Source organism: Chitinophaga sp. (genome assembly GCF_017745275.1).
GTDB lineage: Bacteria > Bacteroidota > Bacteroidia > Chitinophagales > Chitinophagaceae > Chitinophaga.
This window is the reverse complement of the sequence record NZ_JAGHZS010000009.1, coordinates 288,357-403,699: the sequence shown is the minus strand read 5'-3', so window position 1 is coordinate 403,699 and position 115,343 is coordinate 288,357. Positions and strand designations below refer to the sequence as shown.

Annotated in this window: 101 protein-coding genes (2 of these 101 cut by a window edge); 58 read left to right on the top strand and 43 right to left on the bottom strand. The window is 45.8% G+C overall.

Annotated elements, in window-relative coordinates:
- Together J7623_RS26745 and J7623_RS26740 are read left to right on the top strand one after the other, a co-directional pair.
- Positions 1–375, top strand: the 3' portion of a protein-coding gene (locus J7623_RS26745; protein WP_291926694.1) for a cytidine deaminase. The gene continues 114 nt to the left of window position 1, outside the view; 375 of the gene's 489 nt are visible here — the last part of the coding sequence; its start codon lies beyond the left edge, outside the window; the stop codon is at positions 373–375.
- A gap of 76 nt (positions 376–451) precedes the next feature.
- Entirely contained in the window at positions 452–850 is a 399-nt protein-coding gene (locus J7623_RS26740; protein WP_291926691.1) for a hypothetical protein, read from the top strand.
- A 219-nt stretch (positions 851–1,069) separates the two neighbouring features.
- On the opposite strand, the gene argS is transcribed toward J7623_RS26740, so the two are convergent.
- The 4 genes from argS to J7623_RS26720 all read right to left on the bottom strand — a co-directional run bounded on the left by argS (position 1,070) and on the right by J7623_RS26720 (position 5,722).
- Positions 1,070–2,998: an arginine--tRNA ligase gene (gene argS, locus J7623_RS26735; protein ID WP_291926688.1), complete on the bottom strand. Its 1,929-nt coding sequence runs from the start codon at positions 2,996–2,998 to the stop codon at positions 1,070–1,072.
- A 151-nt stretch (positions 2,999–3,149) separates the two neighbouring features.
- Positions 3,150–3,725 (bottom strand): porin family protein, encoded by a 576-nt coding sequence (locus J7623_RS26730; protein WP_291926685.1) that lies wholly within the window; start codon positions 3,723–3,725, stop codon positions 3,150–3,152.
- An 82-nt stretch (positions 3,726–3,807) separates the two neighbouring features.
- A complete protein-coding gene (locus J7623_RS26725) occupies positions 3,808–4,290 on the bottom strand; it encodes a GNAT family N-acetyltransferase (protein ID WP_291926682.1) in 483 nt (160 codons plus the stop codon).
- 112 nt (positions 4,291–4,402) lie between these two features.
- Positions 4,403–5,722: an OmpA family protein gene (locus J7623_RS26720; protein WP_291926679.1), complete on the bottom strand. Its 1,320-nt coding sequence runs from the start codon at positions 5,720–5,722 to the stop codon at positions 4,403–4,405.
- Between the two features lie 332 nt (positions 5,723–6,054).
- On the opposite strand from J7623_RS26720, the gene dnaK reads away from it, so the two are divergent.
- The 3 genes from dnaK to J7623_RS26705 all read left to right on the top strand — a co-directional run bounded on the left by dnaK (position 6,055) and on the right by J7623_RS26705 (position 11,760).
- On the top strand, positions 6,055–7,956 hold the full coding sequence (gene dnaK / locus J7623_RS26715) for a molecular chaperone DnaK (protein WP_291926676.1): 1,902 nt from the start codon (positions 6,055–6,057) through the stop codon (positions 7,954–7,956).
- 147 nt (positions 7,957–8,103) lie between these two features.
- The gene (locus tag J7623_RS26710; protein ID WP_291926674.1) at positions 8,104–10,731 is read left to right on the top strand and encodes a 4-alpha-glucanotransferase; all 2,628 of its coding nucleotides are present in this window, start codon (positions 8,104–8,106) and stop codon (positions 10,729–10,731) included.
- A gap of 12 nt (positions 10,732–10,743) precedes the next feature.
- Positions 10,744–11,760: a dipeptide epimerase gene (locus tag J7623_RS26705; protein ID WP_291926672.1), complete on the top strand. Its 1,017-nt coding sequence runs from the start codon at positions 10,744–10,746 to the stop codon at positions 11,758–11,760.
- Here the strand turns inward: J7623_RS26705 and J7623_RS26700 are convergent.
- The 7 genes from J7623_RS26700 to J7623_RS26670 form a co-directional block, all read right to left on the bottom strand.
- Entirely contained in the window at positions 11,746–14,391 is a 2,646-nt protein-coding gene (locus tag J7623_RS26700) for a hypothetical protein (protein ID WP_291926670.1), read from the bottom strand. The two genes, J7623_RS26705 and J7623_RS26700, sit on opposite strands and share 15 nt — an antisense overlap.
- Positions 14,382–16,754 (bottom strand): hypothetical protein, encoded by a 2,373-nt coding sequence (locus J7623_RS26695; protein WP_291926667.1) that lies wholly within the window; start codon positions 16,752–16,754, stop codon positions 14,382–14,384. The genes J7623_RS26700 and J7623_RS26695 overlap by 10 nt, the downstream gene beginning before the upstream one ends.
- Positions 16,747–17,478, bottom strand: coding sequence for a hypothetical protein (locus tag J7623_RS26690; RefSeq protein WP_291926665.1), 732 nt, complete (start codon positions 17,476–17,478; stop codon positions 16,747–16,749). Before J7623_RS26690 ends, J7623_RS26695 begins: the two co-directional genes overlap by 8 nt.
- Positions 17,475–18,614 (bottom strand): AAA family ATPase, encoded by a 1,140-nt coding sequence (locus J7623_RS26685; RefSeq protein ID WP_291926663.1) that lies wholly within the window; start codon positions 18,612–18,614, stop codon positions 17,475–17,477. The genes J7623_RS26690 and J7623_RS26685 overlap by 4 nt, the downstream gene beginning before the upstream one ends.
- 72 nt (positions 18,615–18,686) lie before the next feature.
- Positions 18,687–19,301: a hypothetical protein gene (locus J7623_RS26680; RefSeq protein ID WP_291926662.1), complete on the bottom strand. Its 615-nt coding sequence runs from the start codon at positions 19,299–19,301 to the stop codon at positions 18,687–18,689.
- Positions 19,302–19,391: 90 nt separating this feature from the next.
- Positions 19,392–19,664, bottom strand: coding sequence for a hypothetical protein (locus tag J7623_RS26675; protein WP_291926661.1), 273 nt, complete (start codon positions 19,662–19,664; stop codon positions 19,392–19,394).
- Positions 19,651–21,192 carry a hypothetical protein gene (locus J7623_RS26670; protein ID WP_291926660.1) on the bottom strand — a complete coding sequence of 514 codons (1,542 nt, stop codon included), beginning with the start codon at positions 21,190–21,192 and terminating at the stop codon, positions 19,651–19,653. The genes J7623_RS26675 and J7623_RS26670 overlap by 14 nt, the downstream gene beginning before the upstream one ends.
- Positions 21,193–21,333: 141 nt before the next feature.
- Between J7623_RS26670 and J7623_RS26665 the strand changes: the two genes are divergently transcribed.
- The 9 genes from J7623_RS26665 to J7623_RS26625 all read left to right on the top strand — a co-directional run bounded on the left by J7623_RS26665 (position 21,334) and on the right by J7623_RS26625 (position 31,436).
- On the top strand, positions 21,334–22,557 hold the full coding sequence (locus J7623_RS26665) for a PmoA family protein (RefSeq protein ID WP_291926658.1): 1,224 nt from the start codon (positions 21,334–21,336) through the stop codon (positions 22,555–22,557).
- A 192-nt stretch (positions 22,558–22,749) separates the two neighbouring features.
- The gene (locus J7623_RS26660; RefSeq protein ID WP_291926656.1) at positions 22,750–23,058 is read left to right on the top strand and encodes a hypothetical protein; all 309 of its coding nucleotides are present in this window, start codon (positions 22,750–22,752) and stop codon (positions 23,056–23,058) included.
- 30 nt (positions 23,059–23,088) lie between these two features.
- The gene (locus tag J7623_RS26655) at positions 23,089–23,610 is read left to right on the top strand and encodes a hypothetical protein (RefSeq protein ID WP_291926655.1); all 522 of its coding nucleotides are present in this window, start codon (positions 23,089–23,091) and stop codon (positions 23,608–23,610) included.
- A 9-nt stretch (positions 23,611–23,619) separates the two neighbouring features.
- Positions 23,620–24,654 (top strand): DUF3137 domain-containing protein, encoded by a 1,035-nt coding sequence (locus tag J7623_RS26650; RefSeq protein WP_291926654.1) that lies wholly within the window; start codon positions 23,620–23,622, stop codon positions 24,652–24,654.
- 355 nt (positions 24,655–25,009) lie between these two features.
- Positions 25,010–27,442, top strand: coding sequence for an ATP-dependent Clp protease ATP-binding subunit (locus tag J7623_RS26645; RefSeq protein ID WP_291926652.1), 2,433 nt, complete (start codon positions 25,010–25,012; stop codon positions 27,440–27,442).
- A 34-nt stretch (positions 27,443–27,476) separates the two neighbouring features.
- Positions 27,477–27,923: a hypothetical protein gene (locus J7623_RS26640; RefSeq protein WP_291926650.1), complete on the top strand. Its 447-nt coding sequence runs from the start codon at positions 27,477–27,479 to the stop codon at positions 27,921–27,923.
- Between the two features lie 41 nt (positions 27,924–27,964).
- Entirely contained in the window at positions 27,965–29,332 is a 1,368-nt protein-coding gene (locus J7623_RS26635; protein WP_291926647.1) for a DUF5458 family protein, read from the top strand.
- Between the two features lie 116 nt (positions 29,333–29,448).
- Positions 29,449–30,342: a hypothetical protein gene (locus J7623_RS26630; protein WP_291926645.1), complete on the top strand. Its 894-nt coding sequence runs from the start codon at positions 29,449–29,451 to the stop codon at positions 30,340–30,342.
- The gene (locus tag J7623_RS26625; protein WP_291926643.1) at positions 30,339–31,436 is read left to right on the top strand and encodes a transglycosylase SLT domain-containing protein; all 1,098 of its coding nucleotides are present in this window, start codon (positions 30,339–30,341) and stop codon (positions 31,434–31,436) included. The genes J7623_RS26630 and J7623_RS26625 overlap by 4 nt, the downstream gene beginning before the upstream one ends.
- A 194-nt stretch (positions 31,437–31,630) precedes the next feature.
- Here J7623_RS26625 and J7623_RS26620 read toward each other — a convergent pair whose 3' ends face one another.
- The 3 genes from J7623_RS26620 to J7623_RS26610 are packed head-to-tail and all read right to left on the bottom strand — an operon-like array spanning position 31,631 to position 34,977.
- On the bottom strand, positions 31,631–33,457 hold the full coding sequence (locus J7623_RS26620) for a hypothetical protein (RefSeq protein WP_291926641.1): 1,827 nt from the start codon (positions 33,455–33,457) through the stop codon (positions 31,631–31,633).
- 23 nt (positions 33,458–33,480) lie between these two features.
- Positions 33,481–33,912 carry a GPW/gp25 family protein gene (locus tag J7623_RS26615; RefSeq protein ID WP_291926639.1) on the bottom strand — a complete coding sequence of 144 codons (432 nt, stop codon included), beginning with the start codon at positions 33,910–33,912 and terminating at the stop codon, positions 33,481–33,483.
- Between the two features lie 9 nt (positions 33,913–33,921).
- Entirely contained in the window at positions 33,922–34,977 is a 1,056-nt protein-coding gene (locus tag J7623_RS26610; RefSeq protein ID WP_291926637.1) for a PKD domain-containing protein, read from the bottom strand.
- Positions 34,978–35,206: 229 nt separating this feature from the next.
- On the opposite strand from J7623_RS26610, the gene J7623_RS26605 reads away from it, so the two are divergent.
- The 17 genes from J7623_RS26605 to J7623_RS26525 all read left to right on the top strand — a co-directional run bounded on the left by J7623_RS26605 (position 35,207) and on the right by J7623_RS26525 (position 53,571).
- Positions 35,207–36,169, top strand: coding sequence for a type VI secretion system baseplate subunit TssG (locus J7623_RS26605; protein ID WP_291926635.1), 963 nt, complete (start codon positions 35,207–35,209; stop codon positions 36,167–36,169).
- Positions 36,170–36,280: 111 nt separating this feature from the next.
- Positions 36,281–37,135 carry a TssN family type VI secretion system protein gene (locus J7623_RS26600; protein WP_366839863.1) on the top strand — a complete coding sequence of 285 codons (855 nt, stop codon included), beginning with the start codon at positions 36,281–36,283 and terminating at the stop codon, positions 37,133–37,135.
- Positions 37,136–37,147: 12 nt separating this feature from the next.
- Entirely contained in the window at positions 37,148–38,323 is a 1,176-nt protein-coding gene (locus tag J7623_RS26595) for a hypothetical protein (protein ID WP_291926634.1), read from the top strand.
- Between the two features lie 53 nt (positions 38,324–38,376).
- Positions 38,377–38,901 (top strand): type VI secretion system TssO, encoded by a 525-nt coding sequence (gene tssO, locus J7623_RS26590; protein WP_291926632.1) that lies wholly within the window; start codon positions 38,377–38,379, stop codon positions 38,899–38,901.
- Between the two features lie 154 nt (positions 38,902–39,055).
- Positions 39,056–39,442, top strand: a complete 387-nt coding sequence (tssD, locus tag J7623_RS26585) for a type VI secretion system tube protein TssD (protein WP_291926631.1) — start codon at positions 39,056–39,058, stop codon at positions 39,440–39,442.
- Positions 39,443–39,933: 491 nt separating this feature from the next.
- On the top strand, positions 39,934–40,695 hold the full coding sequence (locus J7623_RS26580) for a polysaccharide biosynthesis/export family protein (protein WP_291926629.1): 762 nt from the start codon (positions 39,934–39,936) through the stop codon (positions 40,693–40,695).
- Positions 40,696–40,706: 11 nt separating this feature from the next.
- Positions 40,707–43,076: a polysaccharide biosynthesis tyrosine autokinase gene (locus J7623_RS26575; protein WP_291926627.1), complete on the top strand. Its 2,370-nt coding sequence runs from the start codon at positions 40,707–40,709 to the stop codon at positions 43,074–43,076.
- Positions 43,069–44,409 carry a flippase gene (locus J7623_RS26570; RefSeq protein ID WP_291926626.1) on the top strand — a complete coding sequence of 447 codons (1,341 nt, stop codon included), beginning with the start codon at positions 43,069–43,071 and terminating at the stop codon, positions 44,407–44,409. The genes J7623_RS26575 and J7623_RS26570 overlap by 8 nt, the downstream gene beginning before the upstream one ends.
- 4 nt (positions 44,410–44,413) lie before the next feature.
- Positions 44,414–45,121 (top strand): FkbM family methyltransferase, encoded by a 708-nt coding sequence (locus J7623_RS26565; RefSeq protein ID WP_291926623.1) that lies wholly within the window; start codon positions 44,414–44,416, stop codon positions 45,119–45,121.
- A complete protein-coding gene (locus J7623_RS26560; protein ID WP_291926621.1) occupies positions 45,108–45,755 on the top strand; it encodes a methyltransferase domain-containing protein in 648 nt (215 codons plus the stop codon). Before J7623_RS26565 ends, J7623_RS26560 begins: the two co-directional genes overlap by 14 nt.
- Positions 45,752–46,663, top strand: coding sequence for a hypothetical protein (locus J7623_RS26555; RefSeq protein ID WP_291926619.1), 912 nt, complete (start codon positions 45,752–45,754; stop codon positions 46,661–46,663). The genes J7623_RS26560 and J7623_RS26555 overlap by 4 nt, the downstream gene beginning before the upstream one ends.
- Positions 46,664–46,739: 76 nt before the next feature.
- Positions 46,740–48,188 (top strand): hypothetical protein, encoded by a 1,449-nt coding sequence (locus tag J7623_RS26550; protein ID WP_291926617.1) that lies wholly within the window; start codon positions 46,740–46,742, stop codon positions 48,186–48,188.
- Positions 48,154–49,023 carry an FkbM family methyltransferase gene (locus tag J7623_RS26545; protein ID WP_291926616.1) on the top strand — a complete coding sequence of 290 codons (870 nt, stop codon included), beginning with the start codon at positions 48,154–48,156 and terminating at the stop codon, positions 49,021–49,023. Before J7623_RS26550 ends, J7623_RS26545 begins: the two co-directional genes overlap by 35 nt.
- Positions 49,024–49,037: 14 nt before the next feature.
- Entirely contained in the window at positions 49,038–50,141 is a 1,104-nt protein-coding gene (locus J7623_RS26540) for a glycosyltransferase family 1 protein (RefSeq protein ID WP_291926614.1), read from the top strand.
- A complete protein-coding gene (locus J7623_RS26535; RefSeq protein WP_291926612.1) occupies positions 50,138–50,875 on the top strand; it encodes an FkbM family methyltransferase in 738 nt (245 codons plus the stop codon). The genes J7623_RS26540 and J7623_RS26535 overlap by 4 nt, the downstream gene beginning before the upstream one ends.
- Positions 50,876–50,923: 48 nt before the next feature.
- Positions 50,924–52,129: a glycosyltransferase family 4 protein gene (locus J7623_RS26530; protein WP_291926609.1), complete on the top strand. Its 1,206-nt coding sequence runs from the start codon at positions 50,924–50,926 to the stop codon at positions 52,127–52,129.
- A 38-nt stretch (positions 52,130–52,167) separates the two neighbouring features.
- Complete coding sequence (locus tag J7623_RS26525) at positions 52,168–53,571, top strand: undecaprenyl-phosphate glucose phosphotransferase (protein ID WP_291926607.1); 1,404 nt, start codon at positions 52,168–52,170, stop codon at positions 53,569–53,571.
- A gap of 3 nt (positions 53,572–53,574) precedes the next feature.
- Here J7623_RS26525 and J7623_RS26520 read toward each other — a convergent pair whose 3' ends face one another.
- From J7623_RS26520 to J7623_RS26495, 6 genes are all read right to left on the bottom strand, one after another.
- Positions 53,575–54,375 carry an FkbM family methyltransferase gene (locus J7623_RS26520; protein ID WP_291926605.1) on the bottom strand — a complete coding sequence of 267 codons (801 nt, stop codon included), beginning with the start codon at positions 54,373–54,375 and terminating at the stop codon, positions 53,575–53,577.
- A gap of 109 nt (positions 54,376–54,484) precedes the next feature.
- Positions 54,485–55,243 (bottom strand): MBL fold metallo-hydrolase, encoded by a 759-nt coding sequence (locus J7623_RS26515; RefSeq protein WP_291926602.1) that lies wholly within the window; start codon positions 55,241–55,243, stop codon positions 54,485–54,487.
- A gap of 35 nt (positions 55,244–55,278) precedes the next feature.
- Positions 55,279–55,725, bottom strand: a complete 447-nt coding sequence (locus tag J7623_RS26510) for a DoxX family protein (protein WP_291926601.1) — start codon at positions 55,723–55,725, stop codon at positions 55,279–55,281.
- Between the two features lie 63 nt (positions 55,726–55,788).
- Positions 55,789–56,373 carry a Crp/Fnr family transcriptional regulator gene (locus J7623_RS26505; RefSeq protein WP_291926599.1) on the bottom strand — a complete coding sequence of 195 codons (585 nt, stop codon included), beginning with the start codon at positions 56,371–56,373 and terminating at the stop codon, positions 55,789–55,791.
- A complete protein-coding gene (gene coaA, locus J7623_RS26500; RefSeq protein ID WP_291926596.1) occupies positions 56,373–57,329 on the bottom strand; it encodes a type I pantothenate kinase in 957 nt (318 codons plus the stop codon). The genes J7623_RS26505 and coaA overlap by 1 nt, the downstream gene beginning before the upstream one ends.
- Positions 57,330–57,441: 112 nt before the next feature.
- Entirely contained in the window at positions 57,442–58,797 is a 1,356-nt protein-coding gene (locus J7623_RS26495) for an NAD-dependent succinate-semialdehyde dehydrogenase (protein ID WP_291926594.1), read from the bottom strand.
- A 111-nt stretch (positions 58,798–58,908) separates the two neighbouring features.
- On the opposite strand from J7623_RS26495, the gene J7623_RS26490 reads away from it, so the two are divergent.
- Positions 58,909–60,069 (top strand): MFS transporter, encoded by a 1,161-nt coding sequence (locus tag J7623_RS26490; protein WP_291926592.1) that lies wholly within the window; start codon positions 58,909–58,911, stop codon positions 60,067–60,069.
- 5 nt (positions 60,070–60,074) lie between these two features.
- Here the strand turns inward: J7623_RS26490 and J7623_RS26485 are convergent, their stop codons facing one another.
- The 4 genes from J7623_RS26485 to pfkA form a co-directional block, all read right to left on the bottom strand.
- Positions 60,075–61,481, bottom strand: a complete 1,407-nt coding sequence (locus tag J7623_RS26485; protein WP_291926590.1) for an MFS transporter — start codon at positions 61,479–61,481, stop codon at positions 60,075–60,077.
- A 78-nt stretch (positions 61,482–61,559) separates the two neighbouring features.
- A complete protein-coding gene (locus J7623_RS26480; RefSeq protein WP_291926588.1) occupies positions 61,560–62,129 on the bottom strand; it encodes a TetR/AcrR family transcriptional regulator in 570 nt (189 codons plus the stop codon).
- A 210-nt stretch (positions 62,130–62,339) separates the two neighbouring features.
- Positions 62,340–63,827 carry a pyruvate kinase gene (pyk, locus tag J7623_RS26475; protein WP_291926584.1) on the bottom strand — a complete coding sequence of 496 codons (1,488 nt, stop codon included), beginning with the start codon at positions 63,825–63,827 and terminating at the stop codon, positions 62,340–62,342.
- A 12-nt stretch (positions 63,828–63,839) separates the two neighbouring features.
- Positions 63,840–64,820 carry a 6-phosphofructokinase gene (gene pfkA, locus J7623_RS26470; protein ID WP_211976676.1) on the bottom strand — a complete coding sequence of 327 codons (981 nt, stop codon included), beginning with the start codon at positions 64,818–64,820 and terminating at the stop codon, positions 63,840–63,842.
- 171 nt (positions 64,821–64,991) lie between these two features.
- On the opposite strand from pfkA, the gene J7623_RS26465 reads away from it, so the two are divergent.
- Entirely contained in the window at positions 64,992–67,082 is a 2,091-nt protein-coding gene (locus tag J7623_RS26465; RefSeq protein ID WP_291926580.1) for a prolyl oligopeptidase family serine peptidase, read from the top strand.
- A 155-nt stretch (positions 67,083–67,237) separates the two neighbouring features.
- On the top strand, positions 67,238–68,137 hold the full coding sequence (locus J7623_RS26460; RefSeq protein ID WP_291926578.1) for an SDR family oxidoreductase: 900 nt from the start codon (positions 67,238–67,240) through the stop codon (positions 68,135–68,137).
- A 2-nt stretch (positions 68,138–68,139) separates the two neighbouring features.
- Here J7623_RS26460 and J7623_RS26455 read toward each other — a convergent pair whose 3' ends face one another.
- The 3 genes from J7623_RS26455 to J7623_RS26445 form a co-directional block, all read right to left on the bottom strand.
- Complete coding sequence (locus J7623_RS26455) at positions 68,140–69,078, bottom strand: hypothetical protein (protein WP_291926575.1); 939 nt, start codon at positions 69,076–69,078, stop codon at positions 68,140–68,142.
- 237 nt (positions 69,079–69,315) lie between these two features.
- Positions 69,316–70,965 carry a hypothetical protein gene (locus J7623_RS26450; RefSeq protein WP_291926573.1) on the bottom strand — a complete coding sequence of 550 codons (1,650 nt, stop codon included), beginning with the start codon at positions 70,963–70,965 and terminating at the stop codon, positions 69,316–69,318.
- Between the two features lie 46 nt (positions 70,966–71,011).
- Positions 71,012–74,089: a tetratricopeptide repeat protein gene (locus J7623_RS26445; protein WP_291926571.1), complete on the bottom strand. Its 3,078-nt coding sequence runs from the start codon at positions 74,087–74,089 to the stop codon at positions 71,012–71,014.
- Between the two features lie 302 nt (positions 74,090–74,391).
- Between J7623_RS26445 and J7623_RS26440 the strand changes: the two genes are divergently transcribed.
- The 4 genes from J7623_RS26440 to J7623_RS26425 all read left to right on the top strand — a co-directional run bounded on the left by J7623_RS26440 (position 74,392) and on the right by J7623_RS26425 (position 77,905).
- Positions 74,392–74,799 carry a DoxX family protein gene (locus J7623_RS26440; protein WP_291926568.1) on the top strand — a complete coding sequence of 136 codons (408 nt, stop codon included), beginning with the start codon at positions 74,392–74,394 and terminating at the stop codon, positions 74,797–74,799.
- A gap of 41 nt (positions 74,800–74,840) precedes the next feature.
- A complete protein-coding gene (locus tag J7623_RS26435) occupies positions 74,841–75,263 on the top strand; it encodes a thioesterase family protein (RefSeq protein ID WP_291926565.1) in 423 nt (140 codons plus the stop codon).
- 4 nt (positions 75,264–75,267) lie between these two features.
- Positions 75,268–76,515, top strand: a complete 1,248-nt coding sequence (locus tag J7623_RS26430; protein ID WP_291926562.1) for a CinA family nicotinamide mononucleotide deamidase-related protein — start codon at positions 75,268–75,270, stop codon at positions 76,513–76,515.
- A gap of 70 nt (positions 76,516–76,585) precedes the next feature.
- Positions 76,586–77,905 carry a dihydrolipoamide acetyltransferase family protein gene (locus J7623_RS26425; RefSeq protein ID WP_291926558.1) on the top strand — a complete coding sequence of 440 codons (1,320 nt, stop codon included), beginning with the start codon at positions 76,586–76,588 and terminating at the stop codon, positions 77,903–77,905.
- Between the two features lie 184 nt (positions 77,906–78,089).
- On the opposite strand, the gene J7623_RS26420 is transcribed toward J7623_RS26425, so the two are convergent.
- Complete coding sequence (locus J7623_RS26420; RefSeq protein ID WP_079468754.1) at positions 78,090–78,410, bottom strand: RNA-binding protein; 321 nt, start codon at positions 78,408–78,410, stop codon at positions 78,090–78,092.
- A 251-nt stretch (positions 78,411–78,661) separates the two neighbouring features.
- Between J7623_RS26420 and J7623_RS26415 the strand changes: the two genes are divergently transcribed.
- Positions 78,662–79,381 (top strand): hypothetical protein, encoded by a 720-nt coding sequence (locus J7623_RS26415; protein WP_291926547.1) that lies wholly within the window; start codon positions 78,662–78,664, stop codon positions 79,379–79,381.
- A 45-nt stretch (positions 79,382–79,426) separates the two neighbouring features.
- On the opposite strand, the gene J7623_RS26410 is transcribed toward J7623_RS26415, so the two are convergent.
- From J7623_RS26410 to J7623_RS26365, 10 genes are all read right to left on the bottom strand, one after another.
- Positions 79,427–80,044, bottom strand: a complete 618-nt coding sequence (locus J7623_RS26410; protein ID WP_291926544.1) for a DUF4230 domain-containing protein — start codon at positions 80,042–80,044, stop codon at positions 79,427–79,429.
- A gap of 44 nt (positions 80,045–80,088) precedes the next feature.
- Positions 80,089–80,592, bottom strand: coding sequence for a cupin domain-containing protein (locus J7623_RS26405; RefSeq protein ID WP_291926540.1), 504 nt, complete (start codon positions 80,590–80,592; stop codon positions 80,089–80,091).
- A gap of 42 nt (positions 80,593–80,634) precedes the next feature.
- The gene (locus J7623_RS26400) at positions 80,635–81,087 is read right to left on the bottom strand and encodes a GNAT family N-acetyltransferase (protein ID WP_291926537.1); all 453 of its coding nucleotides are present in this window, start codon (positions 81,085–81,087) and stop codon (positions 80,635–80,637) included.
- A gap of 53 nt (positions 81,088–81,140) precedes the next feature.
- The gene (locus tag J7623_RS26395) at positions 81,141–81,980 is read right to left on the bottom strand and encodes a DUF6597 domain-containing transcriptional factor (RefSeq protein ID WP_291926535.1); all 840 of its coding nucleotides are present in this window, start codon (positions 81,978–81,980) and stop codon (positions 81,141–81,143) included.
- A gap of 141 nt (positions 81,981–82,121) precedes the next feature.
- Positions 82,122–82,874 carry a zeta toxin family protein gene (locus J7623_RS26390; protein ID WP_291926532.1) on the bottom strand — a complete coding sequence of 251 codons (753 nt, stop codon included), beginning with the start codon at positions 82,872–82,874 and terminating at the stop codon, positions 82,122–82,124.
- A 227-nt stretch (positions 82,875–83,101) separates the two neighbouring features.
- A complete protein-coding gene (locus J7623_RS26385; protein WP_291926530.1) occupies positions 83,102–85,945 on the bottom strand; it encodes a prolyl oligopeptidase family serine peptidase in 2,844 nt (947 codons plus the stop codon).
- Between the two features lie 143 nt (positions 85,946–86,088).
- Complete coding sequence (locus J7623_RS26380; RefSeq protein WP_291926528.1) at positions 86,089–86,964, bottom strand: DMT family transporter; 876 nt, start codon at positions 86,962–86,964, stop codon at positions 86,089–86,091.
- 78 nt (positions 86,965–87,042) lie between these two features.
- Positions 87,043–87,783, bottom strand: a complete 741-nt coding sequence (locus tag J7623_RS26375; RefSeq protein WP_291926526.1) for a polyprenol monophosphomannose synthase — start codon at positions 87,781–87,783, stop codon at positions 87,043–87,045.
- 72 nt (positions 87,784–87,855) lie between these two features.
- On the bottom strand, positions 87,856–88,629 hold the full coding sequence (locus J7623_RS26370) for a 3'-5' exonuclease (RefSeq protein ID WP_291926523.1): 774 nt from the start codon (positions 88,627–88,629) through the stop codon (positions 87,856–87,858).
- Between the two features lie 33 nt (positions 88,630–88,662).
- On the bottom strand, positions 88,663–90,024 hold the full coding sequence (locus tag J7623_RS26365; RefSeq protein WP_291926520.1) for a Mur ligase family protein: 1,362 nt from the start codon (positions 90,022–90,024) through the stop codon (positions 88,663–88,665).
- Between the two features lie 306 nt (positions 90,025–90,330).
- Here J7623_RS26365 and ytxJ point away from each other — a divergent pair, with 306 nt between their 5' ends.
- The 4 genes from ytxJ (at position 90,331) to J7623_RS26345 (ending at position 92,785) form a co-directional block, all read left to right on the top strand.
- Positions 90,331–90,663 carry a bacillithiol system redox-active protein YtxJ gene (gene ytxJ / locus J7623_RS26360; RefSeq protein ID WP_291926518.1) on the top strand — a complete coding sequence of 111 codons (333 nt, stop codon included), beginning with the start codon at positions 90,331–90,333 and terminating at the stop codon, positions 90,661–90,663.
- A gap of 127 nt (positions 90,664–90,790) precedes the next feature.
- On the top strand, positions 90,791–91,372 hold the full coding sequence (locus J7623_RS26355; RefSeq protein WP_291926515.1) for a UbiX family flavin prenyltransferase: 582 nt from the start codon (positions 90,791–90,793) through the stop codon (positions 91,370–91,372).
- A gap of 36 nt (positions 91,373–91,408) precedes the next feature.
- On the top strand, positions 91,409–91,834 hold the full coding sequence (aroQ, locus tag J7623_RS26350; protein WP_291926512.1) for a type II 3-dehydroquinate dehydratase: 426 nt from the start codon (positions 91,409–91,411) through the stop codon (positions 91,832–91,834).
- Positions 91,835–92,020: 186 nt separating this feature from the next.
- Positions 92,021–92,785, top strand: a complete 765-nt coding sequence (locus tag J7623_RS26345) for a hypothetical protein (protein WP_291926508.1) — start codon at positions 92,021–92,023, stop codon at positions 92,783–92,785.
- 104 nt (positions 92,786–92,889) lie between these two features.
- Here J7623_RS26345 and J7623_RS26340 read toward each other — a convergent pair whose 3' ends face one another.
- The 4 genes from J7623_RS26340 to J7623_RS26325 all read right to left on the bottom strand — a co-directional run bounded on the left by J7623_RS26340 (position 92,890) and on the right by J7623_RS26325 (position 97,161).
- Positions 92,890–93,990 (bottom strand): M42 family metallopeptidase, encoded by a 1,101-nt coding sequence (locus tag J7623_RS26340; protein ID WP_291926505.1) that lies wholly within the window; start codon positions 93,988–93,990, stop codon positions 92,890–92,892.
- Between the two features lie 57 nt (positions 93,991–94,047).
- Positions 94,048–94,821, bottom strand: a complete 774-nt coding sequence (locus J7623_RS26335; protein ID WP_291926502.1) for a UbiA family prenyltransferase — start codon at positions 94,819–94,821, stop codon at positions 94,048–94,050.
- Between the two features lie 270 nt (positions 94,822–95,091).
- A complete protein-coding gene (locus J7623_RS26330; RefSeq protein WP_291926499.1) occupies positions 95,092–96,630 on the bottom strand; it encodes an acyl-CoA carboxylase subunit beta in 1,539 nt (512 codons plus the stop codon).
- A gap of 90 nt (positions 96,631–96,720) precedes the next feature.
- Positions 96,721–97,161, bottom strand: coding sequence for a hypothetical protein (locus J7623_RS26325; protein ID WP_291926496.1), 441 nt, complete (start codon positions 97,159–97,161; stop codon positions 96,721–96,723).
- A gap of 149 nt (positions 97,162–97,310) precedes the next feature.
- On the opposite strand from J7623_RS26325, the gene J7623_RS26320 reads away from it, so the two are divergent.
- On the top strand, positions 97,311–98,294 hold the full coding sequence (locus J7623_RS26320; RefSeq protein WP_291926494.1) for an acyl transferase: 984 nt from the start codon (positions 97,311–97,313) through the stop codon (positions 98,292–98,294).
- Positions 98,295–98,472: 178 nt separating this feature from the next.
- On the top strand, positions 98,473–99,336 hold the full coding sequence (locus J7623_RS26315) for a hypothetical protein (RefSeq protein WP_291926492.1): 864 nt from the start codon (positions 98,473–98,475) through the stop codon (positions 99,334–99,336).
- A gap of 3 nt (positions 99,337–99,339) precedes the next feature.
- Here the strand turns inward: J7623_RS26315 and J7623_RS26310 are convergent, their stop codons facing one another.
- Positions 99,340–100,059, bottom strand: a complete 720-nt coding sequence (locus tag J7623_RS26310; RefSeq protein ID WP_291926489.1) for a hypothetical protein — start codon at positions 100,057–100,059, stop codon at positions 99,340–99,342.
- 228 nt (positions 100,060–100,287) lie between these two features.
- Between J7623_RS26310 and J7623_RS26305 the strand changes: the two genes are divergently transcribed.
- From J7623_RS26305 to J7623_RS26245, 13 genes are all read left to right on the top strand, one after another.
- A complete protein-coding gene (locus J7623_RS26305) occupies positions 100,288–100,848 on the top strand; it encodes a sigma-70 family RNA polymerase sigma factor (RefSeq protein WP_291926487.1) in 561 nt (186 codons plus the stop codon).
- Positions 100,849–100,874: 26 nt separating this feature from the next.
- Positions 100,875–101,120 (top strand): hypothetical protein, encoded by a 246-nt coding sequence (locus J7623_RS26300; RefSeq protein WP_291926485.1) that lies wholly within the window; start codon positions 100,875–100,877, stop codon positions 101,118–101,120.
- A gap of 85 nt (positions 101,121–101,205) precedes the next feature.
- Positions 101,206–101,547: a hypothetical protein gene (locus J7623_RS26295; RefSeq protein WP_291926483.1), complete on the top strand. Its 342-nt coding sequence runs from the start codon at positions 101,206–101,208 to the stop codon at positions 101,545–101,547.
- Between the two features lie 79 nt (positions 101,548–101,626).
- Positions 101,627–102,460, top strand: coding sequence for a DUF692 domain-containing protein (locus J7623_RS26290; protein WP_291926480.1), 834 nt, complete (start codon positions 101,627–101,629; stop codon positions 102,458–102,460).
- A complete protein-coding gene (locus tag J7623_RS26285) occupies positions 102,444–103,193 on the top strand; it encodes a putative DNA-binding domain-containing protein (RefSeq protein ID WP_291926475.1) in 750 nt (249 codons plus the stop codon). The genes J7623_RS26290 and J7623_RS26285 overlap by 17 nt, the downstream gene beginning before the upstream one ends.
- A gap of 3 nt (positions 103,194–103,196) precedes the next feature.
- A complete protein-coding gene (locus tag J7623_RS26280; RefSeq protein ID WP_291926473.1) occupies positions 103,197–103,628 on the top strand; it encodes a DoxX family protein in 432 nt (143 codons plus the stop codon).
- Positions 103,629–103,672: 44 nt separating this feature from the next.
- The gene (locus J7623_RS26275) at positions 103,673–104,935 is read left to right on the top strand and encodes a hypothetical protein (RefSeq protein WP_291926470.1); all 1,263 of its coding nucleotides are present in this window, start codon (positions 103,673–103,675) and stop codon (positions 104,933–104,935) included.
- Positions 104,936–104,996: 61 nt separating this feature from the next.
- Positions 104,997–105,959, top strand: coding sequence for a polyprenyl synthetase family protein (locus tag J7623_RS26270; RefSeq protein WP_291926467.1), 963 nt, complete (start codon positions 104,997–104,999; stop codon positions 105,957–105,959).
- A 715-nt stretch (positions 105,960–106,674) separates the two neighbouring features.
- Positions 106,675–109,674, top strand: a complete 3,000-nt coding sequence (locus J7623_RS26265) for a SusC/RagA family TonB-linked outer membrane protein (RefSeq protein WP_291926465.1) — start codon at positions 106,675–106,677, stop codon at positions 109,672–109,674.
- A gap of 17 nt (positions 109,675–109,691) precedes the next feature.
- A complete protein-coding gene (locus J7623_RS26260) occupies positions 109,692–111,176 on the top strand; it encodes a RagB/SusD family nutrient uptake outer membrane protein (protein ID WP_291926463.1) in 1,485 nt (494 codons plus the stop codon).
- Between the two features lie 11 nt (positions 111,177–111,187).
- Positions 111,188–112,327, top strand: coding sequence for a carbohydrate-binding protein (locus J7623_RS26255; protein ID WP_291926460.1), 1,140 nt, complete (start codon positions 111,188–111,190; stop codon positions 112,325–112,327).
- 6 nt (positions 112,328–112,333) lie between these two features.
- Entirely contained in the window at positions 112,334–113,371 is a 1,038-nt protein-coding gene (locus J7623_RS26250; protein ID WP_291926457.1) for a DUF5007 domain-containing protein, read from the top strand.
- 32 nt (positions 113,372–113,403) lie between these two features.
- Positions 113,404–115,343, top strand: partial view of a SusC/RagA family TonB-linked outer membrane protein gene (locus J7623_RS26245; RefSeq protein WP_291926454.1) — the 5' portion only. Its footprint extends 1,300 nt past the window's final position; 1,940 of the gene's 3,240 nt are visible here — the first part of the coding sequence; it begins with the start codon at positions 113,404–113,406; its stop codon lies beyond the right edge, outside the window.

Here is a 115,343-nt window from a genome sequence, read left to right as displayed (position 1 = left end):
GCTCCTTATTCTCATTTCCAGGTAGGTGCGGTGATCCGGTTGGCTAATGGCGAAATTATAGCAGGTTCTAACCAGGAAAATGCATCTTTCCCTATTGGCCTTTGTGCGGAGAGAGTAGCGTTGGCGTCTGCAGCTTCTGTATATCCAAATATTGATATAGACACTATTGCGATTAGTTATCACAATATCAACGGTGATAGCTCACACCCCATTTCGCCCTGTGGTATATGCCGGCAAACCCTGGCAGAATATGAAACTAAACAGGATGCTCCCATCCGGTTAGTGATGGGCGGTTTAAGTGGAAAAATTTATGTGGTAAATCGTGCGAACGATTTGTTACCGCTTTCTTTCAGTGGAGATGAACTCGCCCTGTAAAAAAATGGATATATAATTTAATTTATATAAATTATTAATATTTATATTTGTCACGCACCCCATAAGTGCGTGATTCATGAAACCCTGTCAGCTCACCAGTATCATTATCACCTTGTTATTTGCGGTATGCTACCCAGTATCGGCAGCAGGAGTTGTTGAAAAAAAACAGCCGGGAGGAGTGAACGATCGGTCAGGCCTATACGTTGTAGAAGATACGGTGTCTGTAGCGATAAAGTATCAACAACAGGCGCATCACCTGTATCACAAAAAATTGTATAAGCGGGCAATAGTACAATGGAAGAAGGTGTTACATTTGCAGCCCGGGAATGCATTCGCCATGTTTATGCTGGGAAAATCGTATATGGGTGCAGGTGAAGCCACCACAGGTGCTGCCTGGTGTGATAAAGCTATCTTGTTGGGAGAAAAGAAAGATACACTTGATAAAACTATTTGCCACAGTGTAGAAGGATTTTAAACGGCGCATAAAGGAAAGGCAAGCTCCTTTTTTCGTTGCTGCTTACTGTGGTATTTTCTTCGGTAATTTCGGCCATAGTGGCTGTAAATTGCTAACGCTGCGAACTGAAAGTTCGCAGCGTTTTTTTTGATAGTATACATAAAACGCAGTGGCCTCTTAGGTAATGGGAAGAACTATCTTCCACTTACCTAAGAGGCCACAATGCATTTATGATATTTTCTACATGCGTTCAGGTACGCGTATACCCAATAACTTCATGCCCTGCGCAATGGTATTGGCAGTGAGCTTGATGATTTGTAAACGTAGTTTCTTCTTTTCTTCTGTAGCAGCCCTGGTAACCGCATAGGTATAAACCCCATCTACTTTTTCTGCATAAAAAGAATTGAATGATTGCGCAACGGAGAAAATATAATTGGCAATCACAGAAGGACTCAACTCACGATAAGCTTCGGCTAATACCGCAGGGAATTGTTCATTCAGCTTGATCAATTCTTTTTCCAGTGGTAACAATTCACCGGTGTATTGGAAGGTGGCCAGGTCTGCAACTTCACCTACTTCCCTGATAATGGATTTAATACGGGCATGTGCGTATTGAATAAAGGTAGCCGTAAATCCGTGCAGGTCAATAGATTCCTTTGGATCAAAGATCATTTTCTTTTTAGGATCAACCCGCAGCAGGAAAAACTTCAGACCACCCATACCTACTATGTCGTACAGTTCATGTAGTTCATCTTCGGAGAAGGTGTCCAGGTTTTTGCCGGATTCTTTCGTCTGTTCTTCTGCCGCTTGTACCATCTCAACAATCATATCGTCTGCATCTACTACGGTACCTTCCCGGCTTTTCATACGACCGTGTGGCAGTTCCACCATGCCATAGCTGAGATGCAGCACACCAGGCGCCGCTGGTTCACCCATTTTTTCGAGGATCAGTTGCAATACCTTGAAGTGGTAGTTTTGTTCATCTGCCACTACGTGTATGCTTTGGTCCATGTGGTAGTCGTCGTATTTTAATACGGCGGTACCCAGATCCTGGGTCATGTATACGGAGGTGCCATCGCCGCGGAGCAGGAGTTTCTGATCCAGTCCGTCAGCGGTGAGGTCAATCCATATGGAATTATCTTCTTTTTTAAATAATACGCCTTTCTCCAGTCCTTTTGTAACGAGATCCTTACCTAACAGGTAGGTGTTGCTTTCATAATATATCTTGTCGAAGTCAATACCGAGGCGCTTGTAGGTTTGATCGAAGCCTTCATATACCCAGCCATTCATGGTCGCCCACAGTTCCCTTACTTCGGGGTTGCCGGCTTCCCATTGCTGCAACATGATTTTGGCCTGCTGCATGATCTCTGTTTTATTACGCGACATCTCTTTGATGTCGTCCATGATCTTGCCGGTTTTTTCTTTGTCTTCTTTTACTTCCGGTTTATGCAGGGCGGTCACTAACTTTTCCAGCTTTTCCACTTCGGCGCCTTCAAAGTCGGTGAAGTTGCTTTCCAGTACCCGGTCAATGATGGGTTCAGCCTGTTCTTTTACCACAGATTCAAATTTCACGTAGTAGTCGCCTACCAGGTGATCGCCTTTAATGCCAGTGGTAGCGGGGGTATCACCATGAGCGAACAGTTGCCAGGCCAGCATAGACTTACAGATGTGAATACCACGGTCATTTACCAGGTTCGCCTTGATCACTTCAAAACCATTGGCTTTCATAATTTCCGCGATGGCATAACCGAGGAAGTTATTACGAAGGTGTCCCAGGTGTAAAGGTTTGTTGGTATTGGGAGATGAATACTCCACCATGATCTTTTTACCATTGGCGGGCTGTTGGCCGATGTTTACATCATGAAAGCTGGTTTTGAGGAATTGTGTCCAGAAAGCATCGTTGATGCTCAGGTTTAAAAATCCTTTTACTACGTTGAAACGGGTAACCAGTTCCGGGTAGTGGGTAGTCAGGTATTCCCCTATGCGTTGTCCGGTTTCTTCCGGTTTTTGTCGGCTGAATTTGGTGAAAGAGAAAACAACAATGGTATACTCACCTTCGAATTCAGGCTTGGTGGTATTGATTGAAATGTCTGTTTCAACCACTGTCTGATCGTAAAGTGATTTGATGGCAGCCACGGCGGCTGTTCTGATGGATTGTACAACACTCATGCTGAAAATGATTAATGCGAGGGGCAAAGATAGCAAAAAGCTGAAAGCTTAAGGCAGAAAGCAAAAAGCTATTGTAGCGAATGATCATTGCGATGAATACGCCAAGGTCATTCGCTACAATAGCTTTTTGCTTTCTGCCTTAAGCTTTCAGCTAAAACTGATAGAACAGTCCAATCTGGGCAACGGAGTTCTTATGATTTGTATTATCGTTGTCGAAAACATTGGTCAGCCCGAAGTTATAACGGGCATTGACACCCAGTCCCATATCGAACTGGTAACCACATCCCAGTCCCAATCCGAAATCAATAGATTTCATATTGTCTTTGATGTCAGAGGTATGATTGTTAACCCGGTATTTGGCACTGGCCAGGATACCCAGTTGCGGCCCTGCTTCAACAAAGAAAGCGTCTGCAATGGTGTATTGTACCATTACGGGGATATTTACATAGTTCAGTTTCACGGTGCCTGGAATATTTCCAATCAAAAGCGCATTACTCCGTTTAGTACCTTGTGCAGAATACAGTAATTCTGGTTGTATCGCCCAGCTGTCGGTAAGACCGATGTGTACAAGCCCTCCTACATTGAAACCAGCCAGTGTTTTGGAATCGTCGTAAGCAGTGAGTTTGGCAATGTTTAATCCTCCTTTTACGCCAAAGTTTACTTTTTGTGCTTTAGCGGTCAGCATGGCCCCAATGGCCAGGATGCCACACAGAATAAGTTTTTTCATGATATGTCTTTTATGTACGGCCCATTTGTCAATAAATATGCCGTTTTATAAAAGTAGCCCGGAATTCCCGGGCTGTAGAAACTTATAAATCCTTCAACATCCAGTTATCACAGCCAAAATGGCCGGTATTACCCATTGGACCTGTCAGGTACCGGAAGCCAAACTGTTCGTATACTTTCCGTGCACGGGCAAGTTCGGGGGCAGTTTCCAGGTAGCATTGCGTATAGCCATTTTGTTTAGCATAATTCAAACACAGGCTAATCAGTTTGCCGGCGAGGCCTTTGCCACGGGCTTCGGGCAGCAGGTACATTTTCTGCAGCTCGCATACATGGGCCTCTCCACCATCCAGCGGGTGGATACCGGCACCGCCTATGATGCGGCCTTCTGATTCTGCTACATAATAAGTGGCGCGGGGAATACTGTATACCACAGATAAGTGGTCCGTGGTGGGATCCGAAAAGGCAGTGCCTACCTTATTCATTCCAAATTCAGTGAGCGTCGTTTTTACAATGTTGGCTAGCGTTGGGTCATCTGACGAGAGGATCGTTCTGATTGTGATTTCCATGAAATGAAATTACGAATTATATAGTTTTTAGCCATTAGCTTTTAGCAAAATGCAGCAAAGACTAACATATGCTAATCTTTGCTGCATTTTGCTAAAAGCTAATGGCTAAAAGCTAGAATATCGTAAACTCTACTCTTCTGTTCTTTTGCCGGCCTGCAGCGGTTTTATTGCTGGCAATAGGCTGGCTCATACCATATCCTACTGCTTCAATTTTGGAGGCATTCACGCCTTTTTCCACCAGGTAGGTCTTCACGGCCTCTGCTCTTTCTCTTGACAGGGCGAGGTTACGTGTTTTGTTACCTACATTGTCTGTATGGCCGCTGAGCTTCAGATTGAGGTTCTTACGTTTCAACAGTTCGGCCACTCTGTCCAGTGCCGGATAGGAATGCGCCTTGATACTGGCTTTCGCAAAATCGAATTCCAGGTTTTGAATGGCTTCTTTAACAATACGGTTGTCTTCTTCCGTAATCACTATTTTTTCTTCTTTCTTTTCTACTACCGGTACCGGCAGTGGGCAACCGGAGCCATCTACCTTGGTATTAGCCGGTGTGCCGGGACATTTGTCGAAGAAGTCAGATACGCCATCGCCGTCGCTGTCTTTTGTCAGTTTATCAACGTCAGCCGTCAACCTGGCATTGTTTTGATTGGCTGCATCCAGGGCAGCCGCCAATGTGGCTTTCTGTGCTACCAGTTCATCGTACATTGTGCTGGCAGGGTTATGCCACTGGAGCTGTTGTTTGCCTTTTTTGCCCAAAGCAAACTCCAGTCCCGCATACCCGTAGGAGTATTTATCCTTGTTGGGGCCATGTTCATAGCCATCCAGGTTGTCGCCATCTACATAATTCATCGTATAGCCAAGGTCCAGGTTGATGATGTCAGACAACTTGAATTTAAGACCGGCGCCTACAGGGATGATTAATTCCTTAATGGCTTTATTATCTTTTGTATAGTCAACTTTGGTCCCGTTATTTAATTCCAATGTGGGCTTATATCCGGCTAAACCGCCACCCACAGAGGCATACAGTGATACGAAGTTTTTCCGGAACAACCAGTTAACAGTAGTGATGTTGAATACTGCATTTAAGCTGGCCGACCAGGGCAGCTTGGTTTCATAAGATTTGTAGGGGCTGACAAGCGGAGCTCCGTTGCCCAGGTTTTTGCTGTTGTCTGCCTGCAATTTACCGCCTACATAGTCGGCTCTTAATGCCAGGAAATGCAGGATCTGGTACTTTACATAGCCTCCGTAGCCGAAGGAGCCTTTCCACTTGGTAAAATCGTTACTGCCACCGGTGGGAACCACAGGTGCCAATACGCCGCCATTGACGCCAATAGACCAGGTTTTGTAGTCGCTGGGTCCGCGAAATAGCTGTACAGATGGAGTTGCACTAACGGCAGATGTGGTGGATGGTTGATCCTGGGCCTGGCTGATCATTGGGGAGATTGCTAGCAGCAAGCATACAGCCCTCCATTGCATGGATTTGTTCATAAGAATAACGTTAGGTTATACAATTTTTGACAATAAAACGGGTAGGTCAGGAATGAAATAGCTGAAAGAAAGGCGAGGTTATGAACAATTTTGTGTGTTGGGTTATTTAGTTATCAGGGGCAGACAAATAGCATAAACAGCTTAATAACTAAATATTTAAAATCAAATATAGGGTACCTGACTGACATAATTTCATATTTTTTTGGTTGGCATAATCATTGACAAACCAACGACAAATACAATAACATACTTACAACTAAAGGATAATCTTTAATACTATGGGAAAAATAATAGGCATTGACTTAGGAACTACCAATTCATGCGTTGCCGTAATGGAAGGTAACGAACCGGTAGTGATTGCCAATGATGAGGGCAGGAGAACAACCCCATCTGTAGTGGCTTTTTTAAAGAACGGAGAGAGGAAAGTAGGTGACCCTGCAAAGCGTCAGGCTATTACCAACCCGGTAAACACTATTATGTCAGTGAAACGTTTCATGGGCCGTCACTTTAACGAAGTTGCCAATGAACTGACACACGTTACATATAAAGTGGTAAAAGGTGATAACAATACCACCCGCATCGATATCGACGGCAGATTATATACACCGCAGGAAATTTCAGCAATGATCCTGCAGAAAATGAAGAAAACAGCGGAAGACTATTTGGGCCAGGAAGTAACTGAAGCGGTAATCACTGTACCAGCTTACTTTAACGATGCACAGCGTCAGGCTACCAAAGAAGCAGGTGAAATCGCCGGCTTAACCGTTCGCCGTATCATCAATGAGCCTACTGCTGCGGCACTGGCTTACGGCTTGGACAAAAAACATGCAGATAGCAAAATCGCTGTATTTGACCTTGGTGGTGGTACCTTCGATATCTCTATCCTCGAATTAGGTGATGGCGTATTTGAAGTAAAATCTACCAATGGTGATACTCACCTGGGTGGTGATGACTTCGATAAAGTAATCATGGACTGGCTGGCTGACGAATTCAAGAAAGATGAAGCAGTAGATTTACACAAAGACCCAATGTCATGGCAGCGTTTGAAGGAAGCTGCGGAAAAAGCAAAAATCGAATTGTCTTCTTCCCAGGAAACTGAAATCAACCTTCCTTATATCACTGCAGTGGATGGCGTTCCTAAACACTTGGTGAAAAAATTAACCCGTGCTAAATTTGAGCAACTGAGCGACAGCCTGGTGGAAAGAACACTGGAACCTTGCCGCAAAGCGCTGAGTGACGCCGGAATGAACACTTCCGAAATTGATGAAGTAATCCTGGTAGGTGGTTCTACCCGTATTCCTAAAATCCAGGAAGTAGTAGAAAAATTCTTCGGTAAAAAACCTAACAGAGGTGTAAACCCGGATGAAGTAGTAGCCGTAGGTGCTGCTATCCAGGGTGGTGTATTGACAGGTGAAGTGAAAGACGTACTGTTACTGGACGTTACACCACTGTCACTGGGTATCGAAACAATGGGCGGTGTAATGACCAAACTGATCGAATCCAATACCACTATCCCAAGCAAAAAATCTGAAACTTTCTCTACCGCAGCAGATAGCCAACCTAGCGTGGAAATCCATGTACTGCAAGGTGAAAGACCAATGGCTAACCAGAACAGAACACTGGGCCGCTTTATCTTAGGTGATATTCCTCCGGCTCCACGTGGCGTTCCTCAGATCGAAGTAACTTTCGATATCGATGCCAACGGTATCCTGCACGTAACTGCGAAAGATAAAGGCACCGGCAAAACGCAGAACATCAAGATTGAAGCTGGTAGCGGTTTGAGCAAAGACGAAATCGAAAAGATGAAAGCGGAAGCAAAAGCCAACGAATCTGCCGATAAAGAACAACGCGAGCAGATCGAAAAGCTGAACAAAGCAGATAGCCTGATCTTCCAAACCGAAAAACAAATCAAAGAATACGGCGATAAACTGCCTGCTGATAAAAAAGCAACCATCGAAACTGCACTGGAAAAATTAAGAGAAGCACACAAATCTCAGAACGGTGCACAGCTGGATTCAGCTACCGCTGAACTGGAAGCTGCCTGGACTGCTGCTTCTGAAGAGCTGTACAAAGCTTCTCAAGGCCAGCCAGAAGGTGCTCAGGCAGGTGCTCAGCCACAGGGTCAGCCTAACGCCGGAAACGATGGCGTAACTGATGCCGAGTTCGAAGAAGTAAAATAAGCTATTAGCCATAAGCTATTAGCTGTTAGTGAAAATGCAGCGAAGAACATACATATGTATGCTTTCTTCGCTGCATTTTTTTTGCTGGCAGCTAACAGCTAAAAGCTGGCAGCTTTTGCTTACATTGTTCCTGCTTAGCCAGGACCAATGAATTATAGACTACGTTTTTATCTCCGTTACCATACTTATTATGGGCAGGAACTCTATCTGCTCGGTAATTTGCCTGCACTGGGCAGTGATGTACCCAGGCATGCCCGCCGCATGCAATGGCTCAACACAGATTGGTGGTATACCGACGTTGAACTGGTTCCTGGTGAAACCACCACATTACAATACCAGTATTTCCTGAAAGAACTGGAAGAAATTGTTTTTGAAGGTGCTCCCCGGGAATTTACCGTCTCCTCCGTACAACCTGCCGAAATAGTATTTACTGATACCTGGAATGATGCTGCCCGGCCGGAAAACGCCTGGCTGACAGCCCCCTTTACACGTGTGTTTTATCCCCGGCCTGGCTCAGCTGATCCGGGACTACTAACGGCCACGCATATATTTCGCGTACAGGCGCCGCTGTTAGATTCCCATACCACGATCTGTTTACTGGGTAGCCATCCGCAAACGGGGAGCTGGAATATATTGCAGCCGCTTTTGCTGCAATATGATGCCCGGGGCTGGTTTTCCATAGGACTACATCTTTCCGGTATGCCCGTACCGCTTTACTATAAATATGCTACTTACGACCTGGTAAAGCAACAGGTAATAGCATATGAAGAAGGAGAGAACCGGGAAATGCATACCGTGGCGGTGGAAGGCCGACAGGTGGTATTACAGGATGGCTTCCTGCGCATGAGCTGCACGCCCTGGAAAGGCGCCGGCGTTGCGGTACCTGCATTCAGCCTGCGCAGTGCCGCAGGATTTGGTACTGGTGAATTTGCCGACCTGCCGCTACTGGCACAGTGGGCAAAGCAAAGAAACCTGCAGCTGATACAGTTGCTTCCCGTGAACGATACCATCCAAACTCATACCTGGAAGGACTCTTATCCTTATGCCGCCATTTCCTCCTTTGCCCTGCACCCCCTGTATATACGATTACAGGCAGTAGGCACGCTGCCGGATACACATCCGCTACAGCGACAATTTGGCCGGTTACGGCAATGGTTAAATGAAAAAGAGACAGTCGATTATGAAACGGTGATGTCGTATAAAATGGCCTATTTGCGGGCCCTGTATGATATGAACGGACAGCAGTTGCAAACGCGGGAGTACTGGCAATGGTTTGCCGCCAACGAATACTGGCTGTTGCCCTATGCAGCATATTGCTACCTGCGTGATACGTGGCAAACCAGCGATTTTACGCAATGGCCGCAATATAACGTATACGACTATACGGCTGTTAATAAGCTGATCGCAACAGATGAGGCTGCAGCCGCTGCCGCACACTATCACTTTTTTATACAATATCACCTGCATCTGCAATTGGCTGCTGCCACGGCCGCAGTACACCAGCAGGGCGTAGCGCTCAAGGGAGATATTCCTATTGGTGTAGCCCGGCATAGCGCCGATACCTGGATGCATCCGGAATACTTCCACCTGGATATGCAGGCCGGCGCTCCACCGGATAGCTTTACCACCGAAGGGCAAAACTGGGGATTTCCTACCTACAACTGGAAACAAATGGCTACCAACGGGCTGGAATGGTGGCAACAACGGCTCCGGCATATGTCTGTTTATTTCGATGCCTTCCGCATTGATCACATCCTTGGATTTTTCCGCATCTGGCAAATACCACAGGACGCTATACAGGGAATACTCGGCTATTTTCATCCAGCCGTTCCCGTTAGCCGCGAAGAAATGTTGCAGCGGGGAATCGACTTTGAGGAGGAACGCTTCTGCCAGCCTTACATTACGCACAGCATCCTGGAAAATGCGTTTGGCAACTATGCTGGTATACTGAAAGAAGAACTGATGCAACCCTTACCCGGTGGTCGTTATCAGCTGCTGCCGGCCTATAACACGCAACGGAAGGTGCAGGCATCAACCCTGCCGGAAGCCGTGAAAAATGTACTTTATGCGCTTATTGCAGATGTGTTGCTGATAAAGGTGACAACTGGCAACAGAACGTTGTACCATCCCCGTTATGATGTAGCGGCCACACATTCCTTTGCAGCGTTGGATCAGGAAAATCGTGTGGCGTTGCAGGCATTGTACCACGACTATTTCTACGTACGGCAGGAGAGTTGCTGGCGTAAGGAAGCGATGGGGAAATTGCCACTGATTAAGAGGGCCACCAACATGCTGATTTGCGGAGAAGACCTGGGGATGGTACCCGGTTGTGTACCCGGTGTGATGCAGGCACAGGGCATCCTGAGCCTCGAAGTAGAACGAATGCCCAAGCAACATGATGCAACTTTTACGAACCTGGCAGCGGCGCCCTATCTGTCTGTATTAACCCCTTCCACGCACGATATGAGTACATTGAGGGGATGGTGGAAAGAAAATTTATCTATCTCCCGAAAATATTACCAACAGGAACTACAGCATACAGGTGTTGCTCCCCTGGAGGCCAGTCCTGCCCTGATCCGGGAAATTATTGCCCGGCATATGCAGGCACCGGCAATGTGGCGTATTTTCCAAATACAGGACTTGTTAGCTGCCGAAGGCCGCGCCTCTGGTCATCCGGATGCAGAGCGCATCAATATCCCTGCGGTAGCTTCGCACTACTGGCGGTACCGCATCCCACAAAATGTGTTGGATAGCGCAGATGAAAAAAAATCGTAGTATTTTCAGGATATGAAGCTGACTCTTTATCCTTTTGAACTAAAATTCCGCCACACGTTTACGATTTCCCGTAAATCAAAAGACGTACAACCCTTGCTGGTAGCATCATTGGAGCAAGATGGTTTTTGCGGGCTGGGGGAAACAGCCGATAACTCCTATTACAACATGACGGTACCCCGGCTAATGGCTGCTATTGACCAGCATCGCTCCTTCATTGAAAACTATCACCTCACCACGCCGGCTGCTTTCTGGCAGGATATGTACCCTTTGCTGCAGGACAATATGTTTGCGCTCTGCGCCCTGGACATTGCCGCCTGGGACCTTTATGCCAAACAACAGCATCAGAAACTTTACCAGGTGTGGGGCCTCGATATCCGCCATAATCCGCTGACAGACTACACCATCGGTATTGACACGGTAGAAAATATGGTGCGTAAACTGAAAGAGTTTCCATGGCCCATTTATAAAATTAAATTAGGTACCAAAGAAGATATTACCATCATCACTGAGCTGAGAAAGCACACAGACGCGGTTTTCCGGGTAGATGCCAACTGTGCCTGGGGTGTTGAGGAAACCCTGCGCAATGCTATAGCGTTGAAAGCACTCGGAGTAGAGTTCATCGAACAACCCATGCCGGCAGCGGATAAAGCCGGCATGAAACAGGTGTTTGAAAAAGTAGTATTACCCGTGATTGCGGACGAAAGCTGTATTGTAGAATCGGACGTAGCCCAGTGTCAGGGCTATTTTCACGGTATTAACATCAAACTTACCAAGTGTGGTGGCATTACCCCTGCCTTGCGTATGATTGCTGCTGCAAAACAAGCCGGCATGAAGGTGATGACCGGTAGTATGAACGAAAGTACTGTCGGTACTTCCGCTGTAGCACACCTGTTGCCGCTACTGGACTATGTAGACATGGACGGTCCCCTGCTGCTGGCAGAAGATACCGCTACCGGTATTAAGATGGAAGATGGCCGTATTATTTATGCAGATGGCAACGGCACAGGAGCCGTGTTACTTCAAAGATGAGGTATAGAGATCATAAACTTCCAACTCCCCGTTTTCGGAAACAATAGCAATATGGCCTTTTTTAGGAATCGCTTCTATTGCACATATCGGCGCCCTGGTAGTAATTTTCTGACTATACACGGCTTCGGCTCCATCGCTTATTTTATAAACCTGCGCGGTTTTATCACGATAGGTGATAATAAATTCATGTGGTAGATATTTCACTTTTATACCTACTTCATTATTGGCAATACTGCCGTGTATTTTGGGAGTGTTATCGCCATAAGTATAAGTCAGCCAAAGGATGCTATCTTCTGTAATAGCAACCATACCTAATTTATCACGATCGTATCCGGCGGTTAGCTGAAGGATACGGTCTGTTTCTAACAATGATTGCAACCCGCCCTGGAAATCGAGCTTATAGATACTATGTCCGATGAAAAGGTAGAACGCTCCATACCAATACACCATTTCCTGCGCTTCCTGCTGAAAGTCCGGTGGCAGTTCGAATTCACTGGTACTGGTGTACTGTGTGCAGCGTACGCTGTTCTTCAGCGCCCCTTCCTGTGTATATCGGCTGAGTATTAGTTCTTCACCTGCCAGGTGCAATGCTACCACGTCCCACTCGGAAAAGCAATAGCCAAGTAATTTAGAAGGTAGCCAGCTTGCGCCACCAACGGTGAACTCGCCACCAACTACTTCCTCGTCAGCGCGATATTGGGAGAAGTGCTTTTGTGTTATCTCGAACGGCAAATGGTGATATATTAGCAACATATTGTTATACCGGGTATCACTCAGCAGCCTGAAAGTAGCACTATCAGGCACATGCCCTGGCCAGTGCATATAGTTCCAGTGCTTCATAAAGTCATATCGTAACATATACACACCAGTCGATTTATGACCTATCAACAGCAACTCATCGTTCATCAGCCGGCCTGTTATCCATTTTACATCTGCAGCAAAGCGTTCAGAAGATAGTGCTTTGCTGACTGTTACAGGTTTAGGCAAATGGTTAATGAAGCGGCTACAATCGCGTGGTAGCAGCCGATCCTCCGGCACAAAAGTATTTAACAAGGCCAGGTTTTCCGTATTTCCCTGCAGGGATTGTTTGCTGATAATTTCATAAGCAATATCCTTGGCGAGATCCGTAGCAGGGGCTTGCTGGAATCGCTCTCCGGTTTTGCTTAACAGTTGCAAAAAATTATTTTCCAATGATGGAGATAGATGATGATCATATACCAGTTGTATGGCAGGAACAAGTTGATCGGCTGATAATTCAAGATATCGTTGCAAACAGGCATTCGTCTGCAGGTGCTGATCCCAGCCCTGTAGCAATATTTGTTTGGCACGGGGAATATCAGAGAGCTTGTGTTGTATAACGCTGGCAGCGGCTAACATATCATGGTTGTTAATCGCTGTGGCAGCCACCTGCTCATATAAAGTAATCGCATGCTCCTGTTGATCGAGCTGCATGTAAAGATCGCCTGCTTTTTCCAGTTGTTGCAGGGAGATATACATGTCGATAGCTTCCAGCAGTAGTCCTCCTTTCTCCAGGCAATGAGCGGCCGCACCCGGTTTTTTCAGGTGATCTTTATAGAGGATGGCGGCCTCGCGGTAATGGCCGCCTTGTTCCAATACATTGGCAGCATGGGCATAGTTGCCTAAAAGGTGTGCATATATGTAAGCGGCTTTTTTATAGTCGCCTGTGCTGATGGCTGCTTTGGCAGCTGCTTCGTATTTCTGAATTAACTTAAACCGGTAACTACCCGCATCCCATACATCAGCCGGGCCGCCACCACCCAGCCTGCCCAGGCTAAAGTTGGTGTTTTGCCGTTGTAAAGAGGTGCCGGGAGTCGCAGTGCCGCGATGTTCGTAGGGACTGTCCATCGGCAGTGCGTATTGCAATGCCAGGGCTTCATCTTTATCAAACATTTGAAGCAGTTTTTCCAGCTCCTGGTTTCTTTTATCCTGCAGGTTTTTAGGCAGAAGGGAAGCAGTATAGCTGGCCGTTTGACCGAATATATGAGCCAGCTTTTGCCATATTTTTTGAAAGAAGGAGTTCGCTATAGGCAACGGGGTTGCGGCAGGTGGTAATTCAGATAAGGGGAGATGACCAACCTCCCTGCGGATCTCTGCAAAAGGATCTGTATCCGATGCCATGATTTCAATACGGCGCAGCTTTATACGGGGTGCAATGCCTATGCGTGCAAATTCCCAATCAACTACTTGTGGTGAAGTAAAAAACAACAGTGCACTGATATCAATTACATCGTTTACTTCAAATCCGGTGAAGCCCCACACGGGGTGAAACACCTGCCAGTCCCAGATCAGCAGCTGGGATAATTCAGCGGCATGCAGCGCCGGTGTAAGGCGGGCGGTGGCAGGAATGAAGAGTTTACCGCCTGTCAACTGGTAGGGATGCAGGATGCGGTCGGGGTATTTAATATCGATATGTTGCAGCATGACCAACAGGCCAGCCGGCGTGAGCGTATCTTTGTTAGCTGCAATCAGCAGGCCTTTGAGCGATTGCATAGGAATCCCCCAACGATCTATTTCAGCCAGCCAGGCATCCGCCGAATGCCCTGGAATGAAGGCGCCGGCTATTGTTGCTGCTTGTTGTTCATGATATTGTAAACCAAGTGTTAAGGGCATTTGATGCGGTCTATATAGGGTTGAAGATATTGATGATAAAAGTCCCGGTCCCATACATGCTGGCTATCGGTGTCGTGAATGAAGTACTCATGACCTGCCCAATACTTGTCGGATGCCCAGCAAGTGAGTTGCATATCGATGATAACTGTCAACAGTACTTCCGACAGGGAATGATTATCAGTTCGCAGATGCAGCAATCCCCGGGAGTCTGCTGTTGCAATAACACCACCAGGAAATTCAAACCGGGTGAAAACTATATTCGGGTTGGCCGGATGTGCGAAAGTATGCGTTACTACGTCCCGTAATTTACTGTCGTCAATTTTTATCGATTTGTCTGATAACCGTATCCGCTGAAGATGATCTATCTTAAGTTGCCAGTTACCAATGACCAGTTGGTCGTTGGCATCAACATAGAGGCTTTTAATTTTGCTGAGCGTACTATAGCCTTGCCTGACAAAACGGAATACGTCATTTACGTTTTTTTGTGCGATACGTCCGTATTCCAGGAGATACTTATTAAATGCATCTTTGTGCAGGGGCCCACCGGGTTGCCCGTCGCAGGAAACAGCAAACATTCCCCGTGAACTTTGCAGGTGAAAATATTTATCCTGGTAGATAACGGTTGCAGCCCCTGTGGGTACACTGGTTTGCGTAATGATATGGCCTGTATCCCTGGGAGTAAATATATGCAGATAGCAAAAGTCCTTGTTATAATTGTTAACCAATATAGAAAACCGGTCCTTTCCATCAGCACCAAAAGTGTAGTTGCCTTCTTCCAGTAAGGTACACAACTCTATCGCTCCTTTTGATTGATTAGGCCAGTAAAGTAATCTCTGATCGGAAGTAATACATACTACTCCCTCGTTGAACTGATAAGTATAATTGATTTGCCTTTTTAAACGGGAAGCTGGAAAACGCAGTGGCAGCGATTGTTGGAGTAAGATCTCCGGTAAGTCTTTTATAGAGGTGCTGGCGGTATTTGCTTGTTTGGCGGCTGGTTTAAACAATAATTCGTCCAGGTCTAACAGTGCTTCGTTGCACAGTTTTTTCCGGCCTTTGCTGTATTGGTATAAACGGAACTGACCATTTCTGTTAACAGTAATCAGGCAACTGAGCTTCGCTTGTTGCCGCACTACAGCTTGTAGAAATGCAGGTTGTTGCATAAGTTCTTCCGATGTAATGAGGTAGTAATCCGCCTGTCCCGGCTTTTCTTTCTGTAGCAGCGCTTCCAGCGCTTCGCCGCTGTGCAGGTGATTGTCCAGTACTGACAAGGCTGCCAGTACTCCTTTTTTGTGGTGAAGATCTGCAGGAACAGCTGTATTCCCTTTCAACGTATAGGCGATAAGGTTAGTGTGTTTCTTATCGTATTGCATACAGGCCAATGCGGCCGCAATGGCAAACACCCGTGGCTTCCCCCACATTTTGAGAGAGGCGTCTATCAACATCACGCGGTCTTTTCGTGGGTTGGAGGAGAGTGCTTCCCGTTTCAGGTACAACGCTTCGTTATGCGCAATACGGGCCATCAGCATATGATCTTCCTGGGCCAGTTCACTGAGCAGCAGCCGGTCGTAGCTACCTTTGTTACTGATATCTGATATTCCGCCAAGCGACTGATCATGCTCAGGTTGTGAATGTATGGGAATATGCAGGCTAGCCAGTATACGCTGCGCAATGTGGCCGATACCAGCGGTCTCCTGGTCGGTGATCAGTTGCGAGATGAGATCCGGCTCCGGGAGTGTCAGGTCCACGGGGGCAGGCGCAGGCGCCTGCTCAAGGCTGGTGCGCAGTATTGATTCGAGGGCTTCTTTGTTTTTAATTTGCCTGGCAGCCATGGCAAGGGGAACTAATTCCTGCTTTAATTGTACGTGATTTTCCTGCTGCCGGCGGAAATTATGCTTATAGTAGAAAGTGAGTAAATATTTAGTTTGAGAACGGTTTATGGCCGGTGGGATATCTGCAAAAATACTTTTTAATAGCAATGTTCTATTCTTTCCGGTGCGGCACTCCCTGGGTAGTTCGCTGATGAGGTGGAGGAAGGGCAGGACAGTTTCGAATAACCGCTTTAATTCTTCATGTTGAAAATTCTGTGGTTCCTTAATATCTTCCAGGAAAAGCTGGATAACTTGCTTCACCTGCGGAATGTGTTTACCGTCCTCTTTACAGGCGATTAATACCAGCAAAATACTACCCAATGGAGGCCAGCCCTGAATGCTTATTTCTTCCAGTACAGGTATTAATTCATCAGCATAACAAATGGTGAGATCTGTGTTCCAGTCTATAAATTCTCCATTATCTGTCCATTGCCAGCAATAATTTTCCGGGGAACCAAAGTATTCGTTGATCTTATCTTTTTGTTCATCCATGCTCCAGTTCTTTTTGGGTTAACCTCACTGCACTTCTATCTGCCTTCACAAAAGCAGTAGTGGGAATGCGTTCCCAGTGCCCGTTGGTACGAAACAGCAACAGGTCTGTTTGCGCAGCATTCAGTTGTTGGTTCACGATAGTTGTAATGCCCGGAGGAGTAAAACTATAGCCGGCAGGTAACAGTAGCTGCTCCTGCAACACGTATTCCTGTCCCGGTATCGGTGGTAATGGCGATCCCATAATCAGCACCTGCCGATCCGCTGAAGTAGCAAAAGAAAGCGCCTGTAGGCGGGTGGCAGGAGCCATGTTCGCGTATTGATACCAGTTATCGAAAGTAGTGAGCAGTGCATTTCCGGATTGAGGCTCCGCAGAAGGGGCCAGTTGTACCGGTTCTCTTGCAGGCAGGAGCGCCGGCATGCCGGACACCGGGAGCATTACAGGCAATAGTTCCGGCAAACTAATCCAGTTGAGCTGTTTTAGTGTAGCCACCGGCGTTAGTTTGCCCATGGGAAACAACTGTGCATTATCGTTTAGCAGCCAGGTATGTAGCGCCGGTAGTTGCAGGATAAGCGGGTGGGGCTCTTCCGGGTAGGGAATGCCGCGCAACCACAGCTCATCACGGTCCATGGCGGCAGTGAGGCCAGGCAAACAGCGCACAGCACCAAGGGCGGCATATTGTGCTGCCGGCAATAGCATCACCATTTCTTTTGGAGGCGTACTCATTTTTCCTGCAGAATTTTTTTCCAGAGTGCCGTTACCGGTTGCATTACATATTCCCGTTGGGTAGGATTATGGATCCATTCACAGCGGCCATTCAGGTAGCGGAGCCGGTCTTTGATCGCAGATTTTTCTGCATCACTTACTTCGGCATCGTCCCATTGGGCGGTCATTTGCAGCAGCTCTTTATAAATTTCATCGGCATCCGGTGTATTAGTGGCGTTGGCGCGGGGATGCTGTGCTACCGCTATTTCATCTGCCGCCACCATGGCATTCACGATCCCTGCTATAATTTCCTGTTGCTCGGTGGTATCCCAGATATACCGGAGTACCCACATATCGGAAGGCACGGCTACGAGACGCTTGCACAGCAAGGCGCTGGCAGCAATGACCCGCTGTAATTTTACGGCTCTTCTGTCGGAAATCAGCAGGCCGGCATTGCGCAATTGTTGTATCAACGTAATGTAAGAGGGCCGGATATTATCCAGGTTCACGAGGCTGGCCATCTGTTGCAGTTGTTTGATGTCGGCTGGGTTGATGATGTTGGCAGTGGCGGCTGTTAGTTGCTCCATTTTCCAGCCGGCATGCAATACGTCGCCAAGTTGCGCCGGATCTACGTTTTCACAGGTAGCGCGCAGCAGGAAGCGATCATACAGTGCCTGCAAGGCCTCATCTTCCGGTAGCTGGTTGCTGGCGCCTACTATCATCAGCGCAGGTAGGGCGCGGGTTTCACGGCCGCGGCGGAATACTCTTTCATTCAATACCATCAGCAAGCTATTCAGAATGGCGCTGTTGGCATTTAGTAATTCATCCAGGAAAATAAAAGAGGCTTCGGGTAGCATGCCTTCGGTGTTGGTCACCAGTTCCCCGTCTTTGAGTTTACGGATATCGAACGGACCAAAGAGTTCGTTCGGTTCTGTGAAGCGGGTGAGCAGGTATTCAAAGGTGTGTCCATCGAGCATATTGGATAAGCCACGTACCAGCGCACTTTTAGCGGTGCCGGGAGGGCCCAGCAGGAACAGGTTTTCGCGGCCCGCCAAACAGATACCCATCAGGTCTATGATATCGTCTTTGCCAACGAAAGTATTTTTCAGTTGTTGTAAAGCATCGTTCAGTTGGTCTACCAGTTGCAGTTCTTTCATGATACGGGTTTTATGTTGCCACTACAGTAATGATACAGGAATATTTGTCATTCTCTTCCTGTATAAAGATAGTTAGTATTTATAATCAGGCCAGAGTACGCTGGTATAGTTACCTAGTGAGGCGGTAACGATTTGTTGCACGGCCGGAATATCACACCTGCCGGAGTCGCGCGTAGCAATAATTTTGTCGGCATATGCTTGCAGCAGGGAAGGGGAGGAAATAATAACGCTCATATCCCCCTGTGCGGGCAGGTTCATACCGGTAGAGGAAAAAGGCCATTGCATGGCGGTTTCCCGGATCTGTTGTACCAGTGGATCATCTGGTGCCAGTCCTTTGCTAAGGCTCAGTAAGTCTGGCAGGTATCGCAGGCAAAGATCGGCACTATAGATGGCGGCGGCAGTTTGCGGAAGGGGATAAGGTGTCAGCCATTCCTGGAGCTGGGCGGTACCTGCATCCCGTAGCATCGCCAGTTGAACAATCCGGTAAATATAACCGGCAGACCACAAAGCGGCTGCCGCATCAAAATCCGGTGCTGTACCGGGTATTTCCAGTATATCCTGTTGGTAATAGTCTGCCAGTATGGTTTGGGTATCCTGTAATTCCTGTTGGGTAAATGGGATCAGTTGATTGACTACAGTAACTTGTCCTTCGCGTACAAGGTGGTTAATAAACGCAGCTAAATTCATAGGTAAACATTTGACAGTTCGTATTTCGCTACCATAGCGGACTACGCTGATCTGCCAAAATAGTAAAAAAAGGTATAATTAAAATAGCTTTTAGCTTTCCGCTTCTTTCCATGTCTGGGCCAGGAACACATAATCCTCTATACTCCCTGTGGTAACAATTGTTTTGCCGGCCAGTGGCATGAGTGGATTTTGCATAAAAGGATTAGCGCCGGCGGGGCGTATCAGGTAGTCGCCCTGGTCGGTGACCAGGAATACGCCGAGGTGCTCACTTTTACTATGTTTGCCGAAAGTGCGTAACACCAGGCGTCCGGTGAGTGTAATGAAGGGACTACTTTTATCCCTGTTGGTGTTATCTGCTGACATATTCACGATACCCCAGTATTTGATTGTTTTTTTCTTTCACCACCACTACCTTGGTTAAAGGTATTTCCCCGACAGTGGCAGATTCCGAAAATACATGAAATTTTACAGATGGCATGGAGTTGCTGTCTGTATGGTTCTTTTTTCTGTTGACAAATATTTTTGGCGCGCGTTCTCCGGAAAAGTTCTTTTCATCGAGCAACTGATGCATTGCTGTGTGCAGTGCGGGATCTGTGGCATGTGTGTCATCAGAAGGATGAGGAACGGCAATAAAGTCGTCCAGCATTTTACCCCGTGCTTCCAGGTTGTCGCGGCGGTTTTGTAATGTATTCACAAATGGCTGTTCGGCAGCAGTAGTGCTGGGGTCTTTCTGGTTGATGACCGGTTGCCAGGATGGATCGCCCAGCAGGTAGAACTGTGCCGCTGTTTTCAATTCGTAGGGATCCAGGGTGGGCCCCATTTCATGAAGAAACCGCTGCCTGGCTTCCAGTAAAGCCCTGCCGGTAGATGCGCCGTTTAATACGTTGATTACAAAATACTGTGTCAGCAGATCTGCCAGTCCCTGCCCGGTGGGCGGACCATAAGCAATATTGGAGCTGCCTACAAATGCCAGTGCATGATTGAGCAGATAGCTGTTTGCCATACTCATTCTTTTGGCGCTGTTTTTCTTCGGATCAAATAGTTGTCCGCCGTAACAGCATTCTGCTGCTACGATAGTGCCATGGGTAATTTTGTCTGTGAGTCCATCCGACCGGAGCGCCAGTGGGAAGTCCCCGGCTTTCTGACCGTAGTAAGCAGGGTTGTTGATAGCGCCATGACAGTTGATGAAATGTGTTTTAGCCTGTAATTGGGCCGCAGTCCAGTTGGTACCGGTGAGGGTGTCATCTCCCGGAAAAACCAACAAACTGTTATGGTTACCAAAAATATTCTGGAGGCTATTCTGTGTAGAGTCTTGCCAGTCGAAGGTACTCAGGGAAAAGTAAGGCAGGTAATCGCCCGGCTGTGCAGGTGTTGCCGCGATTATATTGGTAATGAGGGTATGCAGATAGCTGGGATCGTTCACCGCAGGAATATCAGGTACCCGTCCTACCACGCGGGTAGGAGAAATGAATTTTCCGGGATCCGTATCGTAAGGGGTATCGCAGGCGTAGGGCAGATCGCTGGGGATGTTGCCATCAGGATCATTGTCGCCCGGCAGCAGGTTTTTTAAGCGCTGAAACGGAATGATATCCTGGGCACCTATCAACAGGAGATATCCCGGCGAATAAAAACGGTACAGGTCATCAATCGCTTTTTTATTTTGCGCATCATCCGTGTTGTCTGTCACAGGTGTAGCCTGGCAGGCTTGCATTTGTACGGGATCATCCAGGAAGATAATATGCGCATCGAGGTGCCGGTTATTATCGAAAGCCTGCAGCGCTGTCAAATCGTCCAGTATCTGCTGGTGCGTTTCCCCATATTTTTGTTGCAGGGCCGTTTTATTGGTTATAATGAGTTTAGTAGTCAGCATATGTATAACGGGGGATGCCATAATATCCTTGTTAGCGGTCAAAAATATTGAATTAAAGGATAATAAGCTACCCATGCTGCAACAATATTATTATTTCGCTGCGCATCCTATTTGCATACTGAAAAAGTAAACCGTATTTTTCCGGGAATCTATGTAACGGTTATGAAAAAATTCCACGGCCTATTCGTTTGCCTGTTGCTTTTTGTTATCCAGGTGCATGCCCAGGTGATTGCCAGCTTCCTGGTGAAAGCGGGTAAGATTCCAAGAAATAACAGTATCGTATATACGACATTGCCGGCAGCCGCCGGTAATGCCCCGCTGAGCATGGAAGAAGTAACCAATGGGGAACGTATACCCGTTGCCGTTAACGTATATAAAGGCCAGCTCAGCTGGATACTGGAAGGCAGCACACCTGCCGGTAGCGAGCGGAAATATGAACTGAAAAAAGGCATACCGGTTACGCAGCCAGTCATGAAAACCGTTTTGCAAAACGGGCATCTGCTGCTGGAAGAACAGCAGCAACCCATTCTCCAATACAATTTTCAAACGGTACCTGCACCTGCAGGCGCAGATACCGTATATAGCCGAAGCGCCTTTATTCATCCCCTCTGGGCACCCAATGGCGCAGTACTTACCAATGTGTTCCCTAACGCCGGCCACCTGCATCATATGGGCATCTGGAACCCGTGGACGCATACGCTGTTTGAAGGCAGGGAAACAGATTTCTGGAATGTGCAGAAAAAAGAAGGGAAAGTACGTTTCAACGGCGACCTGGAAACATTGTCCGGTAACGTATGGTGTGGCTTCAGCGCAGGCCAGGATCATATCGCTTTCCTGAAAGATGGTACCGAAAAAACAGCGATCCGGGAAACCTGGCTGGTACAAGCCTATCCCGCTACCCATGAAGGTTCCCGCCGTCAATGGGATTTTACTACCACGTTTGCACCGGCTACTCCTAACGGCATTACTTTGCTCCAGTATCGCTATGGTGGAGGATTTGGATTGAGAACCACGCCAGAATTTACAGCGCAAACCAGCGAGGTGTTAACTTCAGAGGGCAAACACCGCAACGAGGCCGACAGTACCCGCGCCCGTTGGGTGAAAATATCAGGCACCACGGCCAAAGGAAAGGCAGGAATGCTGATCATGAACTATCCTGATAATTTTGATTCACCTGAACCTTTGCGGGTTTGGCCGGAAAATATGGAAGGTGGTGAGCTCATGTTTAACTATACACCCACCCGCATGAAAGCATGGCAACTTTATCCCGGAGCGCGCTACCAGCTGAAATACAGGGTGATGGTATTTAGCGGTGATATCACGGTAGCAGAAGCTGAGGCCGCCTGGGAAGAGTATGTGCATCCTCCGGAGGTGCAAATCATCTGATATTGTATTTTGCGATTTCTGTCTTTTTTACTTATTTAGTGCGGTGAATGATTCGAACAGCTTTTAGCAGTTAGCTATAAGCAGTTAGATAAATGCAGCGGAGATCAGTTTTGACAGATGTAGCAACAATATACCCCTTGTCGCTAAAAGCTAAAGGCTAAAAGCTATTTATAACCCTTAACCATCATCTTAATGAACAATTTGCAAGACTCCCAAAAAGAAGAAGAAATCAATAAATCTACTGATGAAGAAGAAGCGCCTTCCTGGGGAGGTGTAATCGTAGGATTGTTGCTGGGTATAGCCGGCATCGTATTGATCTGCTATCGTTATAAACAATTTCATAGCCCTGGTGATGAAAGTATCAGCATCACCAAAATTGAAATGCTGATTTATAAAGTGACAGGAGAAAGCATCTGGGCGCTGATTGCCGCTTATGCGTTGGTATCCCTCACAGGCTTCTATCTCGCTATCAGTAATTTTACTAAACTGAAATCCAAATGATCTGACACTATATTCTTAAACACCTGCTAAATGAAGAACCTTTCCGAATTGAAAAACATCCTGCTTGCCATCCATGAAAAGGATAAAAAGCAGACCATTACCGCTCTTATTACCGCAGAAATATTAGCCATACTCGTTTTTGGCCTCATCGGCTATTCCATTTTTTCCGGCCAGAATGGCCAGGCACCCGCTTTTGTGCTGTATATCTTATTGTTTTTACCAGTAGGCGTGCTGATTCCTTATCTCATTATGTTGTATGGTGCTAAAAAACGCCCGGAGAAAATACACGACTTTATCAGCCGCCTGGAGAAGGGAGAAACCGTGAATAACGTTGACACCTATACGGATTATAAGTTAACCGTGCCATTGCGCATTATCAGGCTACGCTTGTTTCCTATGGAATACGCGCATGTCAGGATCGGGCAAAGCCGCTCGTTTTTCAAGCTGCCTTTGTCTGCCGAAAATGTACAACCTTTTAAAGCACTGATCAATCAGCAGCTACCGGTAACCAGCTCTATAGGCGGCGCTTCTGCCAATTGGTCTTCTAACTGATAAGTATATATGAAAACACTGGAAGAATTTAATAACTTCCTGGATCAGCAGCTCCATGACGAGCTGCTGACCCTGGAAAAGCAGCGTAAGTCCGGCCGTAACTGGATACGCCGGATATGGGCAGCCAGCCTCATTACTTTCGCCATCTTCGTTTTTTTTATCATCCGTTTTGCCACGCAACCCCACACAGGTGGAGATAGCAATCCTACTTTGCTGATCATCGCCCTGGTGGTGCTGTTTTCACTGGGAGGCTATGCGCTCAGCTATTTTATGATGAAAGGAAAAGGTATGAATGATGCAGCGGATTTTCAGCATGATTTTAAAAACAGGATTGTTAAACCCATCATTAGTTTCATTAATCCGGCATATACCTATCAGCCCCTCAACTATGCCAGCTATGAAGAGTTCACGGAGCATGGCCTGTTTGCCAGAAAGGACTATCATATCAGCGGCAACGACCAGATTTACGGCAAAGCAGGTGACATGAATTTCCAGTTTTGTGATTTGCTGGTAACACATATGCCGCTGATCACGGTAGGCAGTCAGGGCCCCGACACGGTTTTCTGCGGTAGTTATTTTATTGGCCAGTTCCCCAGGTATTTCAGCACGCCGGTATATGTTATTTCCCGCAACAGCACCATGGAAAGCCTGTTTTCCGGTACAGCCACCGACAATGGATTTATTCAAACCTGGGATCTTGGTAAAAAAGTATTACCGGCAGATGCCGCTTTTAATAAACTGTTCATGGTCTATGCACCGGATGTAAATGAAGCGCAGCAATTGCTGACGCCGGTATTGATGGAAAAAATAACGCAACTGCAGGAACGTAGCAGTGCTAAGTTGTTTCTTTCTTTTTATAATAACCGGGTCTATGCCGGTATTGGCCATGGGATGGATTATTTTGAAACCACCCTCCACCAGTCGTTACAGGACCGCCAGCTATTGAAGAATTTCTACCTTGATTTCGTATCCCTGTTACAGTTAGCCGAAGATTTAAAGTCAAACGTGGGCATCTGGACTTCTCACGCATTTTCCAGGTCATAGTTTTTTTAGGGAGATAAATAACGCATGTACCTATTTAATAGGTAGACATCCTCCCCATTATGCAGGGTCAAGAAAAGCTTTTTATGCCCTGTTTTCGCATCAAAAAATAAATTTAAATAATATGTTACGATATTTTTTGCATTCGATGTAACTATTGATGGTGGCTGGTTCTGTGGATATGTGCCTACGAATAATATCCGGTTAGGTACAGAATAAGCGTACTGGACATAGTTTTTTTTGAGATTGAATTCTATGTAAATATTTTCGCTGTATCTTTACCACGCTCCATAAGGGGAGCACCCATATAGTAATTGTAATTGTTAACTTAATAATAGAAAAACCTGGAATCATCCAAATGACCCTGTCAACATTAACCATATTTGGCCCTGCATTGCAATCTGCAGTAAAGATTGCATCAGCCATTGCAAAAGATTATCATCATCCGCAGTATACGCCTGCACATTTACTGCGTGCCTGTTTGCATAAGGAAACAGGGTTGGTAACCGCATTGCATCAGCTGAACTTTGATGTGTACTACCTGGAAGAATGGGCCGAAGTGCGATTGGATGAAATGCCCAGGTCCCCACGCATCACAGACGATCCCACTCCGGATGAAGCCGCAGCAGCCGTATTGAATGAAGCCCTCAGCCTCACCAACGATAATGAAGAAGCGGATGCCTGGAGCCTGCTTACAGCGCTGTGTACACCAGGTGTTGGATTCTCCTACGAACAACTGAAAACATTTCCTTTTACCCGCGAGCAGTTGAAAGCCGCTGGTAAGAGTGGAAAAGATATACCACCGGAAACCAATACAGGTAAAGGGATTAAGCCTGGTGCACTCAAATATGTGTACCGCATTACAGATCCACAACTGTTGAAAACGTTTCACCCCGTAATTGGCCGTGATGGAGAAATAAGGGCCATCACGGAAGTGCTTACACGAAAAGACCGCGCCAACGTATTGGTGATAGGAGAAGGAGGAGTTGGTAAAACCGGCCTGGTAGAAGGACTGGCACGTGCCATCGTACAAAAAGAAGTACCATTGTCGTTACAGTCTTCCCAGCTCTATGCACTTGATTACGGCGCTTTTATAGCCGGGGCCGCTTATAAAAATGAATTAGAAGATCGCCTGCTGCAGATTATTCAGCAACTGAAGCAAACGGGCAGGCATATACTTTTTATCGATAACCTGCACAGTTTGCTTGACAAGCAATCCGGCGGCGGAATGGCCAATGTGCTCAAAGCAGCGCTGGGACAAGGGGAAATCGTACTCATTGGGACTACCACCCCCGAGAGTTTCCGTAAACTGATAGAACCGGATGCGATGCTACGGCATCGTTTTGAAACCCTCACACTGGCAGAACCCGATGAAGTGCTGGCTGGTCATATGATTCAAGCCATTGCCCCGATATACGAAAACTTTTACCAGTTGCAGTTGCCACCGGAAAGCATACACGAAGCCATCCGGTTATCCCGGCGCTATGTGAAGGAAAGATGTTTGCCGGACAGCGCTATCAACCTGCTGGACCGTACCATGGCCGCTATACGCGCCATGCAGGATACAGGGGGAGCGCTCGCTCAGAGCCTGCAAACTTCGTTCGCCGAAATCAGTAGTAAGGAAACCGTACCAGTGGAAGATTTGCAGTGGTTCTATCGCCAAATGACAGAACGTTTGGGAACCCTGTTGACAGCCCGGTTGCATATGACAGCAGATGTCAACAAAATGACTGCGGCGGAATTACAACCCTACCTGCAACAGTTACTGCAGCAGTTGGAAGTGGCTACAGCCACGCAGCAGCAGGGTGTAAGCCCGGTAGACCTGGCCACCATGATCGCGGCTATCACCGGTATCCCATTGGGAAAAGTTCAATCCGGGGAACGGGAGCGCCTGGTGAACATGGAAGCGCAACTACGCAAAAGGGTAGTAGGACAGGATCATGCACTCAAAGCAGTGGCAGATGCCATACTGGAATCCAGGTCGGGCCTGAGCCGCCCCGGACAACCTATCGGTTCCTTCTTTTTCCTGGGACCTACCGGTACCGGGAAAACAGAACTGGCGAAGTCGCTCGCTGATTTCCTGTTCCAGGATGAGCGTAGCATGATTCGCTTTGATATGTCCGAGTTTAAAGAAGAACACGCGGCTGCCCTGCTGTATGGCGCCCCTCCGGGATATGTGGGATATGAAGAAGGCGGACTGCTGGTCAACAAAATACGGCAACAGCCCTACGCAGTAGTGCTGTTTGACGAAATTGAAAAAGCACATCCTTCGGTGTTCGATATCTTTTTACAGATTATGGACGAAGGAAAACTGCATGACCGACTCGGGAAAACAGGCGATTTCTCCAATGCGCTGGTATTGTTTACTTCCAATATCGGCAGTGAGGTGATTGCAAAGTCGTTCCAGGAAAACGTAATCCCTGCATCGCAGCAGTTGATGGAATTGATGGCCCGTCATTTCAGGCCGGAATTCCTGGGCAGGTTAACGGAGATCGTTCCGTTTGGTCCTATTCAACAGGCGAATGTGGAAAAGATATTTGATATCCATTTGCAGCATTTATTGCAGTTGCTGACGCAGCAAGGGATACAACTGAATGTATCTGCACCGGCGCGGCAGCAACTTGCACTGATGGGGTATTCGCCACAGTATGGAGCAAGACCGCTGCGGGAAGTGATCCGCGGACAGTTGCGCAAGCCATTGTCCCGCATGATCATTGAAGGCAGCCTGCGAAAAGATATGACGGTAACACTGGATATAAAAAATGATCAGTTAGACTGGACCATAAATTGATTGTCAGATTCCAAAATTCTAAATTCTATATCAAATGAATGACAACTACGGAATTGGCGGCACAGAAGTGAAGCTGGACGCCAACGAAGCCATCGCGGAGATATCGCATAACCGTACCTTGTTTGCTGAAAAGTTAACCCAGCAGGCGCCTGTTAAACCTGAAATTGTGGAAGGGCTTACTTCCGTGGAAGCTGTTTTTGAACACTTCAAACCGGCTGTAAATGTATCCTTTCATGATGCAGAAGGCCGTACGGTACCTGAAAAATTACAGTTCCATCACCTGGGTGATTTCGGTGTAAAGGGAATTACAGCGCAAAGCGCTTTCCTGAACGACCTGGCTACGGAAAAGGAACAATACCTGAAAATTATGAAACAACTGAAAACGAATAAGATCCTGAAATCAGCACTGGCCGATCCCGATGCCCGCAAAGCTTTACTGGGCGCTATTCGCGGAATGATGAATGACCTTAATACCAAATAATTAACGGTTCCCCCCAATCCAGGAACATAACCTTACTGATTATGGCAGAATTACAGAAAAACCAGGAGCTGCAAAATGATGGACTGTCGTCACAGCAGGAAGTTAACCTCACCGGAAATATTGAAGATCTTGCAAAGTACGGTGGCTTCGATCTATTGGAAGGCACTATTGAAGGTGCGCAAAACCTGAACCCCGAAAGGAAAGCGCGCCGTAATATATTTTTAACTGAAGCCGGTAAAAAGGCAGAAAGAGATAAACTGAAGAAAGTATTATCTCTCTGGGAGAAAATGTTGTCCGAAACAACTGAACTGCCTGAGATGGTAGACTACTGTACCTCCCATGCGGAAGAAGCAGGAAAGGTGCTGTCGGCCAACCTTGCGGAAGCAGTGGATTCCACCAGGGAACTGGAGCAGTCGTACCGAAACGTGGCACTGTTCTTCAAGAATACTGAATCCGATAAAGTAAAGAACATTTCCTTTATCAACGTGGAACTGGAACAGTTGAAAGACCTCGATAATACCCGTTTTATCGATGCTATTAATAATGAGCTGGTGAGCAACTACGATCGCCTGGATCTGCGCACCAACTACAGCCTGCTGGTTATCCCCGGATACCTGGGCTCCAACAAAGTAATTGAGAAATGGGCGAAAATTGCCCACGAAAATAAAGCGATGCTGGTCACTGACTTCGCACACCTGGATGCACCGGATGATGTGATGGAAATGTTTGAACTGGCTAACCTGACCGGTGGGGAAATCCATCGTTCTAATGTCATCATGTCCTGCAACTGGCTGGTAGGCCGCGGCAAGTTTGATGAAGTAGGAGAACAGGATCACCTCTATGTACCTCCTTCCGGTGCGCTGGCAGGAAAAATATATAAAACCCTGATGTCGCAGGTGACCGCCGGTAAAAAATTCGGTGGTATGAACGAAGTAGACGGGGTGAAATTTGAATTGAAGAAAAGCGAAATCGCCAGCCTGGAAAAAATGGGACTGGTGCCCATGGTGAAAGAATATGGCAAGGTAATGGCCTTTAGTGCCAAAACATTGTTCAATGGCGATAACCTCGGGTTACAAACCTACTCGGTAGTTCGCGTATTCGACTTTGTGACAAAGGTGCTGATGGACTTCCTGAACCGCCGTGCTTTCGAAAACTTCAACGCCAATACGCGTAAGGACCTCATGAAGCAGATCATCCGCTTCCTCGATGGCATCACCGGACCGGATAAGTTGATTGAAGACTTCAATATCCGCCGTTTTGAACAGGATCCGATACAGAAAGATCGTATCCACCTGGATATCCATCTGAAACCTTACTTCCCGGCAAAAAACTTCCTGATCAAAATGGAGGGCCAAAAAGGCGATGAAGCAACAGATTGGGATACTACCTATGAACAGGATGGTAAATAATCTTTTTAGGGCAGCTTTTGGGCTTACAGCGGTATTTATGGCTATCGCCCGGAAGCCCGAAAGCTGCCTGCATAAAAATATCCCTACATTTTTTAAAGGTAAAAGCTGACGTAACGATGAAACGAGTGCTGTGCAGTCTACTGCTTTGTTTGTTAATCACAGGGCTGTCTGTAAATGCCCAAACAGGTACGGATAGTATTCTGACCACCAAAGGTGCGGTAACACTGATTACCTCTGGTGCTCCTATAACAACTTTCCAGATCGGCGATGGTAAGAATGCCGACTATGACTATCGCATTGTAGACGGTAATATGGTATTTCTGCGGCCTATCACTGCGGCGCCACATCCCACCAACCTGATTGTGCGGGAAGGAGAAAATATTCATTACATGATCATCGCCTATCGCGATAAAGCAGATTTATCACGCCTGAAATATACTTTATCCGGCAAGCCTAAAACAACCGGAGCCTACACTACTCCCGAAGCAACACCACAGGCGCCCCGCGCCGGCAGAGGAGAACGCAGCGGCGATGAACAACTGATGAACCTCCCCGAAGAAACCGGTAACCTCATCAGCGTAGACACCGTTACCGTTGGGAAAATTGCGGAGGACTTTGGAAAGGATCATAAAGTAAATCACCAGTACGAAGTAAAAGTGGAAGGAGTAAGCCTGGGATATGCACAAGCCATGACCCTGAGCAATATGAACTACTTCAGCTTCCGTATCCGGAACAAAGGAAAGGCACCTTTTGAAATTTTAAAAGCCAGCCTGATTCATAAAGAGAAAAAAGATACTGCCTTGTTGCATACCATGCCTATCCTCTATAGAAAAGGGCCGGCCATTATTGCCCCCAGAGAGGAAGCCAGCGAAGTATATGTAGTACCTTCCAAACAATTTAAGAAAGAAGATGAAATTATTATTGTACTGCAAACATCAGAAGGAAAACAACAGGTAGTATTGTATCTGCCGGTAACGGTGCTCCCCAAATATATGTTGGCTAAGCAATGATCAAACATCTTTTTCTGATAACAGGATGCCTCCTGTTGCTGACCGTTTCCGGGCAGGCACAGCAGATAGATTTCTGCGGAGAAGTAGTGCCTATGAAAAGAGATTTCGTTTCTTACCGGCTGATGGATGTGATTAAACGCAACCTGCGCTACCAGGGATACCTGCCAGCACTGCGTGGGAAAGCAGAATTATATTTCCCGGTCATAGAACCTATTCTGCAACAATACCAGGTACCCCTGGATTTCAAATACCTGCCAATTGTGGAAAGTGGATTAAGTAATGCTACCTCTCCCGTTGGCGCGCAGGGTGTATGGCAAATTATGCCTGGTACTGCGGCAGACCTGGGGCTCACCGTCAGCGCTGGCTATGATGAACGCAATCACCTGATCAAAGCGACCCATGCAGCGTGTAAACTAATACGCATGCTACATGATCAGCTACACTCCTGGACATTGGCCGCAGCAGCCTATAACGCCGGATCGGGAAATATCTCCCGGAATATAAAACGGCAGGGGAGCAGCGACTACTACCAGTTGCTGCTGAACAATGAAACCGCCCAGTATATTTATAAAATCATTGCCATCAAACAATTGTTTGAAAGCCCTGAGTTATACATGCCCGGATTTGGTTACAATGTATTCAGCAAAAGTACCAGCAACGGCTCCGTGTTTGCCACACCAGCGCCTGTCAGTAAATCCGGCGATAAGGATTTTAATACCATCCGTATTGCTATCGGCAAAACAACCCTTGTAAAATCTGGTATAGCGGTATATGCAGCCCGCCTGCAAAATAACACCCACTTCGAAGACGGGCAGTTAATCAGTATTCAGTTGCTCGACGACCTGCAGGCTAACGGTGTGTATATACGTAAAAACTCCAGTCTTTCCGGAAAGGGCTGGCTGGTGAGTAACCGCGTGTATGTAGATCTTGGCTTTGGGAATAGCATAGTGCTATATGCGGAAGATGGAAAAAAAGGAGTGCCTGCGGACTTACTGAAAACGGGCGGGGCCGTGCAGTTGCGTGGAGTAGCGGATCACAAAAGCACTGCATGGAACAATCTTTTGCCGGAGATGCCACTGGCAATGCAACAATAATTAACTCCTCACAGTAATGATATCTGTAGCTTTAACAATGTGAACGGGAGGAGCCGTAGTCCTGGATAGGTTACGGGGGGTATGCGGAAGATAACAACAATAATACAACCACACCTGTGCCCCAAACCAGATGCGTTATCAACCCGCCTGCAGCTGATCAATAACGCATTATTTCATATCCATGCTGCATTGACTTATGCCAGCACTTCATTAATAAATACTCTATAAGGAAAAGTATTGCTCGATTTTTCCGCCAACTGCAGCAATAATTCTTCTTTCATGTAGTGAAGATTAGCAGCAGGGTAACGCTCGGTAGGCAGATGTAAGTTAATCCGGATGTCGAGTGTACGGCTGTATCCCGCTCCATCGCCGGGTTGCAGCGCAATACCTTTGGCAACAGCCGCTGTTTTCATTTCTTTCCCAAAGATAGTTTTGCAGAGCGCCTTGATATCTTCGGTGGTCACAATACGGTTATGCGATAATAAATGGGAACGGTACAAATTGATTTTTTCGTCAATGTTGAGCCGGTCTTTACCGCCTTGAGTATTGGTGAGTAGCGTAATGGTATTGGGCCGGGTGTTGATGCTGCCATATTCCAGCAGGCGGTTACCCATACGGATATTATTGGCGGCAGTACCGTTGGTGGAATAAAATTCTATGAAGATATACTCTGCATTTTCTTTCGGTTTCACCATCACATAGGGGATATTGCCTTTGTTGGCGCTGGGCTGCAGTTGCTCTTCCAGGGAGGCAATCAGCTGATGCAGTTCCCGCATGCGGTTCGTCACATAATCATTCTTTACTTCTTCAAACAGGGAGCTTTCATCCCGGATCACTTCCACCAGGTAGGCAATCACCTCTTTGGCTTCGCGGGTATCAAAGCGACCGATGCCACTGCTGCGAATGACCAGCTCGCCTTCCTGCATCTGGCCGGCAGTGGAAAAATTACGAACATAGTAATCGGCTCCTTCGAGGTCGTATACACGTTTGATATCGAAAAAGATATCCGGCGTTTGCATTGGAATGATGTTCAGGTAACGATTCAGCTTCATCGACTGCTCGTTATTCTTTTTATTGATAACGGGAAAGCAGTTGATGCTGCAGTAAAGGTCCTCCAGCAAGGTATGGTGCAGCGCTTCCGGAAATTCTATGCGCAGCCATTGAACTTCTTTGTTGAGCCGGTTACTGTCTGCCCCGAAAATACGTTGTAATGTTTCCGGCAAAACGGGTGCACCGGCCGGAGGTGCGTCTGTTACCGTGAGGAAGTGCCGGCGGAAACGTTGCAGGATATGTTGACTGTAACGGGCGTTGTTATTCACGGCCACCTGTATCATGCTGTCTACTTCTTCTTCGGCGGCACTGCGGCTATGGTGGTATCCGGCTTTTACAGATACTTCTTTATTGTTCAGGAATACGCGGGCCAGCGGGAGGTAATGATAAAACATTTCCTGCTGGTGAATATTGCGAAGGTCAAAGAAAAACGACATGCCTTCCCAGGAATGGGCTACATCATCCATCAGCAGGCCTATCCATAAATGGTTGGGAGCCATGTCGGGAAAAGTTTGTCCCTGGAGGATTTGTTCTTTGAACCAGTTGTCACGTGTTTCGTAGAGTTTGTTGCCGATGCCGAGGTATTGCACCTGGCCGCGGAACAGGCGGTGGTGGGTAACAGGTGAAAAGAAAATATCGCGGGTATGGGTACCTGCTTTGGTATGTTGATAAAATTGATGGTCTGCATGAATATCGGCTACGGGTTCAGTGGCAATAGCATGCAGGATACCATAAGCCGGCTGGCTGCTGGTGATAGGTTCCGGCATCATGATCTGGGCCAGTCTTTCCACCAGTCGCGCATGAGAAACATCCACTTCTCCTGATATCTTTTCCAGCTCGCTGGCGCAGGCTTCCAGCAGCAGCTGTACTACCGGGTCAAAAGAGGTTTCCACCTCCGCGTCGGGATATCCCCAGAGGCGGGCGGCGGTTTTGAGCATCCGGTCTTTTATTCGTTCTTTCTTTTCTTTCATGAGTGGCGTTAATAAACAAATGATTAATCGTACGATAAGGGGCTGATGTAGAAGAAGCTGCTGTATTGAAACGGGTTATTGTTTTTGGCAATGGTACCGGTAACGGTTACCCGGATTTTCTTCTTCATCTTTCGGGTGGCTGGCATCAACAGCTCTTCCTGGTTCACAGCGGCCACTACCCTTATCTGTGCAATTCTTTTTTCATAGCGAACAATAGATGCTTTCACGGCGCTTTCTATCTGTTCTTTTACTTCATTGTTGGAGGCTTTGATATCAAAGTCGCTGTCCCACCACTGGCAGCCATATTGGGCGTCATCTTTATTTTCTCCCAATACGGTAGTGATCAACAGGTGAATATGTTGTTCAATAGATTCTTCGAGTGCAATGGCTGGCATGTCCTTTTTTTGCAGCAGTTGCGAGAAGTCTATCGGTAGTTTATAATATTTTCCTTTCATGATAGCGGCTTAAAATATGCCCAACACTTTTTTGCGATCGTACATGATCAGGATCTCATTGATACAGCCATCTGGCGTTTTGGTGAGATTGACCCTTTCTATCTTGAATTTCTTTTTGCCATAAATGCGGGAACAGAAATGGGAGAAATTATCTACATCATTAGCATTCAGTACTACCCTGGCATTCATATTATTACAGAGATACTGTGCAAAATCTGCGGCGCTCTTTTGTTTTTGAGTTACCTGTATGAGCAGGTATTTGAATTCATCATCCGAGATAGAAGGTTTCTTTTCCGGTGCAGGCGCAGGCGCTGGTGCGGGTGCTGGCGCCGGAGCGGGTGGTATATAAGGCTGCGGAACATCCGGACGTTCCACCGGACGGGCAGGGAATACGGTAATGTGTTTCAGTACCATATGGCTGCTGTCGCCATTAATGATCAGCGACAAAGTTCTTTCACCCGGAGAGGAGAAGGTATATGTAACGGAGGAGCCGGTATGTACTTCCGCGTTATCCTGCAGCAGGTGCCAGCTCCATTTGGTGGCGGAAGGCGTTTTGTTACTGAAGGTCACGGGGCGTCCTGCAAAAGCTTCTGAAGGGCCGTCAATTACAGGGAATACGTCTGCGTTGTTATTGACTGCGGTAGTTGGTGTATTCATCACCACCAGCACTTCTATATTCCAGGTACATTTTCCGGAGGTGAGTGTAACGAGGTAGCTGCCTGCTTTATTGAAGGAGTGATATACTTGTTTACCGGTTGCTTTCGCGCTGGAGTCGCCAAATTCCCAGGTATAGTTCCCTGTTTTTTTATCATGACTCTCCGCATTAAATGTAATGACTTCTCCTACTGCATATGCTTTGCTGTTACTATTTTGTATATGACTGAGTGTAATGTTGGTGTTGCTGCAGTCTTCCCGGCCATCCATCTGGAAGGCAAGCAGTACAGCGCTGATGAGGAACAGGCCAAGAAATGTCCATAGCACCATGGGATCTACATGACTGGCAATTTTACCAAAAGGTCGGAATGAGTTAACCTTACGTTCATTTTCGGGTTTACGGGGGGCCATCGGTTTTTCAGGTTTTTACAATTCAGATTTACAATTTTAGTGTTTTTTTGGATAAATTGCTAAAGTTAATTCACCCGGAAAAAAATTTCCCTTGGTTCAAAATTTAAGCCACAATAAATAAAAGCAATCCCCTATTTTTGTTGCTGGAGTTGTTAGCCCGGAACCATAGACGAATGATAGTTATGCTAACGGTAAATTAGCTGGATAAGAAAAACCTAAATCATACCTTATGGTAAATAATGCAGAGAAGGCTGCCGCACTGGATGAGGTGATTGATCATGTCAATGCTTTACCCTACGACGTTAGGGCGGAAGTAGTGGTAGGAGAGTTACTGGAAAATCATGTGCGGGAAGAAGAAGTGGTAGTACAGATGAAGAACGTATTTACCCGTTCATTCACCACAGATATTACGCATGTAAAACTTGATGATAGTCAGCCTTATCAGCCGTTCATTAGTTTTTCTCTTTCGCGGGATGGTATTTATGACCGTTTACCGCAGGGTATATTTCACGAGTTTAAACAAACACCTTCTGCTCGTCAAAGTGGGGTCACGGAAATGGTGACCCGTTACAAGAAGCAGCAACAACAGCAGCAACAGGCCCGTCGGTTCTTTCAACCACTGGAGAATGAATTCTTTCTGCAGCGGGTATACCTGGAACAGCGGGAAAAGCATTTGTTGTTTGATGTATTCGGGAAAGATGCAGACCAGTTGTTCCATGCCTTCTGGGACCTGCCCGAAGGACTTCCCGCAGCGGCCGCGAACAGGTTGGTGAAGCTGTTGCCCTATATGCATCATATAGCCGGCAACATGCCCCTCGTGAAGTTGTGCCTGGAGCAGGTGTTCGAAGAGCCGGTTTCTATTTCCATCAACCGGCAGCCGCAACTGGTGAGCACCGGCAATACGGTGCCATTGGGAGAATGTGCATTAGGAGTAGATGCAATGGTGGGTACACAGTGTTACACGGATATGCCGGTATTAACGGTCAGTATTGGCCCGGTTAAACGCCAACGGATATACGATTACCTGCCGTGGCAGCCTTATGGGAAACTGCTGGAAACCTGTTATGGATACTTACTGCCGGCAGATGTAGAGGTGACTACGCAACTATTGCCACCACCGGGAGATAAGCAGGTGGTGATGTCGGACAAGCAGCCTGATCAGGGAATTATGGGATATAATTTTTTCCTCTGAGTAACGAACACTGGCTATTGTGGAATTATTTTTGCTATTACCCTGCATCTGAAAAACCAAGAAACATGTTAGTACCCAAACCCGAAAAACCTGGACATACCAAACAGAACTATGAGATACACTGCTAAGTTTTATTTTATGTTGGCCGGCGTTATGGCCATAGGATCTCTTATAGTGGCTTTGCTCAGCAGATACATTAAGAATTTCAGCCTTTACAAGAAGAAAGCTCTGTTGTATTTAATGTGTATGACGCTGATATTTGCCGTTATCAGTTCCATCCCTTTCCTGTTTACCCATCAAAACCTGATGAACCAATATTTTTTCTATGAAGTATGGTTCCTGGGATTGGGGATAGTGCATTGCCATTTTATGTATACCCGTTTCTGGGCAAATGAAACCACACTGGTATCTGAACTGGCTTTTATATTGGCCATCTGGCTGTTTGGCGGCGTTGGATTTGTGTTGGTGAACAGATTCCTGGATAAGGATACCTTCCTGTATTATCCTATGCTGACCAGCATGTTCTCTTTTGTACTACCCACTTTTGTGTATAAAACGTTTGAACGGATGATGGCCATCCCCGTGAAAGTGCACAAGTGGTGGCAATACCCGATGTATAAAGATATGCCGGAAGTAAATGAAGATGATATGAAGGACCTGATTGTGATTGGATTGGAAATGGAGAAAGGGCTCATGGATAGGAGTCGCACTTATTTCAGGGCACGTACACCTATTAAAATGGACCTGGGGGATTTGTTTTACCATTTTATTAATGACTATAACGATCGTTATCCCAATACACCTATTGACTTTGTAGATAACACCGGGCAGCCTTATGGCTGGGTATTCCACCTTAAACCACGCTGGTTTGGTGGCGCTAAAACACTGGATCCGCATAAAGCCGTTTTTATGAATGGGATCAAAGAAAACAGTGTGATTATTTGCAACAGAATTATGTTATCCTAAAAGCAGCGTATTATGGCAGAACCGCTAAAGCATTTCCCCGTTAACTGGGTAGATGGCATGAAGATTAAGAAGCAACATTTTATAGATACTGAAAATGCACTGCTGGATCAGATCAGGGATGCATTGTCTTGTAGCATACATGCACTGAACTATGGGCTGTTACCTCCCAAAGCAGAAAGTAAAGAATCGCTTCGTTGCTGGTTTGTCACTGATAACCAACATCAGTGGCGTGTGAAGTTAACAGAATGCCGGGCGCTGACCCCCGGTGGTGGCAGAATTGAAGTGCCGGAACATACTGTGCACTCCCTGAAATATGCTACTACTTTCCCGGAAGCTACGTATACCTGGGATCCGCAGCATACGGAAAGCACTTATTATGTGCTGATCCAGGTAAACCCGTTTAACCGGCAGCCCAGCGGGGAACCTTTGCTGGATGAGGATCCGCCGCGACTTCCTTACGCCACACCTGAATATCATTTATACATCGCACCCGCTTCGCAGCTACCTTCCGGTCAGCTGGGTAGCTACCAGATGGTATTGGGCCGCATAAATGTAGCAGATGGCCGTCCGCAGATGGATGATGATTATATTCCGCCCTGCAGCATTGTCAATGCTCATCCATCATTAATTGACCTGCATCATGAGCTGGATCAGTTTCTGGGGCAAATGGAACTCTATGGCGTACACATCGTACAAAAAATTTATGGCAGGAACCAGAACAACGATCTGGCCCTGGTAGTACTTTATATCACTGAAAAAATGGTGCAGTTCCTGGGCACCCGAATTACGCAGTTCCGCTGGCTGGGCCTCAATCAGGCGCCTGCGCAGATGCTGGAAGTGATCGCCGGGCTGGCCCGCACCATGAAAAATGCCATCGATCAACGTGCCGGTGCGGGAAAAGAAGAGTTACTGAACTACCTGTCTGAATGGTGTGAACTGCGGCAGGGAGAACTGGAAACCCTGATGATCAATTGTGCCAATATTCGCTATAAACACCTGGATGTAAGAGAATGTCTGCAGCCTATGATTCCTTTTGTTCGGGCAGTGAATAAACTATTTGAAAGCCTGAGCAGACTGGATTACATCGGACGTAAACAGGACAGCAACATCTTTGTGAAAGAAGAATCTGCGGAAGATGCAGAATACCTGCGCAAACATAAAACCAAGCGCTGGTTTTTTACAGATTGATTACCACGCCTCATACAGTATCCCGATAACTTAAAATAAAAACATTTCGCAGTATGCAAGTATTGAACAGACAGGAAAGAAGCATTTCATTTATATGGTTCCTGTTATTTTTTATCATAACAGTGGGCTTGTTTGTATTAGCTATATTTTTTAACTACCAGGTACCCGCGAGGGAAAATGCGTCACTGCGAAAAGAGCTCAGTAGCTTCCGGCAGGAACAAGCTTTCCAGGCGGATTTTCTGCAAAAGCTGGAGAAAGTAAAGCATAACCTGGACTCCATTAATCTGCCTAATCAGAATGCGAATTATATGGACCAGGTAATAGCTGCTTCCCTGGCGGATATGCGTAATTCTATTCCTAAGGAAGCGGTTACGCATTATGGTCTGTATGATAATATCGTACAGAATTGCCTGTCGCTGCAACAAACCAAGCAACAACTACGCGAATTACAAAATGCACAACAAAGTATTGCTGATCTGAAAATGCAGGTGGCCGACCTGAATGCAAAGGTGGAAAGTAAAAGCAGGGACCTGGATAACTGCAGGCAGATGATGTTGCTGAATAGTCGCGCTCACTAACGATCACGACTGTATTTGTTTTTTCTGATCTAGTGTTAAATTATTTGTTAGGAGTGTTGACTAATCAGAAAATCATCTTATATTTGGTACTTATAAATCAATAAATAGTTCTCTAATTTTTATTTCTTTATTGTAACCTTAAAAATTAACCCACATGTCCTTCAAGGCAAAATTTACATCAGGCGGTGAAGAGTACAACGTACAACACGTAGCCTACGATCTCACACAGGAAACAGATGCAACAGGACGCCCATCGGCAATTACCCGTGGCGGACGCATCAAACTGACGGTAGAATCTACCGGAAAAACAGAACTCTTTGAGTGGATGGTCAACAACTTTGAAAGAAAAGATGGTTCCATCACCTTCTACAAAAGAGACACGGATTCCAAATTGAAAACATTGGAATTTAAAGAGGGTTACCTGGTAAAGTTTGAAGAGTCATTTGACTACGAAAACAAAAACCCAATGGTAATTTCCTTTACCATTTCTGCCCGTGAAATTAGCATGGGTAACGCAAAACATGTTAATGAATGGGTGTAATAACTCCTGACATTATGCAGAAAGAAGCCGGTTCGTATGAGCCGGCTTTTTTTGTGCTCACCTTTCCCCTTTCGCCCAAGGCGCCTTCAATGCCGCAGAATAATCTATCTGTTTGCATGAGGTTGATTTATTACATGCATGAGGTTGCATGAGGATTTACCCAACGTTAGCCCCGGAATTCTTGTTGAAACAGATGGTTGAATTATGTTATGTATCATTTGTTCATTTTTTACAGGATTTTTTCTATTCATTTTATTCAGTTATTCGATTTTATCTCAAATTTTGAACATATTATTAAGTTCTGATGTTTTAAAAATTAATTCAGTAATTATAATTACTTAAGTATTCCCTCTGAATAAATACGCATATGCAACCAAGTAACAAGTGTCCCAGGAATTTGCATTGCATGGATATCTTTTGGGGTGTGGCCGGGCCGGTATAGACATACGCTGCCATCGATCAAAATATCAGGCATTTATTAATCATATCATATGGGATCCAGATTTTACTATTCCGCGATTGTCATGTTTATCCTATTAACAGGTTGTTCCAGCTCAAAAAAGCTTACTTATTTCAACGATATTTCCACGATCAACGGTGGCGACACTGTGAATATCCCGCAGCAGTTGAGGATACAAACAGGAGATGTCTTACAAATTACTGTCACCACCATTGACAAAGATGTATCAATGATTTTTAATCCCAATACCCTTAGTGGTCCAACAGCAGGGGGAAATAACATTGAACAGGGATATGTGGTAGACAGCACCGGTAATATTATTCTACCTATAGCCGGGAGAATTTATGTAAAAGGATTGACCACCGCTGGTGTTACAGAGGCTGTCCGACAGGCATTGGAGAAAGAAATACGAAATGTGTATGTATCTACCAGGCTGCTCAATTTTAAAGTGTCTGTGCTGGGGGATGTGGCGCGGCCGGGATCTTACAAGGTGTCGTCAGAACGGTTTACTATCCTGGACGCACTGAGTATGGCAGGAGACCTCAATATAACGGCTAAACGAAATGATATTATAGTGATAAGGGAAGTGAATGGCGTAAAAAACTATGGAACCGTAAACCTGAATGATGCCAAAACACTCACTTCTCCCTATTACTACCTGGGAAATAATGATGTGGTGTATGTAAAGCCCGGACCTAACCGGTCTTTTGGTTCATCAAAAACGTTATTGCTGTTACCTGCGATACTGAGTTTTATTTCTCTTGTTACAACGATCGTTATTCTTCGCAAATGAAACATGTTTTTATGGCAGATAGAAATGCAGTCAATAAAAATAGTGTGATTGACCTGAATGATTTTCTTAAGAAAATCTTCTTTCACTGGCCCCTGTTGATCATTATAGCTCTGCTGGCTGTGGGAGGCGCATTCGCCTACCTGAAGTACAAAAAGCCTATGTATTTGTCCAGCACAAAAATTTACCTGAAAGATGAAAAGAAACCAGGTGGAGAGGAGATGGACATGCTAAAATCCCTGTCGCTGTTCAATAATAATAAGAATATTGAAAATGAAATGGAGGTGCTTAAATCCCCGATATTATTGGAGAAAGCGATCCAAAGTAATCATTTTAATATTCGCTATTATAAAAAAGGAGCCGTAAGGGATGAGGAAATATATAACCCGGATTTTTTGGGAATCCGGCTGTTGACTGATAGTAGCAACGTGGGCAATTACACGTTTGATGTTACACCTGGCACTGATTTCCTGAAAGTAAAATATTTTGATGAAGATGACCACCTGGTGAGCCAGCTTCAAGTGAAATCAGGGGAGCCTTTTGTAATGAATAAAGACAAATTCAGTATTCGTTATACACCAGGTGAAGACGAGCCGATGGGAAGCTCCTTTCGCATCGTGGTGGATTCTGTGATGGATCTGGCTTATAAAAAAATAGAACATATCGGCACCAGCCTGGTAAATAAAGACGCTACGGTAGTGGTGGTAACATATGAAGACCAGGTGGCCGACAGAGCCGCAAAATTTCTCAACGCATTACTGGAAACCTACAACCAGTATACACTGGATGATAAAAACAAAGTGGCCTTAAAAACAATCAATTTCCTGACGGTGAGAATTGATTCTCTCCGGGATGAACTGGGACTGTTAGAAAAGCAGGAGGAAAGCTTTAAAGTACAGAGAGGTATCACAGATATAGAAGCAAGTTCCAAGCTGGCACTGGAGCAGGTAAAAGATGCCGATGTACGCCTGAATGAGGCGAATATGCAATTGTCAGTTGTTAACCAGGTGGAAAATTATATCAATCATCCGGGTAGCGATTATCCGTTTGCTCCCGTTAGCACAAGCGTTGATCAAACATTGACTTCCCTGATTAACCGCTATGAAGAAGGGTTGAAGGAAAAAAGGCGGTTATCCCTTTCTCTTCAGCCTACCAGTAATATCCTGCAAAACCTGGATGCTCAAATAGAAGATTCCCGGAATACCATCCGGAACTATATCGCAGGTTATAGAAGAAATGCAGGAGTGATACAAAAAGGAACCCAGACGAAGGTGAATGAAATCATGGGGAAAATTGCCCATATACCGGCTTATGAAAGGGAATATATCAACATTAAAAGGCAACAGGGTGTAAAGGAAAATCTCTATTTATACCTGTTAAAGAAAAAGGAAGAAGCATCAGTATCTTACGCCAGCAATGTTACCGATAATAAAATTATTGCACCGGCTTTTGTTCCGCAAAAACCTATTTCACCGAAGAAAACATTTGTCTTTATTGGGTTTATAGCGGTGGGACTGGTGCTCAGTATCGCTTACATCTACCTCAAGTATTTCCTCAACCCACGGGTACTTACCAAAAAGGAAATTGAACAGATATTTGACTTTCCGGTAATGGCGGAAATATTTCAGCAACACGAGGATATGCCTATCATACATGAAATGTCTGCGCAAAACAGGTCTGTTATACAGGAGCAGATATTTAATTTGCGTACCAACCTCAAGTTCGTGCTGGCAGAACAAAATGACGCTGCTACGATCATGATCACCTCCAGCGTATCCGGTGAAGGAAAGACTTTTATCTCTGCACATCTCGCCAATGCCCTGACAGTAGGAGGAAAGAAGGTAGTACTGGTGGAAATGGACCTCAGGAAACCCAAACTCTCCAGGTCTATTGGTATGGATAACACGATTGGTCTCACTAACTACATCATCGGGAATAAAACGGCAGATGAGATCATCAAAAAAGTACCCAACAAAGAAGGACTCTGCCTCGTGTCTTCCGGACCCATTCCTCCCAACCCCGTGGAACTGATTGAAGGCAAACGGATGGCAGATTTACTGGGATTGCTGAAGGAACGGTTCGACTACATCATCATTGATATTTCGCCGATTGGTATTGTATCGGATGCGAAGAGTATCTCTCCGTATGTGGATTGTACGCTCTTTGTGGTGCGTTACAACTTTACGCTTAAATCCAGGTTATCAGCAGTAGCAGAAAACCTGAATGAAGTATTCCGTAGAAAGAAAGGCCTCATTTTTAATGGTATTGAGCAGGATGCATTCCATCCATACGACTATTACGATCACTACGGATATGCGGCAAATAAGCATCATAAAGCAAAGGGAGTATCTGTCTTTAAGAAAATAAAAAGAAGAATTGCATAAAGTATTTGAAAATAGCGGCTGGTTACTCATCGATAAACTGAGTAAGCTTTTTCCGGGAATCATTGTCCTGGCAATGATGGCGCGGCACTTAGGTCCTGAGCAATTTGGGATATGGAATTATGCGCTGGCGCTTACCACTATTGCAGGAAGCTTTGCTTTACTGGGAATGGATAAGATTGCAGTGAAGGAGTTGCTGGGTGCTAAATCCAATCCATCTGCCATTGTGGCGATACTTATTTTTATGCGTATCGGCGCCGGTATCATTAGTATGGCGGTGAGTATAGCTTTTGTAGTACTTTCCAAGCCCCATCAGCCAATATACCTGTATTGTACCATTTTTACGGCGTTAACAATCGTGTTGCAATCTTTTGATGTGTTTGATTATTTCTACCAGGCGCAGAACGATGTAAAAAAGGTAATTATCCCCAAGGTGGTGGTATTCCTGATTTTTTGTGTCATAAAGCTGTTGATTGTTTTCACCAACGGAACACTGTCTGATTTCCTGTGGGTAACACTTGCGGAAGGCGTGGTTACTTATACGGTTATCATTGATAATTACCGGCGCCGGTATGCCTCGGGGTGGTGGCCTAACCTCGATTACAGATTGGGAAAGTATTTGCTGGCGCAGGGTTGGCCTTTGCTTTTTTCTAATTTGGTGGTGGTGTTGTTTGTAAAGATAGACCTGCTTTTACTGGACATGTTAGGAACTGCTTCGCAGTTGGGAGAATATGTAGTGGCTGCAAGAATATCGGAGCTATGGTATGCCATACCGGTGATTTTAGCCACCGCCATATTACCGGATCTGATCAACAAAAGAAAAACGGATATGGCGGCCTATTGGCGTGGTGTGGAGAAGTGTATGCGGTTATCTTTCTGGGTAAGTTTTACCATCTCACTATTAGTGATGTTACTGGCTAACGTGATTATTCCTTTTCTGTACGGAAAGCAATATGTGGCTGCTTCAGCTATCCTGATGATACATGTGTGGGCCAGTGTACCTGTTTTTTTATGTTCGATGTTTACACAGTACCTGGTTATTGAAGGCAGTTATAAGATTACGCTCTATGGAAACATAATGGGCCTTATTATCAATGTGGGGCTCAATATGGTACTTATTCGCCCCTACGGAGGTATAGGTGCTGCCATAGCTACCGTCATCGCGTATTCGGCCGTATACCTGTCATTGGTGGCATTTGATAAAAGTGGTAAAGGATGGCTGTTTACCAGGAAAATGCTTAATCCGTTGCTGGCATATGAAGATGTAAAGCAGGCCTGGCATTCCTTAAAGTTTTTTGCGCTTAATTATTTCTCTGTTACACCTGAAAATTCATGAGCGAATGAGTTGGATGAAGACCATAGCAATAAAGGCCATTTCCGGCATGTTTCCGCAGATCAGGTATCGCAGAAGGGCATATAGTTCTGAGGGAGAAGACCTGATATTAAAGAGAATCTTTCATCACAAAGAGAAAGGTACTTACGTAGATGTGGGAGCACATCATCCGTTCCGGTTTTCCAACACCTACCTGTTTTATAAAATGAAATGGCGTGGAATTAACATAGACCCCATGCCGGGATCTATGGCGTTATTTGATAAATACAGGCCGCAGGATATCAACCTTGAAATCGGTGTATCTGCTACCAGGCAGTACCTGACGTACAACGTATTTAATGACCCGGCATTGAGTACATTTTCAAATGAAAAAGTGACGGAGTATAGCCAGGCGCCACAATACCGGGTAATCGACAAAAAGAAAATTGAAACCTGGCCATTGTCGGAAATACTGGACGAGCATTTACCTGCTGATGTTCCTATTGATTTTCTGACAATAGATGCGGAAGGATTTGATATGGAAGTATTGCGTTCAAATAATTGGGAAAAATACCGCCCGGCGTACGTATTGGTTGAGTCGCAGCCATTTGAGCTGGAACATATGGCGAATAGTGAGTTGTTACAGTTTATGCAGGGGATGGGCTACACCGTTTTTGCTAAAACATACTATACTTATTTTTTCAAAAACAGCAGGAGTGAGTATGTCAGAGAATAAGCTATATATACAATACGGTTGCGGGCCTTTTTCAGCGCCTGCAGGTTGGAAGAATTTTGACGCTTCTCCCACCCTGAGGTTACAACAACTTCCTGTTATTGGTAAGCTGCTGAGATCAGGTATGCACGTTAGCTTTCACAAGGATGTGTTGCTGGGAGATATCCGGAAGGGACTGCCACGCATTGCCGCCAATTCATGTGATGGGATTTATTGTAGCCATGTATTGGAACATTTGTCGTATGAAGACTGCCGCCTGGCTGTTAAGAATACCTGGCAGCTGTTGAAGCCCGGTGGCTATTTCAGGTGCGTGGTACCGGACCTGGAGTCTGCCAGCCGGCGATACCTGGAGAACCTGAGCAGTAACGACCAGGAAGCAAACGTGAAGTTCCTGGAGGAAACCATGTTAGGCAAATTAAGACGACCGTCCGGATTTAAACAACTGATGCAACATGCGTTTGGTAACCGCGAACACCTGTATATGTGGGACCAGGTATCGTTGACTCATTTGCTGAAAGAAACCGGGTTCAGGAGTGTCAGACCCTGCAGCTACCGCGATTGTCCGGATCATATGTTCCAGTTGGTAGAAGAGGAAATCAGATTTAATAACGCGGTTGCATTAGAAGCTATAAAATGATGTTACAGACGCCCATTCTATTTCTTGTATTTAACCGTTTGGACGAGGTGGCACTGGTTTTTGAACAAATCAGGCAGCAACAGCCAACGCGACTGTTCATTGCTGCAGATGGGCCAAGGGCTACTGTACCGGGAGAAGCGGCGATGTGTATGGCAACGCGGGCTTATGTGTTGGAACATATCGACTGGCCCTGTGAAGTAAAAACATTGTTCCGGAATACTAACCTGGGATGTGGCAAGGCGGTAAGTAGTGCAATAGATTGGTTTTTTGAAGAAGTGGAAGAAGGGATTATACTGGAAGATGATTGTGTTCCCGATGCAACGTTCTTTTCCTTTTGCACGGAGTTGCTGGAACGATATCGTGATCAGCATCATGTGATGCACATTGGTGGCAGCAATTTCCAGCTGGGTACACGGCGTTCGGAAGCATCTTATTATTTCTCCCGCCACATACATGTATGGGGCTGGGCTACCTGGCGGAGAGCCTGGAAAAAATATGACTTTTCACTTCGACCCTACCATCATCTAATGAAGAAGAAGAATCAGCATCCGGTTATAAAATATTTCCTCTCCATTTTTCACCAGCAGGTGGATACCTGGGATATTCAATGGGTGCTGGTGGTATGGTTTAACAATGGTTGTGGTATTACACCCGATGTCAACTTAGTCAACAATATTGGCTACGGAAAAAATGCAACACATACCCGGCGTGTGCCGTACTGGTTGGGAAAGATGAATTACGGAGGGATTTCCACCATGATACATCCGGAAAATGATGAGATAAATGAAGTGGCAGATAAGTTTACCAGTGATAAAATATTTCACATAGGAACGCTGCCTGTCAGGATAAAAGGTGCATTGCAACAAGTGAGGGTATTGAATAAAATATACAAACGGATTTTTTTATGAATAAACAGCCGGTGAAAAGGATATCTGAAATGAGTATGCTCTGCTGGCATCAAACGAATCAATAATAAAGTCAGATATGGATGTCGGATATGACCTTTTAGTAAGTGATAACGTTTATGTGGAAACTTTCAGGGAGTCAATGCCTCTCCTGATTGCGGGCATATTATTGTATTTATACTACAACAGGAGAATATCCGCTGTTGACTGCCTGCTGTATGCTTTTGCATCCGAGGCTTATACTATGATAATAATCGGGCCAACCTTTACGGGTACCTTTTTTATTGGGATAGTATTTTTATTGGATCAGCTTCATCAGTTGGCGAGGGGAAAACTATATATCCGACGGGAGTACCTGTTGTTGCTGGTGCTTCCACTGATATCCAGTATTGCGGTATTTCTGATCATCCAGTTTTATAAAGATCCTTTTTACTATCCGGGCGACAGGTATTATCTCTTTTATACAAGGCCTGTTTATTTTTATCTGAAAACGTACCTGCCTTTGTTTGCGATAGGGAGTAAGATAGTACAGGAAAAAGATATTTACTCTTTCGAAGATTTTTTGACTACCGTGAAGAAAATCGCAAAAATATCCTGTGTGATAGCGGGTATACAGATTGTTGCGGAATACACTTTCAATAGCCTGGATCTGGATGAAGTACTGGGTTTGCAACGCCGGTATTTGATGGAACAATCAAATGACGCATTTAGTCTCCGCGTGCAGGCATTATTTTCTGAACCAAAAATGTTAAGCGCGTTTTTGTCGTTAGCGATTCCTGCATTTTTGAGAGACAGGAATTATAAAATGACCATCATCGCTCTTATTACCAGTTTGCTGACTGTATCTCAAACGGGGTGGATTAACCTGTTGGCAGGCGCGTTGATCTTCTTCGTTTTCAGAGGTGTGTCATCGGTACGTGGTAAAGTTATTTTGTCGCTGGCGGCTATCGTGGGACTTTTTATGGCAGTGGCCAGTTCCAGGGAATACTTTATTAAGCAGTATACGGAGAATCAGAAAAGCGCGGTGTATCAACTGATTTTTAAAAGGTCATCTTATCGTTATAATACCGAAATATGGGGAAAGAGTAACATCATCCTGGGGATGCCATTGCAAAGGGATTTAGAGTTACCCGTAGTGGATTTTCTGCAAGATGAACCTTATTTGTTGTTATCGGGATACGGGGGTGGTAACAGTACTTTTATTCCGCCGAAATATTTTCTGGGACAAATGAATTATGAGAACCGCGTGGCAGGTATTGGGGGCAACAATCTTAATATGCGCTGGTTTTTTATACTCGCAGAATTTGGAGGTATTGCCCTGGTGGCCTACTTCCTGGTGTTAATGAAGCGCAATGACAATAATAGTGCATTCCAGAATAATTACCTGGCATTTGTGGCGGTTTGCTTTTTCTTTAGTCAGATAGACCTGATTATGATTATGGTGACCATGTTAAGTGCTTATGGTGAAGGTAGTCCTCAAAATAGTGAAGGAAATGAAGCGACTGAGCAGTATCATATGGGGATGTAAGTTTCGGTTGATGCTGTTATACCATTACCTCGTAAGTAACAGTGTCCGAAAAAGAATCTCCCTGCGAGAGATGATGAGCCACCTGTTTTCCCCTACGATGAATGCAGTGGCAGCAAGAGAGTCTGTGTTGGTGAAAGAAAATGATCAATACAAATATTTCAGGATCAGGGGATACAACGACTTATTTGTGTATCCGGCTTCCGCGCCCATGTATAGTTTGGCCATGGTGTTATCTGAGTCGCGGCCCTGGCACTGGCATTATTATGAAATTCCACAAACTGCGGTAGTGGCAGGAGACGTGGTAGTGGATTGCGGTAGTGCAGAAGGGTTATTTGCTTTCAGGCATCAATATACGGCTGGACACATTTTTATTATGGAGCCGTTGCCGTTGTTCCAGGATTCGCTGAAAGAACTTTTCGGGCAGAATAATGCCATTACTATTTTACCGGTAGCTGCCGGCGATAAATGTCAGCAGGCATATTTGTCCATGACATCAGGTACTACCGCACTGGATGCTACTATCCAGACATCCGCAGGTGATGGGCACGCGCTGGAGGTGAGCGTGGTAACGATCGATAGCCTGTTTGCCAGCCGAGGAATTAAAATTGATTACCTGAAGGCAGACATAGAGGGGTTCGAGGAAAATATGATCCGTGGCGCATTAGAAACGATCCGTATCAGTAAACCTAAAATTGCTATTACTACTTATCATAAAGGACAAAATTATCATACACTGATTGAGCTTATAAAAGGAGTAGTACCGGAGTACAATCACCTGATAAAGGGGATACATTACTTAACCGGTAATCCTGTTATGCTTCACATGTGGTTATAATGAACGGCGGAAATATGCAATTATTCCTGGATAACCTGGTTTTTTCGATTCAGCGGAGCGGTGGCGTCTCCGTTTACTGGTATGAATTGATTACCGGTATCTGCAAAAGTGATTTGTCTGTTAGCTTTTTGAATGCAAGGAGATCGTCGGCTAATATTTTTGAACAAAGAATTGATTATAGCGGATTTGATTGCATCAGGGAAAGCTGGATACCAGATAAATATTTGCGGTACCTGCCCGTTCGTTATCCTATTCCGTCCGGTGCGATTTTTCATGGAGGATACCTGCGTGTGGCGCCACGAAAAGATGTGTTGAATATTCTTACTGTGCATGATTTTGCACATGAAAGAAAGCTGGCTACCGCCTTCCCAAGGGCCTGGGCCAATGTACGGCAAAAGGCGTATGGCATTAAACAGGCAGATGGCATTATCTGTATTTCGGAAAATACACGGAAAGACTTGCTGCATTTTTATCCGGATACAGATCCGGACCGCATCAGGATCATCCATCATGGTATTGCAGATGATTTTTACCCGATATGGAAACGCCCGGCAGTGCAGGATACGCTACCCCTTTCTCCGGACATAAAGTATATTTTATACGTAGGTGCAAGAAGAAATTATAAAAATTTTTGGGTGGTGATGGAAGTCATGCGGCAGCTCCCGGAAGATTATCACCTGGTGATTGTAGGTGGTGAAAAATGGACAGATAAGGAAATGCGGGGCTTCTTTTCCGGACAGCAGGATCGTTATCACATTTTTCAAACGGTGAGCGCTGCTACGTTGAATTTGTTATATAACCATGCTTTTTGCCTGTTGTATCCATCTGCTTATGAAGGATTTGGATTTCCTCCGGGAGAAGCTATGAAAGCGGGTTGTCCCGTGGTAGCAGCCAATATGTCGTCTGTTCCGGAAGTGACAGGGCAAGTGGGACTACTGGCTGATACCATTGATGCAGGAGCGTTCCTGGAAAAAATCAGGTTGCTGGAAACCGCGCATTACAGGGAGGAGGTAATAACATCAGGCCTGGAGCAGGCAAAGAAATTTACCTGGGATAGCAGTGTAGCAGCCACCATCCGGTTTTATAAAGATTGTTGGGATCATAAATTTTCAAGATGAGCTTATTGTTTAAAATATCTGATACGGTAAAAGTGTTCCTGAAGTCGGGGAGGGGTATTACATCTATGTTGGAAAAAGGTGCGTCTGTGGCCTCTACGCAAATACTGCATAATTGCCGGCACTATATTCCGCAATTGAATACCTTGTTAGATGCAGGTGCCAACCAGGGACAGTTTGCCCTGGCCGCCAGTTATTTTTATCCGGGCTGTTACATCTATTCGTTTGAACCGCTACCGGAAGTATACCCATTGTTGCAACAGAATACCCGGAAAATAGAAAGGATTCGTACATATAATTATGCATTAGGCAGTGCTGCGGGAACACTGATATTTTACAGTAACGCTTATTCACATGCCAGCTCAGCATTGCCCATGTCGGACCTGCAGCAGCATTTGATCCCGGGAACAACGAAGGTGGAGCAAATAACAGTAGACGTAAAACGGTTGGATGATGTTAGCAGTGGGATAGCGTTGGTGCCACCGGTATTACTTAAAATGGATGTACAGGGGTTTGAGAAAGAGATCCTGAAAGGAGCCGCCTCTTGTTTGCATCAGATTGATTACCTCCTTTTTGAAGCGTCTTTTGTGCCCATGTATAAAGGAGAACCACTGTTTGATGAAATGCACAGCTTTGTGAAGGAACTGGGATTTGAGTTCATTGCGCCAGTGGGTTTCCTGCAGTCTGAACAATTACAGATCCTTCAAATGGATCTTTTATATAAACGGAAACAGTAAAAAAGGTTGTTGGCTACCATTGAAATTTGTTGAAAAACAGGTTGACTCATGAAAATAGTTGTGAATGATCATTCGGGACATGCTTTTCCATTGCAGTTGAGCCGTCAGTTGGCTGACTGTGGTCACCAGGTATTGCATGCTTACTCTGCTTCTTTTCAGTCGCCTAAAGGAGATTTTTCAACGGTGAATGAAAATGGAAGTCTGGAGGTATTGCCGATTAGTATCACTGGTATTTTTGATAAGTATTCCTTACTAAAAAGAAGGAGGCAGGAAATAGAATATGCGAGAAAACTGGCTAAACAGTTGGATGTTTTCCAGCCGGAAGTAATCCTGAGCGGTACTACTCCCTTGTTTGTTCAGCAGTATCTGCAACGATATTGCCGGCAGCGTCAAATCAGGTTTATTTACTGGTGCCAGGATATTTATACGGTGGCTATTCAACAAATTGCAAAGAAGAAGTTGGGTGCCTTGGGGTTCCCGATCTGGTATTATTTCAAAAAACTGGAGTCAGGGCTGTTGCGTAAAAGTCACCACATAGTAAGTATCACCAGTGATTTCAATCATATTTTCCGCCAATGGAAGGTGCAATTGGAAAAGGTGACCTGTATTCCCAACTGGGCACCTATTTCAGAGATTATGCTGGTGGAGAAAAATAATGACTGGGCAAGAAAGTATGGGCTTACAGATAAAACCTGCCTGGTATATTCCGGCACACTGGGTTTGAAGCATAATCCGGCTATACTGGTGGCTGCCGCACGTCATTTCCGGCAGCATAGCGGGGTGGTATTTATTGTTATCTCAGAGGGATTGGGCGCTGACTACCTGCAAAAGGAAAAACAACGGCACGGGCTGGACAACTTGCTGGTACTGCCTTTCCAGGACTTTAAACAAATGAGTGAAGTATTAGGTACTGCAGATGTTTTATTGGCGATACTGGAGAAGGAGGCGGGTATTTATTCTGTACCGTCCAAAGTACTGACTTACCTGTGCGCGCAGAAACCCATTGTGGTAGCGATGCCCTTATCTAATTTAAGTGCCACGATTATACATAACAACGAAGTCGGTTACTGTGTATCGCCGGATGATGAAAGAGGCTTTTGTAAATACCTGGAATTGCTGGTAGATAATCAAACATTGCGCAGGAAACTGGGACAAAACGGAAGGGCATATGCGGAAAGAACATTCGATATACAGCGGATTGGAAATGAGTTCATGGAAATATTTAATAAAACTATTGAAGCAGCGGCTAATTAACCTGGTTCAGGTTAAGGAATTTTCAATTGGTTCATGCTATGAAACGTATTATCTCCATCAACTTCTTTGTAAGGTTGATACTTGATTACATCGTACTGACAGCGTTTTTTCTGTTGACCCGCGAATATATCGCCCTCAAAGGAGATGTATTCATGTCTCCATTTAATTTCATGTTGTTGGGACTCAGTATTTTTTCCTGGACCATCATTGGGTTGTTTATGCATTTGTATGATGATTTCAGAACGAAATCATTTTCTTTTGAGTTTGTAGCTATTCTGAAGACAGTTTTATTGCACGGGTGCTTTTTCACTTTTTTGTTTTTCTATGTGTTTAAATATTATCCATATCCAAGAACATTTACGTTATTGTATACCGGCCTTATTTTCTGCGGTATTGTAACAGCTAAATTCGCGGTAAAACAAATCCTGCTGCAGTTGAGAACCGCGGGATATAACCTTAAAAATGTGCTGATTATTGGAGCAGGTGAAACCGGCCGGAGTTTTTACAAAACCATGCGGGCGAATGACCATTTCGGTTACCGCTGTGTGGGTTTTTTGGATGATGAACGCATGGCCCTGATGCATGGGCAGTACCTGGGCAAGGTAGCAGATTTGCCCGGCATCCTGCAAAGTACCGACATTGATGAAGTGGTAGTAGCCATTCCGGGAGGGCAGAATGATACAGTAGAAAAAATTATTGTGGCCAGCGAAAGAGAAGCCAAGCGCGTGAGAATTATCTCGGAATGCCACCGCTACTGTACGCCCACTGCCAGCATGCACTTTATGGGGAGCTTTCCTTTATTCACCGTCCGGACTTCTCCTTTGGATGATGTTACGCTGCAGCATTTTAAGCGGTTGTTTGAAATGATATTTACCATTATTTTATTTGTCACGGTGTTTAGCTGGTTGTTTCCCATCATCGCCCTGTTAATTAAGCTGACCTCTAAAGGTCCGGTGTTCTATAAGCAGGAACGGTGGGGATTAAAGAACAAGCGTATTTCCTGCTATAAATTCCGTTCCATGGTGGTGAATAGTGATATAGTAGATGAGCATGGACACTATTTGCAGGCTACCTCGCGGGACGCGCGGGTAACGCCGTTGGGAAGGATACTGCGAAAAACCAATCTCGATGAATTGCCTCAGTTTATTAACGTGTTGATGGGAGATATGTCTATTGTAGGTCCCCGTCCTCATCCCATACCATTACACGATGAGTCAAAGAATGTAATTCAGCATTATATGTTACGGCATCTGGTAAAACCCGGTATAACAGGTTGGGCGCAGGTAAACGGTTGTAGGGGAGAAACGAGAGAGCCAGGCAAAATGCAGCGGCGTGTGGATCTTGATTTGTGGTATATAGAAAATTACAGTTTCTGGCTCGATTGCCAGATTATATTCCAGACTATCATGAATATGATAAAGGGAGACAGGAATGCTTATTAACCACTATTGCCTGATTGCTACAATATTCTGAAAGGCGAAGATTTCAAATTCGGTGGTATTATAGGGGCCCAGTGGTAGCAAGCCGTTGGGTAGCAGCCGGTAAAATTTGTAGTCAGGCAGGATGCTCTTAATGTCTCTGAAAAAAGTCCTTGAAATAACATTCATCTCATTGAACTCTATCTGGATCACATCAGCCAGTCCCTGGCGGATGGTATTAGCAGCCCCTTTCAGCACATTGAGTTCATTTCCTTCCGTATCAATTTTTAGGAGTGCAATCCGTTCTATCTGGTGTTTGGCGACAAAGTCATCGATGGTGGTCAGTCGAATAACAACACCCTCTGCCTGGCTGTGGCGGAGGGTGCTGAAAACATCTTCATACATGCTGGCATGTTCTGAACCGCCATCACCACTATAGTCGTAAATGGTAGTAGTGGCAGGTATTTCACCGGCGCCTTCCGGAATGGCGGTAAACTGATGTGTACGGGCAGTTTCCTCCAGCTTCCTGAATGCCACCGGATGTGGCTCGAATGCAAATATGGGCAGAGATATATTGTTTTTCCGAAGCATGACCGTGTAGTTCCCTACATTGGCGCCTACATCCAGGATTACGCCGGAATGCAATTTCCGGTTCCGGATAAGATAGCGGATAAATGCCTTTTCGCCGGACACACTATCATTTTCAAAATTACGGATACCCAGCCCACACATACTCAGTTTGTAGAAGTATAAATTGAATCTGTAAAATGCTTTTCTGGCAAACAGCCATACGTAGACCCTTTTCACTGATTTTACCAACTTTGTCATGCGGGATGTTATTAGGTAATGTAAGTTATCAGGAGGAGTTATCTTATCGCTGATAAATATACCCATATTCACGGCATGAGCAGTTGTTCACTTTATTCATTCCAAAAAACTAAGATAGTTTTATCCATTCGCCCTGTTCAGGTATTATGGCAGATAATCCAGCAGCGCTTACTGCTGCTCCCAACGCCTTCCTGGTGAGGAAACAGTGGTTAATGGCTTCCATATGCACGGCAATGACCTTGCTTTTTGCCGGATGCTGTATGGTGGTAATCACATCGGCGACGGTCATGGTAATAGGATCGCCCTGCAGAAACTGTGCAGCGCCGGCATTCACCACTACATAGTTGGGCTGGAACGTATCCATCGCTGCATTTACTTCTTCACACCAGATAGTATCTCCGGCAATATATAACGTCATGGGGCCTTCCTGTAATACAAAACCGGAAACCGGGGCCATTTTTTTACCGATTTCCCCGGTGCCATGCTGGCCGCCGGTACGGGTAACGGTGATGTTTTCCCATACAACAGACGTATCAACAGCATGGAGCTGGGTGAAGCCTTGTTCGGTAAGTGCCGTTACATCTGCGGGCTGGCAAAATACCGGTATATGTTTGGGTAATATCGCCTGCGCTGTAACGTCCCAGTGATCACGATGACGGTGCGTTACGATGATAGCATCCAGCGTGGTCAGTAATTCTTTCAGGGCTGCTTCGCTGACAGGAAGCTCGGTCAATGGGTTACGGAGGGTGTTTGCTGCGTTGGCAACGGTATCAAGACTGTCTTTCGCGCCCAGCATAGGATCAACCAATATCCGCTTGTTATTCCATTCTAATAGCAATGTGGCATTGCGTAAAAATTGTATGCGCATGGTTATGAATTTAAAGAATGGAATAAAGGTATTAATTAATTAATCGCCCACCATATCCATAAAATATATATTGGTTGAAACAACAATCTGCTCATCGTATACCAGGATTTGGCGGGTAGCCCACCAGGCGCCGGTAGATTTTTTACGGCTACACGGATATTGGCGGGAAACATAGCTACCAGCAATATCATTAATCCCCATCCTGCGTAATACCGGGTGTCCGGAAATAATAAACCTATGCCCAGCACTACTTCCAGCGCGCCGGTAAAAAGCACAAGAAAGCGCGGGAAGGGGAACCAGCCTTCAATCATGTAAACGAGTTTTCCTGGTTTGACGAGATGGAAAACGCCGATCAGCACAAACATAACGGCGGCGGCTACACGTGCATCGAAAGAAAATATTTTCAGTGCCTCCACTGAAAATAGAAAGCCAATCGCCAGTAACAAAAGCGCAATACTGCATAAGCCGGAAAAGAAAGCCATTTGTAGATGATTTAGGACACAAAGGTCAGCATCTCCCTGGCAAATATGACTAACAAATGTTAGTTAATCCGGATGGCTCATATTTTTACGGATACGGCTCAAACTTTCAGGCTCAATACCCAGGTAAGAAGCAATTTGTTTGATAGGAATGTGTTGGATTACTTCCGGGTGATCCCGCAGCAATTGTGCATATCTTTCCTGCGCGGTCAACTGAAGAAAAGAGAGTTCCCGGTTATATTTCTGGAGATATTGATATTCTGCCATCAGCCGGCCAATTTTTTCTGCTTCATGGGAAGTGGCATAGAATGCCAGCAGATCGTGATAATGGAAGGCATAGCCGGTTATGGGCGTAATAGCCTGTTGATATACAACGGCTGGTTGTTGCGTGATAAAAGACGCGTAAGAAGCGGTGAAAGATCCGGGAAAGGCAAAGTCCATGTTAATTTCCTTGCCCTGGTGAACTGTGTAAACCCGGACCATACCCGTTTCAATATAGAAAATAGCATGGGCAGTTTTTCCTGCTTCGGAGAGATAGCTCCCGGCAGGAAAAGTAACCGGCTGCAGGATGGCTTCAAACCGGTCCCAATCCATCAGGGGGGCTTTCAGCAATGCCTGCAGCTGTTCACGTATGCTTTGAGTACCTGCCATCAGGTTTTCCTCAGTTGAATGGATTGTACAAAATGATGATGTCCTTTTTCCAGGATCAAACTGGCCCGGTAACGGGTAGGTGCAATGTTTTGCTCCAGGTTAGGTTTGTTGATATCTTCCCAGATTTGAGTGGCTAATTCCACCGTAGCAGTATCGGATAGATGTGCATAGCGATGGAAGAAGGAATCAGGATTCTGGAACGCAGTTCTGCGCAACGATTCAAACCGTGCAATGTACCATTTGCGGATATCTTTTTCTGCGGCATCTACATAAATGCTGAAATCAAAGAAATCAGATACGAAAACGGCGGGATCTTTTTGTTGTTGCCGCGGACGTACCTGCAGCACATTTACCCCTTCTACAATCACAATATCCGGTTGCTCTATCCATTGCAATTGTCCCGGTAATATATCGTACTCCAGGTGAGAATACAGCGGTGCCGCTACTTTCTCTTTACCGGATTTTACATCGGCAAGGAAATGTATCAGTCTTTTGATATCATAACTTTCGGGGAAACCCTTACGGTTCATGATGTTCCGGGACTCCAGTATTTTATTCGGATACAAAAAACCATCGGTAGTCACCAGGTCTACCCGGGGATGATTAGGCCATGCCTGTAATAATTTTTGCAGTACTCTGGCAGTAGTACTTTTTCCTACGGCCACGCTACCTGCAATGCCAATGATATAAGGTACTTTATGTGCCTGGCTGCTCAAAAAATTGCTGGTGGCGGTATGCAGTTTTTGTGAGGCAGTGACGTATAAATTTAACAGGTGTGCCAACGGAAGATATACCTGTGTAATTTCTTCCTGTGTGAGTGGTTCGTTCATGCCGTGCAGCGCTTCCAGGTCGTAGTCCTGCATTTGCAGCAAAGCATCACCGCTTCTTTCTGCCCAGTCTTTACGGGAGAAACTGATATAGGGAGTGTAGCGGTCGCGTTTCAGAGAAGTGGTCATTAGCAGCTAGCTTTTAGCTGTTAGCTATTAGCTTTTAGCTGTTAGTAAATTACAGGTCATATGTTACTCTTCGCTGCATTTACTAAAAGCTAAAAGCTAATGGCTAACAGCTTTATTGTTGTATATATACAGTTTTTACGTTTAAAAATTCGTGTGCCCCTTCCAGTGATAGTTCGCGTCCATAGCCTGATTGTTTTACGCCGCCAAAAGGCAAACGTGCATCGGAGCGTACCATGGCGTTGATAAAAACGTTGCCGCTTTCTATCTGGGTGGCTAGTTTGGCTGCTTTATCGAGGTCGCTGGTCCATAGTGCAGCGCCTAATCCAAAAATGGTGTCGTTGGCGAGGGCAATAGCATGGGCTTCGTCCTTAGCTTCTATGATAACGGCCAGCGGGCCAAATGTTTCTTCCTTGAAAGCCGTCATTTGATTGGTTACCCCGGTTAGCAGCGTGGGGGCAAAGTTACAGCCTTCATACGTGCCGCCCAACTCCAGCTTTGCACCCTGGCTAATGCTTTCCTGTAGCTGCCTCGCGAGATCTTTTGCCAGGTCAGGCCGCGCCATAGGCCCCATGGTAGTGGTTTCCAGGGAGGGATCTCCTTGTTTGATCTCCTGGATAACACGTTTTACGGCTGCAGTAAAGTCGGCTACCACTTCTTTTTCTACAATCCAGCGCTTGGCCGCAATGCAGGATTGCCCGGCATTTTGCATGCGGCCTTGTACGGCTGTTTTAGCAGCAGCGTCAAGGTCTGCATCTTTCAAAATAATAAAAGGATCACTGCCCCCCAGCTCCAGTACAGTTTTCTTGAGATATTGACCTGCCAGCGCTGCTACACTTTTACCTGCCGGTGTGCTACCGGTAAGCGTAACACCTTGTACGCGGTCGTCTGCAATAACAGGCGTAATATCTTTGGAAGATACCAGCAGTGATTGGAAAGTACCTGCCGGAAAATGACTGTTGGTAAATATTTTTTCGATGGCCAGTGCACAGCCGCTTACATTGCTGGCATGTTTTAACAGCCCTGTGTTACCTGCCAGTATGTTCGGAATAGCAAAGCGAAATACCTGCCAGTAGGGGAAATTCCAGGGCATGATAGCGAGTATAATACCTTTGGATTCATAAGATACATAACTTTTATAGGCATCAGAATGAATCGGTTTGGGCTGCAACATCTCTGTAATGTTTTCAGCATAATATTCCGCGGAGGTAGCGCATTTCAACACTTCAGCCCTGGCTTCTTTCAGCGTTTTTCCCATTTCCTGTGAAATCAGCGCAGCATGCATATCTACCTGGTCTTTCATGGATTGCGCCACTTCCATCATCCATTTCCGGCGTTGTTCCAGCGGCACTTCCTTTAACTGCTGCCAGGCTTTATGTCCGAGCTGTAATTTCTGTTCTATTTCTGCGGGCGTATGTGCTGCATATTCAGCGATGGTTTCCTGCGTAAATGGATTAATGCTTGTAAACATACCGTTAGCTTTAAGTAAATAGTCACACAAATTTACCCTTTTCCACTAAAAGCGAAGTCGTAAAAGCGAACTTGCTATCTTTGCATTGTCAAAAAAAGACAGCACGATTTTATGGCACTTAGCAGATGGAATATATTAATTATGGCCCTTTGTACCGGGCTCATTGTAGCAAACATTTATTACAGCCAACCTTTGCTGGTATTGATGAGCGAAGAGTTCGGTGTCAGCGACAGCAACGCGGGGCAAGTTACTTTTTTCACGCAGGTAGGTTATGCGCTGGGACTGTTGTTCTGCGTACCGCTGGGCGATAAACTGGAAAGAAAAAGCCAGATTGTAGTGATGACGGTGGCGGCAGTAGGCGCGTTGATAGCAGCTGCCATGTCGGTAAATATTACTATGTTGAAAATAACGGGTTTACTGATTGGCTTTACTTCCGTAGTGCCCCAACTGATCCTGCCATTGGCGGCGAATCTTTCTGATCCTGCCAGTCGCGGTAAAGTAATTGGTACTATCATGAGCGGTTTGCTTGTTGGCATCCTGTTATCGCGCACGCTTAGCGGCGTAGTAGGACATCACCTTGGCTGGCGTGCTATGTTTTGGATCGCAGCGGGTATCAGTGCTTTGCTGGCGGTGATTATGATTACATCTTTTCCTTCCAGTAAACCGAATTTCCAGGGCACGTATGGCGACCTGATGAAATCGTTGCTGACATTGGTCAAAGAGCAGCCCATGTTAAGAGAAGCATCGGCTATTAACGCCTGTTGCTTTGCTATGTTTGGGATGTTCTGGACTACCGTTGTGTTCCTGTTATCGGACGCCCCCTTCCATTATACAAGTGAGCAAATTGGTTTAATGGGACTTGCGGCCGCTGCGGGTGCTTTAGGTGCGCCATTAGTAGGACGGATTGCGGATAAGAAAAATCCTCGTATAGCCATTGGGTATGGTATCATTTTCTTATTCCTGGGCTACTTCCTGTTCTACGTTTTCCGGGCCAATATTATCGGCATTATTGTCGGCATTATTGCGATAGACCTGGGCTTGCAGGGAATCCATGTATCCAATCAAACCCGCATTTATACGCTGTTACCGGAAGCAAGGAACCGTTTAAACACGGTGTTTATGACCACCAGTTTTGTGGGTACCTCGCTTGGATCCGGTATTGGCTTATGGGTATGGTCTGTTGCACAATGGCCAGGCGTTTGTATTGCAGGTACTGCTTTAATTGCCACCGCTTTTCTCATTTATGTGCTGACCTATAAAAAAAGAAAATAAAGTGATCAGCGCTTAACCCGGCGCAGCATATACATGACTATCGCCAGGTAGCCTATCATGCAGAACAGGGCTACTTTATACGCCAGGTAGTAGTTGCCTGAAGTGTGCGCCAGGCGTAAAAATATACCGCCTAAAATACTTACTCCCAAAGCAGAAGCAATTTGCTGGATAGTGGAATACACGCCGCTGGCTGCTCCTGCTTTGGCAGCAGGCATATCCCACATGGCTACTTTTAATAAGGAAGGCATCAGCAGGCCTGAGCCCATGCCGTAGATGATCAAACAGGGGAAAATAGCCCAGGGCGTGATCTCATCTCCCTGAAATAAAATTAATTGCAGGATAAAAGCTGTTACAATAGCAATAACTCCCACCTGCAACAGCCGGATTCCATAACGGCCTGCGTTTTTGATAGACCACAAAGAAGCCGCCAGGTAAGCAAGCGTTTGCAACACAAAGTAATTACCGGTTTTGAAAGGAGGGAGATGAAAGCCCGACTGGAAGTAGATGGAGATAATAAAAATGTATGCGGTATTCACCCCAAAGAAAAATAATACGCTGATGATGCCGGTGTTGAAACTGCGGATGCGGAAGAGATCCAGCGGTACCAGCGGATCCCGTTGCTGAATACCTCTCCGGTATTGATAGCGCACAAAAATAATTAAGAGTACCAAAGCGGCTGCCAGCATCCCGATGGTCCATGCAGGCCAGCCCAGTTCTGTGCCTTGTACAATAGGATATATTAAGAAAGACAAGGCCAGGGTGAGCAAAAGGGTGCCAGGCACATCAAAGCGGGTCGATTTATTTTGCGGAGACTCCTGTACAAAGAACCAGGCCAGTATCATAGCGATAATGCCGAAGGGCAGGTTCACGAGAAAAATCAACCGCCAGCTATCGTGGATCAGGTGGGAGGAAACGAAATATCCGCCCAGGAATTGGCCAATGGTGGCGCCGGTACCTAATGAGGCTCCATAGAGGCCATAGGCTTTGTCGCGATCGGTGGGCGACTGGAAGTTCAGTTGAATCAGTGTAATGGTTTGTGGTACCGTAAATGCGGCGGCGATACCTTGTAGGAGGCGTGATACGATGAGCATTTCCATGGAGGTGGCAAAGCCGCACATACCGGAAGTGATGGTAAAAGCGGCCAGTCCGGTGATAAATACGCTTTTTTTGCCGAGGTAGTCGCCGGTGCGGCTGCCGGTGATGAGGAATACGGCATATCCCAGCAGGTAGGAGGCGATCACCAGTTCCAGGGCGGCGTCTGTGCTGTGAAAATAGCCTTTGATGGCTGGTGAGCTGATGTTAACGATGAAGACATCTATCACGGTGATGAGTGGCGCCAGCAGGATAACGCCCAGGGTCATCCATGGATTGATGGCAGGTGATTGAATATATACAGACTGGTCTGTTTTCATACGGCCAAAATTTTTGAAGCGGTGAAAAAGTATATCGGCGGCGGTGCCGATGACTATTTAATTGTTAAGGAAAGTGTTTTATAGTGTGTCAAGAAGACGGGCTACTACCTTTTTGGTGTCTTCCATGGGCTTGGGGGATTTCAGGATGTATCCCTGCAGGCCGGCGCCCTCGTAGAGATTGAGCAGCATGTCTGCCATCTCTTCCAGTTCGTTTTCCGGGAAGTTTTTACGAATGACTAATAATTGTTCGGTGATAAAGGTGCGGATGGTTTGGCTATGGGTGCGTATTTGCGCCATGGCCTCGTCGCTGAGTCCGGGTAGTTCGTAGGCAATGCGGATGAAGGCGCAGCCTTTGAAATGGTTGCTTTGCATATGCTGCAGCCGGTATTCATACAGGCCCATGAGCTTGTCTTTTCCCGGGGCCAGCTTATTCAGAAACTGCGTCCTTAACTCGTGGTTATGGAGGCGGGTTCTGTGCAGGTAAGCGGTGAGCAGCGCATCCTTGGAGGGGAAGTGCTGGTACAGGCTGGCCTTGGCGATGCCTGCTTCTTCAATAATCTGGTTGATGCCGGTGGCCAGGTAGCCCTGTTCATAGAATAATTCACCGGCAGCATTTAAGATCCTTTCTTTAGCACCATTTTCTTTCATAGGGCAATATTAGGGATTATTTCTTAAAAACAGACAAGTCTGTATATGTTTTTTAGCTGTTAGCTTTTAGCAGTTAGCTGTTAGTAAATGCTGCGGAGATTGAATGGGATAAAAAAAGGAGATGAAGTAGTAAAACTCCATCTCCATCTATATTTTGTGAGTGCTAAAAGCTTTTTGCTAATGGCTAAAAGCTGATAGCTAACAGCTGTTTTAGTCCACTTTCGTGATCTTCAACATGTTAGTAGGTAAGTGATCTTTTACAGGTGTACTACCGGTATTTACGCACACATCACCAGATTTGATGAAACCTCTTTCTTTCAGGATGTTGATCTGATCGAAAACGATATCATCGAGGCTTTCTTCTTCTTCATAGTAGAAGGCACGTACACCCCAGCTGAGGCTGAGCTGATTTACCAGTGATCTTTCTTTGGTGAAGATAAAGAGTGGGCTGCGTGGGCGGTAGCTGCTCAGCATAAAGCCGGTGTAGCCGCTTTGGGTCATACCGATGAGGGCATCTGCATCCAGGTCTTCCGCAATTTTACATGCGTTGTAGCACAGTGCATCGGAGAGGAAGGTAGGAGAGTGGCGGTGAGGGATCAGGTTACGGTTGTAGATGATCGCTTCTTTTTCCACTTCCTGGATGATTTTATTCATGGTTTGAATCACCAGTTCAGGGAACATACCGGTAGCGGTTTCGCCGCTGAGCATTACTGCATCGGCACCTTCCAGTACAGCGTTTGCTACGTCGGTGATTTCACTACGGTTAGGACGGGTGCGGTCCATCATGCTCTCCATCATCTGTGTAGCCACGATTACCGGTTTTGCACGGTGAATACACTTGCGGATGATATCTTTCTGGATCATTGGAATTTGCTCAACCGGCAGTTCCACACCGAGGTCACCACGTGCAATCATTACACCATCACTTTCCCAGATAATTTCTTTCAGGTTCTGGATAGCTTCAGGTTTCTCAATTTTAGAGATCACCTTGATTTTAGAATTGCGTGCTTCCAGGCGTTTGCGCAGTAAAGCGAGATCTTTTACACTTCTTACGAAAGATAAAGCTACCCAGTCGCATTCGTGATCGATGATGAATTCCAGGTCGATAATATCTTTGTCAGTCAGTGCTGGCAGGGATATTTTGGTATCTGGCAGGTTAAAGCCTTTTTTGGAAGACAATACACCTGGTAAGGTTACTTCAGCTTTGATTTCACCATTTGCAGTGATATCTTTTACAACAGTTTCAATTTTACCATCGTCCAGCAAAATTTTCTGGCCAACGCGAAGATCTTTATACAGGTCGGGATAGGAAACGTAAATTTTTTCCATGTTACCTACCAGCTTCTCGTTAACAAAGGTGAGGAGATCACCTTTTTTCAGCGGCAGGGCATTGTTTTCAATTTCACCTACGCGGAGTTTAGGACCCTGTAAATCGGCCAGGATCGCTACAGTATAAGGTTCAGTTTTGTTGATCTGACGGATATATTCAATGATGCGTGCTTTGTCTTCATGCGATCCGTGAGAGAAGTTCAGGCGGAATACATTCACACCTGCTTTTACCAGGGTGAGTAATCCTTCATAGGTATCACAGGCCGGGCCTACGGTAGCCACGATTTTTGTTTTGTGCGAAGAGTGTTCCCTACCTGCAGCGTTGTCCATCTGCTTGTGGTAGTATTTCGAAAGATCCTTTGTACTCATAAGTCTAATTTTTTAACTCGCTAGAATTTTAACAATCTTAAACCATTCGGGGTCAATTTCCTGTTTGGCTTTAACAGCTTTATCAAGAGGAGTGTAATGGATTCTGTCGTTTACCACGCCAATCATTACATTATGAATGCCTTCGAGGAGGGCATCTACTGCTGCATAGCCGAGACGGCTGGCCAGAATACGATCTGTGCAGGTGGGAGCGCCGCCACGCTGAATATGCCCGAGGATACTTACCCGGGTATCCAGCTGAGGGCACCTTTCTTTAATAATGCGACCAACTTCTGTAGCACCGCCGGTTTCATCACCTTCGGCTACTACAATCAGGTTAACCAATTTCCTGCGGCGTTCATTTGCCTGCAGTTCTTCGATAATGTCATTTACTTCTGTTTTGCGTTCAGGCAGCAATATGTGCTCCGCACCAGTGGAAATGCCGCTGTGTAAAGCGATGTAACCGGCATCACGGCCCATTACCTCAATTACAAATAAGCGATCATGCGCATCCGCTGTGTCCCTGATCTTATCTATCGCTTCTACCGCCGTATTCACCGCCGTATCAAAACCAATAGTAGAATCAGTCCCCGCAATGTCCTTGTCAATAGTACCAGGCAAGCCTATACACGGAATGTCAAATTCCTGGCTGAACTTTTGCGCACCATTAAACGAGCCGTCGCCACCGATAACTACCAGCCCGTCAATGTTGTGTTTTTTCAGATTTTCGTAAGCCATTTTTCGCCCTTCATATTCATAGAACTCTTTGCACCGGGCGGTCTTCAAGATGGTGCCCCCGCGCTGTATAATGTTGGCAACAGACTTGGACTCCATTGGGAAAATTTCGTTCTTCAACATTCCCCTATAGCCGTACATAATGCCATACACATTCAGCTGATGATAAATGCCCGTTCTTACAACTGCACGAACTGCGGCGTTCATGCCAGGAGCATCTCCTCCCGATGTAAGGACTGCAATGTTGTTCAGTTTTTTCATATAAATTGCTAAAAAAATATCTTAAAGGCGCACAAAAATAACATTTTGCAATTGTTTTCTAACTGTTATCTGATGAAATAACCTAAATTTTTAATTTCCGTCAAACAAAGTAGCCAAAATTTTTAAAAAATTTTACGCATGTTTAAAAAATATAATAGGAGGTGGATCTTTATGAGCGTGAGTTTTATGACTTTACAGGCAATGGGACAACAACAACATATCAATTATCCGGATACAAAAAAAGTGGATACCGTAGATGATTATCACGGTACAAAAATCGCAGATCCTTACCGGTGGCTCGAAAACGACCACAGCGAAGAAATAAAAGCCTGGGTGATAGCACAGAACAAGGTTACACAGGACTACCTCTCCCAGATCCCTTTCCGTGCGGAAATCCGGAAACGCCTGGAAGAACTCTGGAACTATCCCAAAAATGGGGCGCCAGTTAAACATGGTGATTATTATTACTATTTTAAAAATGATGGTTTACAGAACCAGGCCGTTCTTTACCGCTCCGCTACTTTAGGCGGTCCTTCCGAGGTTTTCCTGGATCCCAACAAACTCTCCGCCGCCGGTACCACCGCATTAGGCAACATCAGCTTCTCCAAAGATGGGAAATATGCTGCCTACCTGCTCGCCAAAGCAGGATCCGACTGGCAGGAAGGCTTCGTCATAGATGTAGCCACCAAACAATTGCTGGCCGATAAACTCGAGTGGGTAAAATTCAGTGGCCTCGCCTGGAAAGGAAATGGGTTCTATTACAGCCGCTACGATAAACCCAATGAACAAAGCAAGCTTTCCGGTAAAAATGAATACCAGAAAGTATATTATCATCAGCTGGGCGATGCACAGGACAAAGACCAGTTAATATATAAAGATGATGCACATCCCCTGCGCAACGCCGGCGTTCAGGTAACAGAAGATGAACGCTTCCTCATTCTCTCCACCACAGAAGGTACTTCCGGTGCAGAACTTCATTATAAGGATACGCATAACCCATCGCAGCAAGACTTTGCCCTGCTGGTGAAAGGTTTCGACTATGAACCACAGGTGATCGATAATGATGGCGACAAGCTGTTGGTGCGTACCAACCACAACGCACCTAACTATAAAGTAGTGCTGATTGATCCCGCACATCCGGAAGAAGCCAACTGGAAAGTAGTGGTACCGGAAAGGAAAGAAGCCTTGCAGGGTGTAGGCACAGGTGGTGGCTACTTATTTCTTTCTTACCTGAAAGATGCGTCCACCAAAGTTTATCAACATGATTACCAGGGGAAGCTGGTCCGTGAAATAAAATTGCCGGGCATCGGTGCTGCCGGCGGATTTGGGGGTAAGAAGGCCGATAAGGAATTTTTCTATTCCTTTACGTCTTTCGTTACACCACCTACCATCTATAAATATGATATCAGCACCGGCGCATCTGTTTTATATGATAAAGCGGCTGTGAAATTTAATCCGGCTGATTTTGAAACCAAACAGGTATTCTTTAAAAGTGCAGATGGGGAAAGCATTCCTATGTTCCTGTCTTATAAAAAAGGTATCAAAACAAACGGCAATAATCCGGTATTGATATACGGCTATGGTGGTTTTAATATTCCGCAAACACCAGGTTTCAGCGTTTCCAACCTGTACTTTATGGAACAGGGCGGTATATACGCGGTAGTAGGCCTGCGCGGTGGCAGCGAATACGGGGAGGCATGGCATAAAGCAGGCATGCTCGATAAAAAACAAAATGTATTCAACGATTTCATCGGAGCTGCGGAGTACCTGGTGAAAACAAAATATACCAACCCATTGAAGATCGCGATCCGTGGCGGTTCTAACGGAGGCCTGCTGGTAGGCGCCTGCATGACGCAGCGTCCTGACCTGTTCAGGGTAGCATTGCCGGCAGTAGGCGTACTCGATATGTTGCGTTACCAGAAATTCACCATCGGCTGGGCCTGGGCGGTGGAGTATGGTAGCAGCGACAATGCGGAACAATTTAAATACCTGCTGAAGTATTCACCGTTGCATAACCTGAAACCCGGCACATCTTATCCCGCTACATTAATTACTACCGGTGATCACGACGACCGTGTGGTGCCTGCGCACTCTTTTAAGTTTGCAGCTACCCTACAGGCTGATAATGCAGGTCCTAATCCTGCCCTGATCCGTATTGAAACACAGGCCGGGCATGGAGCAGGTAAACCTACGTCTAAGCTGATTGATGAAGCCACGGATATCTGGGCGTTTACCATGTACAACCTGGGCATGGGTAAATAACAGAAGGCATAAAGCACAAAGCAAAAAGCCATTGTAGCGAGTGATTACCGCGGATATCCTATTCGCTTTGGTTCATTTGCTGCAATGGCTTTTTGCTTTGTGCTTTATGCTTTCTGCTTTTTTCCTTATCTTTAAAAATAGGCTAACAAATAAATATGAAGGTACTTATAACAGGTAGTAACGGATTATTGGGTCAGCATTTGATCCCGCTTTTTCTGCAAGATGGAAAGTATGATGTAATAGCTACAGGCAGAGGCCCTAATCGTTTTCCCCTGCGGGATAATTACACTTATGAGGCGGTGAACCTCCGGGAGGCCGCCAGTGTAAAGCAGCTCGTAGAAAAGCATAAGCCGGACGTGATCATTCACGGTGGCGCTATGTCGCAGGTAGATGATTGTGAAAAAAATAAAGATGCCTGCTGGGATACTAACGTAGGGGCTACACGTTACCTGGTACATGCGGCAGAAAGTGTGAATGCCTTCTTCATTTTTCTCTCTACTGATTTTGTATTTGACGGATTACAGGGACCTTATGGCGAAGACGCTGCCGTAAACCCTATCAATTACTATGGTACCAGTAAAGTAGCGGCAGAGCGCCTGGTAGCCAACAGTAAATTGCAATGGGCTATTGTACGCACCGTGCTGGTATATGGGGTGGTGGCAGATCCACATCGCAATAACATGATTACCTGGGTGAAAAATAATTTACAACAGGGAAAGAAAGTAAAAGTTGTAGATGACCAGTGGCGTACTCCTACATTATGTCATGATCTGGCGAAAGGTTGTTTGCTGATTGCAGATAAAAAAGCCAGTGGTTTCTTTAATATCTCCGGTAACGAAGTCCTGACACCATATGATATGGCCATTAAAACGGCAGAATTCTTCCAATTGGATACTTCACTGGTGGAAAAGATTAGCTCCAAAACACTGGCGCAACCGGCTGCACGTCCTGCAAAAACAGGTTTGGTAATCGATAAGGCCGCAAAAGAACTGGGCTACCAGCCCCATACTTTTGCAGAGGGGCTGGAGATTGTAGCGGGTGAAATTAAAGTTTGATATTAATGTTCCAGGTAGATGTCTGATCTTTTAAACTCGCGCCTGATAGTATCCAGATGAGGTGTTGTATCCGCTGGTAACACGTGCAGTTCTACTGCAGTCCTGAATAAGCTGTCTCTTTTATAGATCACCAGCGTTCTTCCCCATTTAGCCTGTTTCTTCTGTTCCTTTACTGCTTCGCTGCTGTCTTTATGTGGGTTAATCACCGCATAATAAGTTTGTATCGTATTAGCGGCTGCTATGGAGTCCGCAATGGCAACCTGTTTCAGGGAGTCAGCCACATGTTGCTTTGCAATAGAATCTGTATTCACCACAGGTGCTGCCTCACCGCTACCTGGTGTGTTAGAGAGATACAACCAAATGCCCACACCTATTATAACAGCGGCAATAGGAATAGCGGCCCACCACCATTTAAATCCACTTTCTTCTGTAACGGCTTCCAGTGTATCTTCCACTTCCTCGGTCATAATCGGCTCTATGGCCGGAACAGGCGTGGGGGGCGGCGTATAGGCGCCGGGTTTATTGTCTGTTTTATTTTCAGGACGATGAATAGGAGTAATATCTAAACTTGCTTTTTCCACTGGCAGCTCTTCTGCATGGAAATGAATGTTGCCGGCAAAGTCGCCCTGCAACTGGCCAATACCAGGGAGCACCAATGGAGTACCGGATTTGAGGCCTTCTTTCAGTTCTTCCAGGTATTTTTCAAATTTACGTTGTGCTACTGCCGGTACCAGGTTTTCTTTGAGGGCAATCCACTCTACACAAGAGCCATCATCCTGCCATTGCTGGGTAAACATCACCTGCTCACGGGGAGGTGTCAACGTTTGTGTTTGTGAATTATAATGTGCCGGAAAATGTTGTACAGAAAAAGTTCCCAGCTGTGGTACCACACAAACCCGCTGTTTAAACAGCACTTCCTGGATATATAGTTGTAACATCATTGGCTTTTAGCTGTTTGCTTTTAGTAAATGCAGCGGAGGACGCAGGATATGGTGTATTCTCGTGCTTTCTGCTGTTTTGCCAAAAGGGAAGTTAAGATTTTTTGAGAGCTTTTAGCCATTAGCTTTCAGCTTTTAGCAAAATGCAGCGAAGATAAACATATCACATGTTCTCCGCTGCATTTTGCTAAAAGCTGAAAGCTAATGGCTAAAAGCTGATGTAAATGGGTTGCAGCCCATTTAGAACTTGATCAGTACTCCACCTACTACATTGAATCCATAAGTTGGATACAGGTAGTAGCGTTGGTAGTGAGAGTTGAAAATATTATTGGCGTTTACCCAGAGGCCAAAGTTTTTTGTAATATCATAGGATGCGCCCGCATTCAGGTCCCATGCACCTTTGGTTTTGTTGAAATCTTTGTTGGGGAGCAGGTAGTAACTACCACTCAGGGCAAAGAGATCCGCATTCAGGCGCAATTTTTTAGCAATGGTATATTGCACAAATAAATCGCCCTGGAAAGGAGGCAGGTGCCAGGGTTGTACTTCTTTTTCCTGTTTGTTATAGTTGTACCAGTCGAAGGTAACACGTGCCTGGAATTTTTCTTCTTCAATATATCCCACTTCTGCGTGCAGCTGGAAAGCACGGAGCATGGTTTCGTTACGGGTAGTAAACATTTTGGTATCTGCGCTATCATTTACAAACAGCGGCATATTGTACCAGGTAACGGAAGCGAATTTGGTGTTATAGTTGAAGTGACTGCCCAATGTACCTTTGATACCGGTATATTTTTCTTCTACACGGGTATTCAGCAAATCGCCGGGTAAGCCCGCCAGGAACGGATTTTTGTTAGCCAGGTTACGATAGGAATTCTTTTCAAAATAGGAAATCCATCCACTGCTCAGGATCAGTTTTTTGCGTACCAGGTGCGACTCATTCACGATGTCTGGCAGCAGGTAGAATTTACTGTCGGTCCACGTAGGATTAACCCCTGCATGCAACACAAAACCTGGCTTAATGATATCCACTGCAGGATGGATGGCTGCGATATTATTGTTGATGGCGCGGTTGTTATCCTGTTTGTAGGTAGATAAATCAAAAACGCCTTCCACGCCAATGTAGATATCTTCAAACACCTGTTTACGTACCGGTACTTTCAACAGGAAGGTATTCTCTGTGCGTTTAAAGGCATCATTGAAGAGAATAAATTTCACCTGTGGCTGGAAGGTAAATGCCCAGTCGTTTTGCGGCCGGTTTTGCATTCCTACCGTAGCAGTAAGCTGGTTAAAGGTTTGGCGGGTATCATCTTTTTTATAGCTGGCGGTATCATGACCATAGCCGTAGTAATGCACGGTGTTCCGGTCGTATCCGATGCTGGCATCGAAGCGGAGTTTAGGCAACAGGTAAGTACCGGAGGCCAGTACATTCAGGTTGCTGTAGATCTGATCGGAGATTTCTTTGCCCTGGGAGCCGGTGTAGTTCACATATAACCCGTAGTTATACACGTCTTTTCTGCCACTACCGAAGCCTGCCTGTACATAAGGTGTTTTCAGGTTACCATAGCCCAGTTTCAGGAAATTGTTTTGCAGGTAAGAAAGCGAATCCTTTCCCAGTGCCAGTGGTTTCAGCGGCGTGGCCTGGTACATGAAATTCAGGTTGAGTGCCGGAATCTGGTATTTCAGCGATGGTCTGCTGGTATCAATTCCAGGTAAGGTAGCGGTGAGATTGAGTTTATAGGCATCCCGCAGTTTAGGCTGATTAGTGGAAATGATATCGATCGTTTCCTGTTTCAGCGGTTCCTGTGCGAACGTCTTTTGTGAAGACAGCAATCCGGCTACGCCCAGTGCGGTGGTGATGAAAGTACGTTTGTTATATATTGCTTGAATGTTCATGCTGTGTTGCGCTTAAATGTCAAAATTCCAACATCCGGAACGAATGTTATTTCTTTGGTTTTTTACCGGCTGCTTTTTCTTCTGCTTCTGCTTTTGCCAGTTTCTCTTTCGCTTCCTGTTTCAGTTCAGGAATGGTGCTGTTGGAAACAATACTCTGGTAAGTAGCTTTTGCATTGAAATAGTCCTGTTGACGGGCATATACATCTCCCAGCAGGATATATGATTTAGCCACCCAGTATTCGTAGGATGGGGTATTTTTAATCACATCGAAGCCGGCTTTTTCCGCAGCATCCAGTTCATTCTGTTGCAGGTAGCAGTCGGCTATATTATAGCGGGCTTCTGCACCTGTTTCAGATTTCGTCATGTTGGCAACGGTTTTAAATTCCGTCAGTGCGGCAGCATAATCTTTCGCCTGTTGCAGTGCTTTACCGCGATAGAAGTGTGCAATGATCTGATCGTCTGTGCTGATGTTGGCAGCGGCCAGCAGCATCTCTGCGTAGTTGGATACTTCATCCCAGTGTTTCAGCTGATAGTTGCTGCGGAGTAATCCACGGGTGGCAGAAAGGCTGTTTTCTTTGCTGGTGGCGAGGTCCTGCAGTTGCAGGTAATAGGTCCTCGACTTCTCATAATTTTTTACCTGGTAGAAGTTGATATTGGCAGCCTGCAGGGCAGATCTTTCTGCATACAGGCTATTGTTGCGCGACAATACAAATTCGTACGCCGGCAGCGCGGCCGTATAGTCTTTGTTGTTATAGGCGCATTCTGCTTTATAGAAGTAAGCGGGTAAGATAAACTGCCCGTTTGGATATTTCTGGATGTAGTTATTGAACCCTGTGGTAGCACCAGTGCAATCGTTGTTGCTGAAGCGTGATTCTGCTGCTGCATAGGTGAGAGAATCTTCCGCGGTAGCAGTAACGGTTCTGCCGCTGGCTTTCAGGAAAGCGAGGTAGTCGTCGGTTTTACCCTGGCTGACGTAGATCGATTTCATACTTTGCAGGGCTTCATTTGCTTCCGGTGAACCGGGGAACTTTTCCACTACCTGGCGGTAATAAGCCAATGCTTTGCTGTCGTTGTCTTTATTAAAATAACTCAGGCCCAGTTTCAGCAATGCTCTTGGGGCGTTGGCGCCGTTGGGTTGTTTTTGCAATACATTCTCCAGGAAAGGAATGGCTTCTGTATATTTTTCTTCCGAGAGATAGGTATTGGCTATTTCCATATCTGTTTCGTTATTAAACCCGGAGCTGGGGAACTTGTTACCCAGTTGTTTCAGCAGGTTTAATTTCTCGCTTTGTTTTCCCTGCAGGCCCAGGATAACGGCTTTCTGATAAGTTGCGTAATCGGCGCCGGGTTCGTTGTTGCTGATGATACGATCATACAGTGCCAGTGCTTTAGGGAATTGGCGCAGCATGTAGTAGCAGTCGCCACTACGGAGTGCGGCATCGGTAGCAATACGTTGTGCATTCGGGCCGCTGGTTTTCTGTGCTGTTTCGAAATGTGGTAGTGCTTCCGCGTATTTGTTTTGTTTCAGGAGGCTGTAACCGAGGTTATAGCTGGCGGTTTGGGCATTGGCTTCACCGGAAACGGGGGCGGTAGTATTCAGATAGGCGTTCAGGTTAGTGATAGCCTGGTCTGTTTTATTTTGACGGAGGGCAATTTCTGCTTTCCAGAAATGCGCCAGTTGTTTGATTTGCGGATCGTATGGATTGCTGATGGCAATATCCAGCAGGCGGTCGGCTTCTGCCAGTTGCTGGTCGTTGATCAGCTGGGTGGCGCGTCCGTAGGCTACTTTCTGGTAAGCTTTTAGTACGGTCGGGTTTTTATCGGGAATCATTTCAATGGTAGCTAAACCATCTTTGTAGTTGTTGCTGTTCATGAAGAGATTCACCAGTATTTCGCGGGCTTCTTTGTTATAGGCAGACTGCGGATAAGTTTTTACAAATTGTGTCAGCTCATTGAGTGCCGCATCGGGGTAGCCCAGTTCATAGGATAATTTGCCGTAGTTGAAGCGGGAAATTTCCTGTTGTTGTGCATTGGAGCTGTTGTTGGCACAAAAAGCAAAGGCGTTGCGTGCATTTGATTTCTGGCCGGTGCGGAGGTAGCAGTCGCCCAGCAGGTACATAGAATTCTGACCCAATGAGTCTTTCGAGCTGCTCAGTTGTTTGAAGCCGCTGATGGCCTTATTCAGGTTATTCGTCTGATAGTAGGCATACGATAATTGGTAGATATCTTCATTTCTTACCTCATCTGCATTGTTTTGGAAGTCTTGCAGGTAGGGTAATGCTTTCTGGTAGTTTTTCTTTTCGAAATATGCTTTACCGAGAAGTTGTTTCAGCTCTGCTTCGTAGTACTGGCCGCCTTTATCGAGGAGGGGTTCTGTATAAGCGATAAGCTGATCGGTTTTACCCTGGAAGTAATAAATTTCGGCGATGTAGTAAGGTACTACATTGCTGTATTTAGGTTCATTGACTACTTTCTGGAAGCTGTTGAGTGCTTCTCCGTACTGGTGATTATAGTAAGCGATGAAACCATAGTAGTAATTGGCCGGGATACTGTATTTGCCGGGAACTTCTTTGATAGAGGAGAAGAGCGGCTGTGCTTTTTTAAAGTCTTTCAGATTAAAATAGCAATAGGCCAGTTCGAATTTGGCCTCTGCGATTTCCGCATTGGATAGGTTTTCGATGTTGGCTTTCTCGTAGAGGGGAATAGCCTCTTTGAGTTTGTTCTGGCGGAAATAGTATTTGGCCAGTTGGTAGCTCACGAGTTCTTCGCGGGCGTTGTTATTGGCCAGTTTCAGGAACCGGAGTGCTTCTTTCTCTGCATTGTCCTGTTGCAGTTTAAGGGCACAGATGGTATAATAGTAGAACGCATCTGTTTTTACCAGGTCGCGGTTCGTTTCATGGAAATAATCGATGTTATCAATTGTTTGCTTGAAAAGCTGCATGGATACAGCATATTTTTCCTGTTGGAAATATTGCTGGGCGTCTTTGAATACTTTTTCCGGATCTGTATATACGCGTGTTTGTTGTGCCTGTGCGGCAGGCATTCCTGCCAAACCTGCGCCGGCGAAAGCCACGAGCGATAAGTACAGATGTCCGGGTACTAAAACTTTTCTTATGAAGTGCATGCTATAGCTGTTATTTCTTGAATATGCGTTTAAAACGAATCTTCCGGCAAAATATTTTCACGCAAAGGAGCCAGGCGGGGGAAGGCGCAAAGATGATGTGATATTTTTCTGCCCCTTTTCACTTCTCTTTCTTATTCTCCTTTGCTCCTTCGCGCCTTTGCGAACCGATGTTGGCAAATATAAAAGTTATATCTCTTCTTTTCAGATTGCGTTTCCAACAATGTGGATAACTCCGGTAGCAAGGCAAAGTCTATTCATTTATCTTGCGAAAAATAATTTCAAGTACAAAAACCTTACCTACTATGAGAAAACTGTTCTCAACCGGTTACACGAACGGCGCTGTTAATTTTTCTATGTTGGTACTCCGGGTAGTATTCGGAGGAATGATATTAATGCACGGCTGGCCCAAGCTGATCAATTTTACTGCCAAAATGAATTCTTTTCCGGATCCTTTAGGGGTAGGTCATAAAATTTCTTTGGGGATGACAGTTTTTGCAGAGGTGTTCTGTGCGGTGTTGATTATCATGGGACTGTTGACCAGACTGGCTTCCATTCCATTGGTGATTTGTATGAGTGTGATTATTTTTATGATCCAGGCATCCAAGTCGATCCCGGAAAAAGAATTACCGATTCTTTTCCTGGCCGCATTTGTGACGCTGTTATTCACTGGTCCGGGTAAATTTTCCATTGACGGAGCATTGGGTAAATAAAGTTTTCAAGTAATTTTTCAGGTATAAAAGAGGAAGGAACCATGTTTATCAGTACAACAACGATCCGGGTGCGCTATGGTGAAACAGACCAGATGGGGTATCTTTATTACGGTAATTATGGATTGTATTATGAAGTAGGAAGGGCAGAAGCCATCAGGGAGCTGGGTTTTACCTATAAGGAACTGGAAGATCAGGGCGTGATTATGCCGGTAGCTGAATTGAATGTGAAATACCTGCGGCCGGCGTATTATGACGATCTTATAACGGTGAAGACTACACTCCGGGAGTTGCCGAAGAGCTCTAAAATACAGTTTCACAGCGAGTTGTATAATGAGAAGAATGAATTGCTGAATGTGGGAGTTACTACATTGGTATTCATTGACGTGAAAACGAAGCTGAAAGCCGGATTACCGGAAGAGCTAAAGAAGCGGCTGTTGCCATTCTTTCCTGAAAATAACCTTTAGCATCATGGAAAAGATCACAACCAGTATTATTACTATCGGGGATGAGTTGCTGATAGGACAAACAATAGATACCAATTCCGCCTGGATTGCACAGCAGTTGAATGCGATGGGGATCTGGGTACATCGCCGTGTAGCCATTGGCGATATAAAGGAAGATATACTGGAAGCGCTGGAGAAAGAAGCGGCGGTTTCTAACATTGTGTTGATAACAGGGGGATTAGGGCCTACGGCAGATGATATTACCAAGCCCACGCTTTGCACTTATTTTAATACCAGGCTGGTGCAAAATGAGGCGGCCCTCGCCAATGTATTGCATATTTTCGAAAGCAGGGGCTTGCCTATCCTGCAACGTAACCTGGATCAGGCGATGGTGCCGGAGTCCTGCACCGTAATCGACAATAAAAGAGGCACCGCGCCAGGGATGTGGTTTGAGAAAAACGGGAAGATCTATGTATCGATGCCCGGTGTACCACATGAAATGCAGGGCATGATGGAAAGTTATGTGCTGCCGCAACTGACGCAGCATTTCCAGACACCTGCCGTGATACACCAAACATTGATTACTTCCGGCATGGGCGAATCTTTTGTAGCAGAGCGCCTCGTGAATTTTGAAGCGAAATTGCCGCCACACGTAAAGCTGGCTTACCTGCCCAGCTATAGCCTGCTGAAGCTGCGTCTGACCGCCTTCGGGCAAGACAAGGTTTCCGTAGCTGCCGAAGTGAGCGTGTTGTTTCATGAAATGAAAGCCTTGCTGTCGGATATTGTGGTAACAGACCAGGATATCACCATTGGAGAGGTATTAGGACAATTACTGAAAGAAAGGAACAAAACCGTAGCTACTGCGGAGAGCTGTACCGGCGGATTAATAGCCAGTTGGATCACGGCTGTTCCGGGGAGTTCAGCTTATTTCAAAGGAAGCGTAGTGGCCTATGCGTATCAGACCAAGGAAGAAGTATTGGGTGTGAAGAAGTCCACACTGGCGGCAGAAGGAGCGGTGAGTGAAGCGGTGGTGCGGGAAATGGTAGCGGGCGCCTTACAGTTGCTGGATACAGATTATGCCATTGCGGTATCGGGGATTATGGGACCAGACGGTGGTACACCGGAAAAACCGGTGGGCACAGTGTGGGTGGCAGCAGGCAGTAAGGACAAGGTGAATGCGGTAAAATTTCAGCTGCGGTACGACCGGGAACGGAATACCCAGATGACGGCTGTATATGCCATGAATGAGCTGCGCAAACTCATTCTGGAATAGGGATATTGGGGCCTTTTGAATTGGTACAATTCCCTTAAATTTGTCGCGCACTAAAGCAAAAATCAATCTTATGGCCATTGTAGAATTGGTAATGCCAAAAATGGGGGAAAGCATCATGGAAGCCACCATTTTGCGTTGGCATAAAAAGGCGGGCGATCACGTAAAGGTGGATGAAACCGTACTTGAAATTGCCACTGACAAAGTGGATAGCGAAGTACCTTCTATCGCAGAAGGAGAGATCACGGAAGTGCTCTTTAACGAAAATGATGTGGTGGCAGTAGGTACTGTCATTGCCCGTATTAATACCAATGCCGATGCAGCGGCGGCAACTGCACCTGTAGTACCTGCAGCGCCTGCAGTGGCTACTGAGCCAAAATTCACCTCAGCGCCGGCTCCGGTAGTTGAAACTGCCGTATCTGGCGGTGGCGCAAAGTTCTACTCTCCATTGGTGCTCACCATTGCACAGCAGGAAGGTGTCAGCTTTGCTGACCTGGAAAAGATTCCAGGCTCTGGTAATGATGGCCGTGTTACCAAAAAAGACATCCTGCAATACGTGGCAGACCGTAAAGAAGGAAAGATTATCCCTGATGTAACGCCGGAACCGGTAGGGGCAGCAGTGGCTCCTTCCCGTCAGCCAGTGGTAACTGCGCCTACAACCGTGGCGTCGCCTACTTATAACGGCAACGTGGAAATTGTGGAAATGGACCGTATGCGTAAGCTGATCGCCAACCACATGGTGATGAGTAAACAAACCAGCCCGCATGTGACCAGCTTTGCTGAAGCCGATGTGACCAACCTGGTGAAATGGCGCGATCGGGTGAAAGGTGAATTTGAAAAACGTGAAGGAGAGAAACTCACTTTTACCCCGCTGTTTATCGAAGCCATTGTGAAGTGTATCAAGCGTTTCCCGCTGATCAACTGCTCCCTGGATGGAGATAAAATTATTATTAAGAAAGATATCAATATCGGTATGGCTGCGGCTTTACCAACCGGTAACCTCATTGTTCCGGTAATTAAAAGCGCGGATCAGCTCAACCTGGTAGGCATTACCAAACAGGTGAATCACCTGGCCAATGCCGCCCGCACCAATAAGCTGAAGCCGGAAGATACCCAAAGCGGTACTTTTACCCTGACCAACGTAGGTACTTTTGGCAGCCTGATGGGAACGCCTATCATTAACCAGCCGCAGGTAGCTATCCTGGCGGTAGGGGCTATCAAGAAACGTCCGATGGTAATCGAAACACCGGAAGGAGATACCATTGGTATCCGTCACATGATGTACCTGTCTATGTCGTATGATCACCGTATTGTAGACGGTTCACTGGGCGCTACCTTCCTGACTGCCGTGGCACAGGAACTGGAGAACTTCGATCCTAAAAGAGGAATATAGTAAGAGCTGAAAGCATAAAGCCGAAAGCATAAAACTATTGAAGCGAATGAACTTTGCGAATTACGCATTGATCATTCGCTTCAATAGTTTTATGCTTTCGGCTTTATGCTTTCAGCTAAAAAAAGGGACACTTCTTACGAAGCGTCCCTCTCAGTTCCTTTGTGCCGAATAAAGGGGATGATTATTAATAACGACGGTCGCGGGAACCATATCCTCCGCCGCCACGGTTGTTGCCACCGCCACCTTTGAAATTATTATTCGGTTGTTTAGGTCTTGCTTCGTTTACCATCAATTGCTTACCTTCGATTTCGCTGCCGTTCAAACTATCCATAGCCTTCGCTCCTTCTTCTTGATTAGGCATTTCCACAAAGCCAAAACCACGTGAGCGGCCAGTTTCGTGGTCTTTGATAACCTTAGCGGAGGTAACCTCTCCAAAATCGCTGAAAATCTGATGGAGATCCTCATCGTTCAACCTATAGTGCAGGTTGGCTACGTAAATGTTCATGATAACTGAAATTAAAAAAATGAAAAATAATATACTGAAGTTATGAAAATTACGCTAATAAAAAAGTCGCGTTTAAAATATTTTTGTTATTACCCTCTTTTTTACTACTATATTCCCGGTTAGATCCTTTATAGGGTGAACTTTGATAAGGATATAAATATTATTTAAAATCCTCCGAAGTACCGGGAAACGCTCCTTTTTACGGGTTTTTTTTCGTAAATTCAGTATCAGATCCATTAAATTTAATTGATATGGGAGCGTTAAGTGAAACCTGGTTCGCTGATGGTTATATCGACTTTGAGCTGAAGAAGTATACCTTATTAGCCTACCTGCAGGACATCAACTGTTACTTCAACGAAAGCAAGCTGTACCCGCAGTTGGCTGACATCATTTTCCATTACAACAATCTTGTCGCCTTCCGGGACAATAAGCAGTTTTTACAACAGCAGTTCCCCAAACGACTCACCGCCGTTAACCTGCAAAAGCTGGAGCTGTTATATGAACAGCTGATTGCTGATGATGAGCTGATGGCCGAACTGGAATCCATTATTCAATATTCTCTGCCGCAGTTGAACAACACGATCAAGGAAGGAGCAGAGATTTATGAGTACGTGGCGGGTAACCTGAGCATCTTTCCGGTGGGACTGATTCCATTGGAAACAACGGAAGGCTACTTCTTACTCTGCGATGGGCGGGCCAGCTATACCCGCGTTTATGCCTACCGGCTCACAATTTTCGAGCGGCATGATGAGAAGTTCCGTGGTATTCATACTGAGTATGTGCAGGAGTATAAAAAGGATTTTGTACACACCATAGGGCATATTAAGGCGATGCTGATACGGGAGCGAAATAATTTGCCCAATCCTGCCGTGTATTGCGTGGAAACACCATTGGTACTGCCGGTAGATGAAACGCTGCTGCCTGTGGCTAAAAGAAGCCTTGTGAAATACATAGCAGAGCAAGCCGCATAAGCGGGCACTAAATAAGGAGTTCCGGTGGTGGATATACGACGCTGGTTACTGCAGTGCCGGGGCTTTGGCATCGCCTTCATACTGTATTTCCAGCGTATGGTCTTTTAAGAAAGGGGCATAGTATTGCTCCATTACCTTCCTGATTTTATCTTTCGACTGCTGAATATAAAGGGCATTATTTTCCAGTTGGGCGCGGGAAGTCTGATATAATTTTTTCTGTACGTCTGTATAGGTTTCGTCGTCCTGGAATAGCAGCCATCCTTTGCGGTTAGCCGTTTCCATTTTATCTATTTTCAGTTCATAACTCAGCAGGCGCGGAGTGGGGAGATGCAGGATGATCTTTTTATCGGTGGTTTCTACCTTAAACTGTTTTTCATCAATATTCACCCCAAACTTGGCTTCATAGGGAATCGTTACCCAGATGGTATTCTCGAGGAATGCTTTCTTGAAATTGTCGGTCCACTCGCCGCTATTCTCCACATTACTCCTTTTGATACTGGAAGATCCCTGCACGTCGAGGCTTGCCAATTCTGCAATTTCTTTGACGATGAGGCTATTGGAGATGACCTGCTGGCTAACGTTGGTAGTGCCGAATCGTTTACCCAACCAGAATATCAGCACAGCAGCCAGCACCAGTATAACGATGAAGAGGATTTTTTTCATGCCTGTAAATTAATAAAAAGTTGGGAGTGGGGTAGCCGTATCCGTTAACGGGTAAGGCCATCTATCAGCGCCGCATGTTCCGGATAGGCAGCCTGCAGGGCAGCTTTTCCGGCCAGTTCAAAATCGGCGAAGTCGAACCCTGGCGCCACCGTACAGCCGGTGAGGGCATAGCCACCAGGTACTTCCACCCGGGAAGCAAACCAGTTGCCGGCGGTGATAATCACCTGCAGGCTTTCCCCGTTGGAGATATTGCGTCCCAGCTTGTGCGTCAGGAGTTTGCCACCAGGGCATATTTCGTAGATGGTAAGGGTATGCCCATCATAAAAATGCCAGATCTCATCTGCCGCAATGCGGTGAAAAGCGGAAAATTCGCCCGATTCCAACAGGAAATAAATACAGGTAGAGGCATTGCGGTTGCCGCTCATACCCGCCGGCAGGGTAGTCATATCCAACACCCAGTCGGAACGATAGGTTTCGCGGAAGGCGCCGCCTTCTACATGCGACTGTAATTGCAGTTGTTCACGCCAGTGGGCGGCAGAATATTCCATAGCGGCTTGTTATAGTCGTAAATTAAGGAAAAAACAGGATTGTTACGCCTTTTTCGTGTATACGTCAGGGTTATGACGATGCATGAATTTATCCGGGTTGGTGATATCAGTGAAGCCAAACTGCCGGTATAATCCATGTGCATCCGAGGTAACGAGTAAGAAACGTCTCAATCCCTGCAGATCAGGATGAGCTAAAATAGTTCGCATCAAAAATTTAGAGAGACCTTTACCGCGGTAAGGTTCCAGTATGTATACATCGCCGAGGTACGCGAATACAGCACCGTCTGTCACTACCCGGGCAAAGCCTATCTGCCTGTTGCCCTCGTACACGCCGAAGCACAGCGAACCTGCGATTGATTTTTCCACAATGTCGAAGGGAATGTTTTGCGACCAGTACGATTCTTTAGACAGGTAGTCGTGAATAGCATTCAGGTCGAGCCGGGTTTTGTCAGTACTGATATGGTACGCCCCTTCTTTTACTTCAATGGTTTCCATGTTTAGTTAGCATTAGCTCACTAAAGTAACGTAATATTTTTATTCCGTGTTGACTAGCTAGCTACTGCAACATGGTGTCCGGCGGCCGGCATATGTGCAATAGTAGCGGCAGCAGCAGGTGTAAAATAAGAAGGTGTTTCGTGATTAAACATCAGGTAGTCCTGTATAAACATGGCCTGGTTGTAATAGGCCGTAGGAGTAATAGGTGTTTGCCACTCAGGCAAATTCAGTTGACGCAGAGAGCTGAGTGCTGCTTTATACCGGATCATCCGGGCAAAAAGCTGCGGCGGAATACCTACAATAGTACTGAAAAGGCGCTCCAGCGTAGGACGGGATATACCGTAACGACTGGAGAGCGCAGCAACTTCTACATTGCCTTGCATGATCAGCAGGTAGTCTACCATGTCATCTACCGTTTTCAGGTTATCCGACTGGCTGTTGAGGGCCTGTAGGCAAGCTTCATCCAGCAGATTTTCTACCTGTTTAGGCTCCGTTATCTGAGATAAGTTGTTGAGTAGTTCGCACCATAGTGGCTGCTCTGTGCAAGCCAGGTTGCGATAATAGTTGGTAAAACTGGCAGCATTGAGGCCAAGCAGCCGGTGACAACCATACGCATTTAATTGTACTACGGCCACTTTCACTGGTCCCTGTACCTGCAGTTGACAGGCGCAGGTCAGATGTCCCAGCACGGAAGCCGCCGGTAATGTAAATGCCCGGTGATGTAAAGGTTTGATTTCTGCCGTTCCTTCCAGGATGAAAACCAGGTACTGATCGCCCAGGGCAAACAGGTTTTGTGGTAGCTGAATAGTGCCCCTGGTATTGTCTTCCCAGAAATAATATTGCTTTACAAAAGGACGTAATGCATCTGCTGGATGGTAGATATGGAAGTTCATAGGTACAATAATGTGGTGTTAAGGGATATCGCTATCGCTGCAATTCACACCATATGCTAAAGTGGCGACATTATTGTAAATATATGTTAAATATTTTATATTATCAAAAATATATTTGTGGGGAAGGAGGGAGAGGTCTCTCTATTGGAGTTTTTTTAATAGCTCTTTTGCAGGAACACTTATGGGATTACCATCCTTGTCACCAACAATCAGTTTTTTGTTTTGAACAGCACTTGCCTCAACAAGTTTACGCATAGCCTTTTTCATGCTTTGCATCACCTTGTCAGAAAATTCCATGAGTTCTTTTTCTTTATTGCTCATAATATCTGCTTTGCTCCAAAATAGTATTCCAAAGGTAGATTTAATAACCATCTTGACATTATTGAAGGAACCTACTATTATTTCTTCTGCCAGGATATTCATATTATCAATTACAATCCAATGGTGACATATTGGAATGTATAAATTTATCAGATTGTTGATCCCTCTATAATATCTGCGTTTAATGACATCGGCAGGTATATTATGCCCGCCTTCTGCCACTCTGGCCGCTACTCTTTTTTTTGCAAATTCAGGCGACTTCAACCAATAGTAAAGTAAGATAATTTCATAGCCTTTTGCTGTAGCATTTTTAATAAGAGAGGCATAGCTTCTGGTGGCCAGCGTTGTTTCGAAGGCAAAATCCGATCGTTCGTTTATTAATTGATGGATTTTTTGCAGCATTTTTCTACCTGCTTCAAATGCAACACTTTCAGGATTACCGGGAGAAATTTCCGCAGCAATAACGTCAGCATTTACAAACTCTTTGCAGTCCAGCATTTCAGGTAATAGGGTATAACTGGCAGTTGTTTTCCCCGCGCCGTTACAACCAGCAATAATGTATAACTGAGGCATGGTACAAAGATGCCCTAACGGTTATCCATATCCGTTATTTGAACCTTTAGTTTTACGTATTAACAGCAGTATGATTGTTTATTTATCAAAATACCTCATACGGTCAGGTAGCCACCGGGTTTGCATCTATAACCAGTGGCCACCGCTTTATTCCCCATCTCCCGATAAAAACAAAAAACGCTACAAGCACCGAAGTACTTGTAGCGTTCAGCTATAAAGAGCGATTTTTACTGTTGTAAATCCCAACCCCAGTTAATGCCTTTTTCTGTAGCAGGTACGCCACTCTCCAGCCATTGTGGTGCAGGCGCACCTTTCAGGAAGTGATCAAAGAATTGTTGTTCCCTGCGCTGAATATCTTTACGGTTCTGACGTTGCATCAGGTTATGTGCTTCGTTGTTGTAGTTGAGCAACCAAACGGGCTTGCCTAAACGACGTAAACCGGTGAACAATTCAATGCCCTGGTACCAGGGTACGGCGCCATCTGCATCGTTGGCCATGATGGTTACAGGCGTAGTTACGCGTGGCAGGTTAAAGAGCGGAGAATTCTCGATGTAGAGTTCCGGCTTGTCCCATAAGGTAGCGCCGATGCGGCTTTGCGAATGCTCGTACTGGAACTGTCTGTTCATGCCGCTTTCCCAGCGGATGCCTCCGTAGGCGCTGGTCATATTAGCTACAGGAGCGCCTGCCCATGCGGCTTTGAACAGGTTGGTCTGCGTGATCAGGTAGGCTACCTGGTAGCCGCCCCAGCTCTGGCCTTGTATACCCATATTTTTGCCGTCTACCCATGGTTTTTTCGCGAGGTCTTCTGCTGCACTCACAATGTAGTCGTAAGCGCTTTTGCCGGGGTAGCCATTTTCATAGCTGATATCCGGTGAAAATACCAGGTAACCACGACTCACAAAAAACGTGGCATTCAACCGGGATGGCGTAGGCGACGGTGGCTGATAGGCATACAGCCCATCTGTTAACTTCTCATAGAAATAGAAGATAACAGGGTATTGTTTGGTGGAGTCAAAGTCTTCCGGTTTATAGAGAATACCTTCAGATGGTTTACCGCTGAAAGTGGTCCATTTATAAAGGGAAACGGTGCCCCAGTTATAGTTTTGCTGTTGCGGGTTGGTATGACTGATCTGCGTAGCCTGTGCGATGTTATCGCCGGTAAATACGTTGGGCGATTGCTCGTAGTTGCTGCGTGTAAACGTATAGGCGTGCGCGTTTTTTGCTTCCAGTAAGTCGGCGTAGGCATGAGGACCTAATACAATTTGTTTGACTGGTTTTACTTTACCGTTTTTACCAGGCAGTTCCAGTTGACAGAGGCCATTATACTTGGTACTTTCCTGGAATGCAGTGAGCATCAGCGTTTGGCCAGGAGTGAAAAATCTTTCTTCCGGGTTCAGCCGCTGATAGCGATAACGGATTTTTTCTTTGCGCCCGTTTTGAGTGATATTTACCGGTGCTTTTTTACCGGCGGGATCTGCTTCCCAGATATCATAACGATCGTAGATATACACGGCTGCATCATTGTTCATCCATCCCGCAATGCCGTAGGCTTCCGGTTCATCCGGATGATCATCTTCTTCATCAAATACTTTGGCAGGTATGTCTTTGCTGATATTTACCGTAGTACCGCTGGCGTTATCATAACTAAACCATTGCCTGTTTACGAGGTCGTACCAGAAGATATATTTACCATTGGGAGATAAGTAAAAGTCGCCATCCAGCTTTTCTTTGATCTGTTTTCTCGTGCCATCATTTGTGTTGATGAGGAAAGCTGTTTTTTTGGTACGGCCCATCCATTGCAGGGGAATGCGCTCGCCTTTATCCGTATAGCCGAGAGCGTTAGGGCTGTTACCTTCTGCTGCGGTGAGTACGGTTGGCAGGTTTTGGTCGCCCAGTTGTACGAGGCGGTTGCCGGAAGGGTAGTATACTGCTACATAGCTTCTCTTTAATTCTTTATCTGCATTTTTTAATTGCATGGGTTGCAGATAATCATCTTTATAATTCCAGATATCTACTTTAGCTACTTCAAAGTCTACGATGTTAGTATCTTTCACGGGCAGGAGGGGAGCGGTGCCGAAGAACAGGCGTTGTCCATCTTTGCTGAAGGAGAGCGTGCCATTTGCACTCACGCTCCAGTTAGCGGGAACGCCGGTGCTGTTTTTAGCAGCTACTTCGAGGGCGCTGTCTTGTCCTGGTTTGAAATAGTAGAGTTTATACAGTGGCTGTAATACTTTTTCGCCGTCGGCGGTAGCTACCCAGGCGGCTTGTTCGCCTTTCTCGTCGAAAGCAAATTGCTTGTAGTAAGCGGCGTTGCGGCTGAGGGTATCTGCCTTGCGGGTAGCGGTATGCCAGAGGAGCACGCTATTGCGGGAGAGGGAGTCTTTCTTATCGGTAACAGTTTCTATTAACAGTTGGTTACCGGGTTTGCTGAAAGTGTATTCTTTTACGTTTTTCACGGTATCCTGTTTGCCGGACAACAGTTGCCGGATCACGAGGGTACCACTTTCATTGCTGCTGCTGCCGGTTTTATCATCGTCAGCGCGATCTGAGGCGGCATCGTTTTTCGGTGCTTTACTGCTTTTGCCTTTGGCGGTATCTGCAGCTGGTTTTTCGACCAGGTAAGCCACCAGGCCGCTGCCTTTTTCAGGTGCTTTGAATGATTTTATGGAGGGGAATTTCAGGATATCCAGCTGGCCCAGCGTGATGATGGCCAGGGAATCTTTCGGCATTTCTGCGGCCTTTTTCTTTTTGATTTTTGCCTCGCGGGTATCTTTATAAAGTGGTTTGATATGACAGACCAGGAAACGGGAATCTTCTGTGATGAGCGGACTGCTGCCGCGGGGAATATTCGTGGTTTGACCTGTTTTACGGTCATAAATCACGAGGTTGGCATCTCCCTCCTGAACGGCTACGGTATACACGATCCATTGCCCGTTATTGCTAATCAGTTTAGCGCCAATGCCTTGCCAACTATCATATACACTGTGATCTAACGGCTTTTTAGCTGCTTGTTGCGCATAGGTAAAAAGGGAACATCCCAGGAAGGATATTCCTAAAAAAACTCTTCTCATAAGTGCTAAAATAGGAAATATGTTGGAGAGCAGAAAGCAGAAAGCGGAAAGCAAAAAGCTATTGAAGCGGATGATTAAAGCGTATAATATCCGCTACTGTCAATCGCTACAATAGCTTTTTGCTTTCCGCTTTCTGCTTTCTGCTAATTTGATGTACGGCCTTTGGCTACCCGCAGCATTTGTAAACCTACGGAAAGCATAATACAGCTTAAGCCGGCATAGAAAGCATTGTTCAGGAACTTGTTTTCATGAAAAAGTACGAACGCCATCAGGATGCTGTATACCGGTTCCAGGTTGAAGCAAAGGTTAACGGTAAACGGAGAAATTTTCTTCAATGCATTCATGCTGAGTAAGTACATGAGTACCGTGCAAAACCAGGCCAATATGAGCAGGTAAAGGAGATCCATACCGGAAGGCAGTATTGTTGCCACCGGAAAACGATGGAGATACACCGGCAGGAAGAGTGTTAATATTACGAATCCTACAGATAGTTCGTAGAAGGTAATGGTAGACGTATCAAATCGTTTGATCAGGCGTTTGTTGAATACGGTAAACAGGGCTGCAAACATGGCGGAGATAATGCCCAGTATGATACCGGTGCGGTATTGTGTATCAAAGTGGAAGATCAGCAGAATACCCGCCAGGGTGAGCATGCTCAGTAGCATTTCTGCCATATCGAAACGGCGCCGGTTAATCAGCGGGTCGAAGATGGCGGTGAAGAGGCTGGTCAGCGAAAAGCAGATTACGCCAATAGATACGTTGGAATATTTAATGCTGCCATAAAAGAAAAGCCAGTGGGCGGCTACCACCACACCGGTAGCACCGATGGGCAGAATATCTTTCCAGGGAAGCTTTTTAAAAGTGCCCTGCAGGCGGAATAATACGAATAAAGTAATGGAAGTAATCAGTAACCGGTACCATACTAACAGCCCTTCATTGAGGGTAATCAACTTTCCCAGGATACCAGTGAAGCCAGCCAGAAATACGGAGAGATGCAGCTGGATAAATGCCTTTTTCATGAACCCACTTAATGTATTTAGGGATTTGTTCACCTGGTAAAATGAACAAATCCCTAAACACCCATTTATGTATATTAATTAATTCTTTACTCTTCTTGCATAATTCCTGAAAAGGCTCTGCCATTGTATTTTGAGTACCCCAAGGATACCTTCTTTTACAATGCCTTTGCTCATCTTGGAATAGCCTTCTTTCCTGTCTTTGAACGTGATGGATACTTCTTTGATTTTGAAGCCCAGTTTCCACGCGGTGAATTTCATTTCAATCTGGAAGGCATAGCCCACAAACTGTATCTGGTCCAGGTTAATGGCTTCCAGTACGGTGTTGCGGTAGCATACAAACCCGGCTGTTGGGTCCCTTACGGGCATCCATGTAATCATACCTACGTAGATAGAGGCGCCGTACGACAGTACTGCGCGGTCCCATGGCCAGTTTTCGGTTTTCCCACCTTTTACATAGCGGGAACCTACTGCTACGTCTGCACCGCCTTTGGCGCAGGCATCATAGAGGCGTACCAGGTCTTTGGGATTGTGGGAGAAGTCGGCATCCATTTCAAAAATGTATTGATAACCTCTGGCCAGTGCCCATTTAAAGCCGTGGATATAAGCTGTACCCAGACCTTGTTTGCCGGATCTTTCTTCCAGGAATAATTCGTCCGGATGTTGCTGTTGTAAGCCTTTTACAATAGCGCCGGTACCGTCAGGTGATCCGTCATCCACGATGAGGACATGAAAATTCTCCTGTAAGGAAAATACAGCGTCAATGATGTTCCGGATGTTATCCTTTTCATTGTACGTAGGAATGATGACAAGCTTTTCCAATTCAGCAGATGATATTTTTGGACTGCGAAAATAATTCAATTCCGGCGCAAGATATGACGTTCCCGGTTAACATTACATTTTTTTTAACATCATATTATGGAAGATTTCCGTCAGTTTCTGTTTGGTATTGAGCGGGAAGTCGGCCTTCATCATCCAGTCGTAGTACTGTGGCTCTGCTTTCAGTACTTCTCTCACGGAGCGGCCTTTGTATTTACCGAAATTAAACACTTCGTTTCCGCCCTGCATGACGAGGCGGCGGGCGAAGTCGATATAATCTTCTTCTTTGGTAAAATCGGCGAGGGAGTCGATATCCTCTTGTAATTGTTCGTAGCGGCCCAGTTGTGCTTCCAGGATTTCGTAGGTAGCGAGTGCGTCTGCTTCGGCGCTGTGGGCGTTTTCGAGTTGTTTATCGCAATAGAATTTGTAGGCGGCTGCGAGTGTGCGTTTTTCCATCAGGTGGAAAATCCGTTGAACGTCTACGAATTTGCGTTTGGATACATCGAATTCTATATCTGCCCGGAGGAATTCTTCCACCAGGAGGGGGATATCGAAGCGATTGGAGTTGTACCCGGCGAGGTCGCAGTTATCCATGAACTGTTTGAGTTCGTGGGCGGCCTGTTTGAAGGTAGGAGCATCTTTTACATCTTCGTCCTTGATACCATGAATTGCTGTAGATCCTGCGGGGATCGGCATTCCGGGGTTAATGCGTTTTACTTTGGACTGGGTTGTTTTGTCCGGGAACACTTTGATGATAGCAATTTCAATGATACGATCAGCGGCCACGTTGGTACCGGTGGTTTCGAGATCGATGACGGCCAGTGGCCTTTTGAGGAGCAAAGAAGGCATTATTTAGTATTTAGTAATTGTTTAGTGAGTTGATTAGTTGTTTGGCAGTAATTCCTTTAGTTTGCTGAAATCAAGGCCATCATATGTACCGGAGCTCATTAACAGCAGGTTGGTATCCTGGTAGTTTTGAGCGGATAAAAATGCTTCCAGTTTTTCCCGGTTGTTGAATACCTGCAGATCGTTTCTTCCGAAGCGTTGTGCAATCAATTCAGGCGCAAGATCGGGCATTCTCTTGATTTCCAGGGCGTGTTTGCTATAAAATACCACGGCGATATCCGCGGTATCCAATGCGTGATCATATTGTTCCAGGAAATCAGCATTCAAACTGCTATAGGTGTGTAATTCCAGTACAGCGATCAGTTTCCGTTGGGGAAACTGGTGTTTGGTGGCTTCCATGGTGGCTTTCACCTTGGAAGGGGCGTGGGCGAAATCACGATAAATTACGCAATGCTCATTTTTAGCGACGAGCTCCAGTCGTTTTGCCGCGCCGGTAAAGGAGGCGATGGCTGCCAGGAAATCTGCGTCAGATACGCCGAGCTGGTTGCACACCAGTTTGGCGGCGTGGAGGTTCAGGAGGTTATGGTCGCCGAATACTTCAAGCGCGGTGCTGTGGTCGCCGAAGTAGACCCGGGTAACGCCCTGTTCGATGGTATGTTTGGGCAGGCCATAGGGCAGGAGCTGCAGGTGACCGCCCGTAGCGGTCACAAGTGCAACGAGTTCGGCATCTCCCGCATTATAAATCAATACCTGGCCGGGCTCCATCTGCCGGATAAAAATGGCAAATTGTTCTTTATAGATGTCGTAAGTGGGGAAAACGTTGATATGATCCCAGGCGATACCAGTTAATACGGCAATCTGCGGATGCAGAAAATGAAATTTGGGCCGTTTCTCGATTACGGAGGCAGGATATTCATCTGCTTCGCATACGATGACGGGGGCGTCAGTGATGTTAACCGACTGTGCAAAACCGGTTAATTTGGCACCTACAAGGTAATCGAATGCCTGGTGGTTGTATTGTAAGGCATGCATGACCATGGCGGTGGTGGTAGTTTTACCGTGACTGCCGCCGATGGCTACCCGGGTTTTATTTTTACTTTCCTGGAAGATGTATTCGGGGAAAGAATAAATTTTCAGGTGCATTTCCCGGGCTTTAATGAGCTCGGGGTTGTCTTCCCGGGCGTGCATACCGAGGATGACAGCGTCTAAATCCGGCGTTATCCGGGTGGCGTCCCAACCGGTGGTGGCGGGTAAAATGCCTGCCTGTTGGAGGTTCGATAGTGCCGGTTCAAAAATTTCGTCGTCACTACCGGTTACCTGGTAACCTTTATTTTTGAGCGCAATGGCCAATTGATGCATCACGCTGCCGCCTATGGCAATAAAATGTACTTTTGTCATAACGCTGGAGATTTTCGGAAAATCCGAAAATGACATAGTTGTTTTTTTTAATGTATTTTCTATATTTGCAAAATAACGTTACAAAGAACGATTAAAAAAGTAGTCGTATCATATTTCCTGTGAAATTTCGTTTTAGTTAATTATAAATCTCCCAGTATGCAATCTTATGTAAGAATTTTGGGCTACACGGCTATGGTTTGTATCTTTGCTGTTTTATTAACGTCCTGCGCAAGCCATCAGAAATTAGGTTGCCCAATGAGGGGAATGGCCAAAACGCCTGCGATAGAACATAACAAAGCATGTTAAATGAATTGGAAAACGTTAACCAGCGAGGAACAGCTATCTGAAATCAACGCGGTGTCAGCAAATCAGCCGATAGCTATTTTTAAACACAGTACACGGTGCTCTATTAGCTCGATGGCCAAAGCCAGATTGGAGCGGGCAGCGGAACCAGAGGGGTTAACGTTTTATTACCTGGACCTTATCTCCTATCGTCCTGTATCCAATAAAATTGCGGAAATGTATCGTGTAGAGCATGAATCTCCCCAGATACTCGTGATCCGCAACGGTGAATGTATTTATAATGAAAGCCACAGCGGCATCCTGATGGATGAAATTGTAGCCCAGGCAGGGTTATAATAGCAAAAGGCAGAAAGCAGAAAGCAAAAAGCTATTGTAGCGAGTGATCTGCACGGATTTGTTTTTGTGCGGAAGTGCTTTCAATACCCGCAAATAGGCTAGCTTTGCAATATCAATAGCATAGCCAATGAAACATCGTATAGTAGTAGCAGTTACAGGAGCCAGCGGCTCTATTTATGCACGCCAGTTGCTGCGGAAGCTGCAGGCAGCGCATGCACAACTGGACCAGGTAGCCGTAGTGATGACTGAAAACGCCAAAACGGTGTGGGAAACGGAACTGAGAGATGAAGATTATAAACAATTACCTTTCCGCTTTTATACCCAGCAAGACTTCCACGCTCCATTCGCTTCCGGTTCCGGACGTTTTAATACCATGATTATCTGTCCTTGTTCGATGGGCACTTTAGGGCGCATTGCCACCGGTATCTCCAATGATCTTATTACCCGCGCTGCAGATGTAGTGCTGAAGGAACGCAGAAAGCTGATCTGTGTAGTGCGCGAAACGCCCTATAACCTGATACATATTAAAAACATGGAAGCCGTGACCATGGCGGGCGGTATCATTTGCCCGGCTACGCCTTCTTTCTACAGCTTACCCAACAGCCTGGAAGAAATGGCAGCTACCGTGGTAGACCGTATCATTGACCTGGCAGGCATTGAACAGCAAACTTACCGCTGGGGCAGTGATAGTAATCATCAACAGGATTAATTACCTTCGTACATCTTTCAATTTATATCCATCATCATGCAAATAGCTATCATCAACGGCCCTAACCTAAACCTGCTCGGCAAGCGTGAAACAGGCATCTATGGCAGCGAGTCGTTCGAACATTATTTTAAACATCTGCAAAAACAATTTCCTGCTGTTAACTTTACTTACTTCCAGAGTAATGTAGAAGGAGAGCTGGTCAACTATCTGCATGAAGTAGGCTTTTCTTACGATGGTATCCTGCTGAACGCAGGCGCCTATACGCATACTTCTATCGCCATCCGGGACGCCATTGCAGGCATTAAAACGCCGGTGATGGAAATACATATCAGCAACGTATATGCCCGTGAAGAATTCAGGCATACTTCGTTGATAGCGCCTAAATGTATTGGTTGTATCTGTGGTCTCGGACTGAAAGGATACCAGTTGGGCGTGGAGTATTTCGGGATGGCCGATTTGTAGCTTTTAGCCATTAGCTATTAGCTTTTAGCAAAAATGCAGCGAAGAGAAACATATATGCTATGTTCTTCGCTGCATTTTTGCTAAAAGCTAATAGCTAATGGCTGGTAGCTAAATTTGTCTATTTCCTTGAAATACATTTAATTGCAGCACTCGATTTAAATAACCAGTATCCAGAAAACCACTTCTATGAAACAAATCTTCTCTGGCAGTATACTGCCTGCTGCGCTCCTGATGGCAGCTGTAGCTTTTACAGGATGTAATAAAAATGATGACACCCCTGTAACCCCCAAACCTTCCATGGGCCAGCTATATGGGCAGGCCATAGAAAATGCGATGGTGGCCGATAGCAGCCAGATATCCACTGCGTTATGGCCCATCACAGCAGACAATACGGATCTGCAATGGAAAACAATCAATGGTCAGCAGTATGTGTTAATGGGTACGTTTATGAAATACCCCGGCAGCTATCCGCCAGGTGATTCTATCACCAACGTATGGGGAGAATCCTGGCTGTTTATACCCAAACAGATGAAGACCAAGATAGGGCCTTCTTTCACGCCTGCTTCCGATACCATTATGCGGATATGCCAGTTGTTAGGACTGCCGCCGGCCAATTCCAAAAGTAATACGCATATTGCCACCATGTGGGTGAAAGCATCGCGTTTATACCGCCCGGCCGGTAATCCGGACATCACTACCAAAACCGCTGGTGCGGTGTTAATTCCAGGTTTGCCGCCGGCTTATACCACCTGGTTTAATAACTACATTATTTACGCGTACTATCGTCCGCTGAATTCAGCAACAGATGCGCATTATCCATGGACAAGAATGGGATATACCTATGATTGGGCGCCAGGGGCGAACAGGGTAGGGTTGAGTGAGTATGTATTGCAGGCATCTTCCGGAGCGTGGGTAGAGAAAACCACCAGGGCAGCGGATTTCTTTAAATAAGCAGAAAGCAAAAAGCTATTGAGGCGAGTGATCAAAGCGTATAAATATCCGCAATATTCACTCGCCCCAATAGCTTTTTGCTTTCTGCTTTCTGCTTTCAGCTCTTACAAATACTGAAAATTCGTTTTCGGTGTAATATTCAGCAGGGTATGATAAATCAGCTGAATGGTATTTTCAATATCATCTTTTTTTACCATTTCCACGGTAGTATGCATATAGCGCAATGGTAAGCTGATCAGCGCAGACGGGGTACCATCGTTGCTGTAGGCAAAAGCATCCGTATCAGTACCAGTGCTGCGGCTAACGGCATGCAGCTGATGCGGGATATCGTTTTTCTTTGCTGTTTTGATAATGAGATCACGCAAGATATTGTGAACAGCCGGGCCATAAGTGATGCTAGGACCGCCACCACATTTGATTTCCCCTTCAATGTTTTTATTGATCATCGGGGTAGTGGTATCATGTGTAACGTCTGTGATGATGGCTACGTTAGGTTTAATACGTTTGGCGATCATTTCTGCACCGCGTAATCCTACTTCTTCCTGTACAGCATTTACAATGTATAAGCCGAAAGGCAGTTGTTGTTTCTTTTCTTTCAGCAGCCGGGCTACTTCTGCAATCATAAAACCACCAATGCGGTTATCGATGGCGCGGCAGATGTAGTAGTCGTAGTTCAGTTCTTCGAAGCCATCTTCAAATGTACATACACAGCCTACATGTATGCCGAGGTCTTCTACTTCCTTGCGGGAACGGGCGCCGCAATCCAGGAAGATGTTTTCTACTTTAGGCTGAGGTTCTTTACCCTCGCCGCCGCGCATGCGGGTATGGATTGCCGGCCAGCCAAAAACAGCTTTTACGGTACCCTTTTCTGTATGGATATTTACCCGTTTGGAAGGTGCGATCTGTTGATCGGAGCCACCATTACGGATTACATAAATTAAACCTTCAGGAGAAATATAGTTTACAAACCAGGAAATTTCATCTGCGTGCGCTTCTATCACCACCTTGAATTCTGCTTTAGGATTGATGATACCTACCGCAGAACCGTATGGATCTACAAAGTGCTCATCAATGTACGGCGCCAGGTATTTCAGCCAAAGCTTTTGTCCTTCTTTCTCAAAGCCGGTAGGAGATGGATTGTTCAGGTAACTTTCCAGGAATGCCAGTGATTCCTTGTTGAATATTGATTTTTGCTTTTTGGACATGTTCTGTGGAAATTTTGATCGCACAAAGGTAGCGATTTAGCCATTAGCTTTTAGCTGCTAAAAGCTAATGGCTATCCAGTAGATGGCTGCGGATAGCGCCATACAGCCGTCCAGTACAAAATAAAAGAGATAGTCTGATGTATTCAGGTGTGCCTTATTGGTAAGCAGGGCAGTAACTACTACAGGAATCATCAGGGAAATAATTGCAGATAACGTGATGAAAGGGCCCAGGAGTCCTGCGCAAACGGCCGCCATTAACAGCGTAAAGAAGTAAAGCCGGTTCAGGTTTTTGAGATCCAGCATGGTAATCAGGCTGCGGATACCTTCCTGTTTATCGGATTCCAGGTCGCGATAGTCAAACAAAATGCAGATGGCGTAAATAAGGCAGAAGCGGTGCAGCGTCAGTAGTACCAGTGGGGTAATGGCAAATTTTCCGGCCACCAGTGCGGGAAGTACTGTGGTAACATACGTCCATACAAAGGTAAGAAACAGTGTTTTCCCGATGGCTACTTTGCTGAGCCATCGAAAGGCCGGATGTGGCACTTTGGGCGCAGAGTATAAAAAGGTAAGGATGGCGCTACCGGAAAGTACCAGCCAATGTTCGCGCAATTGCCAGAAGAACCATAAGGAGCCAATGATCCCGATGCCACAGAGCAGCAACATCAGGGTACGGTGACGGTCGCCCCAGCGGATTCTTTCCGAAGCAGAGTAAGTGCCCGGGGTCAGGTACCAGTGAAAATTATAGCTACAGATAGTAGAGAAGAAAACAAAAAGGTAGAAGGTATTTTCATGATAATGCAACTCCAGCAGCTGATTAGTTTGCCAGATCATTAATAGCGCGCACAACGAAATGTAGATCGAAGTGAAAAGTATGAAATTGAAAATACCCCGGAACATGAGTTTAGCTTTCAGCTGTTAGCTGCTAGCTATTAGTCAATGCAGCGAACAGCTATTTGGTCTCCGCTGCATTGGCTAACAGCTAATGGCTAACAGCTACAAAGGTATATCGCCGTTTAGCTATTAGCAAGTGCAGGAGGAAAATACCAGGCGATCTCCGCTGCATTTGCTAACAGCTAACAGCTAACACCTAATAGCTAACAGCTAAAGTGGTATGTTGCCATGTTTTTTCCTGGGCATATTCACCACTTTATTTTCCAGCATTTTGAAGGCTTTGATGAGTTTGATGCGGGTCTGGTCTGGTTGAATGACTTCATCGATATATCCTTTTTCTGCTGCCAGGTAAGGATTGGCGAATCTTTCCTGGTAGTCGGCTACCAGTTCATTCATGCGGGTTTCAGGGTCCGGAGCGGCATCAATTTCTTTTTTGAAGATAATTTCCACAGCTCCCTTTGCGCCCATTACGGCGATTTCTGCTTGTGGGAATGCGAAGTTCATATCGGCTCCGATATGTTTGGAATTCATTACGCAGTAGGCGCCGCCATATGCTTTTCGTGTAGTCACGGTCAGCTTGGGAACGGTGGCTTCACTGAGTGCATATAATAGTTTTGCGCCGTTGGTGATGATGCCATTCCATTCCTGGTCGGTGCCGGGAAGGAAGCCTGGTACGTCTACCAGTACGAGCAGGGGAATATTAAAGGCATCGCAGAAACGGGTGAAGCGGGCACCTTTTACTGAAGCGTGGATGTCCAATACACCTGCCAGGTGGGCGGGTTGATTGGCCACAATGCCAATGCTTCTGCCGGCGATGCGGGCAAAGCCCACGATCATGTTTTCTGCAAAATTTTTATGTACTTCAAAGAAGCTGTCGGTGTCCGTGATTTGTGCGATTGCGTCCTTCATGTCATACGGCTGGTTGGGATTAGCCGGTATCAGCGTATTGAGGGCTTCCCTGACTTCGTTGCCGGGCTCATAAGGATATACGGGCGCGGTTTCTTCGCAGTTCTGTGGGATATAGCTCAACAGCTGCTTCAGGTACTGGATGCATTCTATTTCATTGGCGCAGGCGAAGTGTGTCACGCCGCTTTTGGCGGCATGGGTTTGCGCGCCTCCCAGTTCTTCGGAAGTTACTTCTTCGTGGGTAACGGTTTTTACTACGTTAGGGCCGGTCACGAACATGTAGGAGGTTTGTTCTACCATCAGGATAAAATCGGTGATGGCAGGAGAATATACGGCGCCGCCGGCACAGGGCCCCATGATGGCCGATAGTTGCGGGATTACGCCGGATGCCTGGGTATTGCGGTAGAAGATGTCGGCATATCCGCCGAGGCTCACCACTCCTTCCTGGATCCGTGCACCGCCACTGTCGTTCAATCCAATAATAGGCGCACCATTTTGCATGGCGAGGTCCATGACTTTACAGATTTTGCGGGCATGTGGCTCAGAGAGGCTACCTCCATAAACGGTAAAGTCCTGGGAGAACACGTAGGTCAGCCTGCCGTTGATGGTACCGTAGCCGGTTACAACGCCATCGCCCAGGAATTGTTCCTGGTCGGAGGTGAGGCCACGGTTACGGTTGGTGACCAGCATATCCAGTTCTTCGAAAGACCCTTCATCCATGAGGAGTTGCAGTCTTTCCCGGGCGGTTAGTTTACCTTTCTTATGCTGGGACGCAATTCGTACTTCACCGCCGCCCAACATCGCTTCGGCCATTTTTGCCTGTAATTCTGTTATTTTATCCATGTGCCAAAAAATCAAAAGAACACTAAAAATAAAAGGATTCCTTTAGTAAAGGAATCCTTGCTATGTGTAAATGTAATGTTTTTAACTTTATTATCTGGACCGGTATGCGATTTTAGGTGTATAAACGGTGTCGCTTATATTACCCGCATTGTCTTTTATGAATACCATGAAGTGGACGCTGTCTTTCGGGATGGGGGCGTACTGACCAAATATGATTTCCTGGTTTTGGAGTGTGATCTGTATCTCCCCTTTAATTTTGTTCCCTTTGTTAGACTCGATACCAGGCATTTTCTTCTTGATAAACAGGGTATCAGTGCCATGACTTTTTATGATGGGGGCAATCCGCAAGGTATCTTCAATATCTCCATCTCCGTCTTCTACATTCAGGGTGACTACGAATTGATCAGTAGTTGGTGAAATGCTATCTGCAGAATAACTTTTGAAGGACAAAAAGGGTTTTGACCCAATTTTATCCTTTTTACAGGCATAGAGTAGACCAGCCACCAGGAATAAAAACAGAATTTTCTTCATAAAACAAACCTACATTAATTTAGGAAATATACAAATATTCGGTCGTCACCATACCGTTTCTACAAAACGTTTTTTTATTACAATTGTTACTTACTGCGGCTAGATTTATTCTTCTCCCTAACTTTGTATGATTTTAAAGAAAGATTTACATGACCGCGGTATCTCCGGAATATATATTTTCATTGCAGGAAAGTGGGCTGGAAGCTGCCGCCCTGGAAGTTTTCCGTTATCAGTACCGGGAAAATGACTTGTACCGGGCGTATGTGGATGCCCTGCATAAGTCGCCCGCATCGGTGAAAAACATCTACGAAATTCCCTATCTGCCTATACAATTTTTTAAATCCCACGAGGTAGTAGCCGGTCATTTTGAGCCGGAGTTGCTATTTGAGAGCAGTGGTACTACCCAAACGGTGAACAGCCGTCACCTGGTTAAGGAGGCTGCTATTTACACCCGGAGCTTTATGACGGCTTTTGAGCAGTTTTATGGGCCGGTGAGCGATTATGTGATCCTGGGATTGTTGCCTTCCTACCTGGAGCGGCAGCATTCCTCCCTGGTGCGGATGGTGCAGGAGATGGTGGAACGCAGCGGGCATGCAGAAAGTGGTTTTTACCTGTACGAGCATGATAAGTTATCTCATCATTTGCAGGCATTGGAAGCCCGTGGGCAGAAGGTATTGCTGATTGGGGTGACCTTTGGTTTGCTCGACTTCGCAGAGCAATACACGCTGCAGTTGCGCCATACCATTGTAATGGAAACCGGTGGTATGAAAGGGCGCCGGGAAGAATGGACCCGCCAGGAAGTGCACCAGTTCCTGAAAGAACGATTAGGCGCTGCCGTTATTCATGCTGAATATGGCATGACGGAGTTATTGTCGCAGGCCTATTCCAAAGGAGATGGCCTGTTTGAAACGCCGCCCTGGATGAAGGTATTGCTGCGTGATGAAAATGATCCGTTCCAGATTTCTGCTGCCAAAGGGGCTGGCGTCATCAATGTGATTGACCTGGCTAATATATATTCCTGTGCTTTCATTGCTACTGAAGATATCGGGCGAATGTATGCTGATGGCCGTTTTGAAATATTGGGCCGGCTGGATAACTCCGCATTGCGGGGCTGTAGTCTGATGGTGAGTTAGAGGAAGAAGCGGAAAGCATAAAGCAAAAAGCTATTGTAGCGAATGATAAAAGCGGATAGTAATTAAAATACTCGCTTTCGTCATTCGCTACAATAGCTTTTTGCTTTCGGCTTTATGCTTTCTGCTCCTTATGATATATTGGAATAATTTAATGTATATTGAGGGTAAATCTATTCCTATGAATAAGCGGGTGTTCCTGCTCGGGTGGCTGATCCTATGCTCCACTGTTATACATGCGCAGTTCCTCAGAAAAATGACGGACAAAGTCCGGCATCTCACTACTTCCAAAACGGATACACTCTTAGCTGAAGGGCCTTATGAGGCGAGCTATGTAAAGCCGGTCAGTGAGCATGCTTCCCTGGTTATTGGTGGTGATGAGCAGGTAATGATAGATTCTGTATTTGAATTTGATGTGGCGGTGTACCAGGAAATGGAAGCCTGGCAGGGCAATCAGCGGGTAATCAATGGGGGAGAACAGGTAGTGATTTACTATAGCAGTGCGGCGCCGCGGATGGCCATTCATTTACTGAGTAAGGGAAATGGGGCGCGCTACCAGTTTTACGCCGATTTTGCAAGAGGAGCACAGTTGAGTGTAACCGCTATTCATCAAACCGGCAGCGGTACCAAAGAAAAGCTGGATCTGACCAATATAGCCCCCATTTATCCTGCTGAAACAGGGTATTTGAATCAGTTGGTGAAAACCGGCGGGCAAAAAGTGATTGCAGGTATCGCCTGCGAAGCATATGTGGCTAATAATACGGTCACTGATTCCGGAGGTGTAAGTAGTACCGGTCGCACGCTGGTTAGTGCACAGGTGTGGGTACCTTTGCAGCCGCATGCCCTTTTCCCCGGATATGCTTTTATGCCGGAGTATTATAAAGATCAGATAGCGACGATGTTGACAGCCGGTAACTATCCGCTGGTAGCTATGCCGCTGGAAGTGGAGCTGGTGTATAGTAACGGCGACAGGGAAATTACCTATACCACCGATATTGTGAGTGGTGAAAACCGTGCAGTGCGGGTGGCGGATATTATCCGGTAGAATTTATGCGTCCATAGCAGCTATGTGCAGCAATGCCGGCAGTTTACCCGGGTCGTGCATAATAGCGGAAAGTGACGACATATAAGGGAATGAGTGATGATCCATGCCGAATTTATGGAGCAGGTATACATCCAGTTGTTCCGGAGAAGTATGTCCCTGGATGTAATCGCCCAGGTAAAAGAGAAACCGTTGCCTTTCTTTTTCTGATAGCAGTACCAGTGCTACTTTATCTTTCAGGCTATTATGGGTGCCCGTCTGGAAAATTTTAAGGGCTTGTTTGTATTGGGTAAGCGTTAATTCTTCAAAAGAAGCAGGCAGGAGTTGCGTGCAGAAATAATCTACTGCAATGTCGTTGAAGAAGCTGACACCGTCTTCCGTATCGGGTTCATTATGCCAGGTGGCCCATTGAAGCAGTTGTTGGGGCGTGATATAGCCGGTCAGCATGGCTTCCAGTTGATGAATCACACCTTCCCGGCTGGGCGTGGTATCGCCAGCGTTAGAAATGGCAGTCACGATGTCCTGGTAATAGTCTTCGTTTAATTCGCTGGCAGTTCTTAACAATAACCTGCTCACTTCGGTGTCTGTATCTTCCTCCTTGTGCTGCATCGGGGTAACGCCACGTAATTCGGCTATCACCTCTTGCCTGGTTTTAGTCCCACGTAAATATGCCTTTAATAAAGTAACAAAGTATACGGATGTTACAGGCGACATTTCATTTTTCATTGGCCTAATTTATTTCATATTTCATTGGGTACGGGCCAAAAATAGTACAAAATGGCGAATACTAGCCAACTCACCGTACCATTTACCATTCCTTAACCCCGGTTATCCGTCTTTAACATTTTTTTGGGGCAGAGAGAAAACTAAAACAGCTAAATTTCCGTAAGCTTTCTACAGCATATACGCAAAATATGCTATGATTAAACAGCGTTAAACTCAAGAGCACAATCAATGGCAACCTGTAATCCCGATGAATGGGTAAAGTTATATGCAGATGACCTGTATAAGTTTGCAGTAATTCGGGTATCAGATAGCGAACTGGCACAAGATCTGGTTCAGGATACTTTTCTCAGTGCGTTACAGGCAGCAGTGCAGTTTCGCGGCGAAAGCAGTGAGAAAACCTGGTTGATGGCTATTCTGAAACATAAGATTATTGATCACTTTCGCGCCGCTGGCAAAGCAACTGTTACCGTTAGCATTCATGATAGTGATCCGCATCATTTATTTTTTAATGAAAAGGGACATTGGAACAAAGAAATGGCCCCCAAAGCCTGGATATCAGACATTAATAGCAAACAGGAGCAAACCGATTTTTATAGTATGCTGCGCGCCTGCATGAATAAGTTGAACGAAATCGGCAAGAAAGTGTTTAATCTGAAGTACCTCGAAGAAAAAGAATCTACCGACATCTGTAAGGAATTATCAATTACTACGTCTAACTATTGGGTGATTGTTCACCGCGCAAAGTTGCAACTGAGAAGTTGTCTTGAAAAAAACTGGTTTCGTAATTGATAATGGCAACACAAAAACATAGCTGGATGCCCTGTTGTAAAGAGGTGACGCTAATGATAGAAAAGGAATTGCAACATGCAGCGCTTTCTTTCTGGCAAAGAATGGGCATGAAAATACACTTGCTGATTTGTATTTACTGCAGAAGATATGCCCAACAAAGCAAGATCATAGATACACACCTGGATGGAATGGTAGCACAAACAGACTTATTGCCCGACCCATCTCTCAAAGAAAAATGGGAAAAGGTGATTGCAGAAAACAAAAAAAAATAAGGCAGTATCTGTAAGGATTTTTTAATCACCACGTCTATACAATCAAACATATCAATTTTTAACTCCGTTTTTAAATCGTCAAAACATGAAAAGCAACAATTCAATCAGCAAAAAAGTATTGTTTTCCGGATCTCTGGTAGCCAGTGCTATACTGGGTTTAGCGTCTCTGCAGGTATCTGCCAAACCAGTTAGTTACACTAACCTTGGTTCAGGAGCTGCGGTAAGAAATGCGTTGACAGGTACTGCCGGCACTGCTGCTAACACAATGGAACTGGCTTGTGGAGCGAAAAAAGACAGCGCCTCTGCCGGTAAATCAAAAGAAGGTAAATGCGGCCAGGGCAAATGTGGAGAAGGTAAATGTGGTAACAAAAAAGGCGCTAAGAAAGGTACCAAGAAAGGTAGTGATACTACCAAATCTGGTCAATAATTATTTGAATAGGGACAGAGGCCGGTATACCGCACAACAACCGGCCTTTCCCTATTTTATTTCATACTAATTAAATAGGATGATCATGGTAGGTGTAGGTTTTCGCAGAGAGTTTGCCGAAGAACTGATCAACGGTGAACATATCAGGCCCGACTTCATTGAGTTTGCACCTGAAAACTGGATGAATATAGGCGGTTACTGGAAGAAGGTATTACACCGGGTAGTAGAGAAGTACCCGGTTTTATGCCACGGTCTTTCGCTGTCGATCGGCAGCCCGGAAGCACTGAACAAAGAATTCTTACAGTATATCAAAGCCTTCCTGAATGAATATAAAGTTCAGTTGTATTCAGAACACCTGAGCTATTCCAAATGTGATAATGCGCATCTTTATGACCTGCTGCCTATTCCTTTCCGGATGGATGCGGTAAAGCATATTGCTACGCGGATACAGCAGGTGCAGGATTATCTGCAACGTCCACTGGTGATGGAGATTGTGTCTTACTACACCCCTGTGGCAGCAGAAATGAGCGAAGTAGATTTTATTAAGGAAGTGGTGAAACAGTCTGGCTGCCAGTTATTGCTGGATGTGAATAATATTTATGTCAATGCTTTCAACCATCAGTATGATGCCAAAGCATTTATTACCCAACTGCCGCTGGATAAAGTGGCCTATATCCACATGGCCGGCCATGAGCAGGTAGCGCCGGACCTGATTATAGATACACATGGAGAGCCTATTATTGACCCTGTGTACGACCTGTTTGAATGGACGCTGCAACACTTGCAGCCGGTGCCGGTATTGCTGGAGCGCGACTTTAACATACCGGAGATGGCGGAACTGCAGGGAGAATTATCAAGATTGAAAAGTATTTGTCACAAACAATGGAAATTGAAAAATGAACTTGTTGCCTGACACCTATCATATACAGCAAACTTTTTCGGCGTTTTGCAGAACGGGTGAAAAAGTGAAGCTGCCCGGCGTAGCGCCGGACCGGCTGAAGCACTATCGCCGCTTGGTATTCAATATGATCAACGATACCATGGAAAATGCGTTTCCCATTGCGTATAATAATATTCCTGCACGGAAATGGAAAAGTATGGTGAAAGACTTCTTTTCGCATCATGCCTGCCAGTCGTACCAGGTATGGAAGTTGCCGCTGGAATTTTATACCTACGCCGTAGAGCATAATTGGGAGGAAGTGTATGAGCTGCCCTATCTCCACGACCTGCTGGCTTTTGAATGGGCAGAAATGGAAGTATACAACATGGAAGATATTCCCGCGGAACCGTATGCCCTTGCCGGTGATTGGCTGGAAACGCCGCTGGTACTCAACCCGGAGCACCGGTTGTTGTCGTTTAGCTATCCCGTTCATCTGGTGGCGAAGCCGAAAGCATTGCTGGCGAACAAAGGCATTTACTTTGTATTGTTGTACCGGCATCCGGAAACAGGGAATGTGGAGTTTATGGACTTATCGCCCTGGCTGGCGTTTTTAACGGAGCAGTTGGTACTGGGTATAACGGTAAAGGATATACTGGATTATGCCCCTCAGCTTCATATAACAGATACGGATACACTGGAACAGGATACGTTGAACTTTTTGAAACAGATGCAACAGCAACATTTTGTATTAGGATTTCAATTATAACATATGCGCACCTACGCTGTTTTTGCCCGCCGGTTGTCGGCCCTGAAAGACTTACCACTGCTGTTGATGCGGTTAGTATTGGCGTATGGGTTTTATTTGCCGGCAAAAATGAAATGGAGTGATATTCATGGTATCGGCGATTGGTTTGCACAACTGCATATTCCTTTGCCTTATATCAGTGCTTACCTGGTAGGTATTACAGAAGTAGCCGGCGTTGTATTATTAACCCTTGGATTGTTTGTTCGTTATATTACGCTGCCACTTATTTTCAGTATGGGCGTTGCTATTGCCACTGTACACTGGCAGAATGGTTTTGCTGCGGGGGATAATGGCTACGAAATTCCACTTTATTATATAGTGATGTTGTTCACCCTGTTCATCTTTGGTGGCGGGCGTATAGGTGTGGATTATTTCCTGGAAAGGAAAATAAAATAATTGTCCCGCCGTTTTAGAGGTCAACCAAAGTTGATAAATCCCTTATGAGAACTTTTGTAGCCCTATTACTCCTGGCGCTGTCATCTTTTCATGATAATCCCCCGGTAGGTAATCCCCGATATGATTTTACAGATAGCATAAAGGCAGTAAGCGGAAATGCGTACTGGCATCTCAACTATAATATGGACCGACTGTCTGTAGCAGGGCATGCCGCGGAAGCAGTCGTCTATGAAGATTCCCTGAATGGACGAGTGGATGATATTTTCATAAATCTCCGGGAGGATAAGGTAATAGACGCCCGGCAGTATATACTGGACCAGGCGGATAAATACCGCATTATTATGATCAATGAGGCCCATGGCCGTGCAGAGCACCGTTTATTTACGAAGTCATTACTTGGCGCCCTATCTAAAAAGGGCTACAATGTTTTTATGGCCGAAGGGATTTGGCCGCATCATGAACTTGATAAAAACCATTACCCGGTAAGCACGGATGGACTGTATCTGAACGAGCCCAATTATGGGGAATTGATCCGTTATGCGTTTAAGTCCGGGTACCAGGTAAAGTCATACGAGTACGATGCAAAGCCAGGCTGGGATGATAGTATAAAGCTGGATCAATATGGCTCTATCAAGTACCTGGCCTTTGATCCGCCAGACTCTATGATTATAACGGTAAAGCCTAATGGAGAGCGTGATTTCTATTTTACGCTTTCACGGGAAAAAGGGCAGGCAGCGAATATTTATAAGGTGATGCAGGCCAATCCTAAAAGTAAATTTGTTATCCATGTGGGACATGCGCACCTGAACAAAGATGGTACGATGATGGGATCGCAACTGGCGATGATGGCGCCGGATGTGCCTATACTGGCCATAGACCAGGATTTGACTTTACGCACCACTGTAATTGACTCGCTGACAAAAGATACGCTGCGGCAGTCCCGCCCCTATGTGCTGCAACGCCGCCGTACCGGCAGGTGTTTCCGGAGCTATTACTCCGTTGATTGTACTATCATGAATGTTGCCTGGAAAGATTCGCTATTGCGGCCGGACTATCTTTTTAGAGATATAGAACCCAGAACGGTGTATCGTATTCCGTCGGAGCAATTAAAAGAGTATCCCTGTATGTTTGCTGCGTACCTGCCTGATGAGTTGAAGGCGCAGGGTGCCAAAGCGATTGCCATAGATGTGGTGTATATGAATAATGCCGGGGAGCAGCCGCCATTGTTGTTATATAAAGGGAAATATACCATTCTGAAAAAGACGGGGAACGGCATTTACAGCAGTTTTGATGTAGATATAAAATAGCATCCAAGGGATTTTCGTACAGATGTAGTAATTTCGGCCCCATTCATAGTGATCATTTACGATGCAGTTAGCCAGGGAAACGATAGGTAGCGAATTACAGCAATTTGACGAAATTTTTAAGCAGGCAATGCAAAGCGATGTTGCATTGTTGAACAGGATCATGACCGATATTGTGGCCCATAAGGGTAAGCAAATGCGGCCCATGTTCGTGTTGCTTTGTGCCCGTTTATGTGGCGCTATCAATGATGGCAGCTACCGGGCGGCGCTGCTTGTGGAAATACTGCATACAGCTTCCCTGGTGCACGACGATATGGTAGATGACGCCATGAAGCGCCGGGGCGCTTTTTCTGTAAATGCCCTATGGAAAAATCGTGTATCCGTGATGGTGGGTGACCAGTTGTTTACCAAAGGCGTACTGCTGGCACTGGATAACAACGACCCCGGCTTGTTGAAAATTTACTCCGATGCCATCCGGCAAATGATAGAAGGAGAATTATTGCAGATGACCAAAGCGAATAAACTAAGCTTTGAAGAATCGGATTATTTTGATCTCATCAATGCTAAAACGGCTTCGTTCCTGGCTGCTGCCTGTGCAGCTGGAGCTTCTTCTACCACTACTGATCCGGCTGTGGTGAAAAAGCTTCACGACTTCGGACAAAAGGTGGGCATGGCCTTTCAGTTAAAAGACGACCTGTTTGATTATGGCACTGCGGATATCGGAAAGCCTACCGGTAATGATATCAAGGAAAAGAAAGTAACCCTGCCGCTGATTTATACAGTAAAAAATGCGGATCCTGTACTGAAGAAAAAAATACTCCATATCGTTAAACATCAGCACACTGATAAAGACCAGGTTAACTTTGTAGTCAATATAGTTAACCAATCAGGTGGCTTACAATATGCCGCTGAAAAAATGATGGCTTACCGCGATGAAGCATTTGCTTTGTTATATACTTTTCCTGCTTCTCCCGTTCGTGCTGCGCTGGAGGAATTAGTACGGTATACTACCGATCGGGCATATTAATGGTTTCCTGATTTTTGTTTTTAAGATATTGAAAGATAGGAAAGATAAGGGAAGATAGATGAGCAGATGGTTCATCTATCTTCCCTTATCTTTTTAAATCAAAAAAATAGAATCAGTATAACCAGTTTAATCCTGTACCCGGACAAAACCCGCTAAGATCACTCGCTACAATAGTTTCCGCTACTTCATGAATTAATTTTTGAAAAATTTTAGCAAAAAGCTATGAAAAATCCATTTAGCTAGTTACATTTGGCGTGTAGCGTTAAATAAACAACCAGAATTTAAAGAGCATTGATAGTACTCATAGACAGTGTGAACCCGACCCGTGCTTCCTGTAGCTTCCCCACTGTTTGTTAGTATTAGCAATTATTGAAAACCAAAGAAGTTCAGACCGTTTAAAAATTTCACGTTAATCTTTTGTTCCATGACTCATCGTTCATTGCAACCTGTGAGGGACGCGCGCTGCCCCTAGAAGTCGCTGATACGTTACGTTTTCGCAGTTTATATGTTATTCCTGTTATGCTCATGCGGTATACCACCTGGGCCTGGTAACGTATTGTGCTGCCTTAACCCTAACTATCTCTAAACTAACAGTAAATGACATACTCCCCAGGGGGGAGCAGGGCGTGCTATGCCCGTATATGTCGAAAACAACACCACTGCTGGCGTAAAGCTGCTTTACGCCATGGGATTTTCATGCCTAAACATTGCATGTATGAAACACATTTACCTGATCCTGCATCGCGGGATGTATCTTTTTGCAGCGGTGTGCCTGGTAACCACCAGCACACAGGCGCAGAGCACGCTGTATAAAAAAGCAAAAGATACTGTCGCCGTAAACGCCGACTCGCTGGCCTTTTCCAGAGTATCTTCTTCCAAAAGAGACACCATGGGATATATTCCCAACAATGAACTCTTTTTTAAAACCAGCCCTAACGGCGCGGTGTCTTCCGTAAATATGATGGAAGTAAAAAAAATGCCCTATACCAGTATTGACCAGATGCTGATAGGCAGGGTAACGGGCGTGGATGTACGAACACCTTCCGCTGAACCGGGGAAACGGAACAGCGTATTTATTCGTGGTACATCTTCCCTGTTGTTAAGTAACCGCGATATTTTCTACGCACAGCCTGCCTATGTGGTAGACGGCGTACCGCTGATCCTGGATCATGCTTTCGCCTACGATATACAACGTTTTGATTTTAACCGGATGGGAACAGAAACCAATTTGTTGTCGTTCCTGGATGTCAATGATATTGAAAGCGTAGAAGTATTAAAAGATTTCGCGGCCAGCGCAAAATACGGGCCCAATGCGGCGAACGGGGTTATTAATATTGTTACCAAAGCTCCCCGCGTAGGCCCCATGAAAGTTTCCGTGAATGCTTATGCAGGATTATCGCTACGCCCGTCGGTGGATGCGGTGAATGGAAAATATGAAAGCGATTTCCGCTTACCATTTTACCAGAAGTATGCGGATGAAACCCAGTGGCGAAATTTTCCCCGCTACCTCGCAGATTCATCACAGGCGCGGTATTTCGGGCCGGCAAACTGGGATGATTTGTATGTGAGGAACGGGTTTACAGATGGTATACAAGCCGCTGTAAGTGGCGGTACGCCTTATGCGAATTTCCGTTTTAGCATCGGGCAGATGTCACAGCAAGGGGTATACGATAAAACCGGTATCCGGCGCTATGATGTTAATTTCGGCATCAATATTCAACCTGTGCGTAACCTGGTATTCAGCACGTATGTGGCTATTGCCAACCTGAACCGAAAGCGCAATGAATTTATCCGCGACCGCGCAGGGGATGAAGATTACCTGTTTAGCTACGATGCGCCGGTGTCTCCCAACAAATTCTACCTGCAACAATATTATGCGGACCTGGACAACACTATTAACCGTAACAAGAATAACTCTGCCCGCATCATTGCCAATGTGAAGTATAGCTTTCTGTCGCACCTCTCCTGGAATACCCGTTTCGCTATTGACTACGGGCAAAATTTCCGCGACTTTTTTGTGCCGACCGCTTTAGGCGAGGGTAACAGTTACGTCTCCAATTTTGACGGACTGAATAAACGGCTACTCCTTGATAACTCACTGCATTATGAAAATACTTTTTCCGGCAAACATCACCTGGACGTCAGTTTGGGGCAGTATAGCCAGTGGGATAAATGGCGTTATGATTATGGCCGTGCCTACAAAGGTTCCAGCGACTTTGTGAAGATATACCAGCCGGGAGATGATAATAATAAGCCCGGTCGCTTCGGCAACTTCCGGCTGATGTTTAACACGAAAGATTTTACACAGTCGAGGCTGGCTTCTTTTTATACGAATGTAGGCTACAACTACGACGGAAAATATTTTGTAACACTTTATGTAAGAAGAGACGGTACTTCTTATCTCGGCGCGGAGAACCGATGGCTGGTATCGCCTACGGTATCTGCTTCGTGGAAGGTGAGCAATGAGCATTTTGCCAGTGGCATCGACTGGCTGAGTAACCTGAATGTACGGGGTAGCTGGGGCCGTGTAGGCCGCCTGATGATGGATGAGATCTACAAATCCGGCGCCATTTACAATGTAGACGCTGGGTGGAATGGTGTGCCGAATATGTCGACCTACAACGCATTCCCGGCTATCAACGCTGCTTATACTACCGGCTATATTACTCCCGGTATTTCCTGGCCTGTAGTAGAGCAGTTGAACGGAGGCATAGACATTGGTTTGTTTCACGACCGTGTGAGGGCATCGCTGGATGTGTATTCCAAAACAGATAAAAACCTGGTGTTTAAAATTCCCACCATTGAAGAAGAAGGTTTTAATGGTATAGTAAAGAATGGCATGGATATCCGCAACTACGGCTACGAATTATCTATAGCGGCTGATGTGATCAGGAATAAGAAATTTCAATGGACTACCGGTATCAATGTATACACGAACCAAAATAAATTGATGGCGTTACCGGATGGTCTTACTGACCTGGTGATCGGTAACCGTCGTTTCCTGGTGGGTAAGCCGGTAGACCGTTACTGGCTGCTGATCAATGAGGGTATTTATAATGCAGATGCAGAAGTACCTGTGAATCCTGCAACGGGTAAGAAGTTGTCTTACTTAGGTGTTCCGCTGCATAAAGGAGATCCCAAATGGAAAGACTTGGACGGCAACTTTGATATCAACGACAAAGACCGTGTGATGACCGGGCGTATGGTAGCGGCTGCGCAGGGAGGATTCACCAACACCTTTCATTATGAAGAGTGGGAGCTGAATATATTACTGAACTATGCTTTTGGCCGTAAAGTCATCAACCAGGTGTTGGCAGATCGTTTCGATTTTGCCAACAGGGAAGGAATAGATGATCCGAAAGCGATCAAGGAGATCAGCTGGTGGTCTAAAGTGCCGGGCGACTATAATAAAATTCCCGCCTACAACCCCTGGAGTGCAGTATATGCGTATCAGCCTAACCAGACACTGTTCCTGGAGAATGGCTCCTACGTGAAGCTGCGTGCCCTGACACTGGCCTACAACCTGCATACGCCATGGATGAAGAGGTCCGGTGTAGATCATTTGCGGATTTATGCTACGGGCAATAACCTGCTTACCTGGACCAACTACAAGGGTGGCGATCCGGAAGCAGTCAGCTATTTCGGCTACGACGAAGGTTATTACAACTGGTCGGCTCCGCGCACTTTCACCCTGGGCTTCAATTTTCAATTCTGATGTTAAAATACATGATCATGAAAAATATTGCTGTTGCCGGGATATTATTATTCCTGGCGGTAGGTATGTTGTCTTGCAAAAAAATGCTGGATGTGCCGGCACGCAGGGCGTTGTCGGAGGAAAATATGTGGCAGACCAAGAGCGACGCCCGTGCGGGATTATCGGCCTGCTATGCCCTGATGAGAGCTGCGATGTGTAACGAAAATGCACATTGGGTATATGGCGAATTGCGGGCGGGAGATTTTCAATCTTCCAAAAGAGGCGACCTGAAAGCCGTAGTGGAAAGTAACCTGAACGCCACTTTCTCCACGATGGCGCAATGGCGCGACTGGCGCAGATTTTATGCAGCTATTGCCCAATGCAATCTTACTATAGCCAAATTACCACAGGTGACCAAAACAGATTACCGGTATTCACAAAACGACCTGAAACTGGATATCTCACAGGCAATCTATATCCGCGCTTTTCTCTACTACTATATTGTAAGAATATGGGGAGATGTGCCACTGGTCACTAAAGCAGCCGATGGTACCCCTAAAACAATTGGCAGGGAAAAATGGGAAAAAGTACTGGACTTTGCTGCTGCAGAAGCCAAAACCTGTATTGATGGACTGCCCTGGAAATATGATGGGAAGTCGCCCGAACAACAGGGCGAATACCGCGGGCAGGGAGAATCGCATCATAAGTCGATCACTATTACCAAAGGCATGGTATATACGTTGCTGGCACATATTTACAGCTGGCAGGGCAATTATGACAAAGCGCTGGAATATGCAGACATTGTAGTAAACACCACCTCCAACAGCGGCTATAACTTTGTGAGTGTAAATGATCTGAGCAGGTTGGATGGTGCATTCCGCGGCCGTTACGATTGCAACATTTTCCAGGTAGATATGAACTTTGACCACGCTGAAATTTCCTCTACTGGTCAGTTGGAAGACTGGACCCTGCGGGATCCGTATATTCCTAAGCGGGAGTCTGAAATATATGTTCCGCGGGATACTATCCTGAAAATTTATAATGAGCCACATGAACAGCGGCCAGCTTATTTCTTCACCAAACTGGATGATACTTATCCTATCTTTTTTAAGGTGAAGCAAATCAATACGAGTGTAACGAACCCCGTATTGAAAATGTATTCGTCCTGCATTATTGTATTCCGCTATGAAGAATTATACCTGCTGCGTGCAGAAGCGAAAGCCCGCCTGGGAAGGACTGCAGACGCACAGAAAGATCTGAACCGTATCCGCGGCAGCAGATCATTGAAAAATGTAAATGCCGCTTTGAGTGGAGAAGCACTGCTGGACGCCATTTTGCTGGAACGACGCCGGGAGCTGATGGGAGAAGGTTGGTATTGGTACGACCTGGTACATTTCAAACGTATTCCTCAATACACCCGGCTTACCGCTGCAGATGTAGAGAAGGGCGCCGCTTTCTGGCCGCTCTCACAGGAGGCGTTATCCAATAACCCCGCGCTCACACAAAATAATTTCTGGAAATAATTTTTACTGCCATGAAAAAGATTTTATTACTGCTGGCCATCACCGGTTGTTTTGCCTGCAAAAAAGGGATGCAGGAGTATCGCAACGCGAAGCCGGTATCTGATGTGGGAGTAAGTACTTACGACTTCCTGAAGCAACAGGGCACTTTATATGATTCACTGGTATGGATCATTGATAAGGTACATCTCACCGACGTTTTAAAAAATCAAAAAGTCACCTTTTTTATACCACAGGATAATAGTATTGAAACCGCGATGCGTAATGTCAATATTGCGCGTATTCGTTTAGGCGATCCCGGTAACTGGACGATGGATAGTATTCCATTATCTGTATGGGATAGTTTGTTGCGCCGGTATATTATACCTGGTATTGTAGATGCCGACTCCCTGCGGTATGCAGATGGAGTAGACCTGGTATCGTTGTACGAACATGGCATGAATGGAAAAATGAGTGGCACCAATGCTTCCGGCGCTGTAGGTGGTGGTACTGAAGTGGTGAAGTTCAGCGATAGAAACGGCTCCCGGTTTATTAAAGACTGGTCTACCGCCCTCACACAAAACGTGGATATCAAAACCAAAAATGGTTTGATGCATATCCTGGAAACCCGGCACATATTCGGTTTCACCTCTTTTGTGGGTAAGGCTTATCCTAAGTCGCTGGAGCCTATTCAGGGCCCCTACCTGGGCTATCCATTGGAAATACCTGGTATTATTAACGCGGCGGACTACGACGAAGGCCCCGCCGAAGTAGCTTTTCATTACAACAATGGCGGCGGTAACCATGTTTACCGGCCGGATGCCCCCGGTACGGAAAACTGCTCAGATGGGGATACGCAAACGAGCCCGGGTGGCGCTTATAATATCGGCTGGACCAGCGATGGCGATTGGGTAAGATATACCGTGGATATTAAAGCAGCCGGTCAATACAAGGTAGACCTGCGGATAGCAGGTAATGGCGGAGGAATTATTTACCTGATGATAGATGATGTGAAAGTGTCTGATGAAATTGCCATCCCCGGTACCGGGGGCTGGCAAAGCTGGAAGAGCGCCATCGGTACGGCTACATTGCCGGCAGGTAAACACCTGATGAAGGTGATGATCAAGAAAGCTAACCTGAATCTGCATCGTGTTATTCTCACTAAAATAAATTAATCAGTCATGTATCCGCAAATATATAAATATGCTTTAGCCGGCTTGTTCACCGTGCTGGTAAGCAGTTGTTATAAAAGCCTGGTGCCGAAAGAGAAAGAACATTTCAGCAATAACGCCAGCTTCGACGGCGATTTTTATGCCGCTAATTTTGGCCGTACCAACGTGTTCTATGGCAAATTTAATCCCGATTATTCTACCCAGCCACTCACATTTGAACTACAGAACATTGCTGATAAAAACGGCATGCCGGTACCTGCACTCAGGGAAGAAGTGAATACCTGGCAATGGAAGGAGTACTACAGTGGGAAAGAGAAAAGTGTGGAAGAAATTAATGCGAAGCGCTTCCAGGTAAAAAGGCCGTTACTGGATATCCGCCCCAATTCAGGAGACCTGATTTTCTGGGCAACAGATACGACGAAAGTAAAACCAGGCACGTATACGTTCGACATTTTTGTGAAAAATAACGGGGGACAAAAAACCTTTCAGAAAAGGAAACTGCAACTCGCACTTCCCCGTCCATACGAGCCTTATGAGTTTGATGATTTTACCGGGTTGCGAAAACCGCTGGATAAGGGTGGTATCCTGCATCCTACGGTATTGATCGGCGTAAAGGATAAGCTGAATAACAACATTCCGGCAGAGAATGTAACCGTGTATTTCCGGAAAACAGGTACCACGAAAAATACGCTTTCCATGAAATTTTTCGATGCAGATTCTGTCCCTATCCGCTTGCCGGCCTTCAATATCACGAAGTGGGATAGTTTGGTATACCGGAGTAATACGATCCAGGAAATGGTGCCTTTTGCTTTTAACCGGAAAATGACGAACGATAGTACGGTAGTGACCTGGGATATCACCAATCCTTTCCCGGTGCTGGCGGATGTGGGGATCAATGAAAAAGCCAGTATTGGATTTATTTACGAGCGCGTATCATATGGGGAGCGTACACAAGCCGCATTGGGGCTACAGTTCGCCATTTTTGAGCCTGGTAGCTGGGACGTGATTTTCAAGTTTAATGTGAGTCCCAAGTTTACCAACGACTAACCCTATTCTGAAAAAACTAAAATTTTTGTGCCATGAATAAACGGTACTTCCTGTTACTGGTCCTGTTCCTGCTATTGACAGGCGCCAGTTATACGGTATATGCCCAGGAGGCTATTACCATTAAAGGTCGCGTAACGGACGCCGCTTCCAAAGAAGGTATCCCGGGCGTTACCATCATTGATATCAAGAATAACAAAGGATTAGGGGTAACAGATCCTACCGGCCATTTTACCATCAAAGTAGCGCCGGATATAGCGATCCAGTTTCGTTATATCGGCTATCGCTTTGAAACGGTGAAAACAACGAAGGCAACGGTGTTAAATGTCACCCTTGCTGCAGAAAATAAATCGCTGAAAGAAACGGTGGTAGTAGGTTATCAGAAGCGTACCAAAGAAACGGTGTCCGGTTCAGTGGCAGTCATCTCCGGAAAAGATCTGCAGGATGTCCCGGTATCCAATATCCAGGAATTATTGCAGGGTAAAGTAGCGGGGCTGAATATCCAGAATAATTCCGGTGCACCGGGTTTTCGTGGTACCATGTCCGTTAGAGGAGTATCGCAGCTGAATGTGAGCGGTAGCGGTGACCAGGCTTACCTGGCCAGTAATAATCCCTTGCTGGTAATAGACAATGTGCCGGTAGATTTCGATGGCGGTATTTCCCAGTCGATGTTACAGCCCGGTGCAGCCACTGGCCCGCTGGCACTGATCCCGCCGGAAGATGTACAATCCATAGAAGTGATGAAGGATGCGCAGGCGACAGCATTGTATGGATCCCGCGGCGCCAATGGTGTAATTGTAGTGACAACCAAGCGTGGTAATTCTCCAACACCTATCATCGATGTGAACAGCAGTATTTTCGTGAACTTCCCGCCTCAACTGCGGCCTACCATTGGGGGGAATACAGAACGGCAATATCGTATCAACTCTATCCTCGCCAACTCCCGTGATATACAGGATGCGAGAGACCGCCTATCCAAGCTGGATGCCCTGTTCCTGACAGATAGCCTGAATAGTTTCTACAACAACTCTACCGACTGGCAGGGGTTATTTTATCAGACTACCGTTAACACCAACAACAACGTACAGGTAAGTGGTGGCAATATCAAGATGAACTATAAAGCCAACTTCGCCTACCAGATGAACCAGGGGGTATTGAAAAATACAGGGTTTAATAAGTATAGCCTGAACATGCAGTTGAATATGCAACCCAGTAAACGGCTGCGTATCGGCGCACAGTTATTCAGTGCACTGGGGCAAAAGCAACGCGGTAATGGTGGAGGTCTTACCAACAATGGCGCCGGCAATGCCTTTACTACTTCCTTACTGCCGGGGCCTTCCAAATTTATAGGTAATCCCCAGCTGGATGGATATGAGAATAACGTGGATGATAATAACACGGTGAACTTCCGCGGATTTGTGGATGTGGACTATGAAATTATCAATAACCTGCGGATCAACTCCACCACTTCCTATGATTACTATACCGATACCCGGGATCAGTTTAAGATGTCATTTTCCAATAATAACGCTACCCAGTTGTATGGCTTTGTAGGAAGGCATGATGAGCTGAACACCCGCAATGGTGTGAACTACAGCTATAGTTCCAATAAAAAAGACCTGGAGAAAGGAAACAACGTATACGCGAGTGTTTTCAGTGAAATAAATATTAAGTCAGATGACCAGCATGTGAGAGATGTACGCAACGGTCCGAATGATTATTACTGGGGGCCTCGTGGCTATTCTCCCCGTTTTTATCCGGGTAACGTATGGAACAATGCCAATGAAGTAAATGTAAACGGTACGCCGGTATCTTATGTATATCATGCAGCTTCATGGGCGGGTTTCCTGTCGTATAACTATCACACCAAATATAGTGTGGACCTGGCTTACCGGTTGGACGGAAGTTCCGCCGCAGGTATCAACAACCCCTATACGAAAAATCCTTCAGTTGGTTTCCGCTGGAACTTCAATAA

Bases quoted from the DNA above. Each gene is read 5' to 3' on its own strand.
- J7623_RS26620 (WP_291926641.1), bottom strand. From the start codon at position 33,457: ATGAAAGAAAAGAAAGAACGAATAAAAGACCGGATGCTCAAAACCGCC.
- J7623_RS26405 (WP_291926540.1), bottom strand. From the start codon at position 80,592: ATGGAATATTCTGCCGCCCACTGGCGTGAACAACTGCAATTACAGTCG.
- J7623_RS26605 (WP_291926635.1), top strand. From the start codon at position 35,207: ATGGTAAATAATGCAGAGAAGGCTGCCGCACTGGATGAGGTGATTGAT.
- J7623_RS26450 (WP_291926573.1), bottom strand. From the start codon at position 70,965: ATGAACATTCAAGCAATATATAACAAACGTACTTTCATCACCACCGCA.
- J7623_RS26640 (WP_291926650.1), top strand. From the start codon at position 27,477: ATGAATGACAACTACGGAATTGGCGGCACAGAAGTGAAGCTGGACGCC.
- J7623_RS26725 (WP_291926682.1), bottom strand. From the start codon at position 4,290: ATGGAAATCACAATCAGAACGATCCTCTCGTCAGATGACCCAACGCTA.
- J7623_RS26635 (WP_291926647.1), top strand. From the start codon at position 27,965: ATGGCAGAATTACAGAAAAACCAGGAGCTGCAAAATGATGGACTGTCG.
- J7623_RS26320 (WP_291926494.1), top strand. From the start codon at position 97,311: ATGACCGCGGTATCTCCGGAATATATATTTTCATTGCAGGAAAGTGGG.
- pyk (WP_291926584.1), bottom strand. From the start codon at position 63,827: ATGAGTACAAAGGATCTTTCGAAATACTACCACAAGCAGATGGACAAC.
- J7623_RS26580 (WP_291926629.1), top strand. From the start codon at position 39,934: ATGGGATCCAGATTTTACTATTCCGCGATTGTCATGTTTATCCTATTA.
- J7623_RS26330 (WP_291926499.1), bottom strand. From the start codon at position 96,630: ATGGATAAAATAACAGAATTACAGGCAAAAATGGCCGAAGCGATGTTG.
- J7623_RS26655 (WP_291926655.1), top strand. From the start codon at position 23,089: ATGAAGAACCTTTCCGAATTGAAAAACATCCTGCTTGCCATCCATGAA.
- J7623_RS26650 (WP_291926654.1), top strand. From the start codon at position 23,620: ATGAAAACACTGGAAGAATTTAATAACTTCCTGGATCAGCAGCTCCAT.
- J7623_RS26465 (WP_291926580.1), top strand. From the start codon at position 64,992: ATGAGCGTGAGTTTTATGACTTTACAGGCAATGGGACAACAACAACAT.
- J7623_RS26550 (WP_291926617.1), top strand. From the start codon at position 46,740: ATGGATGTCGGATATGACCTTTTAGTAAGTGATAACGTTTATGTGGAA.
- J7623_RS26300 (WP_291926485.1), top strand. From the start codon at position 100,875: ATGCCCTGTTGTAAAGAGGTGACGCTAATGATAGAAAAGGAATTGCAA.
- tssD (WP_291926631.1), top strand. From the start codon at position 39,056: ATGTCCTTCAAGGCAAAATTTACATCAGGCGGTGAAGAGTACAACGTA.
- pfkA (WP_211976676.1), bottom strand. From the start codon at position 64,820: ATGAAAAAACTGAACAACATTGCAGTCCTTACATCGGGAGGAGATGCT.
- J7623_RS26710 (WP_291926674.1), top strand. From the start codon at position 8,104: ATGAATTATAGACTACGTTTTTATCTCCGTTACCATACTTATTATGGG.
- J7623_RS26255 (WP_291926460.1), top strand. From the start codon at position 111,188: ATGAAAAAGATTTTATTACTGCTGGCCATCACCGGTTGTTTTGCCTGC.
- J7623_RS26430 (WP_291926562.1), top strand. From the start codon at position 75,268: ATGGAAAAGATCACAACCAGTATTATTACTATCGGGGATGAGTTGCTG.
- J7623_RS26740 (WP_291926691.1), top strand. From the start codon at position 452: ATGAAACCCTGTCAGCTCACCAGTATCATTATCACCTTGTTATTTGCG.
- J7623_RS26485 (WP_291926590.1), bottom strand. From the start codon at position 61,481: ATGAAAACAGACCAGTCTGTATATATTCAATCACCTGCCATCAATCCA.
- J7623_RS26445 (WP_291926571.1), bottom strand. From the start codon at position 74,089: ATGCACTTCATAAGAAAAGTTTTAGTACCCGGACATCTGTACTTATCG.
- J7623_RS26460 (WP_291926578.1), top strand. From the start codon at position 67,238: ATGAAGGTACTTATAACAGGTAGTAACGGATTATTGGGTCAGCATTTG.
- J7623_RS26690 (WP_291926665.1), bottom strand. From the start codon at position 17,478: ATGAGTACGCCTCCAAAAGAAATGGTGATGCTATTGCCGGCAGCACAA.
- J7623_RS26510 (WP_291926601.1), bottom strand. From the start codon at position 55,725: ATGGCTTTCTTTTCCGGCTTATGCAGTATTGCGCTTTTGTTACTGGCG.
- dnaK (WP_291926676.1), top strand. From the start codon at position 6,055: ATGGGAAAAATAATAGGCATTGACTTAGGAACTACCAATTCATGCGTT.
- J7623_RS26455 (WP_291926575.1), bottom strand. From the start codon at position 69,078: ATGATGTTACAACTATATATCCAGGAAGTGCTGTTTAAACAGCGGGTT.
- aroQ (WP_291926512.1), top strand. From the start codon at position 91,409: ATGCAAATAGCTATCATCAACGGCCCTAACCTAAACCTGCTCGGCAAG.
- J7623_RS26670 (WP_291926660.1), bottom strand. From the start codon at position 21,192: ATGGCATCCCCCGTTATACATATGCTGACTACTAAACTCATTATAACC.
- J7623_RS26420 (WP_079468754.1), bottom strand. From the start codon at position 78,410: ATGAACATTTACGTAGCCAACCTGCACTATAGGTTGAACGATGAGGAT.
- J7623_RS26540 (WP_291926614.1), top strand. From the start codon at position 49,038: ATGCAATTATTCCTGGATAACCTGGTTTTTTCGATTCAGCGGAGCGGT.
- J7623_RS26555 (WP_291926619.1), top strand. From the start codon at position 45,752: ATGATGTTACAGACGCCCATTCTATTTCTTGTATTTAACCGTTTGGAC.
- ytxJ (WP_291926518.1), top strand. From the start codon at position 90,331: ATGAATTGGAAAACGTTAACCAGCGAGGAACAGCTATCTGAAATCAAC.
- J7623_RS26705 (WP_291926672.1), top strand. From the start codon at position 10,744: ATGAAGCTGACTCTTTATCCTTTTGAACTAAAATTCCGCCACACGTTT.
- J7623_RS26315 (WP_291926492.1), top strand. From the start codon at position 98,473: ATGAATAAGCGGGTGTTCCTGCTCGGGTGGCTGATCCTATGCTCCACT.
- J7623_RS26425 (WP_291926558.1), top strand. From the start codon at position 76,586: ATGGCCATTGTAGAATTGGTAATGCCAAAAATGGGGGAAAGCATCATG.
- J7623_RS26495 (WP_291926594.1), bottom strand. From the start codon at position 58,797: ATGTTTACAAGCATTAATCCATTTACGCAGGAAACCATCGCTGAATAT.
- J7623_RS26515 (WP_291926602.1), bottom strand. From the start codon at position 55,243: ATGCGCATACAATTTTTACGCAATGCCACATTGCTATTAGAATGGAAT.
- J7623_RS26365 (WP_291926520.1), bottom strand. From the start codon at position 90,024: ATGACAAAAGTACATTTTATTGCCATAGGCGGCAGCGTGATGCATCAA.
- J7623_RS26595 (WP_291926634.1), top strand. From the start codon at position 37,148: ATGGCAGAACCGCTAAAGCATTTCCCCGTTAACTGGGTAGATGGCATG.
- argS (WP_291926688.1), bottom strand. From the start codon at position 2,998: ATGAGTGTTGTACAATCCATCAGAACAGCCGCCGTGGCTGCCATCAAA.
- J7623_RS26355 (WP_291926515.1), top strand. From the start codon at position 90,791: ATGAAACATCGTATAGTAGTAGCAGTTACAGGAGCCAGCGGCTCTATT.
- tssO (WP_291926632.1), top strand. From the start codon at position 38,377: ATGCAAGTATTGAACAGACAGGAAAGAAGCATTTCATTTATATGGTTC.
- J7623_RS26615 (WP_291926639.1), bottom strand. From the start codon at position 33,912: ATGAAAGGAAAATATTATAAACTACCGATAGACTTCTCGCAACTGCTG.
- J7623_RS26285 (WP_291926475.1), top strand. From the start codon at position 102,444: ATGAACTTGTTGCCTGACACCTATCATATACAGCAAACTTTTTCGGCG.
- J7623_RS26685 (WP_291926663.1), bottom strand. From the start codon at position 18,614: ATGAAAGAACTGCAACTGGTAGACCAACTGAACGATGCTTTACAACAA.
- J7623_RS26625 (WP_291926643.1), top strand. From the start codon at position 30,339: ATGATCAAACATCTTTTTCTGATAACAGGATGCCTCCTGTTGCTGACC.
- J7623_RS26265 (WP_291926465.1), top strand. From the start codon at position 106,675: ATGAAACACATTTACCTGATCCTGCATCGCGGGATGTATCTTTTTGCA.
- J7623_RS26545 (WP_291926616.1), top strand. From the start codon at position 48,154: ATGAAGCGACTGAGCAGTATCATATGGGGATGTAAGTTTCGGTTGATG.
- J7623_RS26290 (WP_291926480.1), top strand. From the start codon at position 101,627: ATGATCATGGTAGGTGTAGGTTTTCGCAGAGAGTTTGCCGAAGAACTG.
- J7623_RS26310 (WP_291926489.1), bottom strand. From the start codon at position 100,059: ATGAAAAATGAAATGTCGCCTGTAACATCCGTATACTTTGTTACTTTA.
- J7623_RS26250 (WP_291926457.1), top strand. From the start codon at position 112,334: ATGTATCCGCAAATATATAAATATGCTTTAGCCGGCTTGTTCACCGTG.
- J7623_RS26660 (WP_291926656.1), top strand. From the start codon at position 22,750: ATGAACAATTTGCAAGACTCCCAAAAAGAAGAAGAAATCAATAAATCT.
- J7623_RS26385 (WP_291926530.1), bottom strand. From the start codon at position 85,945: ATGAGAAGAGTTTTTTTAGGAATATCCTTCCTGGGATGTTCCCTTTTT.
- J7623_RS26270 (WP_291926467.1), top strand. From the start codon at position 104,997: ATGCAGTTAGCCAGGGAAACGATAGGTAGCGAATTACAGCAATTTGAC.
- J7623_RS26400 (WP_291926537.1), bottom strand. From the start codon at position 81,087: ATGGAAACCATTGAAGTAAAAGAAGGGGCGTACCATATCAGTACTGAC.
- J7623_RS26665 (WP_291926658.1), top strand. From the start codon at position 21,334: ATGAAAAAATTCCACGGCCTATTCGTTTGCCTGTTGCTTTTTGTTATC.
- J7623_RS26490 (WP_291926592.1), top strand. From the start codon at position 58,909: ATGGCACTTAGCAGATGGAATATATTAATTATGGCCCTTTGTACCGGG.
- J7623_RS26575 (WP_291926627.1), top strand. From the start codon at position 40,707: ATGGCAGATAGAAATGCAGTCAATAAAAATAGTGTGATTGACCTGAAT.
- J7623_RS26260 (WP_291926463.1), top strand. From the start codon at position 109,692: ATGAAAAATATTGCTGTTGCCGGGATATTATTATTCCTGGCGGTAGGT.
- J7623_RS26600 (WP_366839863.1), top strand. From the start codon at position 36,281: ATGAGATACACTGCTAAGTTTTATTTTATGTTGGCCGGCGTTATGGCC.
- J7623_RS26410 (WP_291926544.1), bottom strand. From the start codon at position 80,044: ATGAAAAAAATCCTCTTCATCGTTATACTGGTGCTGGCTGCTGTGCTG.
- J7623_RS26305 (WP_291926487.1), top strand. From the start codon at position 100,288: ATGGCAACCTGTAATCCCGATGAATGGGTAAAGTTATATGCAGATGAC.
- J7623_RS26565 (WP_291926623.1), top strand. From the start codon at position 44,414: ATGAGTTGGATGAAGACCATAGCAATAAAGGCCATTTCCGGCATGTTT.
- J7623_RS26275 (WP_291926470.1), top strand. From the start codon at position 103,673: ATGAGAACTTTTGTAGCCCTATTACTCCTGGCGCTGTCATCTTTTCAT.
- J7623_RS26280 (WP_291926473.1), top strand. From the start codon at position 103,197: ATGCGCACCTACGCTGTTTTTGCCCGCCGGTTGTCGGCCCTGAAAGAC.
- J7623_RS26525 (WP_291926607.1), top strand. From the start codon at position 52,168: ATGAAACGTATTATCTCCATCAACTTCTTTGTAAGGTTGATACTTGAT.
- J7623_RS26325 (WP_291926496.1), bottom strand. From the start codon at position 97,161: ATGAAGAAAATTCTGTTTTTATTCCTGGTGGCTGGTCTACTCTATGCC.
- J7623_RS26435 (WP_291926565.1), top strand. From the start codon at position 74,841: ATGTTTATCAGTACAACAACGATCCGGGTGCGCTATGGTGAAACAGAC.
- J7623_RS26390 (WP_291926532.1), bottom strand. From the start codon at position 82,874: ATGCCTCAGTTATACATTATTGCTGGTTGTAACGGCGCGGGGAAAACA.
- J7623_RS26340 (WP_291926505.1), bottom strand. From the start codon at position 93,990: ATGTCCAAAAAGCAAAAATCAATATTCAACAAGGAATCACTGGCATTC.
- J7623_RS26530 (WP_291926609.1), top strand. From the start codon at position 50,924: ATGAAAATAGTTGTGAATGATCATTCGGGACATGCTTTTCCATTGCAG.
- J7623_RS26610 (WP_291926637.1), bottom strand. From the start codon at position 34,977: ATGGCCCCCCGTAAACCCGAAAATGAACGTAAGGTTAACTCATTCCGA.
- J7623_RS26440 (WP_291926568.1), top strand. From the start codon at position 74,392: ATGAGAAAACTGTTCTCAACCGGTTACACGAACGGCGCTGTTAATTTT.
- J7623_RS26700 (WP_291926670.1), bottom strand. From the start codon at position 14,391: ATGCCCTTAACACTTGGTTTACAATATCATGAACAACAAGCAGCAACA.
- J7623_RS26335 (WP_291926502.1), bottom strand. From the start codon at position 94,821: ATGATCTGGCAAACTAATCAGCTGCTGGAGTTGCATTATCATGAAAAT.
- J7623_RS26630 (WP_291926645.1), top strand. From the start codon at position 29,449: ATGAAACGAGTGCTGTGCAGTCTACTGCTTTGTTTGTTAATCACAGGG.
- J7623_RS26675 (WP_291926661.1), bottom strand. From the start codon at position 19,664: ATGTCAGCAGATAACACCAACAGGGATAAAAGTAGTCCCTTCATTACA.
- J7623_RS26720 (WP_291926679.1), bottom strand. From the start codon at position 5,722: ATGATCAGCCAGGCCCAGGATCAACCATCCACCACATCTGCCGTTAGT.
- J7623_RS26520 (WP_291926605.1), bottom strand. From the start codon at position 54,375: ATGACAAAGTTGGTAAAATCAGTGAAAAGGGTCTACGTATGGCTGTTT.
- J7623_RS26395 (WP_291926535.1), bottom strand. From the start codon at position 81,980: ATGAACTTCCATATCTACCATCCAGCAGATGCATTACGTCCTTTTGTA.
- J7623_RS26505 (WP_291926599.1), bottom strand. From the start codon at position 56,373: ATGGCAGGTACTCAAAGCATACGTGAACAGCTGCAGGCATTGCTGAAA.
- J7623_RS26535 (WP_291926612.1), top strand. From the start codon at position 50,138: ATGAGCTTATTGTTTAAAATATCTGATACGGTAAAAGTGTTCCTGAAG.
- J7623_RS26730 (WP_291926685.1), bottom strand. From the start codon at position 3,725: ATGAAAAAACTTATTCTGTGTGGCATCCTGGCCATTGGGGCCATGCTG.
- coaA (WP_291926596.1), bottom strand. From the start codon at position 57,329: ATGACCACTTCTCTGAAACGCGACCGCTACACTCCCTATATCAGTTTC.
- J7623_RS26380 (WP_291926528.1), bottom strand. From the start codon at position 86,964: ATGAAAAAGGCATTTATCCAGCTGCATCTCTCCGTATTTCTGGCTGGC.
- J7623_RS26560 (WP_291926621.1), top strand. From the start codon at position 45,108: ATGTCAGAGAATAAGCTATATATACAATACGGTTGCGGGCCTTTTTCA.
- J7623_RS26480 (WP_291926588.1), bottom strand. From the start codon at position 62,129: ATGAAAGAAAATGGTGCTAAAGAAAGGATCTTAAATGCTGCCGGTGAA.
- J7623_RS26680 (WP_291926662.1), bottom strand. From the start codon at position 19,301: ATGAATTTAGCTGCGTTTATTAACCACCTTGTACGCGAAGGACAAGTT.
- J7623_RS26645 (WP_291926652.1), top strand. From the start codon at position 25,010: ATGACCCTGTCAACATTAACCATATTTGGCCCTGCATTGCAATCTGCA.
- J7623_RS26345 (WP_291926508.1), top strand. From the start codon at position 92,021: ATGAAACAAATCTTCTCTGGCAGTATACTGCCTGCTGCGCTCCTGATG.
- J7623_RS26415 (WP_291926547.1), top strand. From the start codon at position 78,662: ATGGGAGCGTTAAGTGAAACCTGGTTCGCTGATGGTTATATCGACTTT.
- J7623_RS26370 (WP_291926523.1), bottom strand. From the start codon at position 88,629: ATGCCTTCTTTGCTCCTCAAAAGGCCACTGGCCGTCATCGATCTCGAA.
- J7623_RS26695 (WP_291926667.1), bottom strand. From the start codon at position 16,754: ATGGATGAACAAAAAGATAAGATCAACGAATACTTTGGTTCCCCGGAA.
- J7623_RS26295 (WP_291926483.1), top strand. From the start codon at position 101,206: ATGAAAAGCAACAATTCAATCAGCAAAAAAGTATTGTTTTCCGGATCT.